Origin of the sequence: Rudanella lutea DSM 19387, assembly GCF_000383955.1 — a bacterium.
GTDB classification, from domain to species: domain Bacteria; phylum Bacteroidota; class Bacteroidia; order Cytophagales; family Spirosomataceae; genus Rudanella; species Rudanella lutea.
The window spans coordinates 2,338,694-2,454,036 of sequence record NZ_KB913013.1 but is presented as its reverse complement, the minus strand read 5'-3'; the positions used below and the strand labels follow the sequence as shown (position 1 = coordinate 2,454,036).

Annotated in this window: 91 protein-coding genes (2 of these 91 running past the window's edge); 44 read left to right on the top strand and 47 right to left on the bottom strand. The window is 54.5% G+C overall.

Translation table 11 applies throughout. The features are described 5' to 3' along the window. Positions 1 to 352, bottom strand: partial view of a carbohydrate binding family 9 domain-containing protein gene (locus RUDLU_RS0110180; RefSeq protein WP_019988272.1) — the 5' portion only. The gene continues 1,922 nt to the left of window position 1, outside the view; 352 of the gene's 2,274 nt are visible here — the first part of the coding sequence; its start codon is at positions 350 to 352; its stop codon lies beyond the left edge, outside the window. A gap of 109 nt (positions 353 to 461) precedes the next feature. Here RUDLU_RS0110180 and RUDLU_RS0110175 point away from each other — a divergent pair, with 109 nt between their 5' ends. The 3 genes from RUDLU_RS0110175 to rodA all read left to right on the top strand — a co-directional run bounded on the left by RUDLU_RS0110175 (position 462) and on the right by rodA (position 4,986). Then, complete coding sequence (locus tag RUDLU_RS0110175; RefSeq protein ID WP_027302934.1) at positions 462 to 1,478, top strand: SMP-30/gluconolactonase/LRE family protein; 1,017 nt, start codon at positions 462 to 464, stop codon at positions 1,476 to 1,478. A 133-nt stretch (positions 1,479 to 1,611) separates the two neighbouring features. Continuing rightward, entirely contained in the window at positions 1,612 to 3,561 is a 1,950-nt protein-coding gene (locus tag RUDLU_RS0110170; protein WP_019988270.1) for a penicillin-binding transpeptidase domain-containing protein, read from the top strand. A gap of 147 nt (positions 3,562 to 3,708) precedes the next feature. Beyond that, positions 3,709 to 4,986, top strand: coding sequence for a rod shape-determining protein RodA (rodA, locus tag RUDLU_RS0110165; protein ID WP_019988269.1), 1,278 nt, complete (start codon positions 3,709 to 3,711; stop codon positions 4,984 to 4,986). A gap of 125 nt (positions 4,987 to 5,111) precedes the next feature. Here rodA and RUDLU_RS0110160 read toward each other — a convergent pair whose 3' ends face one another. Both RUDLU_RS0110160 and RUDLU_RS0110155 read right to left on the bottom strand, forming a co-directional pair. Continuing rightward, on the bottom strand, positions 5,112 to 5,489 hold the full coding sequence (locus RUDLU_RS0110160) for a DUF423 domain-containing protein (protein ID WP_019988268.1): 378 nt from the start codon (positions 5,487 to 5,489) through the stop codon (positions 5,112 to 5,114). Further along, positions 5,486 to 6,148 carry a YggS family pyridoxal phosphate-dependent enzyme gene (locus RUDLU_RS0110155; protein WP_019988267.1) on the bottom strand — a complete coding sequence of 221 codons (663 nt, stop codon included), beginning with the start codon at positions 6,146 to 6,148 and terminating at the stop codon, positions 5,486 to 5,488. The genes RUDLU_RS0110160 and RUDLU_RS0110155 overlap by 4 nt, the downstream gene beginning before the upstream one ends. Positions 6,149 to 6,410: 262 nt before the next feature. Here RUDLU_RS0110155 and RUDLU_RS0110150 point away from each other — a divergent pair, with 262 nt between their 5' ends. The 14 genes from RUDLU_RS0110150 to RUDLU_RS0110085 all read left to right on the top strand — a co-directional run bounded on the left by RUDLU_RS0110150 (position 6,411) and on the right by RUDLU_RS0110085 (position 17,908). Further along, complete coding sequence (locus RUDLU_RS0110150; protein WP_019988266.1) at positions 6,411 to 7,352, top strand: TMF family protein; 942 nt, start codon at positions 6,411 to 6,413, stop codon at positions 7,350 to 7,352. Positions 7,353 to 7,479: 127 nt separating this feature from the next. After that, positions 7,480 to 7,851: a 30S ribosomal protein S6 gene (gene rpsF, locus RUDLU_RS0110145; RefSeq protein WP_019988265.1), complete on the top strand. Its 372-nt coding sequence runs from the start codon at positions 7,480 to 7,482 to the stop codon at positions 7,849 to 7,851. 2 nt (positions 7,852 to 7,853) lie between these two features. Further along, positions 7,854 to 8,105 (top strand): 30S ribosomal protein S18, encoded by a 252-nt coding sequence (gene rpsR, locus RUDLU_RS0110140; RefSeq protein WP_019988264.1) that lies wholly within the window; start codon positions 7,854 to 7,856, stop codon positions 8,103 to 8,105. Positions 8,106 to 8,215: 110 nt separating this feature from the next. Next, positions 8,216 to 8,659: a 50S ribosomal protein L9 gene (rplI, locus tag RUDLU_RS0110135; protein WP_019988263.1), complete on the top strand. Its 444-nt coding sequence runs from the start codon at positions 8,216 to 8,218 to the stop codon at positions 8,657 to 8,659. A 93-nt stretch (positions 8,660 to 8,752) separates the two neighbouring features. After that, the gene (locus tag RUDLU_RS0110130; RefSeq protein ID WP_027302933.1) at positions 8,753 to 9,412 is read left to right on the top strand and encodes a Uma2 family endonuclease; all 660 of its coding nucleotides are present in this window, start codon (positions 8,753 to 8,755) and stop codon (positions 9,410 to 9,412) included. A 79-nt stretch (positions 9,413 to 9,491) separates the two neighbouring features. Then, positions 9,492 to 10,493, top strand: coding sequence for a GSCFA domain-containing protein (locus tag RUDLU_RS0110125; protein ID WP_019988261.1), 1,002 nt, complete (start codon positions 9,492 to 9,494; stop codon positions 10,491 to 10,493). Between the two features lie 91 nt (positions 10,494 to 10,584). Continuing rightward, complete coding sequence (locus tag RUDLU_RS0110120) at positions 10,585 to 11,694, top strand: Mrp/NBP35 family ATP-binding protein (protein WP_027302932.1); 1,110 nt, start codon at positions 10,585 to 10,587, stop codon at positions 11,692 to 11,694. Positions 11,695 to 11,749: 55 nt separating this feature from the next. After that, positions 11,750 to 12,016 carry a NifU family protein gene (locus tag RUDLU_RS0110115; protein ID WP_019988259.1) on the top strand — a complete coding sequence of 89 codons (267 nt, stop codon included), beginning with the start codon at positions 11,750 to 11,752 and terminating at the stop codon, positions 12,014 to 12,016. Positions 12,017 to 12,167: 151 nt separating this feature from the next. Continuing rightward, the gene (locus RUDLU_RS0110110) at positions 12,168 to 13,811 is read left to right on the top strand and encodes a D-alanine--D-alanine ligase family protein (protein ID WP_019988258.1); all 1,644 of its coding nucleotides are present in this window, start codon (positions 12,168 to 12,170) and stop codon (positions 13,809 to 13,811) included. A gap of 142 nt (positions 13,812 to 13,953) precedes the next feature. Beyond that, entirely contained in the window at positions 13,954 to 14,415 is a 462-nt protein-coding gene (locus tag RUDLU_RS0110105) for a hypothetical protein (RefSeq protein ID WP_019988257.1), read from the top strand. A 58-nt stretch (positions 14,416 to 14,473) separates the two neighbouring features. Next, positions 14,474 to 15,475, top strand: coding sequence for a hypothetical protein (locus RUDLU_RS0110100; RefSeq protein WP_019988256.1), 1,002 nt, complete (start codon positions 14,474 to 14,476; stop codon positions 15,473 to 15,475). 173 nt (positions 15,476 to 15,648) lie between these two features. Then, positions 15,649 to 15,882 carry a DUF4160 domain-containing protein gene (locus RUDLU_RS0110095; protein ID WP_019988255.1) on the top strand — a complete coding sequence of 78 codons (234 nt, stop codon included), beginning with the start codon at positions 15,649 to 15,651 and terminating at the stop codon, positions 15,880 to 15,882. A 4-nt stretch (positions 15,883 to 15,886) separates the two neighbouring features. Continuing rightward, positions 15,887 to 16,126: a DUF2442 domain-containing protein gene (locus tag RUDLU_RS30605; protein WP_019988254.1), complete on the top strand. Its 240-nt coding sequence runs from the start codon at positions 15,887 to 15,889 to the stop codon at positions 16,124 to 16,126. Positions 16,127 to 16,153: 27 nt separating this feature from the next. Continuing rightward, the gene (locus tag RUDLU_RS0110085; protein ID WP_019988253.1) at positions 16,154 to 17,908 is read left to right on the top strand and encodes a phospho-sugar mutase; all 1,755 of its coding nucleotides are present in this window, start codon (positions 16,154 to 16,156) and stop codon (positions 17,906 to 17,908) included. A gap of 105 nt (positions 17,909 to 18,013) precedes the next feature. Here RUDLU_RS0110085 and RUDLU_RS30015 read toward each other — a convergent pair whose 3' ends face one another. Further along, complete coding sequence (locus tag RUDLU_RS30015; protein ID WP_019988252.1) at positions 18,014 to 18,160, bottom strand: hypothetical protein; 147 nt, start codon at positions 18,158 to 18,160, stop codon at positions 18,014 to 18,016. 44 nt (positions 18,161 to 18,204) lie between these two features. After that, positions 18,205 to 18,459, bottom strand: a complete 255-nt coding sequence (locus RUDLU_RS0110075; protein ID WP_019988251.1) for a hypothetical protein — start codon at positions 18,457 to 18,459, stop codon at positions 18,205 to 18,207. A gap of 105 nt (positions 18,460 to 18,564) precedes the next feature. On the opposite strand from RUDLU_RS0110075, the gene RUDLU_RS0110070 reads away from it, so the two are divergent. The 3 genes from RUDLU_RS0110070 to RUDLU_RS0110060 all read left to right on the top strand — a co-directional run bounded on the left by RUDLU_RS0110070 (position 18,565) and on the right by RUDLU_RS0110060 (position 21,090). Further along, on the top strand, positions 18,565 to 19,602 hold the full coding sequence (locus tag RUDLU_RS0110070) for a glycoside hydrolase family 130 protein (protein WP_044129406.1): 1,038 nt from the start codon (positions 18,565 to 18,567) through the stop codon (positions 19,600 to 19,602). 36 nt (positions 19,603 to 19,638) lie between these two features. After that, a complete protein-coding gene (bioB, locus tag RUDLU_RS0110065) occupies positions 19,639 to 20,676 on the top strand; it encodes a biotin synthase BioB (RefSeq protein WP_019988249.1) in 1,038 nt (345 codons plus the stop codon). A gap of 219 nt (positions 20,677 to 20,895) precedes the next feature. Further along, on the top strand, positions 20,896 to 21,090 hold the full coding sequence (locus tag RUDLU_RS0110060) for a cold-shock protein (protein ID WP_019988248.1): 195 nt from the start codon (positions 20,896 to 20,898) through the stop codon (positions 21,088 to 21,090). Between the two features lie 158 nt (positions 21,091 to 21,248). Here the strand turns inward: RUDLU_RS0110060 and RUDLU_RS0110055 are convergent, their stop codons facing one another. Together RUDLU_RS0110055 and RUDLU_RS0110050 are read right to left on the bottom strand one after the other, a co-directional pair. Further along, the gene (locus RUDLU_RS0110055) at positions 21,249 to 21,755 is read right to left on the bottom strand and encodes a metallophosphoesterase family protein (protein ID WP_019988247.1); all 507 of its coding nucleotides are present in this window, start codon (positions 21,753 to 21,755) and stop codon (positions 21,249 to 21,251) included. Between the two features lie 20 nt (positions 21,756 to 21,775). After that, the gene (locus RUDLU_RS0110050) at positions 21,776 to 23,455 is read right to left on the bottom strand and encodes a fatty acid--CoA ligase (RefSeq protein WP_027302929.1); all 1,680 of its coding nucleotides are present in this window, start codon (positions 23,453 to 23,455) and stop codon (positions 21,776 to 21,778) included. 596 nt (positions 23,456 to 24,051) lie between these two features. Between RUDLU_RS0110050 and RUDLU_RS0110045 the strand changes: the two genes are divergently transcribed. Next, complete coding sequence (locus RUDLU_RS0110045; protein ID WP_019988245.1) at positions 24,052 to 24,816, top strand: M12 family metallopeptidase; 765 nt, start codon at positions 24,052 to 24,054, stop codon at positions 24,814 to 24,816. 2 nt (positions 24,817 to 24,818) lie between these two features. On the opposite strand, the gene rhaT is transcribed toward RUDLU_RS0110045, so the two are convergent. From rhaT to RUDLU_RS0110000, 9 genes are all read right to left on the bottom strand, one after another. Beyond that, positions 24,819 to 25,853, bottom strand: coding sequence for an L-rhamnose/proton symporter RhaT (gene rhaT, locus RUDLU_RS0110040; RefSeq protein WP_019988244.1), 1,035 nt, complete (start codon positions 25,851 to 25,853; stop codon positions 24,819 to 24,821). A 48-nt stretch (positions 25,854 to 25,901) separates the two neighbouring features. Then, positions 25,902 to 26,918, bottom strand: coding sequence for a GntR family transcriptional regulator (locus tag RUDLU_RS0110035; RefSeq protein ID WP_019988243.1), 1,017 nt, complete (start codon positions 26,916 to 26,918; stop codon positions 25,902 to 25,904). A 70-nt stretch (positions 26,919 to 26,988) separates the two neighbouring features. Further along, complete coding sequence (locus tag RUDLU_RS0110030) at positions 26,989 to 28,425, bottom strand: FGGY-family carbohydrate kinase (RefSeq protein WP_019988242.1); 1,437 nt, start codon at positions 28,423 to 28,425, stop codon at positions 26,989 to 26,991. Positions 28,426 to 28,440: 15 nt separating this feature from the next. Beyond that, on the bottom strand, positions 28,441 to 29,730 hold the full coding sequence (locus tag RUDLU_RS0110025) for a sugar isomerase (protein ID WP_019988241.1): 1,290 nt from the start codon (positions 29,728 to 29,730) through the stop codon (positions 28,441 to 28,443). 108 nt (positions 29,731 to 29,838) lie between these two features. Then, on the bottom strand, positions 29,839 to 31,974 hold the full coding sequence (locus RUDLU_RS0110020) for a bifunctional rhamnulose-1-phosphate aldolase/short-chain dehydrogenase (RefSeq protein ID WP_019988240.1): 2,136 nt from the start codon (positions 31,972 to 31,974) through the stop codon (positions 29,839 to 29,841). 194 nt (positions 31,975 to 32,168) lie between these two features. Next, positions 32,169 to 33,410 (bottom strand): NupC/NupG family nucleoside CNT transporter, encoded by a 1,242-nt coding sequence (locus RUDLU_RS0110015; RefSeq protein WP_019988239.1) that lies wholly within the window; start codon positions 33,408 to 33,410, stop codon positions 32,169 to 32,171. Positions 33,411 to 33,501: 91 nt separating this feature from the next. Then, positions 33,502 to 34,200, bottom strand: a complete 699-nt coding sequence (locus RUDLU_RS0110010) for a LytR/AlgR family response regulator transcription factor (protein ID WP_027302927.1) — start codon at positions 34,198 to 34,200, stop codon at positions 33,502 to 33,504. Between the two features lie 82 nt (positions 34,201 to 34,282). After that, entirely contained in the window at positions 34,283 to 37,135 is a 2,853-nt protein-coding gene (locus tag RUDLU_RS0110005; RefSeq protein WP_019988237.1) for a PAS domain S-box protein, read from the bottom strand. A gap of 4 nt (positions 37,136 to 37,139) precedes the next feature. Next, the gene (locus RUDLU_RS0110000; RefSeq protein WP_019988236.1) at positions 37,140 to 37,679 is read right to left on the bottom strand and encodes a heme NO-binding domain-containing protein; all 540 of its coding nucleotides are present in this window, start codon (positions 37,677 to 37,679) and stop codon (positions 37,140 to 37,142) included. Between the two features lie 223 nt (positions 37,680 to 37,902). Here RUDLU_RS0110000 and RUDLU_RS0109990 point away from each other — a divergent pair, with 223 nt between their 5' ends. Further along, on the top strand, positions 37,903 to 38,451 hold the full coding sequence (locus RUDLU_RS0109990; protein WP_044129404.1) for an RNA polymerase sigma factor: 549 nt from the start codon (positions 37,903 to 37,905) through the stop codon (positions 38,449 to 38,451). A 162-nt stretch (positions 38,452 to 38,613) separates the two neighbouring features. Here the strand turns inward: RUDLU_RS0109990 and ppk1 are convergent, their stop codons facing one another. The 7 genes from ppk1 to RUDLU_RS0109950 form a co-directional block, all read right to left on the bottom strand. Further along, positions 38,614 to 40,845: a polyphosphate kinase 1 gene (ppk1, locus tag RUDLU_RS0109980; RefSeq protein WP_019988233.1), complete on the bottom strand. Its 2,232-nt coding sequence runs from the start codon at positions 40,843 to 40,845 to the stop codon at positions 38,614 to 38,616. 153 nt (positions 40,846 to 40,998) lie between these two features. Further along, positions 40,999 to 43,008 (bottom strand): DNA topoisomerase (ATP-hydrolyzing) subunit B, encoded by a 2,010-nt coding sequence (gene gyrB, locus RUDLU_RS0109975; RefSeq protein WP_019988232.1) that lies wholly within the window; start codon positions 43,006 to 43,008, stop codon positions 40,999 to 41,001. A 330-nt stretch (positions 43,009 to 43,338) separates the two neighbouring features. Then, complete coding sequence (locus tag RUDLU_RS0109970; protein WP_019988231.1) at positions 43,339 to 43,743, bottom strand: hypothetical protein; 405 nt, start codon at positions 43,741 to 43,743, stop codon at positions 43,339 to 43,341. 95 nt (positions 43,744 to 43,838) lie between these two features. Next, on the bottom strand, positions 43,839 to 45,047 hold the full coding sequence (locus RUDLU_RS0109965) for an alanine dehydrogenase (RefSeq protein ID WP_027302926.1): 1,209 nt from the start codon (positions 45,045 to 45,047) through the stop codon (positions 43,839 to 43,841). 81 nt (positions 45,048 to 45,128) lie between these two features. Continuing rightward, positions 45,129 to 45,542 (bottom strand): tRNA (adenosine(37)-N6)-threonylcarbamoyltransferase complex ATPase subunit type 1 TsaE, encoded by a 414-nt coding sequence (gene tsaE, locus RUDLU_RS0109960; protein ID WP_019988229.1) that lies wholly within the window; start codon positions 45,540 to 45,542, stop codon positions 45,129 to 45,131. Between the two features lie 220 nt (positions 45,543 to 45,762). Next, positions 45,763 to 47,490, bottom strand: coding sequence for a RagB/SusD family nutrient uptake outer membrane protein (locus RUDLU_RS0109955; protein WP_019988228.1), 1,728 nt, complete (start codon positions 47,488 to 47,490; stop codon positions 45,763 to 45,765). 1 nt (position 47,491) lies between these two features. After that, positions 47,492 to 50,764 carry a SusC/RagA family TonB-linked outer membrane protein gene (locus RUDLU_RS0109950; RefSeq protein ID WP_027302925.1) on the bottom strand — a complete coding sequence of 1,091 codons (3,273 nt, stop codon included), beginning with the start codon at positions 50,762 to 50,764 and terminating at the stop codon, positions 47,492 to 47,494. 918 nt (positions 50,765 to 51,682) lie between these two features. Between RUDLU_RS0109950 and RUDLU_RS0109945 the strand changes: the two genes are divergently transcribed. From RUDLU_RS0109945 to RUDLU_RS0109935, 3 genes are read left to right on the top strand one after another with little or no spacing between them, the layout of a single operon-like run. Beyond that, complete coding sequence (locus RUDLU_RS0109945) at positions 51,683 to 52,360, top strand: response regulator (protein WP_019988226.1); 678 nt, start codon at positions 51,683 to 51,685, stop codon at positions 52,358 to 52,360. Beyond that, a complete protein-coding gene (locus RUDLU_RS0109940) occupies positions 52,357 to 53,754 on the top strand; it encodes a HAMP domain-containing sensor histidine kinase (protein WP_019988225.1) in 1,398 nt (465 codons plus the stop codon). Before RUDLU_RS0109945 ends, RUDLU_RS0109940 begins: the two co-directional genes overlap by 4 nt. A gap of 43 nt (positions 53,755 to 53,797) precedes the next feature. Then, entirely contained in the window at positions 53,798 to 55,063 is a 1,266-nt protein-coding gene (locus RUDLU_RS0109935) for a glutamate-5-semialdehyde dehydrogenase (RefSeq protein WP_019988224.1), read from the top strand. Positions 55,064 to 55,079: 16 nt separating this feature from the next. On the opposite strand, the gene RUDLU_RS0109930 is transcribed toward RUDLU_RS0109935, so the two are convergent. From RUDLU_RS0109930 to RUDLU_RS0109900, 6 genes are all read right to left on the bottom strand, one after another. After that, a complete protein-coding gene (locus RUDLU_RS0109930) occupies positions 55,080 to 57,455 on the bottom strand; it encodes a T9SS type B sorting domain-containing protein (RefSeq protein ID WP_019988223.1) in 2,376 nt (791 codons plus the stop codon). An 80-nt stretch (positions 57,456 to 57,535) separates the two neighbouring features. Continuing rightward, the gene (locus RUDLU_RS27250; RefSeq protein ID WP_019988222.1) at positions 57,536 to 59,011 is read right to left on the bottom strand and encodes a gluconokinase; all 1,476 of its coding nucleotides are present in this window, start codon (positions 59,009 to 59,011) and stop codon (positions 57,536 to 57,538) included. Positions 59,012 to 59,183: 172 nt separating this feature from the next. Then, entirely contained in the window at positions 59,184 to 60,461 is a 1,278-nt protein-coding gene (locus RUDLU_RS0109920; protein WP_027302924.1) for a beta-propeller fold lactonase family protein, read from the bottom strand. A 182-nt stretch (positions 60,462 to 60,643) separates the two neighbouring features. After that, positions 60,644 to 61,624 (bottom strand): glycoside hydrolase family 43 protein, encoded by a 981-nt coding sequence (locus tag RUDLU_RS0109915; protein WP_019988220.1) that lies wholly within the window; start codon positions 61,622 to 61,624, stop codon positions 60,644 to 60,646. A 512-nt stretch (positions 61,625 to 62,136) separates the two neighbouring features. Further along, the gene (locus RUDLU_RS0109905) at positions 62,137 to 65,103 is read right to left on the bottom strand and encodes a S9 family peptidase (protein ID WP_044129399.1); all 2,967 of its coding nucleotides are present in this window, start codon (positions 65,101 to 65,103) and stop codon (positions 62,137 to 62,139) included. A gap of 92 nt (positions 65,104 to 65,195) precedes the next feature. Continuing rightward, complete coding sequence (locus tag RUDLU_RS0109900; protein WP_019988218.1) at positions 65,196 to 66,161, bottom strand: YheT family hydrolase; 966 nt, start codon at positions 66,159 to 66,161, stop codon at positions 65,196 to 65,198. A 154-nt stretch (positions 66,162 to 66,315) separates the two neighbouring features. Between RUDLU_RS0109900 and RUDLU_RS0109895 the strand changes: the two genes are divergently transcribed. After that, on the top strand, positions 66,316 to 66,753 hold the full coding sequence (locus RUDLU_RS0109895) for a hypothetical protein (RefSeq protein WP_019988217.1): 438 nt from the start codon (positions 66,316 to 66,318) through the stop codon (positions 66,751 to 66,753). Between the two features lie 61 nt (positions 66,754 to 66,814). Here RUDLU_RS0109895 and RUDLU_RS0109890 read toward each other — a convergent pair whose 3' ends face one another. The 7 genes from RUDLU_RS0109890 to RUDLU_RS0109860 form a co-directional block, all read right to left on the bottom strand. Continuing rightward, a complete protein-coding gene (locus tag RUDLU_RS0109890) occupies positions 66,815 to 67,582 on the bottom strand; it encodes a glycosyltransferase family 2 protein (protein ID WP_019988216.1) in 768 nt (255 codons plus the stop codon). Positions 67,583 to 67,663: 81 nt separating this feature from the next. Further along, positions 67,664 to 68,632: a glycosyltransferase family 2 protein gene (locus RUDLU_RS0109885; RefSeq protein ID WP_019988215.1), complete on the bottom strand. Its 969-nt coding sequence runs from the start codon at positions 68,630 to 68,632 to the stop codon at positions 67,664 to 67,666. Between the two features lie 437 nt (positions 68,633 to 69,069). Continuing rightward, positions 69,070 to 69,999: a glycoside hydrolase family protein gene (locus RUDLU_RS0109880; protein WP_027302922.1), complete on the bottom strand. Its 930-nt coding sequence runs from the start codon at positions 69,997 to 69,999 to the stop codon at positions 69,070 to 69,072. A 47-nt stretch (positions 70,000 to 70,046) separates the two neighbouring features. Next, on the bottom strand, positions 70,047 to 71,744 hold the full coding sequence (locus RUDLU_RS0109875) for a hypothetical protein (RefSeq protein ID WP_019988213.1): 1,698 nt from the start codon (positions 71,742 to 71,744) through the stop codon (positions 70,047 to 70,049). Between the two features lie 102 nt (positions 71,745 to 71,846). Next, positions 71,847 to 72,932, bottom strand: a complete 1,086-nt coding sequence (locus RUDLU_RS0109870) for an NAD-dependent epimerase/dehydratase family protein (protein WP_019988212.1) — start codon at positions 72,930 to 72,932, stop codon at positions 71,847 to 71,849. A gap of 232 nt (positions 72,933 to 73,164) precedes the next feature. Next, positions 73,165 to 73,419, bottom strand: a complete 255-nt coding sequence (locus tag RUDLU_RS0109865; RefSeq protein ID WP_019988211.1) for a hypothetical protein — start codon at positions 73,417 to 73,419, stop codon at positions 73,165 to 73,167. 104 nt (positions 73,420 to 73,523) lie between these two features. Beyond that, a complete protein-coding gene (locus RUDLU_RS0109860) occupies positions 73,524 to 75,296 on the bottom strand; it encodes a M3 family oligoendopeptidase (RefSeq protein WP_027302921.1) in 1,773 nt (590 codons plus the stop codon). A gap of 158 nt (positions 75,297 to 75,454) precedes the next feature. Here RUDLU_RS0109860 and RUDLU_RS0109855 point away from each other — a divergent pair, with 158 nt between their 5' ends. Together RUDLU_RS0109855 and RUDLU_RS28725 are read left to right on the top strand one after the other, a co-directional pair. Then, positions 75,455 to 75,841 (top strand): BlaI/MecI/CopY family transcriptional regulator, encoded by a 387-nt coding sequence (locus RUDLU_RS0109855; protein ID WP_019988209.1) that lies wholly within the window; start codon positions 75,455 to 75,457, stop codon positions 75,839 to 75,841. After that, positions 75,828 to 77,990, top strand: coding sequence for a M56 family metallopeptidase (locus RUDLU_RS28725; RefSeq protein WP_019988208.1), 2,163 nt, complete (start codon positions 75,828 to 75,830; stop codon positions 77,988 to 77,990). Before RUDLU_RS0109855 ends, RUDLU_RS28725 begins: the two co-directional genes overlap by 14 nt. 95 nt (positions 77,991 to 78,085) lie before the next feature. Here RUDLU_RS28725 and RUDLU_RS0109845 read toward each other — a convergent pair whose 3' ends face one another. The 3 genes from RUDLU_RS0109845 to RUDLU_RS0109835 form a co-directional block, all read right to left on the bottom strand. Next, positions 78,086 to 79,159: a ferredoxin--NADP reductase gene (locus RUDLU_RS0109845; protein ID WP_019988207.1), complete on the bottom strand. Its 1,074-nt coding sequence runs from the start codon at positions 79,157 to 79,159 to the stop codon at positions 78,086 to 78,088. A gap of 200 nt (positions 79,160 to 79,359) precedes the next feature. Then, a complete protein-coding gene (locus RUDLU_RS0109840) occupies positions 79,360 to 80,208 on the bottom strand; it encodes a hypothetical protein (protein WP_019988206.1) in 849 nt (282 codons plus the stop codon). 22 nt (positions 80,209 to 80,230) lie between these two features. Then, positions 80,231 to 80,491, bottom strand: a complete 261-nt coding sequence (locus RUDLU_RS0109835; RefSeq protein WP_019988205.1) for a cytochrome b5 domain-containing protein — start codon at positions 80,489 to 80,491, stop codon at positions 80,231 to 80,233. Positions 80,492 to 80,560: 69 nt separating this feature from the next. Between RUDLU_RS0109835 and RUDLU_RS0109830 the strand changes: the two genes are divergently transcribed. Together RUDLU_RS0109830 and thiL are read left to right on the top strand one after the other, a co-directional pair. Further along, positions 80,561 to 81,010 (top strand): hypothetical protein, encoded by a 450-nt coding sequence (locus RUDLU_RS0109830; RefSeq protein ID WP_019988204.1) that lies wholly within the window; start codon positions 80,561 to 80,563, stop codon positions 81,008 to 81,010. A 68-nt stretch (positions 81,011 to 81,078) separates the two neighbouring features. Beyond that, positions 81,079 to 82,110 (top strand): thiamine-phosphate kinase, encoded by a 1,032-nt coding sequence (gene thiL, locus RUDLU_RS0109825; RefSeq protein ID WP_019988203.1) that lies wholly within the window; start codon positions 81,079 to 81,081, stop codon positions 82,108 to 82,110. 114 nt (positions 82,111 to 82,224) lie between these two features. Here the strand turns inward: thiL and RUDLU_RS0109820 are convergent, their stop codons facing one another. After that, the gene (locus RUDLU_RS0109820; protein WP_019988202.1) at positions 82,225 to 83,310 is read right to left on the bottom strand and encodes a mannose-1-phosphate guanylyltransferase; all 1,086 of its coding nucleotides are present in this window, start codon (positions 83,308 to 83,310) and stop codon (positions 82,225 to 82,227) included. A 277-nt stretch (positions 83,311 to 83,587) separates the two neighbouring features. Between RUDLU_RS0109820 and RUDLU_RS0109815 the strand changes: the two genes are divergently transcribed. Beyond that, positions 83,588 to 86,722 (top strand): carboxypeptidase-like regulatory domain-containing protein, encoded by a 3,135-nt coding sequence (locus RUDLU_RS0109815; protein WP_019988201.1) that lies wholly within the window; start codon positions 83,588 to 83,590, stop codon positions 86,720 to 86,722. Between the two features lie 222 nt (positions 86,723 to 86,944). Then, positions 86,945 to 88,609, top strand: a complete 1,665-nt coding sequence (locus RUDLU_RS0109810) for a T9SS type B sorting domain-containing protein (RefSeq protein ID WP_019988200.1) — start codon at positions 86,945 to 86,947, stop codon at positions 88,607 to 88,609. 14 nt (positions 88,610 to 88,623) lie between these two features. Here the strand turns inward: RUDLU_RS0109810 and upp are convergent, their stop codons facing one another. After that, positions 88,624 to 89,274, bottom strand: coding sequence for a uracil phosphoribosyltransferase (gene upp, locus RUDLU_RS0109805; protein ID WP_019988199.1), 651 nt, complete (start codon positions 89,272 to 89,274; stop codon positions 88,624 to 88,626). Between the two features lie 131 nt (positions 89,275 to 89,405). On the opposite strand from upp, the gene RUDLU_RS0109800 reads away from it, so the two are divergent. The 5 genes from RUDLU_RS0109800 to RUDLU_RS0109780 all read left to right on the top strand — a co-directional run bounded on the left by RUDLU_RS0109800 (position 89,406) and on the right by RUDLU_RS0109780 (position 96,985). Further along, positions 89,406 to 91,169 (top strand): hypothetical protein, encoded by a 1,764-nt coding sequence (locus RUDLU_RS0109800; protein WP_044130194.1) that lies wholly within the window; start codon positions 89,406 to 89,408, stop codon positions 91,167 to 91,169. A gap of 36 nt (positions 91,170 to 91,205) precedes the next feature. Beyond that, positions 91,206 to 91,823, top strand: a complete 618-nt coding sequence (gene lpcA, locus RUDLU_RS0109795; RefSeq protein ID WP_019988197.1) for a D-sedoheptulose 7-phosphate isomerase — start codon at positions 91,206 to 91,208, stop codon at positions 91,821 to 91,823. Between the two features lie 169 nt (positions 91,824 to 91,992). Continuing rightward, positions 91,993 to 92,652 (top strand): 3-keto-disaccharide hydrolase, encoded by a 660-nt coding sequence (locus tag RUDLU_RS0109790; RefSeq protein WP_019988196.1) that lies wholly within the window; start codon positions 91,993 to 91,995, stop codon positions 92,650 to 92,652. 127 nt (positions 92,653 to 92,779) lie between these two features. After that, positions 92,780 to 95,665: a PVC-type heme-binding CxxCH protein gene (locus RUDLU_RS0109785; protein ID WP_019988195.1), complete on the top strand. Its 2,886-nt coding sequence runs from the start codon at positions 92,780 to 92,782 to the stop codon at positions 95,663 to 95,665. Positions 95,666 to 95,704: 39 nt separating this feature from the next. After that, positions 95,705 to 96,985, top strand: coding sequence for an FG-GAP repeat domain-containing protein (locus tag RUDLU_RS0109780; protein WP_019988194.1), 1,281 nt, complete (start codon positions 95,705 to 95,707; stop codon positions 96,983 to 96,985). A gap of 28 nt (positions 96,986 to 97,013) precedes the next feature. Here RUDLU_RS0109780 and RUDLU_RS0109775 read toward each other — a convergent pair whose 3' ends face one another. Then, positions 97,014 to 97,775 (bottom strand): HpcH/HpaI aldolase family protein, encoded by a 762-nt coding sequence (locus tag RUDLU_RS0109775; protein ID WP_019988193.1) that lies wholly within the window; start codon positions 97,773 to 97,775, stop codon positions 97,014 to 97,016. A 165-nt stretch (positions 97,776 to 97,940) separates the two neighbouring features. Between RUDLU_RS0109775 and RUDLU_RS0109770 the strand changes: the two genes are divergently transcribed. After that, the gene (locus RUDLU_RS0109770; RefSeq protein WP_019988192.1) at positions 97,941 to 98,693 is read left to right on the top strand and encodes a dioxygenase family protein; all 753 of its coding nucleotides are present in this window, start codon (positions 97,941 to 97,943) and stop codon (positions 98,691 to 98,693) included. Between the two features lie 31 nt (positions 98,694 to 98,724). Continuing rightward, positions 98,725 to 99,411, top strand: coding sequence for a pirin family protein (locus tag RUDLU_RS0109765; protein WP_019988191.1), 687 nt, complete (start codon positions 98,725 to 98,727; stop codon positions 99,409 to 99,411). A gap of 71 nt (positions 99,412 to 99,482) precedes the next feature. On the opposite strand, the gene htpG is transcribed toward RUDLU_RS0109765, so the two are convergent. The 3 genes from htpG to RUDLU_RS0109750 form a co-directional block, all read right to left on the bottom strand. Next, positions 99,483 to 101,366, bottom strand: a complete 1,884-nt coding sequence (gene htpG, locus RUDLU_RS0109760; protein WP_019988190.1) for a molecular chaperone HtpG — start codon at positions 101,364 to 101,366, stop codon at positions 99,483 to 99,485. A gap of 308 nt (positions 101,367 to 101,674) precedes the next feature. Further along, positions 101,675 to 103,000: a protoporphyrinogen oxidase gene (hemG, locus tag RUDLU_RS0109755; RefSeq protein WP_019988189.1), complete on the bottom strand. Its 1,326-nt coding sequence runs from the start codon at positions 102,998 to 103,000 to the stop codon at positions 101,675 to 101,677. A 12-nt stretch (positions 103,001 to 103,012) separates the two neighbouring features. Further along, positions 103,013 to 103,414: a DUF4296 domain-containing protein gene (locus tag RUDLU_RS0109750; protein ID WP_245581651.1), complete on the bottom strand. Its 402-nt coding sequence runs from the start codon at positions 103,412 to 103,414 to the stop codon at positions 103,013 to 103,015. A gap of 167 nt (positions 103,415 to 103,581) precedes the next feature. Between RUDLU_RS0109750 and RUDLU_RS0109745 the strand changes: the two genes are divergently transcribed. Both RUDLU_RS0109745 and RUDLU_RS0109740 read left to right on the top strand, forming a co-directional pair. Further along, positions 103,582 to 104,439 (top strand): DUF58 domain-containing protein, encoded by an 858-nt coding sequence (locus tag RUDLU_RS0109745; RefSeq protein WP_019988187.1) that lies wholly within the window; start codon positions 103,582 to 103,584, stop codon positions 104,437 to 104,439. Between the two features lie 91 nt (positions 104,440 to 104,530). Then, positions 104,531 to 110,131, top strand: coding sequence for an alpha-2-macroglobulin family protein (locus RUDLU_RS0109740; protein ID WP_019988186.1), 5,601 nt, complete (start codon positions 104,531 to 104,533; stop codon positions 110,129 to 110,131). A 174-nt stretch (positions 110,132 to 110,305) separates the two neighbouring features. Here RUDLU_RS0109740 and RUDLU_RS0109735 read toward each other — a convergent pair whose 3' ends face one another. Continuing rightward, entirely contained in the window at positions 110,306 to 112,402 is a 2,097-nt protein-coding gene (locus RUDLU_RS0109735) for a BatA domain-containing protein (RefSeq protein WP_019988185.1), read from the bottom strand. Positions 112,403 to 112,575: 173 nt separating this feature from the next. Beyond that, positions 112,576 to 113,127, bottom strand: coding sequence for a cob(I)yrinic acid a,c-diamide adenosyltransferase (locus RUDLU_RS0109730; protein ID WP_019988184.1), 552 nt, complete (start codon positions 113,125 to 113,127; stop codon positions 112,576 to 112,578). A 183-nt stretch (positions 113,128 to 113,310) separates the two neighbouring features. Between RUDLU_RS0109730 and RUDLU_RS0109725 the strand changes: the two genes are divergently transcribed. From RUDLU_RS0109725 to tyrS, 3 genes are all read left to right on the top strand, one after another. Then, entirely contained in the window at positions 113,311 to 113,826 is a 516-nt protein-coding gene (locus RUDLU_RS0109725; RefSeq protein ID WP_027302919.1) for a hypothetical protein, read from the top strand. Then, a complete protein-coding gene (locus tag RUDLU_RS0109720; RefSeq protein WP_019988182.1) occupies positions 113,813 to 115,057 on the top strand; it encodes an S-adenosylmethionine:tRNA ribosyltransferase-isomerase in 1,245 nt (414 codons plus the stop codon). The genes RUDLU_RS0109725 and RUDLU_RS0109720 overlap by 14 nt, the downstream gene beginning before the upstream one ends. 115 nt (positions 115,058 to 115,172) lie before the next feature. After that, a protein-coding gene (gene tyrS, locus RUDLU_RS0109715) for a tyrosine--tRNA ligase (protein ID WP_019988181.1) crosses the window boundary here: on the top strand, positions 115,173 to 115,343 show its beginning. Its footprint extends 1,131 nt past the window's final position; 171 of the gene's 1,302 nt are visible here — the first part of the coding sequence; the start codon lies at positions 115,173 to 115,175; its stop codon lies off the right edge, out of view.

Sequence of the window (115,343 nt, the reverse complement as noted above, 5' to 3'; positions counted from 1 at the left end):
GCTGACTGAAGTCGCGCCGAAAATCGGTAGCCCGGATGCTCCGGCGGCCGGCCGAATCGCGGCAAAAAGCCCCTACGTACAGGTATTGGGCGTTGAACAGCACCCGAACCTCGGTATCGTGGGTAGCCCGGTTGCCCTGTACCGGCTCCACCATCACAAAGTTGTTGGCGCGGGTGGCCCGTTGCCAGGCGGCATCGTCGAGCCGCCCGTCTACCCGGATCGGTACAGGTGTTGGCGTGGCTTTCAGGAGTCGCCGAACCGAGTCGGGCGCGAAGATCTGGGCGTCGGTTTGGGCCAGAATCGGGGTTGTAACAAACAGAGTAAGAAGTAAGTAGAGGTAGCGGTAAGCCATACGGTTTGCAAAGCGAGCCGCAAAAGTAAATAACGGAAAACTCACGTTTATACCGTCTTGTCGCTTTCCTGCATGAATTGTGTAAACTTGTACATGAAATGTCACTACCATGAAAACATCGCTTAGCATAGCCCTATTGTTGGGCGCTCTGACTACGGCGCAGGCTCAGCCGTTGCCAACCCTCGGTAAGGTGGTTCGGTTAGACCCCCGGCTGGATAAACTCGTTCCCAAAGACGCGCAGATCGACGTACTCGCGAGTGGATTTACCTGGGCCGAAGGGCCGATTTGGGTGAAGCAGGGCAATTATTTGCTGTTTTCTGATGTGCCCCAGAATACTGTGTTTAAGTGGTCGGAGAAAGAGGGGCTGTCGACGTTCCTCAAACCGTCGGGCTACACCGGCACCGGCGTGTACAGCGACGAACCGGGCTCCAACGGGCTGACCCTCGACGCGCAGGGGCGGCTCGTGCTCTGCGAACATGGCGACCGGCGGGTGTCGGTGATGCCGCTGAGTGGGGGCGGCAAACGCACCGTGGCCGACCACTACGAGGGCAAGCGGTTCAATGCGCCCAACGATGTGGTCGTGCACAGCAATGGGAGCTATTACTTTACCGATCCGCCCTACGGATTGGCTGGCAAAGAAAATGACCCCACCCGCGAAACGCCCCTGTTTGGCGTGTACCGGGCTACCCTGGCCGAAGCCGGTAAACCCGGCCGGGTGTCGTTACTGATCGACGACCTGACCCGCCCCAACGGGATCACGTTCTCGCCCGACGAGAAAACCCTGTACATCGCCCAGTCGGACCCGAACCGGCCCGTTATTATGGCGTACCCCATGCAACCCGATGGCTCGGTCGGGAAAGGGCGGGTGTTTTTCGATGCTTCGGCGTTGCTGAAACAAAACCTGCCCGGCCTGCCCGACGGCCTCAAAACCGACCGCGACGGCAACGTGTGGAGTACAGGCCCCGGTGGGGTGCTCGTGATTGCCCCCGACGGTACGTTGCTGGGTCGAATTGATACCGGGCAGGCTACGGCCAACTGCGGCTGGGGCGACGCCGACGGCCGTACGCTCTACATCACCGCCGACGGGTATCTGTGCCGGATCAGAACGACGGCGCGGGGGTGGTAAGAAGGAGAAGGGAGGAAAGGACAAGGGAGGGAAACGGCGTATTATTATTACGTACTCTTCCTTATCCATTTCTTATGCTCTAACTTTGTAGTGGGTTTGAATCGCGTAGCTCGGATTTCCGGAATTTTGTCTCATGTTAGAGAATCGTAAGTATATCATCATCGGCGCTTTCTGCCTCGTCGGGCTGATATATCTGTCCCGCTTGTTTTATCTCCAGATTTTAGACGACAGTTACTCGCTCGAATCGTCGAACAACTCCATCAAACGGGTCATTGAAATTCCGTACCGGGGACAGGTTTACGATCGAAATGGGAAACTCATTGTGTACAACACGCCCGTGTACGACCTGTACGTGACGCCGAAGCAGGTACGCATTCCGGACACGACGGCCTTTTGCCGGATGATGGAAATGACTCGTGCTGAGTTCGATAGCATCATGAACCTGGCCAAGGAGTACTCGCCCGTGAAGCCGTCGCTGTTTGTTCGTCAGCTTTCCAAAGAAGATTTTGCCCGTATTCAGGATGCCCTCGTCGATTACCGGGGTTTCGAGCCGCGTATGAGCTCCATGCGGACATACCCGGCCCGTACCCTGTCGAATGCGCTCGGGTATGTGTCGGAAATAAGCAAAAAGCAGCTCGAAAATCAGGAGATTCCCTACTACCGGCAGGGCGATTACATTGGCCACAACGGGCTTGAAGAGCAGTACGAAGAGGTGCTGCGCGGAAAGCGGGGGGTCAAGTTTGTGATGCAAAACGTGCGGGGGGTAGCCAAAGGGTCGTTTAAGAATGGCCTGTACGATACGGCCGCCGTTGCCGGTAAAAACCTCTATACCGGCATTGATGTGGAAGTGCAGAAATACGCCGACAGCCTTATGCAGAATCGGATTGGTAGTGTGATTGCGGTGGAACCCTCGACCGGCGAAATTCTGGTGTCAGTATCCGCCCCGACCTACGACCCCAACCTGCTGTCGAGCCGACACTTCTCCAAAAATTACGTCAAGCTGCTGCGTGACCCGTACAAGCCGCTCATCAACCGCCCGATTATGGCGAGTTACCGGCCGGGCTCTACGTTTAAGCTGATTCAGGCCCTGATTGCGCAACAGCAGGGCACGCTCACACCCAATATGGTGTATGGGCATGGTGGGTCGCCGATGCGCTGCCACTGTCATGGTGGTAACAACCTGCGTGGGGCTGTGCGGTTTTCGTGCAACCCGTACTTCTACAACGTGTTCCGCAAGATGATCTACCACAACGGTGAGTCGAATACGTTTAAAGCGTCGGCGATTGGCTTGCGGCAGTGGCACGATGCGGTAGAGAAGTTCGGAATCGGTCAGAAACTGGGTGTCGATTTGCCTACAGAGTTGAAAGGTAGCCTGCCCGATGTTGAAACCTACGACAAGCTGTACCGGGGCAAAAACACCTGGAAGTTTTCGAATATTTACTCGCTCAGTATCGGTGAAGGCGAGTTGCTGGTGAACCCCCTCAAGCTGGTGAATCTGGCGGCTACGATTGCCAACCGAGGCTGGTACATTACGCCACACTACGTAAAAGGCGTTGGCCGGGTGGGTGAGGGCGTGCCGCAGGAGTACCTCAAACGGCACGAAACCGATATTGCGTATCAGCATTACCTGCCCGTGATCGAGGGTATGCGGATGGCCGTTGCGGCTGGTACCGTAAACAAGATGGCCGATATTCCGGGCATTGACCTGTGCGGCAAAACCGGTACGGCCCAGAACAACAAGTTTGGTCACAAGTACGACCACTCTATTTTTATCGGGTTTGCGCCCATGAACAACCCCAAAATTGCCATTGCCGTGTTTGTGGAATACGGCGGCTGGGGTGGGTCAGCGGCTGCTCCGGTGGCGGCTCTCATTGCTGAGCGGTATCTGAAACGTAAAACCGAAGCCACCAAGCTCGACGAGCACGTGAAAAAGCAGTATCTGCTGCCCCCGGTGTCGATGCTGCCGGGCTACAAAGGCCCCAAACAGGCCCCGCAGATCCGTAAGCCCGATTCGATGCGCAAGGATACCGGCCGCAAGGTAGAAAAACTCAAGCCCATGATGGCCAGTAATAGTGGCGAGTAGCAGTGAACAATTAACAACGAACAACCAACAGTGAACAACGTGCAACTAACAGTAAACAGTGAGCAGTTGCAAAACCTGACAGCCAAAACTTGCCGGGCCCATTCTCACAGATCGTTGTTAGTTGCTCGTTGTTCACTGTAAAAAATCATGTCCCGTAACGATCCGTTTTCCCAAAATATAGACCTGCTCACCGTTGCACTGTACATAGGCTGTGTAATGATGGGTTGGTTCAATGTGTACGCTGCGGTGTACAGCCCCGAAGATCAGACGAGCCTGTTCGACTTGTCGACCAATGCCGGTAAACAACTCATGTGGATTGGTACCACCGTGATTCTGGTGATCTGTGTACTGGCCATTCACCACAAGTTTTACGACTCGTTTGCCTATATTTTTTACGGCTTCATGATTCTGATGTTGCTGCTGGTACTCGTTGCTGGTTCCAACATCAACGGGTCGAGGTCGTGGTTTAAATTTGGCGCGTTCTCCATTCAGCCGGCCGAATTTACCAAAGTGGCCACGAGCCTGGCCCTGGCCAAGTACCTCGATGTGCCGGGTATCAACCTGAGTCGCTACAAAGATTTGCTGCCTATTGCGGGAATTATTGGCTTGCCAGCCCTGCTCATTATTGCCTCCAACGAAACGGGGTCTACCCTGGTATTTGCGGCCTTTGTGATTATGCTCTATCGCGAGGGATTGCCGGGCTGGATTCCGGCAGCTGGCATTGCTCTGGCGGCCCTGTTTGTTCTGGCCCTCGTTTTTCCAAAGCTGTATATATTCTTCGGGCTGGTGGCGGTGGCGGTGGCGTTTGCGTTTCTGATGCCCCGTTACAACCGTACAACGCGCAACTTTATCAGCATGGGCGTTGTGATTGCCGGGATGATGGTCTTCGTGACGGGCGTCGACTTCTTCGTGAACAATGTGTTGCAGAAACACCAGCGCAACCGCATCAAGGTGCTCGTAAATCCCAACATCGACCCGTTGGGGGTAGGCTGGAACGTGACACAGGCCAAAATTGCTATTGGGTCAGGACGTTTGCAGGGTAAGGGATTTCTGGAAGGCACCCAGACCAAATTTGACTTTGTACCCGAACAGAGCACCGATTTTATTTTCTGCACGATCGGCGAAGAACACGGCTTTATTGGCAGTGCCGTCGTGATTGCCCTGTTTTTGGGGCTGTTGTCTCGGATTGTGATTTTGGCGGAAAAACAGCGGAGTAAGTTCAACCGGGTGTATGGCTACTGCGTGGCTGGTATTTTCTTTTTCCACTTTATGGTCAATATCGGTATGACCATCGGCCTGATGCCCGTAATTGGTATTCCATTGCCGTTTTTCAGCTACGGCGGATCGTCGTTGTGGTCGTTCTCTATTCTGCTCTTTATTTTCCTCAAGCTCGACTCGCGCCGGGCCGGGATGTTTACACGATGAGTGAAAGAGCGAAAGAGTGAAAGAGTGAAAGAGTGAAAGAGTGAAAGAGTGAAAGAGTGAAAGAGCGAAAGAGTAACGGACGCACGAGTAATACGCGTCAGCCACTCTTTCGCTCTTTCACTCATTTATTTCACGGCCCAGAACAGCAGCGCCCACCCCAGAATCATGAGCACTCCGCCGATAGGCGTGATGGCCCCCAGCCAGGTGATTCCGGAGAAACACAGGATATACAGCGAGCCTGAGAAAATAAGCACTCCACCCAGAAACGACAACCCAGCGTAGTTGAGCCACTTCAGGGCCATTGGATTTTGGCTCATGAGCTGCATCAGTACACCGACCAGCACTAACGCCAACGCATGGTAAAACTGGTATTTAACGGCCGTTTCGAACGTAGCCGCCCGGCCCGTTTCGTCGAGCATTTTGCGTAACGCATGAGCGCCAAAGGCTCCCAGCCCTACGCCCAGCAGGCCCAGCAGAGCCCCGGTTTGAATAAAGAATTTCATCGTGATCCAAAAATAGCACTCCCCACCCGAACCATTGTGCTGCCTTCGGCAATCGCCAGCTCGTAATCACCACTCATTCCCATCGACAGCTCCGAGAAGGCCACGTTGGGCCGTTGAATCGAGGCCAGTTCGTCGTACAGTTTTTTCAGGCTTCTGAACTCCTGTCGTACCTGTTCTTCGTCGTCAGTGTTGGTCGCCAGGCCCATGAGGCCCACCAGCCGCACGTGCGTGAGGGCGTCAAGGTCAGGGCTTTGCAGCAGCGCGCGGGCTTCGGCGGGGTCGAGGCCGAACTTGGTGTCTTCCTGCGCAATAAAAATCTGGAGCAGACAGTCGATCACCCGGTTGTTTTTAGCGGCCTGTTTGTTAATCTCTTTCAGCAACGCCGGGCTATCTACCGAGTGAATCAGGGCTACAAAGGGCGCAATGTATTTCACCTTGTTGCTCTGAAGGTGGCCGATCTGATGCCACCGAATATCGGCCGGGAGCTGCGGGTACTTCTCGACCATCTCCTGTACCCGGTTTTCGCCAAAGTCGCGGCAGCCCGCGTCGTAGGCTTCCTGGAGCATCGGAACGGGTTTGGTTTTCGTTACGGCGATCAGCCGGGCGCGCCCCCGGATCGTTTGTTCGAGCCGGGCGATATTATCCTGAATAGTTGTCATGCGTGAAGTAGCGGAACAAGGCAAAATCCATCGGACAGGGGCTGTACGTACATACGGCAGCCTACTCCTACAAAGAAGAATTAGCAAAGATAGGTTTGAGTTGTGTAGCGAATCGAGTAGTTTTTCGCCAAAATGAGCGTTGGAGAGGGTAAACATCCAGCGTCAAACGTTTGTATTGAATAGGGGAGAGGTCGGTGGTCAGGTCAGGGGTTGTACCTTTGCGCCGGGCCCGATAGTCGCCCTGTTGCTATTTTTAACGCCTATGGAAGCTCGCTCCGAAAAACGAAACAACGGTCGGAATTATCTTATTGCTGCTTTACTGGTACTGGTGGCCCTCAACGTACTCCAGCTCTATTTCTGGTATCAGGAACGGGAGATGGGAAAAACAAAAGATGTTACCATTGCGGCCAAAACCGAGGAGGTATTGGCAACGAAAACCAAGCTGGATTCCATTTCGGCCCAGCTTGATCTGAAAATTACGGAAATTCAGCGGCTGGGCGGCAACGTCGATTCGCTCCTGCGGGTGAAAGATCAACTGGAGGCCGACAAGCGTAACCTCCGCAACGTCAACAACTTCGACAACAAAAAGTATGCACAGCGCGTCAGTCAGTACGAATCACTGCTGGCCCAGAAAGATCAGGAGATTGCCCGGCTTCGGGAGGAGAACGGGGTTTTGGCGGCTCAAAACCGAACCTTGTCGGAAGAGAACGCGGGCCTGCGTGGAGAGCGAGCCGCTCTGTCGGATTCGGTATCGACGTACTCGGTTCGTAACCGCGAGCTGGAGCAAAAAGTCACCATTGCATCGGCCCTCAGGGCGGAGAATATCATGGTCAATTCGCTCAATACGCGGGGCAAGGAGCGTGACGGCGGCAGTTACCGCGCCCGGCAGCTCGATAAAATCAAGGTATCGTTCCGGTTAGCCGAAAACAGCCTGGCGCAGCAAAACGAAAAAACCATTTACATCCGGGTACTCGACCCCAGCGGGGCTATTCTGTCGGATATGGCAACGGGTTCGGGCGAATTTACCTACAACGGTAAGGGTATGATTTATACCGCTGCGCAATCGATCCAGTTCACCAATAGCCGTCAGCAGGTCGATTTTGTGTATGGCCGGGGCAACGGACGCTTCAACGAAGGCCGACACGTGGTGGAGGTGTACGCCGAGGGCTTCAAAATCGGAGAAGGCGAGTTTACGGTGAAATAGTATAAAAGGAGGAAAGCAGGAGAGGGGGAAAGGAGGAAAGGGGACGCAGAATTTTTCTGCCTTCTCCCTTCCTCCTTTCTCCTTTTATTCTTACCTTTGCACCCTCATTTTAAACTGTTTACCAATAATGTTCCCAAAGAACTACGAAACGGTGTTCATTTTAACTCCCGTTTTATCTGAAGCTCAGATGAAGGACGCCGTTGATAAGTTCCGCAAAGTGCTGACCGACAACGGGGCGGAACTTGTTCATGAAGACAACATGGGCCTGCGTAAGCTGGCTTACCCGATCCAGCACAAGAACACGGGTTACTATTATCTGTTTGAGTTCAAGGCTCCCGGTACGATTGTAGCTGCTCTGAACACCGAGTATCTGCGTGATGAGCGCGTACTGCGTCACTTAGTAATTGCGCTCGACAAGCACGCCGTTGACTACAACGAGCGGAAGCGCAAAGGTTTAGTAGGTAAGAAAAAACAAGCTGAAACCGAGGAGGCCAAATAATCATGAGCTTACAGAACGAATCCGTCTCGAAAACCGAGAACCGCAAAAAATACTGCCGCTTCAAGAAGTCAGGCATCAAGTACATCGACTACAAAGACGCAAACTTTTTGCTGAAGCTGCTCAACGAGCAAGGCAAGATTCTGCCCCGGCGTCTGACAGGCACCAGCCTGAAGTACCAGCGCAAAGTGGGTCAGGCCGTAAAGCGGGCCCGCCATATCGCCATCTTACCGTACGTAGCTGATTCACTCAAATAAAAAGTTTGCAGTTTACAGTTTGCAGTTTGCAGTTTTTGGTCGATGCAGATTGGCAAAGCCGCCTTGCACAACTGAAAACTGAAAACTGAAGACTGAAAACTTTCAGAAAAATGGACATCATTCTCAAAACCGATATTGCCGGCCTGGGCTACAAGAACGACATCGTGACGGTGAAGCCGGGCTACGGCCGCAACTACCTGATTCCTCAGGGATATGCGATGATGGCGAGTGAATCAAACAAGAAGATGATCGCCGAAAACATTCGTCAGGCTGCTCACAAAGCTGAAAAGATCAAGAACGACGCACAGGCGTTGGCTGATCAGATCGGCGAGACCGTACTGACGATTCCTGCCAAAGCGGGTGAAAGCGGTAAAATCTTTGGTCGCGTTACAAGCATTCAGATTGCTGATGCCCTGCGCGAAAAAGGATTCGACATCGACCGGAAGAAAATCACCATCGACGATGTGAAGACGCTCGGTACGTATCAGGCGTCGCTTGACCTGCACAAAGAGGTGAAGCACAAAGTAAACGTTGAGGTTGTAGCCGCTGAGTAAGCGACACGCCCACGCGACACCAATAGATACGAGCCCGGCTGCCCTCAGGTAGCCGGGCTTTTTGTGTATATTTGTTTAAATACATCTGCCGATATGGCCTCTCTTCAGTTAGACCAACTTATGGAAGCGCCCAACCTGCCTATTCTGATTGAAGAGGCACAGGCTGCCTTGCGGGCCGAGGCACAGAAACGGCAGATTTTTTACAATACCATTACTGAAGATCAGAAAGCAGAGTTTATCAACGGTGAAGTGATTATGCACTCGCCGGTGAAAGAACGGCACTGGACAGCCGTCGGTAATCTGTACAGGCTTCTGAGTGCGTACGCCATCAAGCATAAACTGGGAAGGGTAGCGTCAGAAAAAGCCATGATTACCTTGACCCGTAACGATTACGAACCTGACATCTGTTTCTGGAAAGCCGAAAAAGCCGACACCTTTACGAGCGAACAGATGCAGTACCCGGCTCCCGACTTTATTGTTGAGGTATTGTCGAAAGGAACCGCCAAGCGCGACCGGGGCGTAAAATTCACGGATTATGCCGCGCATGGTGTAGGCGAATATTGGCTGGTAAACCCCGGTAAACAAACTGTAGAACAATATACGCTCGACCCCGAGATGGAAGAGTATGAGCTGGCTGGTACGTTTGCGGGTGCAGATTTTATAGTGAGTAGACAAATTAGAGACTTCCGCATTCCGGTACAGGCTATGTTCGATGAACGGATTAGTCTAGAGACTCTTATTTCGTTGTTATAAGTCTATAAATCAGAGGTTTGGTTAAGTGAAATAATTGACAAAAACGGACTTTTAGAGACCGTTTTTTTGTTTAAAAAGTATGCACTTTCACACAGAACTTACCCCCGATAAACTGCCCGTTTCGATTGGTCTTCACGACCGGATCGTGACTGTTGGTTCCTGTTTTGCGCAGGTAATGGGCGGGCAATTGACTGACCATAAAATGACCGTGACCAACAACCCGTTTGGTACGGTTTTCAACCCTATTTCCATCAGCAAGCTCCTGACCATGGCCCTGCGGGATCAGATGCCCGACGAGGCCTTGTACGTGCAGCGCGATGGTATCTGGTTTCACCACGATTTTCACTCAAGCCACTGGGCCACTACCCGCGAGGGCCTCAAAAACCGCCTGATGGTGGTACTTGCTGAAACCGCCGACGCCCTCCGGCAGGCCGATTGGCTGTTTCTGACGTTCGGCTCGGCTTTGGTGTACCGGCACCGCGCTACCGATCAGGTAGTGGCCAATTGCCATAAGGTGCCCGGTACGCAATTCGACAAGTATTTGTACCAGCTCGATCATCTGCGGGCCGAATACAACCGGCTGCTGAAAACCCTTCGGAAGCATAATCCCCAGCTGAACGTGCTGCTCACGGTAAGCCCGGTGCGGCACACCCGTGATACCCTGCCGCTCAATTCGGCGAGTAAGGCTACCTTGCGGCTGTTGGCCCACGAGCTGACGGTTTGGCACGAAAGCGTGTATTATTTTCCGAGCTATGAAATCATGCAGGACGACCTCCGCGATTACCGCTTTTACGAGGCCGACCTGATTCATCCCAATGCGCAGGCGCAGGCATACATTTATGAAAAGTTTGCCCAAAGCGCATTTGATGAGGAACTTTGCCGCTTTATCGGGGAGTGGTCGGGGATTCAGAAAGCATTGGCACACCGACCGTTGCAGGGCTATACCGACGCTCACCGGCATTTTCTGGTGCAAACCCTTGCCCGGTTGCAGGCGCTCCCCGCAGGAATTGACGTCTCGGCGGAACTTGCAGACGTGCGCGAGCGGTTGACAAAACACATAATGATGAGTGATGAACGATGAGTAATGCGTGTTGAGCGTGTAGGGCCATTTGTCGGTAAATGGCAAAACAGCCTTGTTCGTCGCTCATCACCTACCATTCATCTCGCCTAACATGTCTGACTACAAGCTATCTAAAGAATCCGTGTTGGAGGCTCTCGGCCACGTCGAAGAGCCGGACCTGAAGCGCGACATTGTGTCGCTGAACATGGTTAAAGATATTGAACTGGGCATTGACCAGGTCATGTTTACGGTCGTACTGACCACCCCCGCCTGCCCGCTGAAAGAAGTGATTCGGAAGCGGTGCGAAGATGCCATTCATACCCACATTGGCCCCACCATCGAGGTGAAAGTCAATATGACCGCCGATGTGACCTCGACCCGGATGGCCGCTCCCGTGTTGCCGGGTGTGAAGAATATCATCGCTGTGGCTTCGGGCAAAGGGGGCGTGGGTAAGTCAACGGTAACGGCCAACCTCGCCGTAGCTCTACACCGCTCGGGCGCTAAAGTCGGTATTATCGATGCCGACATCTACGGCCCGTCGGTGCCGGTGATGTTTGGAGCCGAAGATTTGCAGCCCGGTGTTTCGCAGATCGACGGGAAAAATATGCTTCAACCCATCCAGCAGTATGGTGTGAAGCTCATGTCAATTGGTTTCCTGACCCCACCCGATAGCGCCGTGGTATGGCGTGGGCCGATGGCAAGTCAGGCGTTGCGTCAGTTTTTTGCCGATACCAACTGGGGTGAACTCGATTACCTGCTTATCGACCTGCCGCCCGGCACGAGCGATATTCACCTGACACTGGTGCAAACCGTGCCCGTAACCGGGGCCGTGATTGTAACAACCCCGCAGAAGGTAGCTCTGGCCGACGCCATCAAGGGCTTGGCTATGTTCCGGCAGCCGCAAATCAATGTACCCGTACTGGGTGTTGTCGAAAACATGGCCTGGTTTACCCCGGCCGAATTGCCCACCCATCGGTACCCGATTTTCGGGCAGGGGGGCGGGCAGCAACTGGCCGACAAATTCAGCGTACCCATGCTGGGGCAGATCCCGCTCGTGCAGGGTATCCGCGAAGCCGGCGACGAAGGCCAGCCCGTTGTGATTAGCGGGGAGCCCATTGCAGCTGAGGCTTTCCGGTCGGCGGCCGAGGCCCTGGCGCAACAGGTGGCTATTCGGAACGCCAGCCTCGACCAAACGCAGCGGGTTGAGATTCAGCGGGCGTAATTTTGGCTTTTTCTTCGATGTCCCGTAATTTTACCTATCAACGAGAACCAAACGAATGACGGCGACAAACACCAATGATGAACTGAAGGAACGCGTTGAGCGGGCACTGGACGCTATGCGGCCCTATCTGGAAGCCGATGGCGGAAACGTGAAAGTGCTGGAAGTGACCGACGAGGGCCTGGCCCGGCTCGAATTGCTGGGCTCGTGCGGCTCGTGCCCCATGTCGGCCATGACGTTTAAAGGAGGCCTCGAAGATGCCATTCTGCGGGCTGTTCCCGAAGTAAAGAAAGTAGAAGCTGTAAACATCACAGCGTTTGCATAACGGTTGCGGGTTAGCCCCTTAGCAACCATCCTGACAAAGCCGCTTGTTCGCAACAGGCGGCTTTTTTGTTTCTTTGCGTCAGTTTAGGCGGGCCCCGTTCGGTGGCCCATCAACCGATACCCCATTTTCCCGTTACAACCAGAGCCATACAGTGAGAATCGGAATATTTTTCGGTGGCCCCTCGCGCGAGCGTGAGGTGTCATTTATGGGAGGCCGCACAGCCTACGAAAGCATTGACAAGTCGTTGTTCGAACCCGTGCTGGTGTTTGTCAGCGGCTGGGGGCGGTTTTACAAAGTAGAGCCCGACTTTTTGCAGCAGGAGTCGATCCGCAGTAGCTTGCCTACCCTCGACGGGTTTGCGGTGTATGACGAATCGTTTGAAGACGATATCTTCACCGAAGTCGGTATGGAGGCTATCGAGCCCGATTGGTTCGAAGAGCATTTCGACATGGCGTTTCTGGCCATGCACGGCCCCGACTGCGAAGACGGTGCCATTCAGGGCTTGCTTGAGTGGCACAAAATTCCGTACACCGGGCCGGGGCTGGTTGGCTCGGCTATCGGGATCAACAAGATTTTGCAGAACGAGCTGATTGCCCTCGTGACGGGGCAACAGAAAAAAACGGCGACCATCAGCCGCGACGACTGGGAGCAGACCGATAAAGCCGCCTTTTTTGCTTCACTGGTGGAGCATCTGGGCTTGCCTGTGGTGGTCAAAGCCCCGCATCAGGGCTCGTCGATCGGCGTGTCGATTATCCGGACGTATGATCTGGATGCGTTCTGTGAGGCCGTTGATAAATGCTTCTTTACGGTGAGCATGCCCGCGGGTGTGTGGCTCGATATGAGCGATAAAGACAAGGACAAATACGCGCAGGATATTGCCAATCTGGATTCGGGGATTGGTTACCCGCTGGTGCTAGAAGATACCGGTGATTATATTCTGAGCCCCGTGGAACTTGTGGGTATGCTCGACTCGCTGGCCGAAGAGGCCCCCGACTCAACCATGGTGTTTGCGTCGGTCAATGCCGAAGACGACCTCCTGTTTGAAGAGTTTATTGCCGGGCAGGAGTTTTCGTGCGGGGTCATTCAGGACGACGATGGCACGGCCATTGCGCTCCCGCCCACCGAAATTTATAATGCCGAGGCTTTCGATTTCCAGACCAAGTACAAAACCAACGTAGCCCGGAAGCGGATTCCGGTGGGTACCTCGCTCGAAAACAACCGGCTTATTCAGGAGTCGGTAGCGGCTGTGTTTAAGCGGTTGGGGATTAACGTGTATTCACGGATCGACGGATTCCTGACCCCAGACGACCGGGTGTTGCTGCACGATCCGAATACCATTCCGGGCATGTCGCCGGCCTCGCTTATTTTTAAGCAGATGGCCGAAATCGGGATGAACTTCACCGACTCGCTTACGTACCTGATTCGGCAGTCGTTGCGGGAGCGTATCCGTACGGGCAAAGACACGTTCCGGCTCAAGCAACTCCTGCTCGACCTCGACGACCGGCTCGCCGAGCGGAAAGCCAACCCGGCTCCCGAAAAAACCATTTTGTTTGGCCCGTCGGATGATGCCTGGACCAAAGCCCGCGCCGAATACCACCGTACGGCTGCCTTTGGTGCCGAACGACCCGTACTCGTGTACCAGAAGAGTGCTACCGAAACGCACGAGATTCCGGTGAATCTGCTTTTCAAAGATACCATTGCCGATCTCGATATGGCGTTGACTACGCCCCGGCACCCCCTGCTGGTTGAAACGGCCGAGCGGGCCCGCAGCGTTACAGAACGGTATTTAATGTAGTTGATGGGAACACGGGTTGAACGGATTTGACAGAGGTAAACCGGTTTTTGGACTATTGGAATGAGTCGGGAAATTCGTGTAAATCCGCCAAATCTGTTCAATCCGCGTTCCCATTCCCAGTCGTGTCAGCGGCCTCAAATGTATGGAAGCCCTCATCAAAAAGCTGAACTTCACCAATCAGGCAACGGCCCTGTTGCTCAATGTGCCAACCGAACTCGCCGACTTGACGGCCGCTTTGGGTGCTCGTACGTCGGTTGCGCAACAGCTCGAATCCACCGAAAATGCGCAGTTTGTGATGGCGTTTGTACAACAACTGAATCAGGTTGAGCAGATGGCCAACTGGGTAGCCTTGCATACCGAGGGCGATGCGGTTGTGTGGCTCGTGTATCCGAAGCAATCATCCAAAAACTACACTTGTGCCTTTAACCGAGATACTGGCTGGGCCTCGATGGGGGCGGCTGGCTTTGAGCCGGTTCGGATGGTGGCGGTCAACGACGACTGGTCGGCCTTGCGGTTCCGGCGGGTTGGGTTCGTGAAAAAAATGACGCGTGACCCCAAAGGTGCCCTGACTGCCGAAGGCCGGAGCCGGGTTGGACTTGGATAAGTAAATAAAACAATTCGCAAAAAGAATAGATAAGTGATAGGACTAGACCCCTATCAAAATGAATGCATTCGTTTGCCGACTCGGGCGGGTTTCGGCCCTGCTATTGAGTGCATGGTTCGGATTAACGGCCTGCAACAACCCCGACCCCAACTTACTGGCCCCCGATTTCGGCGACCGGATCACGTTTATGAGTGCCCGCCAGTACCCCGAGGGCATTACCTTTTCGCCGGTACTCAACCGATTTCTGGTCACGTCGATCACGCAGGGGAAAGTGGGTACTGTCGACGATGACGGCGAGTACATGGACCTGTTCTCTGACGTGCAACTGATCAGCGCCATTGGCATCAAAGAGTTTGGCGGTAAAATTTATGTTTGCAACGGCGACCAGGGCGTGTCGAGCAAGAGTACAGCTCAAAGTCGGCTCCGAACAGCCGGTTTGTTTGTGTACAACCTGGCCACCAATCAGGTTGAACGCCGAGTCGACCTCGCGGCTTTGCTTCCCAACAGTCAACACTTTGCCAACGATGTAGCCCTCGACCCGCAGGGTGTAGCGTACGTGACCGACTCGTTTGTACCGGTGGTGTATCGGGTTGGGGCCGACGGGCAGGCAAGTGTGCTGGTCAACGACCCGGTGTTGGCTCCGCCCACGGGGCAGTTTGGGCTCAACGGCATTGTATACCACCCCGGTAATTTCCTGATTGTGGCCAAAGCAGCTACCGGGCAGTTGTACAAGATTAACCTGGCCAGCAACAACGCCATCACCGAGATCACCGGCTTGCCCACCCTGACCGGGGCTGATGGCATGACTCTGGTTGGTACCGACCTGTACGTGGTGAACAATCGAAATCGGGTCACCCAGCTCCGTAGCAGCGACAATTGGGCTACGGCCAGCACCGTGAAGGTGGATGAGGCCGGGTACGAGGGGGCTACCACCAATGCCGCCTACAATGGGCAGATTTACACGCTTAACGGCCGAATTGGCGAAGTAGGCGCTGCTGCCATGGCGGGTAATCCGGCCAGCCTGACAGCCTCAAGCTATACCATTCAGCGGTTCCGGTAAGCGTAACCCGGCTAACTTATGGGTTGGCATGTGTCATCGTTAGCAGTCTCTATAGCCTTGGTTTTTGATTCATTCGGGTCAGAGACCGGGGCTCTTTTTTGGGGCATTTACCGAAGGCATTGCACTACATACCCCAACACCGTATCTTGCCGGGCCAAAAAGTTCCACTTTCTATGCCTGAAATCTTTCGCGTGTTTGGTTTTCGCTTCCTTTTTTACAGCAACGACCATTTACCTGTTCACATTCATGTTCGGAATGGCGACGGAGAAGCCAGATTTGCTATTAAACCTGTACGTTTGCTAGAGAGCAAAGGAATGAAGTCAAAAGATTTGAAAGTTGCAGAAGGGTTAGTGGAGGAAAACGAGGATATAATTGAGCAACGTTGGAAAGAATTTTTCAATCAGTAATGTAATGAATAACCAACCGCATTTTACCGCCAGGCGAGTCTGGTTTGACGAGGAACGTATTTTTGTTGAACTGAACGATGGACGAATCGTGGGAAGTCCTCTACACTGGTTCCCGTTGCTGGATAAAGCTACGCCCCAACAGCGGAATCATTATGAATTGGTGGGAGACGGTTACGCTATCCGTTGGGACGAACTAAACGAAGACTTGTCGGCCAATGGTTTTTTAACGTACTCCCGACCATAAACCTGTTTTTCAAGATAAATCAAAAGTATGACCACTGCAACCATTGACCCAGCCGCACAAATCGAGATTGACCGCTGGCTCACCGGCCCCTACGACGACGACACCAAAGCCGCTATCCGCCAGCTTCAGGCTGAGGGAAACACGACAGAACTGACCGACTCATTTTACCGCTCGCTGGAGTTTGGTACCGGTGGGTTGCGGGGCGTGATTGGGGTAGGCTCTAACCGCATGAACCGTTACACCGTTGGGGCCGCTACGCAGGGGCTGGCCAACTATATCAATACCGCTTTCCCTGGACAGGACGTCAGTGTAGCCATTGCCCATGATAGCCGCCGGATGAGCCCCGAATTTGCCCGGCTCGCGGCCGATGTGTTTGCCGCCAATGGCATTACGGTCTATTTGTTCAGTAGTCTGCGCCCCACGCCCGAACTCTCCTTCGCTATTCGGCAGCTGGGTTGCCAGAGTGGGATTGTGGTGACGGCCTCGCACAACCCGCCCGAGTACAACGGCTACAAAGTGTACTGGAACGACGGTGCGCAGGTAGTAGCCCCACACGACAAGAATATTATTGCTGAGGTCGAAAAAGTACAGTCGGTAGAAGATATCAAGTTTGGTGGAGACCCGGCAAAAATTAAGCTGATCGACGAAGAGGTGGATGCGCCCTACGTGGAGCGTATCAAGACCAACGCCGTTAACCCCGATGTGATTGCCCGGCAGTCGGACCTGAACATTGTGTTTACGCCGATTCACGGTACTGGTATTACGCTTGTGCCCCGCGTGCTCGATGCTCTCGGCTTCAAGAATGTAAGCGTCGTAGAGGCCCAGGCAACCCCCGATGGGAACTTCCCGACCGTAAAATCGCCCAACCCCGAAGAGCGGGCAGCCATGCAACTCGCGCTCGATCAGGCGCTGTCGCAAAACGCGGATCTGGTGATGGCTACCGACCCCGATGCCGACCGAGTGGGGGCAGGTGCCCGGAATCACCATGGTGAGTTTGAGTTGCTTAATGGCAACCAGATGGCCAGCCTTATTATTTTCTACCTGCTGCGGGCCTGGCGCGATGCCGGTAAACTGACCGGTAACGAATTTGTGGCCAAAACCATCGTGACCACCGACCTCATCGACCGCATGTGCGAGCGGGCCGGGGTGCCTTGTTACAATACACTGACGGGCTTCAAATACATTGCTCAGGTGATTCGGGAGCTGGAAGGGCAGCAGCAGTTTATTGGTGGGGGCGAAGAAAGTTACGGCTACCTTATCGGTGACTTTGTGCGCGATAAAGATGCCATTGCTTCCTGCGCGATCATTGCCGAGCTGACTGCCTACGCCAAAGATCAGGGCCTTAGCCTGTTTGATCTGCTGATGGAAATGTATCAGGAAAACGGCTTCTACTACGAAGGTCTCGTGTCGCTGACCAAGAAAGGGAAGTCGGGTTCCGAAGAAATTCAGCAGATGATGGCCGATTTTCGCGCTAATCCGCCGAAGCAGATCGCCGGTTCGGAAGTCGTGCGGATTGATGATTATAAAGCCCTCACCCGAACCGAAAACGGCCAAACCAGCCCGATTGAAGCCGGTAAAATGGGCATCGAATCATCGAACGTATTACAGTTCTTCACCGCCGACGGTACCAAAATATCGGCTCGGCCCTCGGGAACGGAGCCTAAAATTAAGTTCTACGTATCGGTCAATGAGCCGCTCAACAGCAAAGAAGAGTTCGATACGGTGTACGCGTCGCTCAAAGCTAAAGTGCAGCGCGTAATCGAGGATATGAACTTGAAATAAGTACGCAATGCATAATAATGTATAATGAAGAATGCGTAATGAATAATGGTAGGATAGACTCCTGTTTACCCCATTATTCATTACGCATTCTTCATTATACATTTATCACTCCCCCTCTGCGGGCATATCCGGCGCCTTAGAGCCCTCTTCGGTGGTCCGGTCGCCGTATGAGCTGGCTGCCGACGACTGCGTTTCGCTGTCGGGTGCCGTGCTGTTATTGTTATCCTGCTGATTTTGTTCGTTCGGTTGCATATCGGTTGTTTGGTGTTGGATAGCGTCTTGAGTACCTATCCGGTTTAGAAATCTGACCGACCGGTCGAAGTCGTATCATTGTCGAAATCTTCCTCCAGCTCGTCGCCCAGCGGGTCGGTATTGTCATCATCTTCTTCATCCAGAAGCTCGTCGTCGTCCATATCGTCGCCCCGACCTACGGCATCGGCATCGGTAGCGCCATAGCCGGCCGTCGACCCTGAACCCAGATCGTCGTATTCCGCTCCGCCCCCCTGGGATGTTATGGCCAGCACCTCGTCGGTATTTGGTTGGTAGTTCATACTGCGTTGTTAGTTTTTGTTGAACAAAACGGGTAAGTGTGTGCTTGTAGCCAAATAACCCCGCTGATCGAGCCCCGTTGCAAGAACTGAGGGAATGGCCCAACGATGAAAAACTACACCTTACGACGACTTTCTGACCAGCCTATTATCCGTACGGCTGATGTTCGGCCTTCTATGCCGGGCTTTCAGGTGCTGGGTGCTTTCAACCCGGCAGCCTGCCGTTTCAACGACGAAATCATTTTGCTACTGCGGGTAGCCGAAGGCCCCGTAGCCGAGCAGATTGAGCCGGGCTGGCTGCATATTCCGGTTCTCGAAGATGCGGACGGATTCCCGCAATTGGTGGTCAAACGGTTCCATGAGCCCTCCACTCCGTACGATCCGCGTGTGGTAACGCTCGAAGGAACCGTGTACCTTACCTCGATAAGTCACCTGCGCGTAGCCCGCAGCCGCGATGGAATTCATTTTCAGATTGACCCGAAGCCGTTTCTGTTCCCGGCCCGTGCCGATGAGGCATTCGGTATCGAAGATGCCCGCATTACGTTTCTGGAAGGTACTTACTGGATTACCTACACGGCCGTGTCGGCGCATGGACCCGCGGTGGGCCTCGCCAAAACCACCGATTTTGTCCATGTCGAACGGGTTGGGCTGGTATTACCACCGCCCAACAAAGATGTGGTCCTTTTTCCCGAACGCATCAACGGCAAGTACCAGATGCTGCACCGACCGATGGTGTCTGAAATTGGTAAACCTTCGGTATGGCTGGCCGAGTCGCTCGATGGCGTACACTGGGGAGGCCACCAGTTTGTGTTTGGCCCCACTACACACAGTTGGGAATCAATGAAGATTGGTGCCGGGCCTGAGCCCCTGCGAACACCTGAGGGCTGGCTGGTGTGTTATCACGGCTCTGACCCAACGCACCGCTATGGGCTGGGGCTGGCCTTGCTCGACCTCGATACCCCCTCGCGGGTACTCTACCGAACCGATGCTCCGTTGCTTACGCCCGAGCTTGATTGGGAGCAGAACGGGTTTTTCCCGAATGTAGTATTCACCAACGGCTGGGTACCGCAACCCGATGGCTCGGTGTTGGTTTATTACGGCGCGGCCGATTCGGGCGTGGGTGTTTGTGCATTGGAATGGCGCTAAACTCCATATCTTTGGGTATTCATTCGCTTATTCATTATGACCTCAAACCTGCCGACTCTTGACGTTGCTCAGGAACTCCGCAATGACTGGACCCGCGACGAGATTGGTGCGATCTACAACTCCCCTGTTCTGGACCTGATTTACCGGGCCGCTACCGTACATCGGCAACACCATGACCCGCAGGAGGTACAAGTCTGTACGTTGTTGTCGGTCAAAACGGGCGGATGCCCCGAAGACTGCGCGTATTGCCCGCAGGCAGCCCGGTACCACACCAACGTGAAGGTACACAAGCTCCTCGAAGTAGGCGAGGTGCTCGAAGCCGCCAGCCGGGCCAAAGCCTCGGGTAGTTCGCGTTTTTGTATGGGGGCTGCCTGGCGCGAGGTGCGCGACAATAAAGACTTCGACAAAGTGCTCGATATGGTGCGGGGCGTTAATGCCATGGGTATGGAAGTATGCTGTACCCTCGGCATGCTGACCGATAGCCAGGCGCAGAAGCTGAAAGATGCGGGTCTGTATGCCTACAATCATAACCTCGATACGAGCGAAGAATACTACGGGGACATTATTTCGACCCGTACGTACGATGACCGGCTCGAAACGCTGGGTCACGTTCGTCAGGCGGGTATTTCGGTTTGTTCGGGTGGTATCATCGGCATGGGCGAATCGCACAATGACCGGATCGGAATGCTGCACACCCTGTCTACCCTGCCCGAGCATCCGGAGTCGGTGCCGGTTAATGCGCTGGTGCCGGTAGAAGGTACCCCGCTCGAAGATCAGGAGCGGGTATCGGTTTGGGAAATGGTTCGGATGATTGCCACCGCTCGTATCATCATGCCCAAAGCGATGGTCCGGCTCTCGGCGGGGCGCGTGCGCATGAGCACCGAAGAGCAGGCTCTGTGTTTTCTGGCCGGGGCCAACTCTATTTTTGCCGGCGATAAACTGTTGACTACACCAAACCCCGGCGATGATGCCGATGGGCAGTTGTTCCAGACGCTTAATATTCGGCCGCGGGAAGCCTTCAAAAACGAATCGACGGGGCAGGCCGCGGTAAAATTTGAGCAGATTCCGCTCTAATCCAGCATAGTTGCCAACTTTTTTGCCCAAAACTGAAATTTTTTCATTTAAAAATCAGTACTTTACCAAAAAAACAGGCAGAGTAGCTTATTTCAGCGTCTTTGACAACCGACTAATAAGGGAATTCTCGTCGCATAGGTTCAGTAGTGAACGGCAATGGCGTTAGGTCTGTTACAGAATGAAGCGTACAAGTTTTTTTAATTAACAAGTTAATTTCTAATGGCACAGACCGGCAAAGTTAAGTTTTACAATGAGTCAAAAGGGTTTGGTTTTATCAAGCCTGATGCGGGTGGTCCCGACGTGTTCGTTCACGCTACGGGTCTGATTGACCAGATCAATGAGAATGACGTCGTAACGTTCGACGTAGTAGAAGGTCGCAAAGGATTGAGCGCAGAAAACGTAAAGAAAGCATAAGTCTGCTCTGAAGACATAACAAAAAAGCCCGCAACCGCGGGCTTTTTTGTTTTATGTAGGGTTTTGCTCAGGGTATGCTCTGTTCCGGTGCTGATAACTTGGCTTGAACATGAACAAGATTGAACCAGAAACGATAAACTAAAAACCACAACTGTACATCAGCGCTTACCCAGTTCAATAACCTGCATATCGCGAATATGGCCACTGTCGAGCGTGAAACGCAGGCAAGTGCGTATCTGATGAAAGCCCGTTCGGCCACAAGCCCCCGGGTTCATATACAGCAGCCGCTCGGTGTAGTGCCCGCGCAGGACTGGGTCGCGCATGACACTCAGAATGTGCGAATGCCCACAGATAAAGACATCGGGTGGGTTGCGCTGTAAAATTGGCCGCACCACCGGATTATACCGCGGAGGCTTGCCGCCAATATGCGTCATCCAGATCGTGAGCCCTTCCAGTTCAAACCGCTGATTGGCAGGCCACTCTACCGATTCGTTGTCGATGTTACCGCACACAACCCGCACCGGCCAACGCGCCCGCAGTCGGTCGATGACATCGGGCGAGCCAATGTCGCCCGCGTGCCACAGCTCGTCGCAGGAATCAAAGTGGGTGAACACCTGCTCATCGAGGTAGCTGTGGGTGTCGGAGAGTAAGCCAATACGGGTCATAAAGCGCACGTTGGGTTGGTTCAGCCGCCCATGAGCAGGTCTTTCATCTCAGAGCGAATCCGTTTCTTGTCAATTTTACCGACGCTTGTTTTCGGAATTTCGGGTACGATTACAATGCGGTCGGGAACATACCATTTGTTTAACTCACCCCGCTCGGCTTTGGCTTGCAGCGCTTCCCGAATGGCATCGGTTGAGGGGCTCATACCCGCTTTAGGCACAACCAGTGCGTACGGGCGTTCGCCCCACTTCTCGTCGGGTAAGCCCACAACGGCGGCCTCGCCTACGCCCTCCTGTTGAGAGAGCAGGTCTTCAATTTCAAGCGACGAAATCCATTCGCCCCCGGTTTTAATAACATCTTTGGTGCGGTCGGCAATCATCAGCCAGTGGTCGGGTGTGATGCTGGCAACATCGCCGGTATGCAACCAGCCCCCGCGCCACAGTTCTTCACTCCGCTCAGGCTCTTTGTAGTAACCCTGGGTCATCCACGGCCCCCGCGCCACTACCTCGCCCAGCGACTGCCCATCGTGCGGGACAAAGTTACCTTCGTCGTCCATCAGCCGAATCTCGACGAAGGGAGCAATGCGGCCCGCCCGGGTCCGAAACTCTACCTGTTCATCGGGTAGTAACTGCCGTTCCTTTTCGTTGAGGTAAGTCAGGCTCATAATGGGTGCCGTCTCCGACATACCATATCCCTGATACAGCTCAATGCCGAGATCGGCTGCTGCTTTGGCCAAGCCTTTGGTCAGAGCCGACCCGCCGATAATAACCCGCCATCGACTCAGCTGCGCCTGAAACTGCCGGGCGGCCGGGCTGTTTACAAGCATGGTCATGATGGTTGGTACGCAGTGGGAGAACGTGACGCCTTCTTTGAGTAATAGCTTCAGCAGCATTTCGGGTTCGTACCGGCCGGGGTACACCTGCTTGGCCGAAAACATCGTTGCCAGAAACGGGAACCCCCACGCGTGTACGTGAAACATCGGCGTGATAGGCATGTATACATCCTTTGCCGACTTGAAAGACACGAATTCATACGCCGATACACAAGCCATGAGACCCATGGTGTGCATGAATAGCTGGCGTTGCGAGAAATAAACGCCCTTTGGGTTGCCCGTAGTACCTGTGGTGTAGAACGTGGTGGCCCAACTGTTTTCGTCGAGGTCTGGAAACTCGTACGTATCTGATTCCTGCGCCAGCAACGATTCGTACTCGCCCGCAAAACCGTTGGGCACCGTAACGGCCGATGGGTCGGTATAGGCTTTGTCGGAAATAACGACGTAGGTCTCAACGGTACTCAACTGCCCTTTGAGAGCTTCAATAATGGGTAAGAAGTCTTCGTGTACGAGGACAATTTTATCCTCCGCGTGATTCATGGTGTAAAGAATCTGAGCGGGCGACAATCGGATGTTGATTGTGTGCAGAATGGCCCCGATACCCGGTACTGCAAAAAAACACTCCAGATAACGGTGGCTGTCCCAGTCCAACACGGCTACGGTATCGCCTGCACCAACCCCCAGTTTACCCAGCAGGTTGGCCAGCTGCCGTACCCGGCTGTTGAAGGTGTGGTAATTCATACGGAACAGATCGCGATACACGATTTCACGGCCGGGTTCGTACTTAAGCGACTGCGCCAACAGAGTTTTTATCAGTAAGGGTGGCTCCTGAGCTGAGGACGTACGGGGAATTAGTTTCGTTGTTGACATGATGAATTCGTATTGCCTTTTGCGAAGATATAATTGTCTCGTTCCTCGACACGATTTTGGGGCAATAACTTTTATTTGGCCCTGTGTTTGCTATGAACCTACTTAAGTACGTTTCCAGCCATGTTTTTGTGGGGTTCACTTCTCTGGTGGCTATTATTTAATAAGTAGTTTACTTATTAATTTACAGAAGAAGGGAAAGTTGCATAAAAAATAAGATTACTCTAAAAATGTACGTATGAGGAATCCACCTTAAGCACAAATCCGTAAAATACCCCAAGGCAGTTAATCACTGTGTAAATAAAGATTATCCGTCGCACGGCAGGTCTTACTTGCAGATTATAACCCTGTTACCTATATCGATTTAGGGCGTCTTAAGTCGGCTATTTTGTGGGTATATACCTGTTTTTATTTACATAAATCAATTTAATAACTGCTGATACACAAAATGGAGAAGAGCCTGTTTTAAAAGAGAAAATTATTGATTAAATATGGCTCATAATTAATTTGTTAATATGAGAAAGACGTTTTCTACTTCAACTGCACTTTTTTCACTCTGTTTCCTGGCAAGCTGTACGCTGCAGGATGACTCAACCTCCATGTTTCTGACCCCCAAAGAAACGGTCACGATTGAACAGGCTTACCCTGGTCAGATTGGGGTTGCCCAAAAAGGCTTTTGGCATGAGCAGGAGGTTGGGTACCGATCGGTAAATGGCGAGGCTATCGTAGACGGTGATATTGTTATCCATCCGGATGAGTTATCGGAGCATAGACTACCCCAAACCGAATCGACCGGGCGGACCCGGTCGACGGCCAAGTGGCCTAACAATACAATCGTGTATCAGGTAGATCCTTCGGTACCGAATCCGCAGTGGGTCGATCAGGCCATTGCGCATTGGCAGGCTGTTACCCCCATCCGGTTCGTTCGGCGGACTACCGAACGCGCCTATGTGCTGTTTCGGGGAGGGAGTGGCTGTTCATCCAATGTTGGGCGCATCGGTTCGCTTCAGTACATCACGTTATCCTCAGCTTGCTCGGTTGGAAACATCATTCACGAAATTGGGCATACCGTGGGGTTGTGGCATGAGCAAAGCCGCGCCGACCGCGACGCGCACATTACAATCAACACCCAAAATATTCAGACGGGCTACGAGAACGACTTTAAAACCTACATTCAGACCAATTACGATGGCTTTGACTTTGGGTCGACCCTCGATTTTGGCTCAATCATGATGTATGGGCCTTACACATTCTCGAAGAACGGGCAGCCGACCATCACCCGGAAAGATGGTTCGTTGTTTTCTATTCAGCGCGACGGCCTCTCGCCAACCGACATTGCTACGGTTCGGCAAATGTACCCCTAGTATCAGAGCTGACTGCCCATTCCGATCAGAATCGTAGACAGCACAATGAGGGCCAGTCCGGTGTACACGACTCGATACGTGGCCGGGCTGGCCCCTTTCCATTCTTTGAGGTACAAACCCCACAAGGTGCTGAACGTGATGATGAAGGCCATGTGCATGGTCCAGCCGGCATACCGGAACTCGGCGGGTAGATACGCATCGCCCATACCGTAGAAAAAGAACTGAAAGTACCAGGTGGTGCCTGCCAGAATAGCCCAGAGGTAATTGTTGGCCAGGGGTTTGTCTTTGGCCAGATAGTCGCCGAAACTCTTGTTGCGCCGGTTCAGGGCCATGCACCAGATAAAATTGGTGGTAAAGCCACCCAGAAGCAGTACGGGGTACACGGCGTTGTTCTGAAAAAGTGGGTTGGTACCACCTTGCAGGGCGAGTTCGGCAATGGGTTTACCGGCGGTGAGGCCAAAGTTGAAACAGGCACTCAGAATCCCTGACACGGTAGCTACCACGATTCCCTTCCGCAGGTTAAACTCGGCTACCGTGGCTTTCTGCTCCTCGGGGTTTAGCTCTTTTTCTTTACGAACCCCCGCAATGCCACAGATTCCAATGCCAATAAGGCATACCAGCACCCCGGCAAGCGTAAACTGGCCCGTACGGGTGGTGATAAGGTCGTTGAATTTGCCGTCCCATATTGGGGGAACAAGCGTTCCGAAGGCCGAGCAGTACCCGAGGGCTACGGCCATCCCGAGCGAAATGCCCAGATACCGCATACTGAGGCCGAAGGTGAGGCCACCAATGCCCCAAAGAACCCCGAAAAAGTACGTCCACCACAGGGTCGATTGGTCGGCATTGGTAATGGATTCAAGCGGATTGCTGACAGTGAGCCAGCTCATGAGCCAGGGGACCAGAATCCAGGAAGCCACTCCCCCTACGATCCAGGCACTTTCCCAGGCCCACTCGCGTACCCGACGGAACGGAATATAAAAACTGCCGGACGCGTACCCGCCCAGTGCGTGAAAAAAGACACCTAAAATGGAAGACATACAGGGTATTGGGGCTTAGTTAAGTACAGAATAATCGTCAAAGGTTGGTTACAGTGATCGGCGTACAATAAGCCGAAATGGGTTTTCGATGTGTTCGTGCCGGTCGCTCAGGATGAGGTCGGCGGCTGTACGGCCCATGTGAGCATGATCGGTCGAGATTACGGTGATTCCGTCGAGCAGGACTTCTTTGAGAGGACTCTCATTGTATGACAGGATTCCGACTTCTTTGCCTACCTCATAGGCGGTATCCTTGGTCTTTTTGATGAGCGTAACCAGATCCTCTTCCATCAGGTTGATATACGCACAGTCAGGTTGTACCACCAGCTCGTTTACTTCGTGTACCACCCGCGCATTGAACCCGTAGGCGTGGCAAAACGCGTAAAATCCGTTCAAAATCCCTTTGTCGTAATAGCTATAGGCCGGAAACAGAATGTTGAGCGTGGAGTACTTACGGAGCAGGGGTAGGGCGTCGGTGAGGGCTTGTGTCAAGTCTTTCTCGAAATTCTGCACCACCGACCCGTACTGACCCGTAAGACCATCAATAGCTTTATCGAGAACAATCAGCTTATGCTTGGGCAACTGATTGATCAGGTCGACAGCCCGCTCGCTTTGGTCCAGAAAATGCGGGATAATCACGTAATGCGTATAGCCATGTGCGTGGCCGAGCAACAGGTTCTTGAACAGCCGGAAGTCGTTGTTGTAAATAAAAAAATCAATGGCCACGTCGGAGCCTAAACGCTCCACAAAGGCGTCGTAAATGATTTTTTTATGCGGGCTGAGCTTGTTGAACAGAAGGAAGATCTTCTGGGTGCGGCCAAACTTGGTGTGCTGAATGTAAAACCCCTTACCCTGTACCCCACCAATCAGCTCCTTTTCTTTCAGAACCTCGTAGGCCCGTTCTACAGTGCGCTTGCTAATTTCAAAATGCGCGCACATTTCGTAAATCGATGGCAGTTTGTCGCCGGGGAGTATGTCGTTTTGCTCAATGCCCTCGATAATCGAATTAACAATCTGCAGGTATTTGGGCGTGCTCGAAAAATCGTTGATTGCAATCTGGTTCAGCATACAAAAAGTGGTCCGGCCCTCATGGCTAAATGGTCAGGAGCCGGGTAAACTACTGACATCCGATAACGCTTTATTTGGATTCGTAGCGCCGTAGTGATACCAGCCCTGCCCGAACGGGCTGCGAATTCCAGTACGGGTGAATAGCCAACGCAGCTCCCAGCGAACTTGCCTGCGGTACCGATGCGGCATAAACCGCTACATCGGGGAAGGCGGCAGCCAGCAGGTGCATGTAAATGGGGTTCTTGCCAAAGCCGCCATCGACATACAGATTTTTGAGCGGATACTCACCCGCCGTTTGGCCGGTAGGCAGCACCAGGGCCGTTGATACGAGTTGCTGTGCCACCAGATCGAGCATTAGTTGGTGGTACGCTTCGTCGTACGTGGCAAACGAGGTCAGGTCGCGTTGCCGGAACCGGGTTTCGGCCAGCGAGGGGAGTAGTTTAGGCGCAACCATGCCGCCTTCGTGCTCAGGCGCGGGGTCGATACCCGTATCGGCTTCCTGCAATTGCCGGATAAGGTCGGCCTGGTATGTTACCTGCTTGTAGTGGTCAACAGGAACGTTGAAGTGGGTGGCCAGCCGTTTCACCTGCGACTCGTGCTCGTAGCCCGCAAAGAGCCGGCTCGCTTTCACGGGCTGTCCTTTGTAGTGCATATAACACAGGCAATCGTACTGCAACTCTTCGGCGGTGAGGGGTTGGTGGTTAAACGGATTCATGCTCACGCACCAGGTGCCCGTCGAGATGAGCACAAACGGCCGGTAGTCGCTGCCCTCCTCAAAACTGGCGAGGTAGGGAATCAGAGCGGCCGAACTGTCGTGCAGGCCCACGCCCACCGGTACCGACCGTTGGCCGATCTGTACCGGCTGGGCCGAGTCGGAAGGGACAAGCGGAGCCTGATACCGGTCGAGTTGCTCCGCAATCACCCAATGGTGATACTGCTGTTGGGTAAAATCCCAGAGCAGTGTGTGGCAACCTACGCTGGTGAGGTCGGCTACGGCCCGCCGACTAATCAGAAAGCTCAGAAACTGCGGCAGGTGCAGGGCGTATTTGAGCTGAGCAAACCGCTCTGGGTACTCGTGTTTGAGCCGGTACAGTTGCAGGCCGGAGTTGAGGCTGTCGAGCGCGGGCGAGGCCGTCTGGACCGAAATAGATCCCTCAGGACCGTAATCGGTGTAAAACTGTTGGCGCAGGTTGGCCGGGTAAGGTTTCAGGTAATTGGAAAGCGGCCCGATGGGATTCCCCTGTTCGTCGATGTAAACCAGACTGGCACCGTACCCCGAAAAATTGATCGCCTTAATATCAAACTGGGGTAGGGCCATGATTTCCCCTAAAGCCTGGTTTAGCCAGGCCATCAGAGCGTGGAGGTCCTCGCAGGGGTCGCCATCTTCGTCGGTAATTTCGTCCATTGAAGTCGACGTTTCCCAGACGATCTGGTATTGTTCATCAAACAGAAAGACCTTTTTGTTCGTCTTGCCGACGTCGAAAATGGCGATAACAGGAGTAGGCATCGGAATAAAGAAGGGTTAGAGACCAGTGGCAACCGTTTTGGCGCCACGCTCCCGAATCAGGCTGTCGCGCACGTTGAGTTGCCGGAACAAGGCGAGCGGGTCGAGGGCGCCCCCAGCCCGCCGACGGGCTTCGGCTACGAGCGGGCGTACATCGGACCGGAACACATCCTGCAATAACTCCTGGGCCTGTACCACATCGTTGGCTTCGCGGGCTTCTTCGAGGGCCACCCGGTCGACGAGCAGAGCCTGTGCGTAGGCAATCTGAATGGCTTCGACGCTCTGAAGCAGGTCTTCGAGAGGGTCTTTTACGTTGTGGCTGGCATCGATCATCCAGCCCAGATCGGTGGCGTGGTTCATGCCGTGGGCATCCATCCCGTCGACCAGCTCGTTGAAAATCAGGAAGAGCTGGTAGGGTTTGATGCTACCGGCGGTCAGGTCATCGTCGCCGTATTTGGAGTCGTTGAAATGGAAGCCTCCGAGTTTGCCTTCCTGCAACAGAATAGCCACAATCTGCTCAATATTGGCATTGGGCAGGTGGTGCCCCAGGTCGACAAGGGTGTAGGCCTTCGGGCCGAGTTTGCTGGCGTACAGGAAACTGCTGCCCCAGTCGCCTACGGTCATCGAATAAAAGTTGGGTTCAAAGGCTTTGTATTCGACAAACATCTTCCAGCGGGCCGTATCGCTGTCGGGTGGGAGGGCGGCATAAATTTCGTGCAGGCTCTCAAGCGTGCGCTCAAAGGCTTTGCGGAAGTTAAGCTGCCCCGGAAAGCAGGAACCGTCGGAAAGCCAAACGGTAAGGGCCTGGGAGCCGAGGGCTTCGCCGTGCCGGATTACCTCAATGTTGTGGTCGATGGCTTGTTGCCGCACGGCTTTGTCAACGTGTTGCAGCGACCCAAACTTGTAACTCAGCCGCTGATCGGGCTGATCCTGAAACGTATTCGAGTTAACCGCGTCGAAAGCTAGGCCGTGACTACCGGCCTGTTGCCGAATAGCGGCTACATCCCTGGGGATATCCCACGGAATATGTAACGAAATGGCCCCGCTGCTGCGGTTGAGCGCGTGCAGCAGGCCTACATCATCAATTTTTTCTTCCAGACTGCGGGGCTCTCCACCTCCCGAAAACCGCCCGAACCGGGTGCCGCCCGTACCGAGTGCCCAACTGGGAATGGCAATCTGAAAATCAATTAGTTTCTGAATGACAAACTCTGCTTTCTCGACCTCGTTGGCCCAGTAAGAGAGCTTGCTCCGGTGCAAATCGGACCGGAGCTGATTATGGTCGGCAATGTATTGAGGGTTCAGGAGCATACAGGTAATACGATTGGAACACGAAGTAAACAAAAAAGGAACAAGGGACTGATGGGGCAGCTTTCCTTGTTCCTTTTCAACGGGTTACGATACGTCTGATTAAATAATTTACCGAACAAAAGCCATGGCCACCCCGCCGTCGACGTTCAGCACGTTGCCGGTCGATTTGTCGAGTAGCCCCCCCACGTAGGCGAAGCAGGCATTGGCAATATCATCGGGCAGAATGACTTCATTGAGCAGGGTGCGCTTGGCGTAGTAAGCGGGTAGCTCTTCCACACTCACCCCGTAGGCTTTGGCGCGGCCCTCGGCCCACTCGCCCGCCCAGATTTTGGAGTCGGCAATCACGGCATCGGGGTTCACTACGTTGACCCGAATCCGGTCTTTGCCGAGTTCGGCGGCATTCAGGCGGCTCAGGTGCATTTGTGCGGCTTTGGCCGATCCGTAGCCGGCATTGTTTGGCCCCGATACGAGGGCGTTTTTGCTCACAATGTTCAGCACATCGCCCCCGAGGTTCTGCTTGCGCATAATAGCTACGCCGTGCTGCGTGACCAGAAACTGACCTTTTACCAGTACGTCGTACAGCAGGTCCCAGTCTTTCTCGGTATGTTCTTCAATGGGCTTCGAAATAGACAGACCCGCGCAGTTGACCACAATGTCGACTCCGCCAAACGCCAGGGCTGCTTTCTCGAATGCTTTCTGAATAGCCTCGGCGCTGGTTACGTCGAGGAGGGCCGTTGTGTGGGTATCGCGACCGTACTGCGCTTTAAACTCCGCATCGGCGCTGCTCAGCCGGTCGGCGTCCATATCGTTGATAATCACACAGGCTCCCTCGTTGGCAAACTTACGGGCAATGGCCTTGCCAATGCCTCCGGCGCTGCCGGTTACGAGCGCAATTTTGCCCGACAGGGGTTTGGGCTTCGGCATCCGCTGAAGCTTGGCTTCTTCGAGGAGCCAGTATTCAATATCAAATGCTTCCTGACGGGGCAGCGAGGTGTATTCCGACACGGCCTCGGCGCCCTTCATCACGTTGATGGCGTTGATGTAAAACTCAGCCGCTACCCGGGCCGTTTGCTTGTCTTTGGCAAACGTAAACATACCCACACCCGGCCACAGAATGACCACCGGGTTGGGGTCGCGCATGGCGGGGCTATTAGGGTGCTTGCAGCTTTCGTAGTACTCGGCATACATAGCCCGGTAGGCCGCAAAGGCAGGTTCGAGGCCGGCCTTGATTGCCCCGCTATCGCTCACATCGGCGTCGGCGGGCAGGTCGAGTACGAGCGGGCTGATTTTGGTGCGCAGGAAGTGGTCGGGGCAGGAGGTGCCCAGCGGAGCCAGTCGGCTCAGATCGGCGGAGTTGGTGAACTCCAGCACGCGCTCATCATCGGTAAAATGGCCGATCATGCGGGTGTGGCCTGAGCAGAGGCCGCGCAGAACAGGCGCTAATGCGGCTGCCTGGGCGGTTCGGTTCTCGGCGGGTAAGCTCTGCCGGATGGCTCCACCAAATACAGACCGGTTTTTGCCGAAATTGTCTTCCAGATATTCGGCGCAGCGCTCAATCACTTCGAGCGTATTTACGTAGCTTTCGTAGGCGGTGTCGCCCCAGGTAAACAACCCGTGCGAGCCGAGCATGATGCCCCGGATGCCCGGATTGTCGGCAAGGCACTGCTCCAGTTGCAGACCCAGGTCGAAGCCCGGCCGTTGCCAGTCGACCCAGCCAATTTGCCCGTTGAAGAGCTCCTGCGTGATGCGCTTGCCGTCTTTGGCCGCAGCAATGGCGATGGCCGCATCGGGGTGCAGGTGATCGACGTGTTTGAAGGGCAGAAACGCGTGCAGGGGCGTATCAATCGACGGCGCTTTGGAGTTGAGGTCGTAGATGCAGTAGTTGAACAGTTCAACCATTTCATCTTCAAACGCCAGCCCGCGGTACCGCTTTTTGAGGGCATGGAGCCGGTTGAGGTACAGAGCCGCCAGGCCGCTTTTCTTGAGCGTACCAATATCGCCCCCGGAGCCTTTTACCCACATGACTTCGGTTGGATCGCCGGTGAGTGGGTCAGGCGACGTCACTTTGCACGACGTATTGCCCCCGCCGTAGTTGGTCAGCCGGAGGTCGGCCCCGAGCAGGTTGGATCGGTAAATAAGAAGCCCTACTTCATCGCCTTCCAGCGCGGCAGCTTTGGCATCGTCCCAAAGGTAGCTCACGTGTTTGAACGATGAGGGTTGATAGGTGTTGGCTTGGGTAAGCATACTGGTACGAGTCGAGTCAGAGACGGATTAGAAGGACGTATAACGGTCCGGTATATCAAAAGTATGTCGACAGTAAAGCAAAACTTTCACCTACTTTCCTCGGTATTGCCGAAAGAAAAATGACAAAAAAGAGGGGAGAAGGTCTGGTTTATCCGCCCTTCTCCCCTGAATGTCTGATGGTAACGTTGGGTTACTTATAGCAAAAGTCCGGCCAAAGTAGCCGACATATAACTCGCCAACGTGCCGCAAATCAAGGCTTTAAAGCCCAACCGGGCCAGGTCGCTCCGGCGGTTGGGGGCCAGCTCGCTGATACCTCCCACCTGAATGGCAATCGATGAAAAATTGGCAAATCCGCACAGGGCGAAACTCACGATAGCCACCGTTTTGGGGTCGAGGGTGCCCTTTACCTTCACCAGATCGAGGTAGGCTACAAACTCATTGACCACCATCTTGGTACCCATCAGGGCCCCGGCTGCCTGCACATCTTTGGTCGGAACACCCATGGCCCAGGCAAACACGGAGAACAGACCACCCAACAGGTAGTTGAGACTCAGCTCTGACGTACCGAAGATGTAAAACCCAATACGGAACAGGATGCTGTCGAGCAGGGCAATGAGCGCAATGAAGCCAATGAGCATGGCTACTACGTTAAAACCAACTTTGAGGCCCTCGCTGGCCCCGGCGGCAATGGCGTCGAGCAGGTTAGCGTGGCTTTTCTTGATGTCCAGCTTTACGACGCCCTGTGTTTCCGATACTTCGGTCTCAGGAAAGACGATTTTGCTGATGACCAGCGCGCCCGGAGCCGCCATAATACTGGCAGCCAGCAGATACGGAGCCGGTACCCCCAGCGATACGTACACGGCCAACACCCCGCCCGCAATACAGGCAAAACTGCCCGACATAGAGGCCAGCAACTCGGAGTTGGTCATATTTTTGAGGTAGGGCTTCACCATGATCTGTGCTTCTACCTGACCCACAAACGTACTGGCAACGTTGGAGAGGGCCTCGGCTCCGCTCACACCCATCAGCCATTTCATACCGCGGGCCATCACGGCCACTACGCGCTGCATGATTCCCAAATGGTAGAGAATGTTGACAAGCACCGCCACAAAAATGATGGTAGGAATGATCGAGAAAAAGAAGATAAAGTTGTTGCCCGGCCCGAACGCCTTACTCAGTACGTCGGGCTTAACGAGGGGCGAAAACACAAATTCGGCCCCTTTGCCTGCCTTGCCCAGCAGCCGCTCAACGTAGTACCCGATGGTCTGGAAAATTTGCTGCCCAAGCTCGGTTTTAAGGACAAACACAGCCAGCCCAAACTGAAGGGCCAGCCCAACGCCAACGGTTCGGTAATTAATGGCTTTACGATTGTTCGACATTGCGTAGGCAATGCCCAAAATGAGGACTATCCCGATTAGCCCGGTAAAACGCTCCATGCGGTGAATCTCTGATTACGGTTTGGCTCGAAAGCCCGCGAAGATACAGCTTGAACCCGACTAATACACTACCTGCGCCGGGCAACCTGACTCACAGCAGATTTAGCCGGTTCATCAACTCGGCTTTGTTGGCCCGGCTGATCGGAATCACCTTGTTCGCTACTACCAGCGTATTTTCTTCTATATCGACAATTTTGTCCAGATGAACGATATACGACCGGTGTACCCGCATAAACTGAGAGCCCAGTTTTTCTTCCAGGTACTTCATGGTCGCGTAGATAATGTGGGTCTGGGTAGCCGTAAAAATTTTTACATAGTCGCCGGTATTTTCAATGTACGAGATTACCTCGAAGGGTAGCCGGATGTAGCGCCCGTCGGTTTTGATGTAAATTTCCTGCCGTTCGGGCCCTGTTGATGCAGTAGCTTTGGCCCGCGCGGCCAGGTCGATTACCTTCTCAACTGCCAGATTGAAGCGCGGCAGTGTGACCGGCTTCTTCACGTAATCGGTCACCTGATACTGAAAGGCATCGTAGGCATACTCGGTCTTGCTCGTTGTCAGGATGACGTACGGGGTCGATGAGAGCTTCTCCAGCAGATCAAAACCCGTGAGGTCGGGCATTTCAACATCAAGCCAGATTAAGTCGACGGATTGCTCAGACAGAAAATCCAGCGCCTTTTGGGCGTTGTCGAATGTGGCCAGTAATTCCATGGACTGATGTTGTTCGCAAAATCGTTGCAACGATTTGCGGGACATCAGCTCGTCTTCAACAATAATACAAGTAAGAGACATACGTACTCAGATCGGATTAAATGGAGGATATGTAGATGTCGTGTGATGCGCGATAAATGCCTCTCGCTCCTCTCTCAATTATTCACGGCTGAGCTAGCTTTTGTAGCTCGTTTTTTAGCAATGGAATGGCCTCATTTGTATGCTTGATAATATCGTTGCAGTAAACGGCCACCAGCTCGTTGTTGCTATTCTGACTGGCGCTACGCTCAATCTGAGCCATTTTGGTCTCCAGTTCTGTCAGCCCGACCATGCTAAAGGTGGGTTTCAGTTTGTGGGCCAGCCGGGCTACCTCTGCCCAGTTACGCTCGGTGCAGAGGTCGTTGAGCCGGTTGATTTCCGGGACAATCTCGTTCAGGAACAATTCGAACATTTCGGAAGCGGTACTCAGGTCGGGGCCGTACATATCGTGCAGATGCCGCCAATCAAGTCCTGAGTCGATTGGGACAGACGGATTCGCATCGGGCAACTCGGCGGGGGTATATTGCCGAAGCAGAGCCAGCAACTTGGGTGGGTCGAAGGGCTTGGTTAGAAAATCGTCCATGCCGGCGGCCAGAGCAATATTCTTATGGTCGAGCATGGCCGACGCTGTCAGCGCAATAATAGGTACGTGCTGATTGGGGTTGCGCGTGCTCCGAATGGCCACCGTAGCCTCGTAGCCGTCGAGTACGGGCATCTGAATATCCATCAGAATCAGGTCGAACTTATGTTGCCGGCATACCTCAATGGCCTGCATACCATCGGGGGCGAGTGTGTACGAGATCCCCCATTTGTTGAGCAGACTGCCGATGTACTTCTGATTCATGGTGTTGTCTTCCACAACCAGCACATGGCCCAGCCGCCACTCCATCATCGGCACCGGGCTAAGCACCGGCACCGGTGCCGGTGCCGACTGCGTAGCCGAACGGGTAAATGGTAGAATAAATGTAAACACGCTCCCCTCACCAACCCGGCTTTTGACCTGAATTGTACCGCCTTGAATTTCAACGAGTTCTTTGGTGATGGCCAGGCCCAGGCCCGTACCCTTGTGTTTGTGCCCCTGCGGATTTACCTGTTTGAACTTCTGAAACACCAGTCCAAGTTTTTCGGTCGGAATGCCCACCCCCGTGTCGGCCACCGAAAACTCAATCCAGCACTGGTTCTGTTCCTCTTTCCGAATCCGGGCCGAAATCTGGATGCTGCCTTCTTCGGTAAACTTATCGGCATTGCCCACCAGGTTGGTCAGAATCTGGTTGAGCATCACATCGTCGCCGATGAAATCACCGTTGATCCGGGCGTCGAGCATCACGTCGATGTTGATGGGTCGCCCTTGCAGTTTCATCTCGAATACTTTCTGCGTGCCGCGCATCAGGCCTGCCAGATCAAACGGGCGCGACTGAACCTCAATGCGGCCGGCCTCAATTTTGGTCATATCGAGCAGGTCAGAAATCAGACTGTGCAAAAAGTCGGCTGAGGTCTGCAAAATCTCGATGTACTCCTGTTGCTGGGCCGTCGGGCGGGTATCAAACAGCAGGTGCGACATGCCGATGATGGCATTCAGCGGGGTTCGGATTTCGTGGCTCATATTGGCCAGAAACTGCTTCTCTGCCTGCCGGGCCTCGTCGGCCAGGTGCTTGGCCGTTGCCAGTTCCTGTTCCAGTTGTTTGCGGGCGGTAAGGTCGTAGTGAATACCCATAGAGCCTACCTGTGCGCCATGTTCGTCCTGAATGGGTACCCCGCTGACCAGTACCCAGATTCGGGACCCATCTTTTCGCATCAGCTGCAACTCGTACGAACCGGCCGTGCCGAGTCGGCGTTGCTGTTGTTGCTCACTCAGCACGGGAATAAACTCGGGTGGTACCAGCATGTTGGCTGCATTCTGACCAACCAGCTCGTCTTCGCGGTAACCAATCATTTTGCAGAACCGGTCGTAGGCCCGCAAAATCGTCTGGTCATTGTCTACTTCGAGTAATCCGAGTTCCATGTTGTTCATGATACCCCGGTATTTTTCCTCGCTCCGGCGGATGCGTTCGCGCGTGGTATTTTTCTTCGTAACGTCGGTGTATTGCCATAGGTGACCCAGGCACATGCCATCCATCAGAATCGGGATGTAATCCTGTTCCAGGATACGTCCGTTGTTTAGCCGGATTTCGGTGCCGACTGATGCCTGCCTACAGGCGAGCAAAGCGTCGGTTCGGGCTTTGAAGCCTTGTGGGTCATCCACAGGGTTACCCGTCAGTGCGTCGAGCTCCGTATGACAGAGGCCTGTTAACTGTTGGGCGCTGACGGATATACCAAACAGGTCGCAGAATAGTCCGTTGGCCAAAATGATCCGGCGGTCCTGCGTTTCGAGCAGCACACCCGACTGCAAACTGGAGATGAGGGCCGTTAGCTGAATCTGAGTGGTTTGTAGGGCTAGCTCGGCGGTTTTCCGGGCAGTCACGTCCCGGGCTACAGCCACCATTTCAACGACTTCATTGTTCTGCTCAATAATCCGAACGGTTTGCCCAATCCAGACCGTCCGGCCATCTTTGGTAAGAATAGGTAGTTCGTAGTAAGTGCTGCTTTTACGTTCTTCCAGCACGCGCTGGTAGTAGGTAATGAGTGCGCCCTTGTAGCCCTGCTCAACAAAGTAACTCGCGTGTTTGCCAACAAACTCGTGCTCTTTGTAGCCCAGCAACTTTTCGGCTACCGGGCTGATATAGGTGAAATAGCCATCGGGCGAAATTTTATAGATAATATCTTCAATCGACTCGATGAGTTGGCGATGCCGTTGCTCACTTTCCTGGAGTTCGGTTAGTTTATTCTGGATTTCAAGCTCCAGATTTTCATTCAGGTGCTGGAGTCGGGTGTTGACGTCGTACAGTTCAAGCGCCTTCTGCTCCAGAATAGCCTCAGCCTGCCGACGGGCGGCCTGTTCGCGGGCCAGCCGCCGTTTTAGTAATTCGATGTCGTCCATATGGTTAGCGCTTTACGATATCGAATAAGACCTGACTTCCATCGTCGGTAAGGTCTGTTTTGGTCACTGTTGCCTGCTCGCCAAAATGCTCCAGACACCCCTCAATTAGACCGTGGGCAAAATCGGAAAGTTTACGCTCCGACGTGTAGTGCATGGTCAGGTGATCGGGGGCGGGCTGCTCAACGGAAAAATGGGGCAGCTCGGCATCAGGATAAAGTTTACGCACTTCTACAGAATGGTATTCCTGGATAAAATGGAAAAGGCTAAACGCTGAATCACTACGGTCTAACAGCTGGCGGTAGCTCCGGGTAAATATGTTGAACATGTATTGCCCGTACGACCGTAGCAGTTCAGGTACTGATTGGTTAGTACGCTGGCTTACCTGTTCAACGAGCGTAATCATTTCGCTGTGGTTATAGGTGCCTACAGCCGCATAAATTCCACCCGAAGGCAGGTCTGATGTCGTAAGGATTTGGTCGACAATGTCGTATCCAAACCGCTCTTCGACCATCTCCAGAAACTCTGTGAATACAAGTCCTTTCATCGTACTTAGCTAACCGGTAGGTTAAGTACGTAAAGTTATACATATAGAAAATAAAACATATAAATGGGGTATGTTAAAAAGTGGTTATTACCGAAAAAGGGGTAAAAAATGCAGTTCATCGAAATCCAAAGACCCATGAATTATAGTATATACATTTTTGCAAGCCAGAGAGGGGAGAGGGATCTTTTCATTCTGACAAAACCCATGTGATAAAACAAACTGTATGAGAACCCTCATGACCGATGAAGAGCTGATTCGGCAGTATTTGCATTCCGGAACGAATACCTGTCTGGAGGCTTTGTACAATCGCTATTCGACTAAGGTGTACCAGCGCTGTATGGCGGTGATACGAGACACAAACAAAGCCCAGGACTACACGCACGACATTTTTATCCGCATCTTCGCCCGGCTCGATCGGTTTCAGGAGCGGTCGAGCTTTGCAACCTGGCTTTATTCTATTTCGTACAACTACTGCATTGATCAGCTTCGGGCCGATAAGCGCTTGATGATGACGGCTCTGGATACCCAAACGGATTACCACTCGTACACGACCGAGGAGGCCGACGGGTACGAATACAATCTGCAACTGCTCTCGAAGGTGATGAAAACCATGCCTGACAACGAGGCCCGACTGTTACGGTTGAAATACCAGGAAGGGTTAGATATTCGGCAGATTGCGAGTCAGCTAAATATTAATGATAGTGCCGTGAAGATGCGGCTGAAACGTTCGCGCGAGCGGGCCAAACGATTGTATCAGGTGGCAGTATGTTAAAAAGGAAGGCGCATTTAGGCAAACGGCCGGATCAATCGTTTTGATCCGGCCGTTTGCTTTTGTCTTTGTACGTGAATGAACAATGCACAATGGAGAATGACTCATCCTGCTGTTTATGAGCTTGCTCGTTATTCATTCTACACTGTCCATTCTACGTTTAATTTACAGGTTAGCGATGGCGTGTTCCTCGCTTTCGTCGAGATGAATTTCAGGCGCCGGTTTGTCCATATGCTCACCCTCGAAGAGCCGGGCCTGCATCACATCCGACCAGTTGACGTCGAAAAAGCGCTGGTGAATATTAAACGGCTCTTCGCCTTCGGCAACCTGGCATTTCTGGTACGTACCGTCTTCGGCCAGTTCGTAGGCGTTCACGTTGTCGCGCAGGTTGTAGCTCAGAATATGGATGGCCTGCTGTTTTACCCGGTCGTCGGCCAGCAGAAACAGCGATTCGATCCGCCGGTCGAGGCTCCGCACCATGATGTCGGCACTACCGCCGTAAACCTTGGGTTTGCCATTGTTGTGAAAATAGAATATCCGGGTGTGTTCCAGGTAGTCGCCTACAACCGAGCGAACGGTAATATTCCCACTTAAGCCCTCGCGTTTTGGCCGCAGACAGCAAATACCCCTGACAATGAGCCGGATCGGCACACCCGCTTGTGAAGCCTGATACAGCTCATCGATCACGGCTTTGTCTTCGAGCGAATTGATTTTGATGCAGATACCGCTCGGAACCCCCTGCCGGGCGTTTTCGGCTTCGGCCTGAATTAACTCGATTAGCTGGTTGCGCATGTTGCGCGGGGCCGTAATCAGGTACTGGTACCGGTTGGGCAGCGAGTGCCCCGTGATAACGTTGAAAAACTCGGCAATGTCGCGCGTGATAATTTCATTGGCCGTGAGCAGGCCAATGTCGGTGTACATTTTCGAGGTTTCTTCGTTGTAGTTACCGCTCGACAGGTGCGCGTATTGCACTACGCGGTCGCCTTCGTTACGCACTACCAGCAGCAGCTTGGTATGGGTTTTAAACTTGCTGATGCCGTAAATCACGAAGCAACCCGCTTTTTGCAGGCGCTGAGCTTCCCGAATGTTGTTTTCTTCGTCGAAACGCGCTTTTACCTCAAACAGTACCGATACGTGTTTACCGTTTTCGGCGGCTTTGAGCAGGGCTTCGGTCACGCGCGAATGCTTAGCCAACCGGTAAATAGTCAGCTTGATGGCCAGCACCGTAGGGTCCTCGGCAGCCTGTTCGAGCAGCTGAAGTACCGGTTCAAAATTATTGAACGGATGATGCAGAAACAGGTCGCGCTCCCGGATGGTCTCGAAAATGTCGGCTACCTTCTCGCGGTTCAGGCCCAGTGGGGGGACCGGCGGATGTGGCACGGGCATATCATCCTTAAAATCAGGGTATTTGATGATCTGCCACAGGCTGGTGAAGTCGATAAGTGAGGCTGCTTCAAAGAGGTTATAATCGTCGATTTCCCACCGTTTTTTCACCAGCTTGATCATCCACTCAACACTGGGCTCGCCGTAGTCAACCGTTTGGGTTTCAACACGCACCACCCGCCCGAGTCGTCGGTTCTTGATTTTCTGCTTTACCTCGTCGATGAAATCCACCTCGGCATCGTCGCTTTCTTCGAGCGTGAAATCGCCGTTGCGCGTAATCCGAAACAGGTTTACGGCCAGGATCTCGACGTTGCGGTACAACTTTTTGATGTTGTGCCGCACAATTTCCTCAATGGGTAGAAACAGGGTCTCGCTTTGCCGCTCAAATGTCATGAAGCGGGGCAGGTTGGCCGGAATCTGCACAAACGACAGCCGCTGCCGGTCGTCTTCATCGCCCGACAGAATCTTGCGGCCGTCGGCCACGTCGGTGTTTTGGGTCACGACCCCGAAGATCAGGACTTTAGCCAGCAATACCGGGAAGGTATGCGTGTAGTCGTAGATCATGGGGGTGAGCGTCGGGTAGATCGTCCGGTCGAAATAATCGTTGGCCTGACTTTGTTCGTGCCGGGTAAGGTCGGCTATCTGAACAATACGCAGCTCGTTTTTCTGAAATAGGGGCAGGAGTTCGTTCTGGTACACGGCCTGTTGCTCCTGACTGAACTGCTGCGCGGCCGTGAACAGGGCTTTGCGAAACGGAATTTCGCGCAGACCCGAATAGTCGACCCGCTGTTTGTGGTAATCAAGATAATTGTACAGACTACCCACCCGAATGGTAAAGAACTCATCCAGATTCGATGCCGTAATGGCCAGAAACTTAAGCCGTTCCATCAGGGTTCGTTCGGGGCTACGCGCCTGATCGAGTACCCGTTCGTTAAATTTCAACCAACTCAGATCACGACTGAGGTAGTCGCTCTGATCAATAACACTGCTTACTTTTTCGCTGACTTTAGCCATATGACCAGGTTCCCCCGCTGAGGAATGCTTAGGGTTCGTCAGTTTATTGATGAATTGTTTCAACATGGGTTCAGATCGTTCTTGTGTGGGCTGTCTGTCAAAGTAAAACAAAAAAGCGGGCTGTTCTGCCCGCTTTCGCAACTGTTTTTATACTTAAACGTCCACTCGGGCGTATTTAGCGTTCCGTTCGATAAACTCTCGGCGGGGCGCCACCTCGTCGCCCATGAGCGTTGAAAAGACGTGATCAGCGTCGGCGGCCGACTCAATCGTTACTTTCTTGAGGCTCCGGCGCTCGGGGTCCATCGTGGTGCTCCAGAGCTGTTCGGCGTTCATCTCACCCAGACCCTTGTAACGCTGCACGTTTACGTTCTCTTCCCGGCCCGAACCGGCCAGCTCACGCACGGCCTGTTCGCGCTGTTGCTCGGTCCAGCAGTAACGCTCTTCCTTCCCCTTTTTCACGAGGTACAGGGGAGGCTGCGCAATGTACACGTAACCGTTGTCGATAAGCGCCTTCATGTTGCGGTAGAACAACGTCAGAATGAGCGTCCGGATGTGCGACCCGTCGACGTCGGCATCGGTCATAATGATGACCTTGTGATACCGAAGTTTTTCGAGGTTCATGACCGTCTCGTCGTCTTTCTTTTCGAGTCGAACGCCGAGGGCCGTCCAGATATTCTTGATTTCTTCGTTTTCGTAGATTTTATGCTCAAGGGCCTTCTCTACGTTCAGAATCTTACCACGGAGGGGTAAAATGGCCTGAAACGCCCGGTTACGGCCTTGTTTGGCCGTTCCACCGGCCGAGTCCCCTTCCACGAGGTAAAGCTCGCAGCGTTCGGGGTCGGTATCTGAGCAGTCGGCGAGTTTACCCGGCAGGCCGGCTCCCCCCATAAAGTCTTTACGGTCGGCCATGATCCGCTTGTACGCCTGTTCGGCAGCAATGCGGGCCTGAGCCGACACGAGCACTTTTTTCACGATGCCCTGCGCCGTTTTGGGGTTTTCTTCCAGCCAGGTTTCGAGCAGTTCGTCCATTGCCTGACTCACGGCCTTCACCACCTCCTGATTGCCCAGTTTGGTTTTGGTTTGCCCTTCAAACTGAGGCTCCTGCACCTTCACCGAAATAACGGCCGTAAGCCCCTTGCGGAAATCTTCGCCCGTAAAGGTGAGCTTCCCCAGATTCTTGAACTTATCGGCGTTCTTGTCGGCGTATTGCTTCAGTACCCGCGTGAGGGCCGAGCGGAAGCCCTGCACGTGCGTGCCGCCCTCGTGGGTGTTGATGTTGTTTACGTACGACAAGACGTTTTCCGAGGCCTCGTAGTTGTACACCAGGGCCACCTGCACGGGCGTAGAGCCTTTGGTGCTCTCCATGTACACGGGGGCCATGCCGTCCAGCGAAGGCCGGGTTTCGTCGAGGTATTTTACAAACTCAACCAGGCCACCTTCTGAGAAAAACTCGGTCTGATTGATAGGCTCGCCGGTTTCGTCGAGCTCCCGCATGTCCTTCAGGAAAATCCGGATGCCTTTGTTGAGGTAAGCCAACTCGCGCAGACGGCCCGCTACGGTGTCGTACCGATACACGGTTTCGGTGAAAATGCTGCCGTCGGGTTTGAAGTGGGTAATGGTCCCGGTATCGTCAGCTTCGCCAATCACGCGAACGTCGTACTGCGGGATCCCGATTTTGTATTCCTGCTCAAAGATTTTGCCTTCGCGGTGAACCTCCACGCGGACATCGGTCGAGAGGGCGTTCACGCAGGATACCCCCACGCCGTGCAAACCACCCGACACTTTGTAGGTGTCTTTGTCGAACTTACCACCGGCATGAAGCACGGTCATGGCAATTTCGAGGGCCGACTTGCCCATTTTGGTATTGATACCCGTTGGGATACCCCGGCCGTTGTCGCGCACGGTGATGGAGTTGTCGGCATTAATAGTGACGTGTATGGTGTCGCAGTAACCGGCCAGTGCTTCGTCGATAGAGTTATCGACCACCTCCCAAATCAGGTGGTGTAATCCTTTGATCCCAACGTCGCCAATATACATGGCCGGGCGCTTGCGCACAGCCTCCAATCCTTCAAGAACCTGGATGTTGTCGGCTCCGTACTCCCCCAGGGGGGCCGAGTCGGCGGTATTGGTCAGAACGTCGGTTTCGATCAATTCGTTTGTCATAGTATGCTCGTAGAATATCAGCGAATCGGTTTTGTCAGGGGTCTGGAAAAACGCTATAAATAGGCGTTATCAGATGGTAAAAATACAAAAAACATTCGTCATTTCCTACGATCTGCTCCAAGATTGACTGAATGCATAAAAAAACGTGGTCCTTGCAGAGAACCACGCCCAAAAACGTGTTTTTGCCCTTAAAACGTGGTCTTTAGTGTCATTTCGACCGCCCCTGACCGGGTGGCCAACATTCGGGTAAGCCGATGGTCGGATTTGCGCCAACGTTCTGGGAAAAATCTTATTAATTTACTGCAACCGATTGTATGAGCACAGAGGGGGTCAGTCTTCTGGAAACGGGATGTACACAAACCCCGCAAACTCGTTGTGCACTACAAACAAGCAGCAGTATTCATCGGGGTTTTTGTAATGCTCCTTGAACAGCTCGACCGACTCCGGCCCGATGAGCTGCCGTTGCACAAACTCGTCCACAAACGTGGCTTTGTAGTCCCACGTATTAGCCAGCTCTTTGGCCCCAATCAGCAACTGACCCAGTTCCAGGGGACGTTGAGAGGCCACAAAAATGGGATAATCCGAAAAGCCACGCTTCCGGATTTGGTACGAAGCCTCTTTGAGCTGATCGGCCACCAGCACAAAATCGGCTGAAATCAACCCCATCAATCGTTTGTTGATGTCGGGTGAGTTCGCGTCGTCCAGCAGGACGTTTTCGTTACTATGGTGTATCATGTCAGTGAACAGTTAACAACGAGCAACCAACAGTGAACCACGAAAGGTACTATCAGACTATTGGTTGTTCACTGTTGGTTGTTCGTTGTTCGTTGTTAAAACCGTGCGGCCAGCAAGAGCTGCAAATCCTTAAATCGCATACTGAACTTGCGGGCAATGTAGGCATTGGTCAATGTGCCTTTGTGGGAGTAAACACCTTTCATGAACCAGCGGTTCTTGTACATCATTTCTTCGATGCCGCCAATGGTGCCGGTTTCGAGCAAAAACGGCAAAAAGATGTTGCTCAAAGCCATGCTCGCCGTGTGGGCTACGCGCGATGCAATGTTGGGCACGCAGTAGTGAATGATGCCGTGGTGCTGAAACGTGGGGTTTTTGTGCGAGGTCATGCGCGACGACTCAAAGTTGCCGCCCTGATCAATGGCTACGTCGACAATGACGGCTTCGGGCCGCATTCGTGACACCATCTCGTCGGTTACAACCACGGGGCTGTGCCCATCGTCGCCCCGGATGGCTCCAATCACCACATCGGCCCGTTCGATGGCCTCAGCCAGGGTGTCGGAGTCGATAATGGCGGTGTAAATAGGTTGCCCAACGGCGTATTTCAGGCGTTGCAGTTTGTAGAGGTGCCGGTCGAATACTTTAATGTCAACGCCCATACCGTGGGCCGCCCGGATCGCGTATTCGGCCACGGTGCCCGCGCCCAGAATCACCACTTTGGTGGGAGGTACGCCCGTGATGCCGCCCAGAATGACGCCCCGCCCGTTGACACTGCTGAGGTACTCGCCCGCAATAAGCATGACGGTACTGCCCGCAATTTCGCTCATGGTTCGGATCACGGGGAGCCCTCCGCCGGGATCTTCGATGTACTCGTACCCGATACCGGTAATCTGTTTTTCGTTGAGCCGCTCGAAGTACCGACGCTCGTGCGAGGGCAGGTTGAGCGCCGAAATCAGGGTACTGCCCGACTTCAGGTAGGCAAACTCATGATCGACCAGCGGCTCTACTTTCAGAATCACGTTCGAGTCGAACACTTCTTCGGGTGAATACACAATCTGAGCCCCGGCTTCGCTGTAGTCGTTGTCGCTGAACTTGGCCCCGGTGCCGGCCGCCGTTTCGACCACCACCCGGTGACCATGGCGTACCAGAATCGCGACGGCCTCGGGTGTGAGGGCGATGCGGTTTTCCTGAAACGAAACCTCTTTGGGCAGGCCAATCTGAAGGCTGTGCTTATCCGTTCTGACGGCCGCCGGGGCTTCTTTAGGGTACAAAGCCGTTTGCTTGGCTAATTCCTCGAATCCAGTCACTTCTTTAAGTGATGAGTTATAAGTGATGAGTGATGAACGAGAAGCTTTAAGGGCTCATCGTTTATCGCTCATCACTCATCGTTAACTTATATTTACAGTGCGCTTACCGGTGGGATCGGCCGTAAGCTGTACCCGAAAATGCGGGGTTGGCCAGAGGGCTTCAATGCGTTCGGGCCATTCGACAAAGCAGTAGTTGCCCGAGTCAAAATACTCTTCCAGACCAATATCGAGTGCTTCGGCTTCGTTACGGAGCCGGTAACAATCGAAATGATAAATCGGGTCTCCGCTCTGGGTGGTGTATTCATTGACGATCCCGAACGTGGGGCTCTGTACCACGCTGACCACGTTTAGGGCCCGGCACAGGGCTTTAATGAGCGTGGTTTTCCCGGCACCCATATCGCCCTCGAATAGCCAGACCCGATGCGGCCCGGCCTCGCTGAGCAACCGGTTGGCAACCTCATCTAATTCGTCCAGCGATTTGAAGTGAAGTGTCATAGCGTCCCTAATAACGTCACGAAGATACGATTTTTCAAGCTGCTACCCGACCGGTCGGTTACTTTCCGGGCTGTAGGCAGCTGGCCCGATTATACCCGCTGCCCGATGAGCTGCGGGCTCAATGCAGACAAAGGGAGAGTGGGTAAAATGCCGAAAGTCGGCCTGTACACACGCAGACGTATGCACAGGCCGACTTTCTGGCGTTTGTAACAGGAGCGGTTTAGTAACCCGGATTTTGCTCTAGCGTGGGTTTTCCGTCTTTCTGGCTGTTCAGAATTTCCTGCAACGGAATCGGGAAGTACTCGTGCTTACCTTTCACAAACTGTACCCCTCTGAGGTAGCTGCGCTTGGCGCTCTCGGCCGCGTAGTATTTGTTCAGCACCTCGTCGGCAATGCCCCAGCGTACCAGATCAAACCGGCGGTGGCCTTCCATCGCAAACTCCAGACGCTGCTCAAACTGCACCGCTTTGCGGGCCACGGCGCGGTCGGTCCAGGCGGTTGCGTACTCCTTAATGAGATAGTTGGCGGCTGGCGTTCCGTCGGCGTTTTTCACAAAACCATCGGGGTTGGCGGCCCGCTTCCGAATCCGGTTGACGTAATCGCGCGCTTTTTCGAGATCGCCGATTTCGGCTTCGATTTCGGCCAGCCACAGCAGTACGTGGCTATACCGGATCATGCGGTAGTTGTTGGCGTTCAGACGGGGGTTGCCTGCAAAGGTGTTGGTACCCACATCCGAACGATACATGACGTGCTTCTTGGGCGAGTAGGGGCCACCGTAGGCCTGATCGCGCACGTAGGCTTTACCGGGGTGAACGCCCCAGTCGAGGTACGGAACGCCCCGGCGGCCCACCGTCCAGTCGAGACGAGGGTCGAGCGTGCGGGTTTCGGGCGTAAATGGAGCTGTCGACTCAATGCCCTGGTCGCTTTTTACGTCGTTGTCGTTAAATGTATCGATCAGAGGCAGGCCACTGGCGTCGGTCTTGAACGCGTTAACGAGGTTTTGCGAAGGCTGGAAGAACCCACAGCAGGTTGTGACGCCCCCACCCCCGTACGGATAGTTCAGGGTTGAGCCGGCATTGCCGTTTTCACCGCCCGACGCGCCGTCGTTGACCGAGTACTGCACCTCAAAAATCGACTCCGCGTTGTTGTTGGTTACAGCCCGGAAGTTATCGTGGTACCGATCCATCAGCCGATATTGGTTGCTGGCAACAATACCCTCTAGCAGGGTTTTGGCTTCGGCGTATTTTTTCTGGAACAGATACGCTTTGGCCAACGTAGCCGCAGCCGCCCACTTGGTAGGCCGCCCAGCCTGGGTTTGTTTGGCAGGCAGAGCCGTGTAAGCCGCATTGAGGTCTTCTACAATTTTGGGCCAGATGTCGGCCGTATTGGTCAGCTTGGCACTTTCGAGGTTGTTGGGGTCGTACATCTTCTCGTCGATGTACACCACCTTGTTATACATTTTTTTCAACTCGAAGTGAAAGTGGCCGCGCAAAAACCGGGCCTCCGCCGTTACAAGAGCTTTTTCGGCATCGGTCATGTCTTTGGCACCGGTCAATGCCTGCAGGGCATCGTTTACCCGCGCAATACCATCGTACATACCCCGCCATTTGCCCCGGAAATAGATATTGTCCGACTGGATGTTGGCCTGCTCGATGAGCGAAATAGGCGGCTGGTCACCGGCAATTGTTCCTTTGTAGGCATCGTCGGAGGCTACACTGCCGTACACCCAGTTGTCGGCGCCAACCTGATACGAGCGGTAGGCTCCTTCGGGCGTGGCCCAGCCGTCGAGCAGGGCGTAGGCACCCGTCAGCAGGGCGTTGACACCCGCTTTGTTTTGCAACGCCGTGGCCGACAGGGCGGCTTTGGGCTGCACATCTAAAAATTTATCGGAGCAGGACGAAGCCGCTACCAGACAGAATATGAATAGGATGGAGGTAATGCGTTTCATCTTAGAAAGAAAGGTTAAGGCCGAGTAATACAGTTTTAGCAACCGGGTACGCACCACCGTCGACACCGATCTGGCGGTCGTTGCCGGCTGAGTAGTTCCGCAGGTTGATTTCTGGGTCCATACCTGAGTACTTGGTAAACGTCAGCATGTTCTGGCCCTGGATATATACCGACAGACCACCCACCTGAAGCTTGTTGAGCAGGGCCTGGGGTAGCCGGTACGTAAGCTGAATGTTTTTCAGCCGGAAGTACGAACCCGATTCGAGGTAGTACGTCGAGGGCTGAATACTCACCTGATCGCTTGAGGTCAGGCGGGGCAGAATGGCATCGGTCGCACCGGGCCGCCACGACTGGTAGAGCATCCGGGTAGAGCGGTTACCGCCAAACGTCGGGAAGTCGGTCCAGTATTTTGTGTAGTTGAAAATCTGGTTGCCCTGAACGCCCTGACCAAACAGGGTAAGCGAGAATGTACGGTAGTTTACGCCCAGGTTCAAGCCATACGTGAAGCCGGGGTGCGGGTTACCAATGATAGTCTGATCTTTGGTGTTGATTACCCCGTCGTTGTTCACATCGCGGAACTTGAACCGGCCGGCTACGTTTTCTGTGGTGGCATTGCCAAACTGCACCGGGTGCGCCTTGGCTTCTTCGTTGGTTTGGAAAATACCATCAACAATATACCCGAAGAACGACGAAATAGGGTGGCCCTGCTGGGTTACCACGAAGTTCTGAATCCGCTCATCGTTGATACCGAAGTACTGCGTATTAGGGTCGCCATTCGTTTTGGTTACCTCGTTGCGATACGTGCTGAAGTTGGCCGAGATGTCGTAGGTTAGGTCGCGGAGGGCAGTACGGCCATTGTACGTAATGGCGAGGTCGATACCCTTGTTGCTCATCTTACCGATGTTCTGGAATGGCACTGAGGCTACGCCCTGCGTGAGCGGAGCCGCCACTGGGAACAGCATATCGCTCGTTTGGCGGGTGTACCAGTCGAGGGCCACCGTCAGGCGGTTTTTAAACATCGAAGCATCGATACCGATGTTGGTGCTGGTTGTGGTTTCCCATTTGGCCTTTGCGTTACCGAACTGGGTAAGTTCGTAGCCCGGCACGGCGTTAGTGCGCGAGCCGTTGAGGTCATAAAACGACGTGATTGGGTTGGTACCAAACTGGGTAAACGAGTTGTAGTTACCAATTTCCTGGTTACCCGTTTGGCCGTAGCCAACGCGCAGCTTGGCATCGTCGAGCCACGATACATCTTTCAGGAAGCCCTCCTGCGAGAAGCGCCAGCCCGCACTGACAGCCGGGAAATAAGCCGTTCGGAAGTCGCGGGCAAAGCGTGACGAGCGGTCACGGCGCAGAGTTAAGTCGAGCAGGTAGCGGTCGTTAAAGGCGTAGTTGACTTTAGCGAACTCCGACGCGAGGCTCCAGTTTGAGGCTGTTCCGTTGTTGGTTTGAACCCCCGTACCGGCGCTCAGGTAGCGGTTGTCCAGATCGTCGACGGCGAAGTTAGTCCGGCTGGCGTCGAAGGTCTCGAAGTAGCTCTTGATGGCCTCTGTACCAGCAATAATGTTGAGCCGGTGCAGGCTCCCCAGGTCTACGTTGTACGTCAGGGTGTTGTACCAGGTCCAGGTCCAGTCGTAGTTGTTGCTCGTCTGAAGCAGGTTTGACCCCCGGGCTTCGGCCGATTCGATATCCCGAATCGTGTAGTTGCGCAGGTTGAAGATGTTGTAATCAATACCGAAGCTGGTACGGGCGGTCAGGTTCTTGGCCACATCAACTTCGGCAAAGGCATTCCCGAAAAGCCGGATTTCCTTCTGCACGTTGTTGCGGTTCCGATACAGCAGCGCTACCGGGTTGTTGGCATTGTCGAGGTCGCCCCCGCGTGTACCGGCAAAGGCCCCGGTTACGTCGTACACCGGAATAATGGGCTGAATCCGGTAGGCAAATGAAATCGGGTTACTTTCGGCGTTGTTGCCGTTGGGCTGCCCGATACGCTCGCCATAGGCTACCTGGAAGTTTTCGCCCACGCGCACCCGCTTGGTCACGTTAAACTCGGTATTGGCCCGCAGGGAGTACCGCTTGTAGCCGGTGTACTGCATAATTCCCTGCTGGTTGAAGTAGTTCAGGCCCATTGCGTACCGGCCCGATTCGTTACCGCCCGATACCCCCAGCTGATGGTTCTGAATCGGGGCTACCCGGCCGAATACTTCTTCGAGCCAGTTGGTACCTTCTTTATTCGCCTTGGTAATGAGCCATTTGGTCTTGTTGAAATCGGCCCCGTCAATGTTGTTTCCGTAGTTGATGTAATTGCCGCTGGCATCGCGGGCTACGCGTGGATCGCCTTCAAACGCACCGCTCGGAAATACATAATCAGGAATAACGGGTGTGGCCCCATTGCCAAACTGCGAGTGAACGGGGTTGCCGTTGGCCGCTACAGCCCCGGCGTTTTTCCGCGATTCCCAAACCAGGTCGGCGTACTCTTTGGTGTTGAGCATGTCGAGCAGTTTGCCGTGCCGCTGCGAGCCGTAGTAGGTGTCGTAGGTAAACTTGGGCTTACCGGCTTTGCCTTTCTTGGTTGTGATGATCACCACCCCGTTGCCGGCCCGCGATCCGTAGATAGATGAGGCTGATGCATCTTTCAGAATCTGCATCGACTCGATATCGTTTAGGTTGAGGGTGTTCAGATTCCCTTTGGTCGGTACGCCGTCGATTACGTACAGGGGCGAGTTATCATTGATGGTACCGAACCCGCGTATACGTACCATCACACCACCACCCGGCGAGTTGTCGTTACCGACCTGCACCCCCGATACCCGACCCTGTAGAGCCTGCCCGAGGTTAGTAGCGGGTACCGACAGAAGCTGCTTCGTATCAACGGTGGCAACGGCCCCGGTAATGTCGCGCTTCGATTGGGCACCGTACCCAGTTACAACTACCTCGCTTAAGGTCTTAATATCGGGCCGAAGCTGAATATTAATCTGGGTTTTGTTGCCAATAGTTACCTCCTGGGATTCAAAACCGATAGCAGATACCGTCAGACGATCCCGGTTGACGGGTACGTTGAGGGTATAATCGCCATTAGCGTCTGTTACTACTCCCGTTTGCGTGCCTGTAACAACAATGTTCACACCGGGCAGCCCTGCATTTTCGCTCGCGTCTGTAACTCGACCGGTAATTTTACGGTCCTGAGCTATCGCTGAGACAGCCATAAAACAGCAGAAAACGCAAAGCGTAAGCATAGATAGCCAACGCCCTGCGTTCGGGTAATTTTGTTTCATGATTAATTTAATTGGTTAAAGATTAAGTTGGACAACTCAGGGGCCAAAAGTCGGGCATTGGCTTACCTAAATCAACGATTTAGCATGAATTTAATAATTTTATAAATGCAAATAAGTATTTATCCCTCTTTGGTATATATAAATGAACAAAAGGCTGACGTTTAATAATTATAGCCTGCCATTTAGCGTTAGTTTGTCTAACTAACACAAAAAATACGCGGTCTTGATGTACTTAAAATAGACTAGTGCTTGCAAGTACTGGCGTGTAAGTGTTTTTGCTTAGTTAGGTACAAGCCCTATACGTTGTGTAAGAAAACCACTGGGTTTCGGTTAATTTGAGATTATCGCCAGGGGCCGTACGGAAATGAAATAATTTTTACTAAGTCTGATTTATTATATTTGCGGACAGAAAGAGAATATAGGTCAGCAACGCGCTGTACGTTACATAGATATTAGTACTAGGAAACTGGTGCGAAGGCAAACAGTCAATTATTTGGCTGTTTTTAAATGGTGTGGATATAGTCGGAAAGCTATTTGGGAGATCCTGAATAGCTTTTTTTTGCCTTTACTTAAGTATTAAATGAATTTTAACGCCTGCTTAACACCTGTTTAATCCGGCTCTGTCATCTTTGTATCACCAAACCAGACAGAACAACGAAGTCGGTTTCGAACATAAGTATTTGCTGTAAGCATAAAGATCCTTTACAAAGGGAAGGTTGAACATCAAGGTTTACTCGCGTTAGCGCGATAGCCTTGAAATGGTGTGGATAGAAGCGGAAAACCGTTGGAGACTCTTCAACGGTTTTTTTGTTGCCTGTTGCGGAAATATGGCGAATAATTCGTATCTCGAAACGAAGCGGTAAATAAGTAGTTAGGACGTTTCTTGTAAAAAGCCCAATTGACCCGTAAGTTTCGTTTATGAAGGTACTTGTAGTAGAAGACGAGCCAAAATTGGCCTCATTCGTCAAGAAAGGATTAGAAGAGCAGCAGTGTGAAGTCGAAATGGCATACGACGGTCAAATCGGTCGGACGATGGCGCTGAGTAATGCGTACGACGTGATCATTATGGATGTGAACCTGCCTAAAATGAATGGGTTTGATGTGGTACAGTCCATTCGGCAGGAAGACATCAAAACGCCCGTACTCATGCTGACAGCCATGGGGTCGGTCGATGATAAGCTCACGGGCTTTGAATCGGGGGCCGACGATTACCTGGTGAAGCCGTTTGAGTTTCGGGAGCTGATGGCGCGGTTGAAAGCCTTGTACAAACGAGGCCACGATACCGGCCCGCAGCCCAACGTACTGAAGGTGGCCGATCTGGAACTCGATCTGAACGAGAAGGTGGCTCGCCGGCAGGGAAAGCGCATTGAGCTGACCGCCAAGGAGTTTGGCTTGCTGGAATACCTGATGCGCAACCGGGGACGGGTGGTGTCAAGGGTCGACATTGCCGAAAAAGTGTGGGATATTCATTTCGATACCGGCACCAATGTGATTGATGTGTATGTCAATTTCCTTCGTAAAAAAGTAGATAAAGAGTTCGCGCCCAAACTGATCCATACGGTGATCGGGATGGGCTACATGCTGAAAGAGGAATGAACATCCGCACCCGTCTGACGCTGTTGTTTACGTTGCTGGTGGCTTCCATCATGCTGCTGTTTTCGCTGTCGATTTACTATTTGTACAATCAATTTCGCGAAAACGAGTTTCAACAACGTCTGGAGGATAAAGCCATGACGGCCGCCCGGCTGCTGGACGACGTGGGGCAGACCTCTAAAGATGACCTGACTACCATGGTCGCAGAGCAGGTGTCTGTGTACAATAATCAGGATAAGGAAGTTTACCGGAGTAACCAGACAAACCCCGTGTTTGAGATTACGCCGGAGGTGCGTCGGCAGGCTCGTAAAGGAGGCTCAATTCGGATTCGGGTTGATACCCTGGAAGCCGTAGTGATGCATTACTACTCGCCGACGCACAAGCAGGATTACGTCATGGTAGCCTCAGGGTACGACCGGTTTGGCTTCAGCAAGCTTGACCGGCTCCGCGAAATTCTGTTTTTCGGCTGGCTGTTTAGTTTGATGGTTGTTGCCGTTGCGGGCTGGCTTTTTTCCAGCGATGCCCTCCGGCCTGTATCCGAACTGATTGAGCAGGCCAAGGCTATTTCGGGAACGAATATTCACCGGCGGCTGCGGGTAGGCCGCCAACGCGATGAGCTGGCGCAGCTGGCACTCACGTTTAATGAGATGCTACAACGGCTCGAAGAGGCCTTTGTGACCCAGAAAAGTTTTGTGTCGCATGCCTCGCACGAGCTACGTACCCCCCTGGCGGTTATGATGAGTCAGATCGACGTGGCGCTTATGCAACAGCGGTCAACGGTTGAATACGAAGCCTCATTAAGCGAATTGCTCGACTCGGTTAAAAACATGATGGGGCTGGTAAACGGCCTGCTCGAACTGGTGCGTGCCAACTCCGACTCGGTCACGCTGAACTATCAGCCCGTGCGGGTCGATGAGTTGCTGTGGCAGGCTCGTAGCGCCCTGTTGCTGAAACAGCCCGATTATCTGATCGAGATTGATTTTGAGAATATGCCCGAGCAGGAAGAAGACCTGATTCTGCTCGGTGAGAGCCATTTGCTCACCACGGCCTTCCAGAACCTGATGGAGAACGGCTGCAAGTATTCGTCTGACCATGCCGTAACGGTAAGCCTGCTCTTTACGCCCGATCAGGTGCAGGTTAGCTTTGTAGATGAAGGATTGGGGATTCCGGCCGCTGATTTGCCCCATATTTTCGAGCCCTTTTACCGCGCCGACAACATTATGACCGTAAAAGGACATGGTATTGGCCTGGCCCTGACCCGGCGCATCATTAATCTGCACAAAGGAAATATACAGGTTGCTTCGGTCGAATCGGTAGGAACGACCATCACGGTAACTTTTCCATTGCGGGAACCAACTCCGGCTATTCAGCCTCTTTTAGAAGAAACCGCCGAATAACACGCGCGCAGTTTCATAGGCGACGGCTTTTTCGAGCTCACCGATGACCAACACAATTACGCCCCTTTTGCAGCAGGCAAAGCAAGCTGCTTCGGCCGTTCGTCAGTTGTCCGACGAACAGAAATCGGCTTTGTTGTCGTATCTGGCCGATTTACTACTGGCAAATACCGACTCTATTCTGGCTCAGAATGCGCTCGATCTGGCTCGTATTCCGGACGATGACCCTAAAAAAGACCGGCTTAAACTGACCGAAGCCCGCGTAGCCGATTTGGCCCGGAGCCTCAATGAAGTGGCCAACTTGCCCGATCCATCGGGGCAGGTGTTGCTCGACCGAACCATCGAGAAGGGCTTGCAACTGCGTAAGCTGGCGGTGCCGCTGGGCGTAGTGGGTGCTATTTATGAGTCGCGGCCCAACGTAACGGTCGATGTGGCGGCCCTGTGCCTGCGCTCAGGAAATGCCTGTGTATTGAAAGGGGGTAAAGAGGCTGATTTCTCAAACCGGGTGCTTGTTGGCCTGATTGAACAGGCATTGGAAGCATTTGACATTCCCAGGGCGGCTGTGACTTTGTTGCCGCTCGATGGCGAAGGGCAACGTGGGGCGGTGGTGAATGAGTTGCTGACGGCCACCCGATACGTCGATATTATTATTCCCCGTGGTTCGGAGTCGCTTATTCAGTTTGTGCGCAAGCACTCGCTGGTGCCCACTATCGAAACCGGGGCGGGGGTGTGCCATACGTACGTGCACAAAACAGCCGATCTGGCCAAGGCCACGGCTATTGTGGTCAATGCCAAAGTAACGCGGCCGTCGGTGTGTAACTCGCTCGATTGTATTGTGGTCGATGCCGCCGTAGCGGAGGCCTTTTTGCCCATGCTCAAACCGGGTTTTACCGAATACAACGTCGAAGTTTTTGCCGACGAAACGGCCTATGGTATTCTGGAACGAGCCGGTTACCCGTATTTGCAACGGGCACAGCCGGCCGACTTTGGCCGGGAGTTTCTGGATTACAAATGCGCGGTGCGGGTAGTGGCCGACGAGGATGAGGCCCTGGCCCATATTCAGCTGTACTCGTCGCGCCATTCTGAGGCTATTGTTGCCACCGATCAGATGGCCATCAATCGGTTTCTGAATGAGGTGGATGCCGCGGCTGTTTACGCCAACGCATCGACCCGGTTTACCGATGGGGGCGTGTTTGGGCTCGGGGCCGAAATCGGTATTTCAACCCAGAAATTACACGCGAGGGGCCCCTTTGCCCTCGAAAAATTAGTCACCGAAAAATGGGTAGTGGTAGGCGACGGGCAGGTACGATAAAAAACCGCCTGCCACGTCAGCGTAGCACAATCACTTTGCCGCGAATGGTTTCGTAGCCGGGGGCCGGTTTCAGCACAAATACGTATGGTCCCTCGGGTAGAGCTTGCCCTTGGAATGTACCATCAAATGGTGACTGGTATCCATTGTTCGACCAGTACACCACCTCGCCCCATCGGTTGAAAATCGTTAGTTCGGCTTTGGTAAATCCTTCTACGCCTTTTAATTCCCAAACGTCGTTTTGTCCGTCGCGATTGGGCGAGAATGCATCGGGGATCCAGATTCGTGAAAACACGCGTACCCGAACCGTGTCGCGCGCTTCGCACAACCCCTCATTGCGAACTCTGAAATAGTACGTCGTATCGTGCTGAATATCTACAATATCGAGTTGAGCTGAGCGCGAATTGCCCAGAAAGGCGGTGGGTTCCCACCAAAACTGGTTGGGCGCGCCGGTAAGCTGGGGTTCTACGGTAAAGGTGTTGCCCCGCCAGGTTTTGATGGTGTCGGGCAGGTTGATGGTCGGGATGGGCGCTACGAGGGCATTCTGCCGGGCCACTACGCCCTCACACCAGGGCGCAGGCCGTACCGTGTAGGTTAGCGCATGAAGACCAACCCCGGCCATAGCCGGGCTAAACTGCCCTGTTGCGGGGTCGGTTGGGGCAATACCTGTACCTGCAAATACACCCCCGTCGGGTTTGCCTGTTAAGGTTAGGGCCGGGGCTACGGTTCCGCAACTGGGTGGAACAGGCTCCAGGCTGACGCTAATAGGGGGCACCTGCCCAATGACCAACGGGGCTGAGGTACCTTCGCAACCATACTGGTCAATGGCGGTCAGGCTGTACGTGCCCGCCGTTTGCGCGTCGAAAGTGGCCGCCGAATGGGGCAGCGACTGCCCGTTATACTGCCACCGATAGCTGACTCCGCCCCCGGCAATGAGTGCTAGCGAAGCACTGGGGCAAATGGCCGAGGCCGAACTGCTAAGGGTAGCCAGCACCGGGGCCGACCGGGCAACGGTACGCTCCTCTGACCGGACCCGGCAACCATAAACTGTATTGGTCACCTCGACCTGAAACCGGCCGGGCTGTTCGGTTGTGAAGGTAGGCTGTACGGCCCCCGCCCGAATTTGCCCATCAACCAACCATCGGTAGGTCTGGTTGTCGTTGGCTGGAACGCTGAAACTCATGGTACCCGTAGTGGGACACAGGTGGCCGCTGCTGCTCAGTTGGGTACTCACATCAACTACTGTGATGGTCAGCGCCTGCGATTTGCTCGACTGCACACAGCTCGTTTTCGACGATACCACAACCATGTAATTGCCCGGCATCCGTGCTTCCAGCGTGGGGAGGGTATCACCGGGCAGGTTCAGACCGTCGCGTTGCCATTGGTAAAACCAGGTAGGGTCGGTATTGGCCAGCAGGGTTAGCCCGGTATTGGGGCATATGGTAAATGAGGTAGCCGTGGCAGGTTTATTTTGCGCACGCACCTGTGCTTTGGGCAGACTCACGGGTGGGCAATCGACAACCAGAAACTGAAAGTCGCGCCGAACTTCTCCAATCAGTTGCCCATTTCGGTATTCTTCCACCTTCACCGCAAATACAAACAGACCCTGCGCGGTGGCCGTTACGGTCAGTTCGCCCGTAGTTGGGTTGACTTGTAAGGCGGGCTTGCCTGGAATGGCGTTGTCGGATCCGTATCCCGGTGCCCATACGACATCGGGGTAGGGCCCCGCCGATACGTTGTTGGTATTGTTGTTGCCCGACCCCAGCTGGTTCAGGGGCGATACGAGCGAGTAGCGTAGTTGGTCGCCGTCGGGGTCGGTGCCGCCAAAAGCAAACGTAAACGGGTCATTGAGGCAGATGTATTCGCCATTGATATTGGGAAACCGGGGTGAACTGTTCAAAAAAGGGCTTCCGTTGCGAAGTAGGGGTGGAAATTCCAGATAAAACGTGTAGCCCGTGTTCACCGGGTTCATGATGTTATCAATACCATCATTGCGGTTGCGGGTCTGGTACGAAATATAGTAGCCCAGAGGGTCGCTGTAAGTAAGTGGGTCAAGGTTAATTTCGGCACTAAACGTAGCAACGATAAAATTGAGGTTTCGCTGCTCGGCGCACCGCTCGTTGGCAAACACCAGCGGTTGCCGGGGCCCGCTCTGGCTGGTGGTGAAAATGAGCATCAGGAAATTGTCGCGCTTCCGGTAAATGCCCAATCGCCCACCGCCCTGCTGGTTGCCACGCGCATTGTTCTCCAGGTAATTGGTCACTGTAATCAGATAGCGGCCGGGCGAAGTATCCAACGCACGCATTTCCAGGTGCCCCCCTACCTGATGCGTAGCAAAGCTGCTGCCAGACAAACCCAGAGTGCACCACAAAAGAAAGTAAATTTTCAGACGCATAGGCTTAGCGGGAGAAAGGGGATGTGCTAAGCTAATTTACGTGAAAATCAGTGGGTTCGTTGCGCCTGTTTCGTTTTTAATTAGTTATTGGCCAGGTCTGCCTGAAGCGCTCTGAAACGCTCGAACGTTTCCCGGTAAACCCGGTGGTGCTCAGGGTTGGGTTCGTACGTTTTGCCGAAGCTCACACTACCTGAGGCTACATCGAGTGTGGGGTAATGCCCGGTAGCAGTCAGCGCGAGTAAAATGGCCCCGACGGCTCCGCTTTCGTTGCTGGCGTTGAGCCGTACGGGCACCCCGGCAATGTCGGCCAGCATCTGCACCCAAAACGCCGACTGAGCAAATCCGCCGTTGGCATGAATGACGTGGGTAGGGTCAGTATGGTCGCCCAGGAGCTGGTTGATGCTCCAGAGATTGAATAAGACCCCCTCAAGAGTGGCCCGCACAAAATGAGCCTGCGTATGTAGCCAGTCGACGTGGTGAAATGCGCCCCGTACGGCCGCATCCCAGAGCGGAGCCCGCTCCCCTTGCAGATAGGGTAAAAACAGAAGCCCGTCGGCACCGGCATTGATTTGGGCTGCCTGCGCCAGTACAGCCTCGGGCGTTTGGCGGGTAAACTGTTCGGCCAGCCATTGCAGTACGTTGGCCCCATTGTTGGTGGGGCCACCCACCACATAGTAGCCTTCGGTCAGGTGGTAACAGAACAACCGGCCTTGTGGGTCGCGTAGGGGTTGCCGAACGGTTTGGCGAATGGCCCCGCTTGTGCCGATGGTGAGCGTTGTCATACCCGGCGCTACAGCCCCGGCTCCCAGGTTGGCCAGGCAGCCGTCGGAGGCACCAATGAGCAGGGGGGTACCGGGTTCCAGCCCGGTATGGGTTGCCGCCGAACCGAGCAGGGGCCGAATGTGCATCGTGGGTACAGGCACCGATAGTTGCGTATCGGCGATGCCCGCCACCGAGAGGGCCAATGGACTCCATTGCCGGTGTTCCTGATCGAACAGGCCGGTAGCGGTAGCCATCGAAAAGTCAATGTCGTATTCGCCCGTTAGCCGAACCCATAAAAACTCCTTGATGCTGATAAAGCGGGCCGCATCTCGGATGAGGTCGGGCTGATGGTGCCGCCAGTAAGCGAGTTTACACAGCGGAATCATCGGGTGAATGGGCGTACCGGTTTGCTCGTAAATGGCCTGCCCCAATGCGGCCTGATGCGTACGCAGGGTGCGCGCTTCGGCCTCGGCCCGGTTGTCGGACCAAAGCAGGGCGTTGGTGATTGGGTTACCTTGGGCGTCGATGGCTATCAGGCTGTGCATGGCGGCACTAAACGCCACTACGCCAACCGTTGCCCCGGCCTGCTGCACGGCTTGCATCAGCTCGCGCATCACGTCGCCAAATGCCTGCCAAATGGCCTCCGGGTCTTGCTCCGAATAGCCTGGCTGGGGTTGCAACGTGTGCAACGGCCGCGACGCATGGGCTATAATCTGGTCGGAGTGGGGTTCGTAGGCAATAGCTTTGACGTTGGTGGTGCCAATGTCGGCGCCAATGGTTAGGGTTGCAGGCATGAACGAAAGGGTTGGTACGCACCCGGTATATAGTATATTCCGGATGGTCAAAAATAAGCAATGTAGCGCGGGAAATGCGAAGCCTGACTCCGTATAAAAAAGCCGCACCCGGCTCCTGAGATGGAGCCGGGTGCGACACGGGGCAGAACCCCGATTTGTAGGGCGTTGATGCTTACGGAATTACCTTGATGGCGTGGCAGCCGCGCGTCAGGCTGATCCGGCCGGCCTGCTTGGTGAGCGTCGGCTTGTCGCCCTTGGTAACTTTCCAGAATTCAATACCGCCATTCCGCATTCCGTAGTCGAGGTATTCGGGTACGGCTACGGCAATAGCATCGCCCGAGCGGTCGAAGTCAACGCTCTGGGGAGCAATGCCTTCAAACGGATAATCGGCCGACTGGGTCAGCTTGCCGTCTTTGCCGAGTGCGTACACTGTCAGGGAGCTTTTAGCTACGGCTGCGTTGCCAAACGGCTGGTACGACTGACCAGCGTTGACCACAACTACTACCGAACCGTCGGGGCTAATGGCTACGCTCTCGGGGCCTTCACCCGTAGCGGCCTGCGACAGGATTTTGTGTTCGCCCGGCGTATCGTCGGTGCTGAACTGAACGGCGAACACCTCGCCCGCCCCCGTGCCCGAAGCATTGGCGGCTTTCTTAGCGTCGACGAGCACAAACACGCTGCCGTCGGCGTTGAATTTACCCGTGCCGGGCATAGCACCTACCTTAATGGTTTTGCCGTGCGGAACCAGGTTTGGCTTTTTGGTAGCATCAAGGGCGTATTTCATCAGACCCACTTCCTGCGAGCCGGCAATGGTGTAGGCCACAAACTGCCCACCCGGATGCCAGGCCAGATCGGTAATGACCGCGTTGGGCACCGGCGATGCTGCCGTCAGGATCCGTGTTGGCTTGCCGGTACCGTCTACTTCTACAATCCGCAGCTCTTTACCAGGATCAGCCGAGGCTACGATCAGGGCGTTGCCGGTTGGGTTGATGGTAACGGCCGTTGGGTTTTGGCCCACAGCAAAACCGTATTTCAGGGCGGGCTTGCCCGCGCTCAGGTCAACGGTAAACATTTTGGTACTGGCAGGCAGGCCGCTCAATCCACCTTTAAGCGAGGTAAGGCTGTCGCCGGTTTGGCCACGGCCTTCGACCACAAATGCCAGGCGGCCGTTGTTCGATACAGCGAGTACTTTATCGAACAGGGCCATGCTGTTCGAAATGACTGAGGTGTTGATGTTGCTGCCACTCCGGTCGAGGGGAAAACCAATGGTGGTTAGGGCATCTTTGGTGAACTTGTCTTTGAGCAGGTTCCCGTCAACCATGGCCGACGCGGCCATATCGGCATCTGAGAGGGCTACAATACTTTTGGCCGTGAACTGAATCGGACCTTGCTGGGCCATCACGCCAGTGGCCAGTAAGGACAGAGCAAGCGAAATACCTTGTTTTTTCATGCTGAATTTGGTCAGTTTACTAATTGGGGTTTCCTGCAAAAATAACCGAAATGGGCAGAGTTAAAACGACGGCGGGTGTCCAAATCCGTTTTTCTCAACACGATTTTTGGGCTTTGGGCTGATTCACCAAATTTTATTAAGAGAATAAACCTGAATCCGGGTCGGATGGCCCCCCGGATGCCCTACCGCAGCGGACGTGCTTTTACGCCTTCTACCGTAATCTGTACCGGTTTAATGGCACCGTTGGCATCAAATTCGAGCCGGTCGATGCAGGTTTCGCGGTGATTGCCGTCTGTTTCGGTGAGCGGGCGCCGGTGGTAAACAATGTACCACTCGTCGGTGCCGGGTATGTTCAACATAGAGTGATGCCCCGCCCCCGTGGCTACTTTGGGGTCTTGTTGCAGAATTTTACCGACCCGTTCAAACGGACCAAACGGCGAATCGGCAATGGCGTAGGCAACCGAATAGTCAGGGCCTGTCCAGCCTCCTTCCGACCACATGAAGTAGTATTTGCCATTGCGCATAAACATGAGAGGCCCTTCTACGTACCCTTTGGGTGTGATTTCGCGGAAGGTTTTACCATCGGGGAAGGGCGAGAACCCTTTGAAATCGGCGTTGAGCCGGGCAATGTTGCAGTGCCGCCAACCGCCGTAAATCATGTAGTACTGCCCGTCTTTATCTTTAAACACAAATTGATCGATGGGTTGGGCACCGTTGTGGATTTGCCCGATGAGCGGTTTGCCCAGATAATCGCGGAAAGGGCCTTCGGGCTTATCGGCTACGGCTACCCCGATACCACCCACTTCCCCTTCGTGCACATCGTTGGCCCCGAAGAAAAGAAAGTATTTCCCGTCTTTCTGAATGGTCGAAGGGGCCCACATAGCCCGGCGAGCCCATTTTACGGCGGTTGTGTCGATAATCCGTGGGTGCTTGGTCCACTTGACCAAATCGGGCGATGAGAAAGCGTCCATGAACACCTGCTTTTCGTACGGCGCTGAGTAGGTAGGATATATCCAGTATTTGTTGCCAAAAACGGCTACTTCAGGGTCGGCGTACCAGCCCGGAAATACCGGGTTACCTGAGGTTGCCGGCTTGGTTGTCTGGGCGCAGACCGGAGAAAGTAATAAGCTAAAAAGGCTTGCCGCCAAAAAGCGATGAAGCATGATGTAAGCGTTTGGTTGTGTCGTGAGATAAAGCGGAAACAGGACGCTACATACCATTCAGGCGGGAAGGGTTTTATGTTTTTCGTTGCACTGGCCGGGGTCTAAAACAACGGCAGGCCCCCAAAAAGGGACCCGCCGTGCACTCGCTTCATCACAACTTATGGATTAGGTTGTATCGGGACGCAAGTACGTACATGGATGTAAGGGTAGTACCTGTCGTAAATTAAATGTCAATTAACGTTACTTTTAAATGCAAAAATAGCCGGCCTGTATATGCTTAACAGGCTCGGCTATTTGAGGAATATGACCGGCTGAGTGGCCGGTGAAAGAAGTATGATCGCGGTAGATAGTGCAAGGGCGTACGTGCGGGTACCCGGTCAGGTACCTGCACGCGCTTGTACAGACTGGCGGCATGAAGTTTGGTTAAGAATACAATGCGGCCAAAGCTAATCATTCATCTGAATCAAACTAACTCATAACCAATTCTTTGAGGCAATGGCCCTGGTTGGTTATCAGTATTTCATTTCGCCCCGGTCTTTTTCCACGGCGCTGCGCCCTTCTTTCATCCAGATCGGCATGGGCGCATCTTTCAGGTAATGATCAAAGAACTGGTACATCCGAATGCTCAGGTCTTTGGCATTATGGCGTTGTACCAGATTGTGGTCTTCGCCATTGTACACCACCATCCAGACTGGCTTTTGCAACCGGCGCAGGGCCGTAAACATCTCAATTCCCTGATACCAGGGCACAGAACCGTCGGCGTCGTTGTGCATCAGCATGAGGGGCGTCTGAACACGGTCGGCGTAAAACAGCGGAGAGTTTTCGATGTAATGCATCGGTTTTTCCCATAACGTGCCCCCAATTCGGCTCTGGGTTTTCTCGTACTGAAACTGGCGTACAAGGCCCGTACCCCAGCGAATACCGCCGTAGGCCGAGGTCATGTTGGCCACAATGGCCCCCGCCATGGCGGCTTTGAACAGGTTCGTTTGGGTAATGATATAGGCTGTTTGATACCCGCCCCAGCTTTGACCCTGAATGCCTAACCGGTCGCGATCAACAAAGCCCCGGTTGATCAGGCTCAGCACACCCGGTACAATACAGTCGTAGGCATTCTGGCCGGGGTTACCCGTGGTGTACACAATGTCGGGCACAAAGACCAGGTAGCCATTCGAGACGCAGTACGGAATATTGATGGTAGAGCGGCTGGGGGCCGGAAACTTGTAATCGGGCAGGGTTTCGGCGCTACGCTCATAGAAGTACGTCAGCATGGGGTACTTCTTGTTCGGGTCGAAATCTTCGGGTTTGTAGAGGAGTCCTTCGAGGGCTGTACCGTTGGTACCCGTCCATTTTACCAGCTCGACCGAGCCCCAGCGGATGCTGTCCTGCTGTGCATTGACCCGGCTCAGCTGTTGTTGGTTGGCAAACGTAGTGTCGGTAACAAACAGGTTGATCGGCTCCTGGAAGTTACCCCGGTAGAAGGTCATGGTCGGGGCATTTTTGGCCTTATTGATACCGAAATACCGGTGCGGGCTACTCAGTAAAATCTCAGGAGCCCCGGTTGATGTTGCTCCGGGAGAAGCCGGCTGCTTTGAGGGCCGAATCCGAAGGATGCCCGTATGTTTGTCGCTTTCCCAGAAGCCCGTCAGGTACAGGTCAGCTGCGGGTTGAATACCCGGTCGTTCGGCGGGGCGGTCGTCGTTGTCGAGTTCTATCCGGCGTAGCCGCACCTTGTTGGCCCGGCCCCAGCCGTTGGTCAGGTTGCGGGGTTTTTCGCGACCGGTGGGGTCAATCTGCCAGATGTCGTAGCGGTCGTACACCCAGAAATAGGCGTCGTTGGTGGTCCAGCCCGCAGCTCCGTAGCTGCCTGGCAGGTTGGGCGTATCGTGCTCCTCGTCGAAAAGTTTGGCCGGGAGGCCACGCGTCAGATCAATGCGTTTGCCTTCCGTAATGGACCAGGCCCGCCAGAGGGTGTCGCGCTCATCGAACCAGTAGGCGTACTTGCCCTCTGGCGAAATGCGCATATCCGACGCCATAATGTCGTTGGCGATTTTCGTTTTCTGGCCCGATTGGCTGTCGATCAGGTAGAGGTCGGTATGGCCGGGATCCCACGAGCTGATTACCTGATACGGCATATCGCTCATGCCCAGCAGGTACCGGTTATCTTTTTTATAGTTGACGGATACCGTAGGTACTTCGCGGCTGGCGAGCAAAACCACTTTGCCGGTAGCCGGATTGTACACCGTGGTGTAGCCTCGCTCTTTTTCTTCCTTGAGCCGCTTTTGCTGCATGGGCTGCAGGCGTGCGTCGGTCCAGGTCCAGACATCCATCTTCACCTTCTCGTCGTCGGGTGTGAGGGTATCTTTCCGAATCAGAGGAGGCACGGGTGAGGTGGCAAAGTACAGCCGTTGGCCATCTTCCGAAAACCGAACCGGTGCAAACTCATTTACCGACCAGCCTTTGGGGAGGGCACCCGTGGTGGTGTCGGCAATAAGTACCCGGCCGGTACTGGCGGTTGCGGCTGTTTTAGGACGGCCTTTTTTGCTCGCCGGGGTGTTGGCTACCGCGCCAACGAGGTTCTGGTAATAAAGCCGAAACGACTTCTGGTCGGCACCGGCTGAGTCGGCTGAGGCCATCCAGGCTACCTGCCCGCCTGTTTTGTCGACGGAGAGCCCTTTGTACACTTTATGCAGCCGGGTGGTGTCGATCACGCGGATTTGTTTGGTGTCGGTTCGGAAGGCAAACACGCCCGGCACAAGGGCGTCGCCCGATTGAAGACTGTCGATGATAGACTCGCGCGTGTACACAACCGCCTGCCCATTTTCCGACATCGTCATGTTCGACACGTACCGGGTTGTTTGGCGCGCGCCATCGGCCATATTCAGCAGGACCAGGTCGTCACCTTTGGGCTTTTTGGGGGCAGGCTTACGGCTGGCTGTTGCATTGGCCGGGGCTTTGGCCGTGGTGTCGCGGCTGGCTGCGGGGCGGGCCGGGGCTTTGTCGTCTTTGCGTTCCTGCAAAAAAGCTACCCATGAGCCGCCATCTTTACCGAGCGCAAACGATTTGACGTTTGGAAACTTCTGTGTAGCGCCCGTTCCCAGATTCAGCACTACGAGGCTGTCTTTGGGCATCTCGTCGGCTTTTTTCTTTTTCAGCTTGGCCTTGCGCGTGTCGGCTATTGGGGCTTTGATGCGGGCGACCAGAAACCGACTATCGGCCGAAAAGCGGGCTGCGTACCCGCGCGGAACGCTGTACTTGGTTGAGGGTGAGCCGACGCCTGTGACCATTAACAGACCGTCGCCTTCCTGCGGGTCAATCTGGTACGAAATCCAGCGACCGTTGTCGGAGAGTTGCTCCAGCCGAACGCTCTGCCACCGGTCGTAGTCGGTATGGTTGAGCGGTCGTTTGGCCAATTTGGGCGCCTGAGCGAGCGCCAAACCGGAAAATAGGGTGATGAAGCCTACGAATAGAGGACGTAACATAGAGGGTGTGCCGGATGATAAACGGCCGACAACGAAAATAGCAAAAACACCCCAGTTGGGCCGTTTTTCGGCCTAAAATACCCGTTGATACCCTATAATTTTTCGGTAGCGAAGGCAAGCGACCGGCGTTCGGCGTAGGTAAATGGGTCGCGTGGTTGCAGAAACCCGACGTGCCCGCCCGAAGCCGATACTTCGAGGTAGATTGTCGACCGTTTCTGAGCGAGCCAGACAGGGCTACACTCCGGCGACAGGATGGGGTCATTTTGGGCGTTGAGGAGCAATACAGGAATCTGAATGCCGGGCATGTAATGAACGGCCGAGGCTTGCTGGTAAAAGTCCTGCGCGTCGCGGTAGCCATTGACCGGGGCCGAGAAAAAGTTATCGAAGTCTTCCCAGACCTTTACGTCTTTCAGGCGGCTCATGTCTAACCGACCGGGGTACAGGGCGGCTTTCTGGCTAATCTTAGCCGTTAGTTTTCGCATGAACCGGTTGCGGTAAAACCGGTTGGATGGTAGGTCGAGGAGGTTGGCTGAAGCCAGTAGGTCGGTAGGGGCGGAGACGGCCACTGCCCGCCGGATTACGTCGGGGGCTTCATGGCCGTGCACGCCCAGATACTTAAACGTGATGTTGCCGCCCATGCTGTAGCCAATGAGCACTACCTCCTCGTAGGGTTTGGTGCGGAGAGCGTGGGTAATTACCTCGCCAAAGTCGCCAATTTCGCCGTGGTTGTACAGCCGGAAGGCCCGGTTCATTTCGCCACTGCATGAGCGGCAGTTCCAGGCCAGTACATCGTATTCCGCCTGCGCAAACAAGCGGGCCGTGCCCCGGATATAGTGCCGTTGGCTATCGCCTTCCAGGCCGTGGGTCAGCACCACGAGCCGCCGGTTACCGCCATCAACCCAGTCGAGGTCTACAAAATCGCCATCGGAGAGAGTGAGCCGCTCGCGTTCGTACACAACGCCCGGAACCTTGCGCGTCAGGCTCGGGATGATGGTTTGTAAGTGGGCATTGTACAGGTAGCGTGGAGGTCCTGAGTAAGCCGACTGGACAACAGGCATTTGGGGGCGGTTTATAGTTTACGGTTTATAGTTTTGGGTTTGGCGTTCAGTGTTTTAGGGTCGCTCCTTCTGAGTTCGCTCTATCTATCGCTAAAAACGGTAAACCAAAAACGATACGCTACGTGTTGTTTTGTCACCATCATTCGCTTCAACCATGCAGTTTGCCAAATATGTTTCCGTCATCTTAGCCAGCACCCTCAAATTTTTTGCGGGGCCATTGGCGGGCCTTGCTTTTGAGTTGAGCTGGGTCGAAACAGCCGTTTGTACCGTGCTGGGAATGATGCTGAGTGTGCTTGTCGTGTCGTTTGCGGGCGAATTGTTGTTCCGCCTGAGTCAACGCTTTCGCCGGACTCCACCCCGCCGGTTTACTCGCCGAACCCGGTTGGCCGTAAAAATCTGGAAGAGAGCCGGGGTGCTGGGCATCGCTTTCCTGACTCCTCTGCTGCTAACCCCGATTGGCGGCACGGCTTTGGCTGTTTCGTTTCGGGTTGAGCGCCCCCGGTTGTTTGCGGCTATGCTGGCGAGCGCCGTATTCTGGGCCGTGATTCAGACCTTACTGGTGTATCAGATGCCGGGCGTTTTTACAAAGTAGAACCGGCCCGCCCCTCTTAGAAAAAAAACGGGCAAGCGTTGAGGCTTGCCCGGTCTGCTAACTACCGGCTAACCGCTTTGGCAGGTTTAGCTGTCGATTTCTTGTTGAAGTCGCCCCGCGCGAAAAACTTCTCGATCAGGCAGTACATCAGGATAAAGAAATACCGGCTGCCCATTTCTTTAATCTTCAGTTTCGACTCGCCATACTTCCGGTTTGTCCAGCTATTAGGTACTACCTCGTACGTATAGCCCCGCACCATCGCTTTGAGGGGCAACTCAATGGTGAGGTTGAAGTGTGGCGACAAAAACGGCTTTACGCCCTCGATGGTTTCGCGCTTGTACAGCTTGAAGGCGTTGGTTGTGTCGTTGTATTTGATACCCATCAGAACCCGCACAATCAGGTTGGCTACGCGGTTGATGTATTTCTTCACCTCAGGGTAGTCGATTACCTTACCACCTTTGATCCAGCGCGAACCAAATACCGCGTCGGTATCGGTTTCGAGCATCTTGTTGTAGTACTTTACCAGATCCTCCGGGTCGTCGGACATATCGGCCATAAACACCGCCACACAGTCGCCGGAGAAGCGTTCGAGGCCGTACCGTACCGCGTACCCAAAGCCATTGGGGCCGGGGTTGGTATAGTACACCAGCGTTGGGATCTCGGCCTTCAGGGCTTCGAGCACCCCGGCCGTGTTGTCTTTCGAGTTATCGTTGGTCACGCAGATCTCGTGCGGGATACCGTGTTTGGCCAGAGTCTGGTACAGGGTCCGGAGGGTGTGCGGAATAGACTCTTCCTCGTTGTAGGCCGGAATAACGACGCTTAGTTTCATAATGTGTGCCGTGGCTTTGCTCCGCCACGAGTCGAGTTCATGTTTATTGCGGCTTCCCGATTCGCCGAAGTTGATTCACGTTTACAATCGATAAGGCAACAGACGAATGGCGCTGTACACCTTCCGCAAGGGCGTTGGTACTACATAATCTCGTACCACCTCTTTCACAATCTGCTTTTTGGGGTGTGCCATATGCAGGTATTTGAGCGCGTAAAAGGCCCGCCAAAAATAGCGGTCTTTGTACTGTTTGGAATCGAGCATCATGCGGTAATACCGGGCAATATTTTTGCGCAGCACCCGGTCGTATTTGTAGTCAAGTTCCTTATTGATGTTGCTGTACATCTGAATCCGGTTGCGGAGAAACTTTTCGTCCCACACATAGTCGTGGAAACTGGCCCCCGCCCGGTTTTTCCGGTACACCGACATTACATCGGGAATGTAGCCAATCGGCCCCATTTTGGCTTTCAGCACCAGCCGGGGTATATCACCACTGGTCGACAGTTTGAACCACTCCGGGTATTCGGGAATACTGTTGCGAAACAGAATACTCGACGTGGCCATGAACCAGATTTCGTCTTCCCCGATGAGATCGTCGAGGGTGTAAAACGGCTTCATATCGGGGCCGTTGAGCAGATACGACGTGCCTTCTTCCTCAAACGTCACCAGTGCATTATGAAATACGGCGGAGTAGTCGGGGTGCGTATCCAGGTAATCGGCCTGTTTCTGAAGCTTGTGCGGGTCGGTCCAGTAGTCGTCGCCATCCATGATGGCATAATACTCACCCTGCGCCAGTTTAAGCGTTTCGAGACAGTTGAGACCACCGTTCATGCCTAAGTTGCGGGGTTGCAACACCGCTTTTACGCGGCCGGGGTACGCTTGTTCGTAGCTCTGCACAATGTCGCGGGTGCCGTCCGTCGAAAAATCATCACCCACCAGAATTTCGACCGGAAATGACGTTTCCTGCGCGAGGGCGCTGTCGATGGCCTTGCGGATGAAGTTCTTGTGGTTATACGTAATTACTAAAACGCTGACTTTGGGCTTATTCTGCATAGATACGCAACACCGCAAACGGGAGTAAATTTATACAAAGGTCCGGCTACGAGCCCGGAAATGCAAGGTGTATTCGTGTGTGGTTTTTACCACCCCCCAGCCCCCTCCTGAAAAACAGGAGGGGGAGCCGTAAGGCCACTTGACTTTGTCTAGTTGACCCTCGCCTAACTCGGTTTTGGCCTAACCTCTGCTGAAAAACAGGAGGGGGAGCCGTAGGTCAACTTGACTTTGTCTAGTTGACCCTCGCCTAACTCGGTTTTGGCCTGACCTCTGCTAAAAACAAGAGGGGGGAGCCATAAAGCAACTTGACTTCACAAGTTGTACGCTTTCTATTCAGATTTCCCTCTCGCATCTCCCCCTCCTGTTTTTCAGGAGGGGGCTGGGGGGTGGTAAACTTTTCAGTCCGGCGTTCCGGGGCTGGGGGGTGGTAAACCTGCCTACATGTCCGCTGTTGCCCAGCCGAAGCCCGAAGCACCAAACCCGTTGCCATTGTAAAACATCACCCATTGGTTCTGATGCTGCACAATGTGGCAGTAATCCATCATGAGTGAGTCCCAGCCGTCGGCTGACCGCTCAATACCTGCCTTCTCATCTTTACGCTCCCAGTTGATACCATCCGCCGACTCGGCATACCCGATTCGGTAGCTACGCTGTACGTCTGTACGGTAATTGGTGGCGTTGCGGTACGAAAAGTACATTTTGTACAGGTCGCCGTCTTTGTACACCGTTGGCCGACCGATAGCATCTGTAAACTCGTCATAGCCAACACAAACGTGCCCTGTACGCTCCCAGTGAATCCCGTCTTTCGATTCGGCGTACTTCACATCGTAGAAAGGCTCCGGCTGCCCGTTGATTACCTCAATTTTGGTGCATGACAGGTACCACATACGCCAGTAGTCGTCGCGTTCGCGAATCACACAGGGCTGTGCTACCCACACCTGATCAAATATGTACCGGTCGAGCAGTGGGCCCGTAAATTTGCGCTCGAAGGTGAGGCCCCCGTCGCGGCTGATAGCCAGGCCAATGCCGAGCCGGTAGGCCGCCGTTTCGCTGCGGTTCCAGCCGGTGTAGTACAACCAGATTTCGTCGCCTACGGGCAGAAACCACGAGGGCATGGCCCCCGTTTCGTCGAACATACCCACCGCGCCTTTGGTAAGGCAGGGTTTATCGTGCACATACACTACTTTCGACAGGTCGTTTGGGTCGAGTTCCACAAATGACGTAGCTGATTGTACGTCTTTGTCGCGGGTCGAAAAATACACCCGGAAGCGGTCGTTCATCGGGAAGCCGAACGGAACCTGCGCGTGTGTCTGACTGAACGGCATTGAGCCGTCGGGTTTATAGATGAGTCCTTGTTTGGTCCACATAATGCTGTAAAAACTGGCTTGTATCGGGCAGACTATTGCTACCCATTTTATCTATTTGCGTTGAATCGGTCGTTGCGCACGTAAAGCCGGGCGTCGTTGAATAAACCCACGTAGCGATAATTGGCCGTAACAAATTGGGCCAATGGGCGAATAATTTCGAAGCCCTGTGTTTTACGATCGTTCATCCAGAGGTTTTGGCTACCCACCGCATCGACAAACACAGGCGGAAACGACCGTTTGAAATCGGCCACGTACCGGCGCTGATAAATGTCGAGCATAGGATGAGCGAATGTGCTGCGGATCGTGTGGTTTTCGGCCACCCCTTGCTGCATTTGAGCCTGTACGTAGTAATCGCACCGCCAGCCCCACACCACCAGCTTCTCGCCGGGTTGCGCGTATTTCACAATTTCCTTCACTATATCTGCTTTAGGTAACTGCCAGCCGCCCTGATTATCAGACGGGTACGGGTTCATAGGGGCACCCTGCTGGTATCGGTTCAGTGCCTGAACACCAAAACCCAGCAGGTAAACGGCCAGTATGCCAATACCCACCCATTGCACCGGTTGGTTATACGCCAGCAGCCCCGACCAGGCGTAGGCAAGCCAAAGCATGAACGGCCCCATCAGAAAAAACAGATAGTGTACGTACTCAGAGCCCGTACGGGTAATGGCGTAAAACGTAATGAGTGTGAGCAGGCTCAGAAAGCCCACATAAAAGAGAGGATCGGTTTGGCTTGCCCGGTCGGCGGACAGTGCCGAAACGCCCAGCCCGTTGTGCGTGGGGCGTGTAAGCCGACTGGCAATGAGCCAGATAATTGGTAGGGCGATAGTCAGGCTGACGAGCCACGCAAACTCGGAGCCTTTTCCGAAAAAGCGGGGTAGATGCAACAGATTGTCGAGCTGATTCCCGCCGGTAGCATAATTGAAGTTCCCCTCAATGTAAAACGTAACAAAGCTATCGAGTTGGCCACCTACGGCCATAAACAAGACAAACAGTGCTGGGAAAAGAAGACCACCCAGCGTCAGTATAGCCAGTTGTCCAGCTTTTTGCGGCATCGGGGTAGTGGTGCGTCTCAAAATATCAAAGCCCGTAAACAGCCCCACCACCGCGGCCAGCGGCACACCCTGAAGCTTTCCGAAGGGAACCATCCCGAGTAAAAAACCAATCAGAAAAAGCTGCGGGCGGACAGGCTCTGATTGTTGCTGCCGGGCCAGCAGGTAGGTAGCCCCTGCGAGTAGGACAATAGCAACCAGTTCGCTGTTGTAATGCAGAAAATCACCGTTTTGGGTCAGGCCCAGCAACACAACAAGTGGGAAGAGGGCCAATTGTGCCGAACGAATACCAAACCAGAGCTGAGCGGCTCGGAAGGTAAAAACGAGAAAGAGGGCGATCAGCCCGAAGGCCAGTAGGTGAGCCGAGATATAGTCGAAGGGCAGCCCCAACCAACTCGGAACAACAAGTGCATAACTATCCAGCGGCCCTCCCGTCGTTCCATCGACCGACCGAAAATAAATCGGGTCTTGCGCCAGGGTCATCGCCTGCGTAATCATCTGACTTTCGTCCGGGTTAATTTCGTTATTAAACCAGATGCTGGGTAGTCGGAGTAGAAAAAGCAGAATAAGCGACAACGGTAGAAAAAGCCGTTTACCCCATTTCGGTCGAAGCACCAAACCCGCCAGTAAAAGCCAGCAGATCAGGTAGGTAGGTACGAAATAGAACGTCGGAAACAAATCAAAGCCGGGCATAGTGTAGCAAGATAAACAAGATGCTATTCCGGAAGCGGTTGGTGAGTAAACATAAAAAACGGAGCCAGAAACCTGGCTCCGTTGGCGAATTTCAAAGGTTACTTACTTCGCAACGGCTCCGGTCGACTGAAGCCGGGCCACCATGCTGTCGTGAATCTGAGACATAGTCTCTTTCAGATCGTACGTCCAGTTCCAGCCGGGGTAGTGCTCCTTAAATTTGTTCAGGTTCGATACGTACCAGATGTGGTCACCGATGCGGTTGGTTTCTGAGTACGTGTAGTTCATCTTGTTGCCCGAAATTTCTTCGCACAGCGCAATGGCTTCGAGCATCGAGCAGTTGGCGTACCGGCCACCGCCAGCGTTGTACACCTCACCGGCGCGGGGAGCCTGGTAGAAATGCCAGAACATGTTCACCAAATCCCACGAGTGAATGTTGTCGCGTACCTGCTTGCCTTTGTAGCCAAAAATAGTGTATTGATTGCCCGTGATGGCACACTTCATGAGGTACGACAGGAAGCCGTGCAGCTGCGCGCCAGAGTGGTTGGGACCCGTCAGGCAGCCACCGCGGAACACGCCCGTTTTCATGCCGAAATACCGGCCGTACTCCTGCACCAGAATATCAGCGGCCACTTTTGAGGCACCAAACAACGAGTGCTTGGTGTGGTCGAGGCTCATGTACTCGTCGATACCGTCCTTGAAATAGGGGTGATTCTCGTCGATTTCCCAGCGGGTTTCGGTCTCTACCAGCGGCAGGTAGTTCGGGTTATCGCCGTACACCTTATTGGTCGAGGTAAAGATAAACACAGCCTCGGGGCAGTGCTGCCGCGTCATTTCGAGCAGGTTCAGCGTACCGTTGGCGTTCACGCTGAAATCGGTAAATGGCTCGCGGGCGGCCCAATCGTGCGAGGGCTGTGCAGCCGTGTGCACAATCAGTTTAATATCGGTGCCAAACTCGCGGAAAATAGGATCCAGTTCAGAAACCTCCCGGATATCGGCAGAGCGGTGCGTATAGTTCGAGTACGAATCTTCGAGCCGGTTACGGTTCCACTCGGTAGAGCCGTCGGTGCCGAAGAAATACTGCCGCATGTTGTTGTCGATACCAACAACCAGATCAAATTTATCTGAGAAAAAGGCAACTGACTCGCTACCGATCAAACCCGCTGAACCTGTAACTAATGCAATATTCATAGCAAATAGCAGCTATATAGAGTTGTTGAATGGCGAAAAAATCCAATTGTTGAATTCTTTCTGTGCCTCAAAGTAACGAAGAAAAGTTATATCCCCCTATGCCGTTGAGTAAAAACTGATTAAGAGGTTGAATACGCAACGGAGCGATGCCCTGTTGGGCCGGTTGGGCTGTTGGTACAGGCCGGGGGCTCAACAGGGCATCGCTCCGTTGTAAAAGGGGGCATCAGGTCGGTTACGCACCTTCGCCAATCGTGCCGGCACCAAAGAGTTTCTCGCGGATTTTCTGCGTGCGCTCTTCCAGTTCGGGGCGGGGCGTGTATTTATTTTTTGACTGAACAGCCGCTGAATCCTTGTGTACGCCATACACATACTCATCGTTCTCGCGGACGTCTTTCTGACGAATCGAATTGTATTTCTGGTAATCACAGGCGGTTGCCACAAAACCAAGGGCGATCACCAGCGAAAGTTTAGTCAATGTGCTTTTCATTTGCTTGGTTGCGAATTCGTTGGCGCAAAGTTATAAAAGAGTAGCCAGTCGTCAGTCGTCGGCCGGGAGTTTTTTGCACAGCCCGGCCGATGTCCCGCTCCGAATCAGGCTGCCGGGGCCGAAAGCCGGGCCATTTCTTCCCAAACAAAACCCATCAGCTCACTAATGTGCTCTTTCGAAAAGTCGAAAGGGACGTTGGCGGCTGCGTAAATGTTCGGAATCGTGTCTTTGTATCCCAGGCTGAGCGCATTCAGGTATCCCTGCAGCCCGGCTTCGGGATTGCGTCGGTAGTTACGCCAGACACCAATGGCCCCCAGCTGTGCAATGCCATACTCAATGTAATAGAAAGGCACCTCAAACAAATGCAGTTGCCGCTGCCAGATAATGCCTTTGTACCGCTCCAGCCCCGACCAGTCGGTAACCGAATCGGCAAACTGATTGTATATACGCAGCCAGTTGGCCTCTCGTTCAGCTACGTACTCTGCCGACTGTTCGGCGGGTGGGTTTTCGTATAGCCAGTGCTGAAACTTGTCGATGGTGGCAATCCAGGGCAGGGTTTCTATAATTGATTCGAGGTGTTGCAGCTTGGCCCGGCGGAGTTCTTCGGGGTTGTCAAAAAACACATCCCAGTGATCCATCGACAGCAGCTCCATCGCCATAGATGCCAGCTCGGCTACCTCCATCGGCGGGTTTCGGAAGGATTTCAGGGATAAGTCGCGTGTCAGAAACGAATGTACGGCGTGGCCGCCTTCGTGCACCATCGTGACCAGGTCGCGCAGGCTTGAGGTTGCGTTCATAAAAATAAACGGCACCCCAATTTCTTCGAGCGGATAATTGTAGCCGCCCGGCGCTTTGCCCTTCCGCGATTCGAGGTCGAGGTGGTGCATGGCGCGCATGGTGCGTAGAAAATTGGCCAATCGCCCGGCTCCGTCGAGTTTATCGAAGCACTGAATGGTTTTGTCGATCAGCTCCTCACCACTCCGAAACGGTTCCAGCGCGGGCCTGCCCTCAATATCGACTTTCGTGTCCCAGGGGCGTAGCTCGTCTAAAGACATAGCGGCCCGTCGTTCCTGCGCCAGTTTATCAAGTAAAGGCACCACGGTTTCGGCTACCGACTCGTGGAAGTTGAAACAATCGGCAGGGGTGTAGTCGAACCGGCCGAGGGCGGCAAACGCGTAGTCGCGGAAGTTGGCAAACCCGGCATTCTGCGCCACCTCGTGCCGTAGTTTGATCAGATCGGTCATGAGGGCGTCGAGTGGCTCGTGGCTGTCGTACCGGCGTTGCCAGATGGCCCGCCAGGCTTCTTCGCGCACGGCCCGGTCGGCGTGGTAGAGCCGATCCGATGCTTTCGGTAAGGTCATTTCTTCGGGCTCACCGGCCTCGTTGAGTAGCGTTACGGTCATGGCCCCAACGGTGGCTCCGTATTCGCGTTCGCGGGTTTGCAACTCGGTTTGCAGCGGCACGTTTTCGTCGCGGAAAATCTCGATTGCTTTTTGCATGCCCCGGATCATCACGGCGTACTGGGGTTCGGTAATCAGCTGATCAACAAACGGGCTCTCAACGGTGCGTTTGTCGAGTTCGTTGCCGTAGGTCGACAGGTGCGGCTGAATCTCTTCAACGAAATAATTGAAGCGTTCTACCAACCCCGTGTCGGCGGTGTCGCAGGTCATGCGGATGTAGCGCCAGGCAAAATTTTCGGAGAGGTACGACTCCAGCTCGCTACGGTCGCGGAGCCACTGCCGCAGGGCGTCGGCATCGGGTAGGGGGCGGTTCAGCAGGTCGTCGAAAAGGGGTTTAACGTCTTCCCAGCTTTTGAGGTCCATGTCCTCACCCATGAAAGGTCGTGCCGGACGGGTTATGGTTAGTTCTGTGGTCATATTCTTTCGGATGCGAACGCGGTTCAATCCGTGTTCCTCTCCATATTTCGCGTTCCTTTTCAAAACGATTTACCGTTTAAAAAAGATTTCTTTCCTAAAAATTTGACATTACGAAATCTTTCGTACATGTTTGCTACGAAATCATTCGTAGATAAGTTATGCGCCCAACGGATTCTGAACTGGAGATTTTGCACGTGCTGTGGCAACACGGTCCTCGCACGGTGCGGCAAGTAAACGACCAACTGAGTCAGCAACGCGAAATTGGGTACACCACAACCCTGAAGCTGATGCAGATTATGTACGAAAAAGGGCTACTGACGCGTTCGGAAGAGGCCAAGTCGCACGTGTACACAGCGGCTTTGAGCGAGCAGGAGGCCCAGCAGAGCCTGCTCGACCGGTTTCTGGAAACGGCCTTCAAAGGGTCAGCTTCGCAATTGGTGATGCAGGTATTGGGGCGGCACAAGACCAGTGCCGATGAGTTGGACGAGATCAAACGATTATTAAACAGCCGCGCCGACGGTTCACAAGATCATGAATCAAAGTAATTGGCTCACTAGTCCGGTTGCCGAAGCGGTAGGCTGGACCCTCCTGCATGCCCTCTGGCAGGGTTTTGCCCTTGTATTGCCCGTAGCGGTCTGTTTTTACCTGATGCGCCGGAGTCGGGCTGTGGTACGCTACCGGTTGGGCATGGCGGCATTACTCGCCCAGTTGATGGCGTCGGCGGTAACGTTTGGGTTTTATTACGATCCTACCCCGGCCCCCAGTATTCACTTGAGCAGTATGGCTGCGGCCTGGTGGGTGCAGTCGGCTGCATTGTCCCGGCCGTCGGGGCTCGCGGCCCTACAATTGTTTCTGTCGGCGCATCTTTCTCAGATTGTGGGGCTGTGGCTGGTGGGTGTGGGTGTATTTGGTCTTCGGTTAGTTGGGGGCTGGGTGTACGTACAACGGCTACGGAAGGCGGCCACCTTGCCCGTACCAGCTTTGTTAAGTCAAACCATGGATCGGCTCACGCAACGGCTGGCCATACGGGCCCGGTTGCAGGTATCGGCACAGGTGTCGAGCCCGGTTGTGGTGGGGTTGCTCAAGCCGGTGGTGCTGTGGCCCGTGGGGTTGCTGTCGGGCCTGAGTGCTGCTGATGTAGAGGCTATTCTGGCGCATGAGCTGGCACACATCCGGCGGTACGATTACGGGCTCAACATGCTACAGTCAGTGGTAGAAGTTTTTTACTTTTTTCACCCGGCCCTATGGTGGCTTTCGGCACGGGTACGTGAAGAGCGCGAACATTGCTGCGACGATGTGGCCGTAGCTGTTGTGGGCGACGCCCGGATTCTGGCCCGCGCGTTGGCCCGGGTAGAGGAGTGGCAGCGGGCTGGTGCCGAGACCCCCCACCTCGTAATGGCATTTGCCGGCCAACGCCAACAGCTATTGCAGCGGGTTCGGCGGATGCTGGGCGTACCCACTCAGCCGCTCGTTTCAAATAGTCAACTGGCGGTGCTTACGCTGATTACCCTACTGGGCGTGAGCGTGTCGGTATATGCCGTGCAACGTAAAGAAACCGTCTCTTCGGTGGCGCGTACCCAAAAGCGGCAGGCGGCTATGGCCAATGCGCTAACTGCCAGTAGGTTGAGGTCCGTTGAGGCAGCATCTGCTTCGATTTCGGTACCGATGGGTAGTGCTCCTGCCTTGCAGATACTGAGCCGCCCGGAAGCATCCGACGTCGACTCGGTGCGTAAAGGGGTGGTCGAAACAGACAGAACTGAGACGGAACTCGTTAACCAAATTGCGCCTATCGCGGCTCAGGATACGGCCCGGATGCGGGCGGCTCAGAAAGAGCTTGAGCAACTCACCAAGCAGATGAACGAGGTGATGAGCGGGCGTCAGGCAACCATCGAGCGGCTCTCGAACGAAATGGCCGAGCTGACCCGCAAAAATAGCCAGTCGCAGAAGCAGCTCGAACCCCTTACCCGGCAATTGGGTCAACTGGCCCGTCAGCATAGTGCGCTGACGCAGAAACTTGGGCCGTTGGAGCGTGAACTCAATCGGCTGAGTAGCCAGAACGACGCCAAGACTCGCGCGTTGATCCGGCAGAAAGAAGCGCAAAGCCGACAGGTACAAGAACAGATGGAACGGCTCGAAAAGCAAATGGAGAAGCTGAGCGAACAAGTGGAGCCCGCGCATGCGCGTATGGAGCCATTTTATAACCGTCTGGCCACCATCGGCGATTCGATCAACACGTTGTACGAGCCAACGTTTGCCCTGACGGAGAAAATTGCCCAACTGAGCGAACAAATTGCGGAAGATGCACATCGGCAGGCTGAGGTAGCGTACCGGCGGGCCGAAGAGGCTTACCGACGGGTTGAAGGCGAAATGCGGGCCATGAGCCCAGCCGGAGCACCTGAACCCCCGGCCGTTCGGGAACCTCGTGCGCCCAGAGAGCCCCGCGCTCCTCGAATGCCGCGTACGCCACGAGTACCCCGTGCGGCTGTATCCCCCGTGCCGCCCCCACCCGGCGTACCGGCTCCAGCAGCCTTAGCTCCTGTGCCAGCGGCTCCCGGTGTACCCGCTCATGGGGCTCACCCGCCCCGGCCGCCACGGGCTATCCGGGGGCGGGCGGCTTTGCAACCCGCCCCGGCAGCTGCCCCGGCCGAGGCTCCGCGCCCCGCGCCAAAGCCCCCACGGGCCCCTGAGGAGTAGATAACAAAAAACGGGTAAAGCTTTCAAAAAGCTTTACCCGTTTTTTGTTACGGCTGACTCACCAAATTAGTAAGCCAACAACCCGGTCTGCTGGTTTAATCAATTTCAATGACCACGTCTTTGCCCACTGGGTGCGCCACGCAGGTGAGTATGTAGCCGGCTTTCAGTTCGGAGTCGGAGAGGGCGTCTTCTTCATCAAGTTTTACCTGTCCCGACACGCACTTGCCCAGGCAGGCGGTGCACATGCCGGCCTGACACGAGTAGGGGAGGTCAATGTCTTGCTCCAGAGCGGCTTCCAGAATAGTCTGATGAGGAGCTACGGCAAATTTGTATTCTGATCCTTCGTATAGAATAGTCACTTCGCCTTCGGCCGATTCGGCCGCTGCGGGGTCTTCTTCTACGTCTCCCACAGCCGATTCGGTCGTGGCCGTGGCGTAACTTTCCTTGTGTACGCGGTCGGTTGGGATACCGGCGAGCGACAGCGCCTTGCGGGCTTCGTCCATCATACCATCGGGGCCACAGAGGTAAACATGGGCATTGTCGCGCTCAGACTGCGGCAACTCTTCCAGCAGTTTGATGATCATGTGGCTGTTCAAACGCCCTTCCGTACCGGTGTAGCCATACGTGGGCTGACTCAGTACGTGGGTGGTGTGGAACCGCGCACTGCCATAGGCCTGCTCCATGGCGTCGAGGTGAGCCTTGAAAATAATCGACTCCTGATTGCGGTTGCCGTAAATAAGCCAAACCCGGCTGTGGGGTTCGCTGTGCAAAACCGACTTGGCCATCGAAAACAGGGGCGTGATGCCGCTACCCGCGCCAATCAGCACAACCGTTCGGCGGTTGGTGGGGTCGAGTTTGGGCACAAACGTACCCATGGGCTCAAGGGTTTCCAGCACATCGTCTTTCCGAATGCGGTCGCAGAGGTAATTGGAAACCAGCCCGCCCGGCAACCGTTTGACCGTTACCGCCAGCGACACGTCGACGTGTGGAGAACTCGACATTGAGTACGACCGGCGTACTTTCTGGTTGTTGATATTGAGGAGAAACGTCAGAAACTGACCGGGTTGGTAGCGTACTTCCTGACTGATGGGGTGCCAGAACTGGATCGTTACCGCATCGGGGGTTTCGCGGATGACGTCCTTTACTTTCAAGAAAAATCGATTAGCCATTATGGTTGATCCTGTGCGTTGTATTCGGGTACAAAGGTACGGGGTTGGAAGGTAAACTACCGGGAGGGGGCAACGGTTTGTAATTTGTATAGTATTGTGGAATTGGTACGCGGATGACATGGATGGAGCCAATTTTCGCGGATTAATAAAGCAAATGGGCGTACATCTGCCTTCGCGTTCAATTGGCATTGAGTGGCTGATTAAATCCCTTGATGGTACTGCACCAGGCCATCGCCGGGGCTTTTGAGGATCTGACCCATTTGCCCACCCACGGCTTGCACCGCCTGCCGAAGCTGTTCGGCGAAATAATAACCCACCGACCCCACCACGTGTATCGGCCAGGCCTCATGCTCTGGAAAAGGGCGCACGTACGTTTCTAAAAACAGCACAAATGCATCGGTCACGAGCCTGTTTGCGTATGGATGGTTGATGTACTCCGATAAAAACGGAGTGAAACTGGCGAAATAGCGGTTTGGAAACGGCTTTTTGTACGCATTGTCGAGCAGGGTGGCCCGGTCGAGGGCATACCGGTCGGTAAAGGCCTGCCGGAGCGGTTCGGGTAGCCGTTGCTGGAAGTAGTCGCGGACGAGGGTTTTGCCCAGATAGCCGCCACTGCCCTCATCGCCGAGCCAGAATCCAAGCGACTGAATGGTGCGGGTGATGGTTTGGCCGTTGTAACAACAGGCGTTGGCCCCCGTGCCCAGAATACACACAATACCGGGCTCATGTCCGGCGGCCCCGCGCGCGGCCCCAAGCATGTCTGATGCAACCGAAACCGTTTGGCTGTTGGGGAAAGCCCGCCGAATGGCCCTCTCAACAACGGCGTTAGATTCGGCGTTGGCGCAACCGGCCCCGTAGAAATACACGGCCTGCACCTCCTGCGGCAACAGGTGAGGGGCCAGCTGGTCGGTGAGGGTCTGGTAAATGGCGTCGGTATCCTGATAATATGGATTCAGACCGTTCGTTGTAAGCTGGTACGTCTTTTGCCCGGAACTGAGCACGCGCCAGTCGGTCTTGGTAGAGCCGCTATCGGCAAGGAGGGTGATCATAGTGAATGAATAGAAGTGCAACCTATGCCAACCGCCCGACGGCCGGGAATTTCTGAAAAACCCAGTCGCCGTGAGGGGCATCGGGGAGTTCGTCGGTCAGATCCTGACCCGCCCAGTGCTCGTAATGTTTACCGTTGCGCCACAGCCGCGAGGCCGAAACGTCGTAGATCAACCCGCGAAAGGCGCACCAGATTTCGTCGCGGTCCGAACCGTTCCGAAGGGCCAGCTGGGCGCGGGTGTAGGTAGGCAAACGGTCGGTTGAGTCGCCGGGCGTCACGTTCAATAGGTTGGGTTTTGTATGGAATCACAAAATTACTGTATCTTTAACCACTTAGTTTACGCATATCCGAATATGAAGAAGACTTCTCTATCAGCTCTTTTTTGCCTGCTGGCTTTTGTGACCCTTCTGACGGGCTGTGGCAAACCCAAAACTGCCCCCGTATCGGAGCGGATTGCCAAAGCCTGGACAGCCCGTAAGGTCGACGAAAACAGCACAACCGTGTTTACAGCAGGTGGTGCCAACAATGTGCGGCCTGGTTATACTAACTTCCGGCTCGACCTGAGCCAGTCGCCCAATGTGACGCTGGTAGAGTTTGACGGCAACCGGTTTTCCGGTCAGTGGGAAGTACAGGGCGATAACCGGTTGATCTTGAAAAACCTGACTCCCCAACCTACCGGAACCAACGGAACCATTGAGTTTACCATTACAAACTTAGGCGATACAGAGGTGGTGTTGACGCGTACCACGGCCAGCCAGAAAACAGGCGGCACCGTGAATGTGTACACGCTGAAGAACCCGTAGCCAAAAAACTTAGTTGATTTGTAAGCCGTTCTGCTGACGAAAGCCGGGCGGCTTTTTTGCATTCATCCATGACGACAATCGATTCTATCGGCGAGTTTGGCCTCATCGACCGTATCCGTACGGCTACTGAGACACCTCAGCAACCGGGCACCATTCGGGGTATCGGCGACGATGCCGCCGTTTTTGCACTGAACGATACGGAGTACGGCCTGATCTCGACAGATATGCTGCTCGAAGGTATTCACTTCGACCTGACGTACACTCCTCTTAAACACCTGGGCTACAAAGCTGTAGCGGTTAATGTGTCGGATATTGCGGCCATGAACGGCCTGCCTACGCAGATTACCGTGAGCCTTGGGCTCAGCAGCCGGTTTACGGTCGAAGCCGTCGACGAACTCTACGCGGGTATTCGGGCGGCTTGTGCGGCCTATAAAGTGGATCTGGTGGGGGGCGATACCACGGCCTCGCGCTCGGGGCTGGTCATTTCGGTTTCGGTATTGGGTACGGTGCCCAAAGACCGAATCACGTACCGTAACACCGCCCAACCCAATGATGTGGTGTGCGTAACCGGCGACCTCGGGGCGGCTTACCTGGGTCTGCAACTGCTCGAACGCGAAAAACAGGAGTATCTGGCCAATCCCGATATGCAGCCGTCGCTTTCGGAAGAAAGAGCCTATCTGATGCAGCGGCAACTTCGGCCCGACGCCCGCACCGATATTGTGCACGAGCTCCGCGACCTCGATATTACACCGACGGCAATGATTGATATTTCGGACGGATTATCGTCGGAGATACTACACCTCTGTCGGCAGTCGGGTACGGGTGTCGTACTGTTCGACGAAAACATCCCGATCGACGATCAGGCTCATCTGGCAGCTACCGAATTTGGCATCAGTGCGCTCACGGCAGCCCTTAACGGGGGCGAAGACTACGAGCTGTTGTTTACTGTTCGGCCGCAAGCGTTCGAATCCCTTAAAAACCACGCCCGTATCACGGCGATCGGTTACCTCACCGCCGACCCTGCCCAGACTATTCTGGCCACCAAGGCCGGGCAGCAAACCCGCCTGCGCGCTCAGGGTTGGGGAGGCACCGGGGCATAGCCTTGGGTCTTTAAACCAGAAAGACAGCAGAGGTCAGACTTAAAGCTACGGTAGCGAAGTCTAACCTCTGCTGTCTTTTTTCATTTACAGGTGACGAACTCCAGCGTCACCTGTCTATACAAACGTTGCGCCTTGCTCTTTGGCTTCGGCCACAAACTGTTTTACCTTCTGCTCGTCGTCTTTGCGGCAAATCATGAGCACATTATCGTACTCAGCCACAATGTAGCCGTCGAGCCCGTTAACAACGACCAAGCGGTCTTTCGGAGCTTTGATGATGCAGTTTTGAGTATCGTAAAGCATCGTATGGGCGTCAACGGCATTCTGATGCTCGTCTTTATCTGACACCTCGTACAACGATTTCCAGGTGCCCAGGTCCGACCAGCCGAAGTCGCTCAAAACCACGTACACATTGTCGGCTTTCTCCATAATCCCGTTGTCGATGGAGATGCTCTTGCAGAGCGAGTAGGCCTTGTCGATAAACGAGGTTTCCTTGTCGGTGGCGTAGTGGGGCGTCCCCTCTTCAAATACTTCGGCAGTTTCGGGTAAATACTTTCGGAAGGCCGACATGATAGCCTGCACGTTCCAGACGAAGATGCCCGCGTTCCAGACAAACTCACCACTATCAACAAATTGCTTAGCCAGTTCGAGGTGCGGCTTCTCGGTGAACGTTTTTACCCGCAGTGGACGCCCATTTTTGCTGTCCGACTCGCCATCTGGAATATACTGAATGTACCCGTAGCCGGTATCGGGGCGGCTTGGCCGAATGCCCAGCGTCACCAGAATATCCTGTGCGGCTGTAGCCTCCAAAGCCGTGCGAATCGTACGCCGGAATTCCTCTTCTTTCAGAATAACGTGATCGGCGGGCGAAACTACAATGTTGGCCTGTGGGTCGCGTTGGGCAATTTTATAACATGCGTAGGCAATGCAGGGAGCGGTGTTGCGCGCAATAGGCTCACACAAAATCTGCTCGTCGGTGAGGCTCGGAATCTGCTGCTGACAAAGTTCCTTGTACTTATCGCTCGTTACGATGTAGATATTTTCGGGGGGGCAAACACCGTCGAAGCGGTCAACCGTTTGCTGAAGCATGGTTCGGCCCGTGCCGAGTACATCGTGAAATTGCTTGGGATTGTTGGTACGGCTGAACGGCCAGAAACGCGTTCCGACCCCACCCGCCATGATAATGACGTATGTATGGTTCATGATAAAAAGTCGTCAGTCATTGGTTGCCGGTTGCTTACTGAGGCCGGTAACATATCGACAAAGTAACAGCAAAAAGACGTCAACCGGTTTATTTTCTTATGGAGTAGTTTGCTTTTCCCGGAACACACCCATTTTAACATGTATAGGGGCTGGCGTGAGTTGGTTAAATGGTCGTTTAATTTCAATCAAACAAGATTTTTTAGAACAAAATGGATGATTTAATTAGCTTTGCTTGTAGTTGACAACAAACAATAGACCCATCAAACTGCATTCGATTATGCTAAAAACGCTTACCAATTCATTACGTGTTTTACCCTTACTGCTTTTGCTTCTGAGTATCAGTGCATTTGCTCAAGTAAATGTGAGTGGTAAAGTAACGGACGCCAGCACCACCGAACCCCTTGCCGGGGTGAGCATTGCCGTTAAGGGCAAGGTAGTTGGCACAATTACCGACACAAAAGGTAACTTTTCGTTCAGTACGAACACCCCGCCCCCGTTTCAGATTGTGATCTCGTCGGTTGGTTTTCAGACCCAGGAAAAAACCGTAACCGGTAACGTTTCTGACCTGAATATCGTCCTGTCGGAGCAGGTAACGGTGGGCGAAGAGGTGGTTGTATCAGCGAGCCGCGTAGAAGAAAGTGTGTTGAAATCGCCCGTTTCTGTCGAGAAAATGGACATTCGCGCCATTCAGCAAACGCCCGCTTCTAACTTCTACGAGGGTTTGGCCAACTTCAAAGGGATCGACGTGGCTACGCAGGGCCTGCTGTTCAAATCGATCAACATGCGCGGATTTGGCGCTACCGGTAACCCCCGTACGGTGCAGATGATCGACGGGATGGACAACTCGGCCCCCGGTCTGAACTTCCCGATTGACAACATTGTGGGTATTCCCGAACTCGACGTGGAGAGCGTTGAGATCCTGCCCGGTGCAGCCTCGGCCCTGTACGGCCCCAATGCCATTCAGGGTCTGATTCTGATGAACTCGAAGAGCCCATTCCTGTATCAGGGGCTGAGCGCCAACGTGAAAACCGGCATTATGTCGGCCAGCAACCGCGACGTGGTCAATACGCCGTTCTACGACGCTTCTATCCGGTACGCCAAGGCCTTCAACAACAAGTTGGCGTTTAAGGTCAATGCCTCGTATCTGCAGGCAAAAGACTGGCAGGCTACCAACTATACCAACCTCAACGCAGCTGGTACAACTACGGGCGCACTCGATCCCGACCGGGGCGCGGGCACCCTGCCGAACTACGATGGTATGAACGTGTATGGCGACGAAAACCAGCAGGGTATGCAGGCCGTAGCTAACAGCATTATTGCGAACCCAAACACCCCTGCAGCGCTGCGCACGCAGTTGCAGACGGCCCTGAGCAATGGCTTGATTCCGAACGTGAACGTGAGCCGGACCGGCTGGCGCGAGCGCGACCTGGTCGATTACAACACCAAGAGCCTCAAGCTGAACGCGGCTATGCACTACCGGCTTACCGAAAAAATCGAAGCCGTTGGTCAGATCAACTATGGTTTCGGTACTACGGTGTACACGGCACAGGGCCGTTACTCGCTGCGTAACTTTGCACTGACGCAGGCTAAACTCGAACTCCGGGGCGACAACTTTACCCTGCGAGCCTATACCACGCAGGAGCGCTCAGGCGACTCGTATGCGTCGAGCTTAGCGGCTGTGTTTATGAACGAGGGCTGGAAACCCAGCACCACCTGGTTCCCTCAGTACATTGGTGCGTACGTAGGCGCTCGGGCGGCTGGTCAGGCTGATGCCGCGGCCCACTTAGCGGCCCGTGCGGCTGCCGATCAGGGTCGGCCATTGCCGGGAACGGCGGCCTTCGAGCAACTGCGTGACCGCGTACGCGATACGCCGATTGTACAGGGTGGCGGTGCGTTTACCGACAAAACCAACCTCTACCATGCCGAAGGGGTGTACAACTTCAAAAACCAGATCAAATTTGCTGATGTTCTCGTAGGGGCCAACTTCCGTCAGTATCAACTACGGTCGGCAGGTACACTCTTCGCCGATCTGGCCGAAGGCCGCACTGGTACCATCCCCATTAATGAGTACGGCGCGTTCCTACAGGTGAAAAAGAGCCTGTTCAACGAGCATCTGGCCATCACGGCTTCGACCCGTTACGACAAGAACGAAAACTTCAAAGGGCAGTTTACGCCCCGTGTATCGGCTGTAGCGACGTTTGGAGATCATAACTTCCGGGTGTCGTACCAGACGGGTTTCCGGATTCCGACCACGCAAAACCAGTACATTGACCTGCTGACCCCCCAGGCTCGCCTGATTGGTGGTTTGCCCGAATTTTACACCCGCTACAATCTGGCAAACTCGTTCTCACGGACCAACGTAACTCAGGTTGGTGCCGCCATCCAGACTACGGCTGCCAGCCAGGATTTCCGTACCCGGCAGATTCAGGCCCTCACGGCTATTGTACAGCCACAAGTGATCGCAGAAGTTACGCGGCAGGTAACTGCCGGCGTGACAGCACAGGTCAACGCGGCCGTAGCGGCTGGTCAGATTCCGGCAGCGGCAGCGGCAGCAGCTATCCAGCAGGGCGTAACGGCTCAATTGGCTACGCCACAGGTACAGGGTCTGATTGCCCAGAACGTAACCGCTCAGGTAACGGCCAACGCGCCTAACTTCATTCAGGCGCAGGCAGTAGCTGCTAACTTAGCCGGGCTGAAACCCTACCAGCGTCGGGAGTTCAAGCCCGAGCGCGTAGCTAACTACGAGATCGGCTACCGGGGTGTGTTCAACAAGCGTCTGTTTGTTGATGCCTATTACTACTACAGTGTGTACCGTGACTTCCTCGGTAGCGTAGTGCTGATTCAGCCAACGGCTACCATTGCACCGGGTATCCTGCCCGAAGCTTCTGGTGTATTCAGCGGCAGCACACGCCGGGCTTTCTCAATGCCGGTTAACAGCTCAGAGCGGATCACGGCGTCGGGTTGGGCTATCGGCCTGAACTATGCTTTGCCGAAGGGTTACGTCATTTCGGGTAACATTGCCAACAACCAGCTGAACAACTTTACGCCATCAGAAGAGCTGCAAACGGCTGGCTTCAACACGCCCAAAAACCGGTATAACCTCGGTTTCTCGAAGCGCCCAACGGGCAACTCGAAATTTGGGTTTGGCGTAACGTTCCGGGCGCAGGATGAGTTTGTGTGGGAAGGTTTCGGTCAGCCTACTGAAGTAGGTGTACCGCTCTACGCCAACACGATTGTACCGGCTATTCGTAACCTCGATGCGATGGTGAACTACAAACTGACCGGCCTCAAGTCGATCATCAAAGTAGGAGCTACCAACCTCGGTGGTAAGCCGTACCTGCAAGCGTTTGGCAGCCCGTACATCGGCTCTACGTACTACGTAAGTCTGACGTTCGACGAACTGCTGAACTAAGCGCCGGGCCGCGCTCGGTCGGGCCGCGCAGGCCGTCATCAGACGAATTATTTTCAAGTCGCCAGTAGAAGGCAGGCTCATAACCGGCAAGGTTTGAAAGCCGCCTACTACTGGCGATTTTCTTGTTTTGGGAGAAAACTACCGGATGCTAAACGCTCGTATACATTAGGCAAGTTTTTGTAATTTTGAGATCGATCCGCCCACAAAAAACGAGGAGAGCGCATGAAACACGGATTACGAACTATCTGCTTTTTGGTGTTTGCCTTATGCCTGAGCGTGTCTGCCCGGGCCTTTGAATTGATCGGGGTGATCGGGGGCGATATGTCTCTGCGGGCAACGGGTACGCCCGATGCGTACATCCTGACGGTGAACCTCTACGTAGACCGAAGTAAACCGAATGCCGCCAAAGTGGATGGCTTGTTTGCCTGCCATATTTACCGACGGAGCGATGGTAAACAGATTGAGTCCCGGAACATCTTCGACACTGGAAAGTACGGAAACCTGTTTGAAGCCAATAATCCCTGTGCCAAGCAGGTTTCGTTGCTGATTACGAAGTGGACGTTCGAGCGGGACATTACCCTGTCGAAGGCTACCTACAACGACCCCGGCGGGTATTTCATCTATTTCGAACGGTGCTGCCGTGAGACGAATCCCGTCAATATTCTGAACCCCAGCCAAACGGGTATGGCCCTCCGGCTCGACTTTTTCCCGACGGCTGCTCCCAACAGTACGCCCGAGTTTACGGTACCTGAAGCCAAGTACGCTTGTAAGGAAAAAGCATTCACGCTCAGCTTTGCGGCCAAAGATGCCGACGGCGATCAACTTGAGTACGCACTCGTGGATCCGTTGGCGGGTTTTCTCAAGCCCTCGCAGGTTGTCAATATTGCTGGCGACCTGACCGTCGGCAATGTGCCTGCGGTACAGTGGGCACCGGGATCAGGTACAAAAAATCCAATTCCGGGTGTGTTTCCGCTTCAGATCAGTGGCAACGGGTTGCTCACGCTCACGCCCTCGCGGGTGGGGTTGTACCTGTTTGCCGTCATGGTGACCGAAAAACGCAACGGAGCCATTATCAGCCAAACCCGGCGCGAGTACCAGATTCCGGTAGTCGACTGTGAGCTGAACAAGTCGGACAAACCGCTAATCACCACCAACGGTAGTAGTACGACCGCCCTCGAACGCTGCGATGCCTCGCCGGTGACCCTCGCAACATCGGCAACGGCAACGGGCTTCAACTACCAGTGGCAGCTGAACGGAAAAGATATTGCCGGGGCAACCAGCTCAACCCTGTCGGTGACCGACGAGGGGACGTACACTGTGAAAAAGCAGTTTCCGTACGGCTGTGGCGATGAGTCAAGCTCTGACCCGCTGAAGGTGCTGCCTCCGGTGCCACCCTCTGCCAAAATCCTGACCGAGCGCACCCAACTGTTGTTTGACGGGGATCAGATTATTCTGCGGTCGGCACCTCAACCAGCTACCTATCGCTTTGCGTGGACGTTCGGGGGAGCTACCTCGCCTGGCAGCGGTAGCCTGATTGCCGCGCGGGAGGGCACCTATAAGTTACGCGTTACTACGTCCGACGGTCGTTGCCCGGCTGAGGACGAGATCGACATTGTCCGCGATATTAAACTCTTTATGCCCTCGGCCTTTACGCCCAACGGCGACGGTACGAACGACACCTGGCAGGTGGTGAATCTGACGAGCCTCGACGGGGCTGAGGTGTTTGTTTTCAACCGCAACGGGGGCGTGGTGTACTATGCCGACAAAGACGGGCGTCCGTGGGATGGCACCTACGAAAACCAGAAAGTACCCGCCGGTGTGTACCGTTATTTAGTCAGGGCGCCGGGCCGCCGACCACAGGAAGGCGCCCTGCACGTGATTTACTAACGACTAATTACCGCCTACACTTTCTCGCCAAAGGCCAGGTCGCCCGCGTCGCCGAGGCCGGGTACAATGTAGTAATGGTCGTTGAGGTAAGAGTCTATGGCACCCAGCCACAAATGGCATTGCGGGAGCCGGTCCTGCATGTAAGCAACGCCCTCGGGGCTGGCAATGACGGCTGCAATATGCGTTTGGGCCGGAATCCCGTACCGAAGCAGCGAATGATATACTTTTTCGAGAGAGCGGCCGGTAGCCAGCATCGGATCGGCAATGATGAGCGTACGACCCGCCAAATCGGGCGACGAAATGTAGTCGAGAGCCACTTCAAACTCATTGACATCGGTGCCCAGTACATGACCCCGGTACGCACCCGCAAACGCGTTGTCGGCCTGATCGAAGTAGTTCATAAACCCCTGATGGAACGGTAGCCCGGCCCGCATAATGGTCGCAATCACGGGCTGACGCAGCAGCAAAGGGGCATTGGCCGTGCCGAGGGGCGTCTGTACGTTCGTATTCTGATAAGCCAGCGTTTTGGAAATTTCGTAAGCCATCAATTCGCCGATCCGTTCGAGGTTGCGTCGGAACCGCATCCGATCCTTCTGAATAGTCACGTCGCGCAGTTCGGCGATGTATTGATTGGCTATGGAGTTGAAATCGGCGAAAACAAACATAAGAGGGCTTCCGTTTGGGTTTGCAAGTTTACGCTAAAAACAGGTACGTATTCCGCCCGGATTGACTTACTTTGCCCACAAAATGAACAGGAATGAGGGGTTGGCCCAGCATTTGTTGTACGATGCTTTTTATGAAACACGTTCTTTACGGATTACTGCTGGCTTTTTTATCAACGTTATTAGCGAAAGCGCAAAGTCCACATCTACCGTATAATGCCGATTATCACCACCTGATCGACCGGATGGAAATCCGGCAGGGCCGTTGGGCCGAGGGGTTTCACAGCTTTACCAAGCCGTACACCCGACAGGCCGTTGTGCAACTCACCGACAGCGTACTGGCCAATCTGGATTATCGGCTCTCCAGCGCCGATCGCTTCAATCTGGCCTATCTGCGCAACGATAGCTGGGAGTGGGTTATGCCCCGGACAGACACGATACCGTCGGACAATGGCATCATTCGCAACATGCAGTACGGCGTTGGTTCGTCGCCCGGCGACAGCCGCCGACCCTTTCTGAAGGTCTTTTACAAGAAAAAAGCCGACTTCTACAGCGTACAAACGCCCGAGTTCGACCTGCACGTTAATCCGGTTATCAACCTGAGCTTTGATCTGGACAGCAGCGACCCCGAGCGTACCAGTACGTATGCCAATACGCGTGGGGTTGAGGTGCGCGGGACCATCGGTAAAAAGCTGGGATTCTATTCCTATTTTGCCGATAATCAGGTTTTTTACCCGAAGTATGTACGCGAATACGCTCAGCTGTACGGCAAGCCCGACCTTTCGGATGCCAATGGGTTTGCCCCCGGCGAAGGGTTTACCAAGCGGTTTCCGGCCGGTGGTGGGCTCGGGGCCGACTTTATATCGGCACGGGGCAGCTTCAATTTCAATCTGCTCAAGATCATTAACGTACAGTTTGGGCACGACCGCAATTTCTTCGGCAACGGATTCCGGTCCATGTTCCTGTCCGACAATGCCTCGCCCTACCTGTTCCTGAAACTGACCACCCGCTTCGGCAAGCATATTCAGTACACCAACCTGTTTACGGAGTTGCAGAATGTGGAGCTGACAAGCAATGAGCAGCTGATTCCGAATAAGTACTCGACCATGCACCACCTGAGTGTGAATATCGGGAAGCACGTCAACGTCGGTATTTTTGAGTCCATCGTTTACAGCCGCGACCGGCTCGAAATTGGCTACATGAACCCGCTGATTCTGTACCGATTTGTAGAGTCGTATCGGGGTAGTGCCGACAATAGCTTTGCCGGAATCGATGCGAAAGCTAATTTCCTGAAGCATTTCATGGCATACGGGCAGATCATGTTCGATGAATTTCGGATCAATGACCTGATCAACAACGGAGGCTCCTGGACAAACAAGTATGCCGTGCAGCTGGGCCTCAAATACATCGACGCGTTTGGGGTGCCGAATCTGGATTTGCAGGGTGAGTACAACCTGGCTCGCCCGTATATGTACGCGCACCTGGGTGGCCAAACCAATTACACGCATTACAATCAACCGTTGGCGCATCCGCTGGGAGGCAACTTTAAGGAGGCAATCGGCATTGCTCGTTATCAGTATAACAAGCTGTTTCTGACGGGTATTTTCCGGGTAGCTGAGTACGGTGCCGACCCGCCGGGACGTAACTACGGCAGCAACATCACCAAAAACTACGAGACGCGTTTCCGCACAGACGGTAACTTTATCGGGCAGGGCCGCACCACTATCACAACCTTCGTGGATGCGCGGGCGTCGTACATGCTGCGGCACAATTTCTTTGTTGAAGGGCGCTATGCGTACCGGCTTCAGTCGAGTCAATTCCGGCCGCTGGAGTACACCAATCAGTTTGCGTCGATTGGTATCCGCTGGAATTACGCATACCGGAATCTATTGTTTTAAAACGCGCCGGGCCAATCACCCGATGCCTACCATACTATGCTTGATTTAATCAAACAAGAACTGGCCGAAGCACAGGCGGTGCTGGAGTCGTTTATGAATAACCCGCTGCATTTGCAGCAGATTGAACAGGCGGCCCGGCTCATGGCCGACGCGCTGACCGATGGCCGGAAAATCATCTCGTGCGGCAACGGCGGCTCCCACTGCGATGCCATGCACTTTGCCGAAGAGCTGTCGGGTCGCTACCGCGAAAATCGCCCCTCAATGGCTGCCATTGCTATTTCAGATTCAAGCCACATCACCTGCGTAGGCAATGACTACGGCTACGATTTCGTGTTTTCGCGCTTTATCGAGGGTCTCGGTCAGGCGGGCGATGTGCTGATGGGTATCAGTACGAGCGGTAATTCGGGCAACGTGATTCGGGCTGTCGAAGCGGCCCGCGCCAAAGGCATGCGGGTGGTGCTGCTCACGGGAAAAGACGGGGGTAAACTGGCCGGACAGGCCGACGTTGAAATCCGGGTGCCACACTTCGGCTATGCCGACCGGATTCAGGAAATCCACATCAAGGTGATCCACCTGTTTATTCTGCTCATCGAAAAGATGGTGGCCAGCAACCCGGTGGCCGGCAGTCCGGTGGCCGACAGTTCGGTGGCCTAAGCTAAATTCTCTGGCTGCCCATGCCCAACACATTGCCGTTCCGCAACCGGGGCGGCAATGCTTGTTTTTAGAGAGAACCCCGTTGGGATTGAGGTGAGTAACCGGAGTAGGTAGGGGCTCTTTACTCACTACCTAATCACCTTTACCGGGCCGACTGTGCCTCCCTTTTATGAACTGGAACCTACCCCGCTCGTTGTCGGGGCAACTTGTGTTGTTGGGACTCTTGCTCAGTCCATCGGTCTTGTGCGCCCAATCGACCGAAAAAACGGTGTCGCTCTTCGATGGGAAAACCCTGAAAGGTTGGCAGCCGGTCAACCCGGCCCACGCGACGCTCTGGTTTGTGGCCGATAGCACCATTCGGAGTGGCGACGGGCTGAAGAAGATTCCCGAAAATACCTACCTGCGCACCGAGAAGGAATACGGCGATTTTGAGTTTCGCTGCCTGTTTCGGCTCACCGGCGACCCGGCCACGGGTATGATTAACAGTGGCATCCAATACCGGTCGGTGCTTAAAGACGGACAGATTGTGGGGTATCAGGCCGATATTGGCGATGGCTATTGGGGTGATATTTACGATGAACACCGGCGGGGTAAGCTGGCCGGGGGCGATTGGCGCACGCTCCGGCATGTGCTGAACAAGCAGGGTTGGAATAGCTACATCGTCCGCTGTCGGGGCAACCGGCATGAACTTTACATCAACGGTGTGAAAACCTGCGACTACACCGAAACCGACCCGACCATACCGGCTCGGGGTGTTATTGCGGTGCAGATTCATAGCGGGGGAGTGGCTCAGGTTGAGTTTCGCGATCTGACCATTACCGTGCTGTAAAAGCCCGGATGGCCCAATCCGTAATTTTAGCGTATAGGTATCACCGGATCCCGTATATTCTGGCAACGGTCCCCTTTTACGTTTAGCCCCTACATCACTTTGTTTCTGAACGATTGCCCCCTTAACCATGAACCGTTTTTGTGTACGCATCTCTCTGCTCTGGACGGGGTTGCTGCTGGTATCGCCCGATGGAATACTGGCGCAGACTGCCAAAGCCCGACCTGCCGACCGGTCGAACCCCGCCGACACCGCCAAAATTGACCGCGACTACGCCCTCGAAGCGACCATGCTCGGCTATTTTGCCAAAGATGGCTCGCGCAATCCGACCCTGAAGGCCAACAAAGGCGACCGGGTTCGCATCACGATCACCAACGGGGAGTTGATGACGCACGACATTGCCCTCGAAAAGCTTGGTCTCAAGAGCAAAACCTTGCAGGAGAAAGGCAGCCAAACGAGCATCACGTTCCGGGCCGACCAAAGTGATACCTATTATTGCACCGTGCCGGGGCACCGCACGGCCGGCATGGTGGGTATAGTTGAAGTCGTTGAAGGAGCCATCAGCACGGCCACCGTTGCTGGGCAGGTGCCCACTCGAAACGGCCAACCGCTCAACCTTGGTTTTGAGTCGGGCTCGCTTAGTGACTGGACCGCTACCGGCGATGCCTTCGCTAACCCGCTCGTCGATGCCGACCCCTCGCCCGTGCACGAGAAAGACATGACCATCAATTTTGCTGGGAAGTACTTTCTGAGCAGTGGGGGCACGGCCAACTACAAACGTACCGGTACCCTCACATCGGCACCCTTCACCGTTACGCAGCCGTTTGCCGCGTTTCGGGTATCGGGCGGAGCCTTGCAGGATACCCGCGTTGAGCTGGTAGAGGCCGCTACCAACCAGGTTATTTTTCACAGCACCGGGCAGGGGCGGGCCACCTTGCAGCCGGTTGTGGTGGCATTGCAGCCCTATCTGAACAAGGAAATTTTTATCCGAATCATCGACAACGAGACGGGCATTTCGCAAATTCCCTACATTCCGAACGACAAGTGGGCGCATATCAACTTCGATGAGTTTCTGTTTTACCCAACCCGCCCTTCATTCCCGAATGAGTTGAAGCCGCAGGATATCATTATTCTGCCCCCGCTTGACCCCGTTCTGAACGCCGGCCTGTCGGGCCCGGAAGCAGCCAAAGCCATGACCCCGCCCAAAGGATTCAAGGTGACGCTGGCGGCTGCCGAGCCCGATGTGGTGCGGCCCATTTGTTTCACGGTCGACTGGCGGGGTCGTTTGTGGGTGGTAGAGGGGCACACCTACCCCGTACCCGCCCCCGAAGGGCAAGGCCGCGACCGCATCCTGATTTTTGAAGATACCAATGGCGACGGCACCCTCGACAGCCGTAAGGTATTTATGGATGGCCTCAACCTCGTGAGTGGAATTGAGGTAGGCATGGGGGGCGTGTGGCTGGGGGCAGCCCCGTACCTTCTGTTCATTCCGGCCGATTTTAAAACGGATAAACCGGCTGGCCCTCCGCAGAAACTCCTCGACGGCTGGGGCACGCAGGATACCCACGAAACGCTCAACAGTCTGCGCTGGGGCCCCGATGGCTGGCTCTATGGCAATCATGGGGTATTTACCCACTCCAAGGTGGGTAAACCCGGTGCACCCGATTCGGAGCGAACAAAGCTCAATGCGGGCGTTTGGCGGTTCCACCCAAAAACAGGGCAGTTTGAGGTCTTTGCCGAGGGAACGAGCAACCCCTGGGGCATTGATTTCAACGATTACGGCCACGCTTTTATCACGGCCTGCGTGATTCCGCACATGTACCACATGATTCAGGGCGGGCGGTATGTGCGGCAGGCGGGGAAGCATTTCAATCCCTACACCTACGACGATATCAAGACCCATGCCGACCATGTGCACTGGGTAGGGGAGCGCGGGCCGCACGCGGGCAATTTCCGTTCGGCATCGGCCGGGGGCGGTCATGCCCACGCGGGGGCTATGATTTACCTCGGTGGCAGCTGGCCGCAGGAGTACCGCAACGATGTGTTCATGAACAATATCAACGGAGCCCGACTCAACCGCGACCATCCGGCCCGCGCGGGGTCGGGTTATACGGTAAATCACCGCCCCGATTTTCTGGCCATGAACGACTCCTGGTCGCAGTGGCTCAATATGAAATACGACGCGAGCGGGGCGGTTTGGGCGATTGACTGGTACGACAAAAATCAGTGCCACAGCTCAAACCCTGATGTGCACGACAAAACGATGGGACGGATTTTTAAAATCACCCACGAAAACGACAAGTGGGTGCAGGTTGACCTGTCGAAAGCCTCCGATACCGAGCTGGTGCGGTATCAGCTGCACGCCAACGAGTGGTACGTGCGGCAGGCCCGCACGCTGTTGCAGGAGCGCGGTCCCAACAAGAAAGTACACAAGGCGCTCAAAGAAATTCTGAAAACCAACCCCGACCCAACGCGCAAGCTGCGGGCGCTGTGGGCGTTGCACGTAACCGGTGGCCTGACCGAAGCCGAACTGACTCAGTTGCTCGACCACGAGAACGAATACGTCCGCAGCTGGGCGATTCAGTTGTTGGCCGAAGACAAGGCGGTATCGCCCGAAACCCTCAAACGAATGGGGCAGCTGGCGCAGCAGGATAACTCATCACTGGTGCGGCTCTACCTTACGTCGGCCATGCTCCGGCTCGACCCGGCGCAGCGTTGGGAGGTGCTTGAAGCCCTCGTTCAGAAAGAAGCCGACAAAGACGATCATAACCTGCCGCTGATGCTCTGGTATGCGTCGGAACCGCTCGCGGAGGTAGATATGAAGCGGGCGCTGGCGTTGGCGCAGAAGTCGAAAATGCCGAAGCATTTGCCCTATACCGTGCAACGAATTGCGGCTATCGGCACCGACGATGCCAAAAAACTCCTTAAAGAACTAAACGACCGGGTGGGCCAAATGGGGCATTCGCACGAAGCCCATGAGTTGCAGACCCTGATTGCCAAAGTGCTCAATGAGTAGCCGGTAAGCAAAGTCCAACCCTTTTTCAGTCAAATACCCATGAACCGAAACTATATAAGCTACTGGGTGCCCGCGCTGTTGTTGCTGACCGGCCCGCTAACTCACGCGCAGGAGCCATCCAAAACGCTGTTTGACGTTCGGAAACAGCAGTCGGCCAACACCCCCGACCGCGCACCGGCCAGGGCGGTGGTACCCGCCGGAAACTTTAAAAAAACCAAGTTGACCGGCGATTTTCTGTCGGAAGGGGTAGCCGTGGCCGACCTGAACAAAGACGGCAAGCTCGACATTGTGGCTGGCTATTACTGGTTCGAAGCCCCCAACTGGACCCGCCACGAAATGGCCCCTTCGCGCACCTTCGACCCGCGCAAGGAGTACAGCAATTCGTTTCTGAATCTGGGCATGGATGTGAATCAGGACGGTTGGGACGATGTGGTGATTGTTGATTTTCCGGGCAAACCGGGCTTCTGGTTCGAAAATCCCAAACAGAAGTCGACCAATTCGCCCGTTGCCTGGACAAAGCACATTCTGGCCGATTCGGTTGGGATAGCTAATGAGTCGCCCAATTTTGTGGATATCGACGGCGACGGGCGGCTCGATATTTTGTGCGGAGACCGGGCCAAAAAGCAGATTGTCTGGCTTAAATCGCCCTCGAAACCGGGTGAGACTACCTGGAAACGGTTTGCCCTGACCGCTGAAAATGTACCCGGTACCGAGCCGTTTTCGCACGGGATCGGCTACGGCGACATCGACAACGACGGGTTGAACGACGTGGTGGTGCGTGAGGGCTGGTTCAAAGGCACGGCCGACAAACAGGCGGGCAATTGGGTGTTTCGGCCCGCCAACCTCGGTGAACCCTGCTCGCACATGCAGGTGCTCGACGTGAACGGCGACGGACGCAACGACGTGGTGAGCGCATCGGCCCATGCATTGGGGGTTTGGTGGCACGAGCAGGTAGTGGATGAAGCGGGCAAAATCAATTTCCGGACGCACCTCATGAGTAACACGACTGCCCAAACCCACTCGTCGATTATGGCCGACCTGAACGGCGATGGCCGGGCCGATTATATCACGGGGAAGCGGTTTCTGGCCCACCACGGCCGCGATCCCGGCGATAGCGACGCGGCTATTCTGATGTGGTTTGAGTTTACCCCTGGCAAAGCTCCTTACTTCAAAGAGCACATTATTGACAATGATTCGGGCTCGGGCCTGAATGTGGTGGCGCAGGACATCAACGGCGACGGGAAGCCTGATATCGTGGTTGCCAATAAAAACGGGGTGTATCTCTTTGAAAATGGAATAAAAAGCAAGGGCAAACGATAAGCCCCAAACCCAAAACGGTAAACACACCTCACCCGTGGTTGGCCCGAAAGGAATCCACAATGGCCTGTCCGGTTTTCCACAGAAACGAGGCATCTGTACCAACCGCTATGAACTGCGTACCACTTTCCAGCTCGGCCGGTACCGATTCGGGCTGTAGCGTAAAGATTCCCACCGGGATGCTGCGTTGTCGGCATCCTTTTTTTATGGTCTGAATGGCAGTCTGAACGTCCGGATGCCCCACTTCGCCCAGACGATTGAGGCTGCCCGATAAGTCGTAGGGGCCGATGAAAACGCCATCAATCCCCTCGACCGCCAAAATAGCGTCGAGGTTTTCGACGGCCCGGATATGCTCAATCTGAATAATGACCGCCGTACGGGCATTGGCCTCGCGTACGTACTCCGCAAATCGGCTTCCGTAGCCGTGCGCCCGCCCTATACCCACACTACGGGTGCCCACGGGTGGGTATTTTGCCCCGGCAACGGCCTGCCGGGCCTCGTCGGCGGTGTTGACTGATGGAATAATCAGACCGTCGGCACCGGTATCGAGAGCTTGTTTCAGGCAGACCGGGTTGTTTTCGGCAACACGCACCAGACCGTGGCAATCGCCCCGGATAGCCTGGAGCTGACGCTGTACGTCGAGTGGGCTCAGGGTGCTGTGTTCCATGTCGATAAACAGCCAGTCGAACCCGACCGACGACAGAATTTCGGCAATTTCGGGGGTTGGTAGCGAAACGAGCGTACCAAGCAGGGGCTTGCCGTTCTGAAGCTTTTGGACAAACGATGGTTTCATGAAACCGAAAGTAGTCAGGATTTGCGGGTTCGTCGGCACATTTGGCTTCTTTACCGATAGGGAGGGCTGTTTATGCAACGAAAAGGTCCATTTGCGCCGTAACGTGATATAAAGCGTTGTGGTTAATCCTGACCAAGGCGTCTAACCACTTAAATCCCTGTTAGCATGGAACGAAACGAGTTTTTGAAGCGCGGCTTCGGCAGTTTACTGAGCCTGACCGCCATTATGCCCCTGATGGCGGCTTGTAGCGGCACCGAGGTCGACCCGGCGGCTACGTCAACATCGGGCAGTAGCACGTCAACGGGTTCAACAAACGGCAGTTCTTCATCCGACTGTACCGTGACTCCCACCGAAACAGAAGGCCCGTTTCCGACAAAAGTACCCGCCAATTTTGTGCGGAAAGACATTCGGGACGGCCGTACGGGTATCCCGATGACCATGAACATCACCATCAAAAATGCTAATGCGAGCTGTGCGGCCCTCGCCGGTGCGTTGGTCGATGTATGGCATTGTGATAAAGATGGCTATTACTCAGAATACGGCGGAACGGGGATGCAGAGTGCGAACTTCACCGCCGTTAGTTTTCTGCGGGGGCGGCAGGTGACCGACGCCAACGGGGCCGTAGGTTTCACCACTATTTTTCCGGGTTGGTATTCGGGTCGGGCTCCGCACATTCATGTACACATTTACAACTCGGCGGGGAAATCGCTATTGGTGACGCAAATCGCGTTTCCGTATGCTACTACCAACACGGTGTACACAACGGGGCAGTCGTATGGCTATACCAAAGGTGCGCAGGACACCCTCAACGAGCGCGACAATGTGTTCAGCGACGGGTTTACCACCGAACTGGCTACCGTGTCGGGGAGTGTATCGGGTGGCTATGCCCTGACGCACACGATTGTGGTGAAAGCCTGACAGAAAAATCCGCCCAGTGGGGTGGTTATGCATGGATACCCAAACCGACGTACAGATTTTTCTGGCCACCGAACGGGGCTGTTCCGAATCCGAAGGGCTTCGGAGTTATCATACCTTCAACTTCGGGGCTTACCGGCAGGAGGGTCGTCGGCCATTCGGAGCGTTGCAACTGCTCAACGACGATGTGTTGCGGCCGGGGGCGAGTCTTTCGCTCCGGGTTGAGCAGCCAACCGAGGTATTGCTGCTGCCGCTTGTGGGTGGGCTTGGGTATGGTTGTGGGGGTGTATCTGACTTCCTGGAGCCGGGGCAGGCCGGGTGGTTCTCGTTGGCGGCCAACGAATCGTACACCGTCACGAACCCCTACGAAACGGAGTACATTAACGTACTGCACATCTGGCTCACGGTTGATACGGCCGAGAGAGGCTCTAAAATCCAGACTGTTTCGATTGATTTCGGCCACCGGAACGCATTGGTGGCATTGGGTAGCCCAGTGCCCCATGCCTGTTGTATCGGGCTGTTCGATGGGCGAGCTGAGGGTGTTTACTCCTTGACCGATGCGCAGGCCAATGTATTTGTTCTGGTGTTGCAGGGCGCTTTTGAAGTAGCGAACCGCCTACTCGAAGCCAAAGACGGTCTGGCCCTCCGAAGTGTTCAAGATGCCCAAATCGAGTTCGAAGCGCTTTCGGAGAATGCCATTTTGCTGCTCATTGAATGTTAAGCTTGTAAGGTGCACACAAGAAAGGGGCTGACTTTCCAAACCAGCCCCTTTTTTGTGTGCATACGTTCTGTTTACAACTGCTCTACCGACCGGCGCACAAACGCGGTTAGGTCGGCACCGGTGAGCATATTTTGCGACAACAGCGCCAGATCGTACACCTGTTTTACCAGAGTTTTCTGGGCCTCGGCGTCGGTTGTGCTCAGAATTTTGCTCGTGAGCGGGTGGTTGGCATTCACGGCCACGTTGTAGGATACGGGCAGTGAGCCGTAGAACGACTGCTCACCCGACAGAGCCGACATGTCTTTCATCCGGCGGATAAACTCAGGCATCGTAATCGTTACCGGTAGCTCATCGGCGGGCATCGACTCTACATTAATGGCCAGAGACTTATTGTCGAGGGTCTGCTCAAACAGCTCTTTCAGCTTCGTCCGGTCTTCTTCCGAGAGTACACTTTCGGTATTGAGGCCCTTGTCGATCAGCTTGTCGAGCGTATCAGCATCTACGCGCTTAAACGACGTTTTTTCCAGCTTGTATTCAAGGGCGTTGATAAAGTGGGCGTCAATCTGCGTATCCATCAGCAGCACATCGTACCCGCGCCGGTGTGCCGACTCAATATATCCGTGTTGTTGCTGCGCGTTGGTCGCGTACAGCATCACGACCGTCTCGCTCTTGTCGGTTTGGTTGGCCTGTACATGCTCGCGGTATTCGTTGAGCGTAAAGTAGCGCGAGGGCGCACCCGACACTTCGGTATTTTTGAGTAGGACAAAGTCCTTGGCTTTCTCGTAGAACTTGTCGTCGCTCAGGATACCGTACTTCACAAACAGACCAATGTCGTCGAATTTGGCTTCGTAAGCGGCCCGGTCGGCTTTGAAAAGGTCGTTCAGCTTATCGGCTACCTTGCGGGTGATATAGCTGTTGATCTTCTTCACGTTCGAGTCGGCTTGCAGAAACGAGCGCGACACGTTGAGCGGAATGTCGGGTGAGTCGATAACCCCATGCAGCAGCATCAGGAAGTCGGGCACCACGTCTTTTACCTCGTCGGTGATAAATACCTGACGGCTGTAAAGCTGAATTTTTTCGCGCTTGAACTGAAAACCGTCTTTCAGTTTCGGGAAATACAAAACCCCCGTCAGGTTGAACGGATAGTCAACGTTGAGGTGAATCCAGAACAGGGGCTCCTCCGACATGGGGTACAGCTCCCGGTAGAAATTCTTGTAATCGTCGTCGGTGAGGTCCGAGGGCGTTTTAGTCCAGATCGGTGTGGTGTTGTTAATCACCTTACCGTTAAACTCAATCGGGATGGGCAGGAATTTGCCGTACTTTTCCAGAATACCCTGCAAGCGGTATTCATCCAGAAACTCTTCCGAATCTTCGGCAATGTGCAGAACCACGTCGGTACCGCGTTCGGTGCCGCCCGACACCCGGCTTTCGGCGGGGCCAATCTCAAACTCGGTCGAACCGTCGCACACCCAGCGGCTGATAGGCTCCTCATCGCGGTACGATTTCGAAATAATTTCAACCTCTTTGGCCACCATAAAGGCCGAGTAAAACCCTAAGCCGAAATGACCGATAATGGCTTTCTCATCGACCTGCCCGCTTTTATCCTTGTATTTTTCGATAAACTCGGTAGCCCCCGAAAACGCAATCTGATTGATGTATTTCTGGATCTCGTCGGCGCTCATCCCGATACCCCGGTCGCTGATCGTGATCGTTTTGGCTTCTTTATCGAACGCCACGGTCACCTTCAGGTCGTCGCCCAGTTCGCCATTGTATTCGCCGTACGAAGCCAGTTTTTTGAGTTTCTGCGTCGCGTCGACTGCGTTGGAAACCAGTTCGCGCAGGAAGATTTCGTGGTCTGAGTAAAGAAACTTCTTGATAATCGGGAAGATGTTCTCGGTATGAATCGAGATCTGCCCGCGTTTAGTCCCTTCTTTTTCGTTCTGTACCGCTTCCATAAAGGATGAGTATTTAGGTAACTGTTTGAAGAATACGTGTGATGTCGGTTTATCTCCAAAAGTTGTTCCAGAGCGGGTCAGTCTGACAGATTGTCACGATAGCACTTCAGCTAACCAAAACGATAAACTAACGTGAATTATAAAAAAATGCTGGCGTACAGGGCCGCTTCGGTGTTCCGATTCGACAGGCTCAGTCTGACATTTGGTTTGAGCGCTGCTCGTCAGCCTGAGCCTGTCGAATCGGAACGCCGAAGCGGCCCTAAGCGTCAGCCATTTTCAATAACTCACGATACACTAAAAACGGAACATCAGTCGCCCGAAACCGGCACGCCAAACTGCTGGGCCAGCGTCTGGCTCTTCCGAATACAGTCGGGCAACGAGATGCCGCCGTACCAGTTAGCACTCACGTACAGGTTGTCTGTTTCGAGGGTGGCAATGAGGGGCTTGGTAGCCGCCAGGTTGGCGTCGTACTGCGGAATGGCGTGTTCCCAGCGCACGAGCCTGCGCCATACCGGTGCCTGTGCCCGGATGTTCAGGCTTTCGGACAGTTCGCGGTGCACCTGCTCGAAAATCTCAGACTCAGGCTTACGGGCGTTGTCGGGGGCTTGCTTGCCGCCCACAAACGTAGTTAGCAACACCTCGTCGTCGGGGCAGCGGTACCCAAAAATGGAGCTACTCCAGATATGCCCCGCGCAGAACCGGTTTTCTTTGGCGGGGTTGAGCCCCCCGAAGCCATCGAGCGGGTAACCCACATCGGCGCGTTTGTAGGCTGAGTGGACGGCCGTCATGGGCGGGTATTCAATTTGGCGCAGAGCCGCCGAAAGAGCGGGTTGAATGGTCTCCAGCAGGTGTGCCGCCGGGCCAGTAGGTGTCGACAGTACCAGCTTATCGAATGAGTACGTGCCCGAAGCCGCCGTTACCTGCCAGCGCCCCTCAGGGAGTGGCTGCAAGTGGCTCACGGCATCGTTGAGCGATAACCCGTTCAGGTTGGCTGCCAGGGTGAGCGGGAGGGTTTGCATCCCATCACGAAAACTGAACGACTGCCGCCGTTCGCCCGAGCGGTTTTTAATAAATCCCCGAAGCACCGAGCCGTACTCACGTTCGTACTGAAGCAGTACCGGAAACGTTTCGGACACGAGGAGCCGCTCCGGGTCTCCGGCGTAGATGCCCGCTACAAACGGCGCCAGCGCATAATCGACAATTTCGCCTGAAAACCGACGGCGGAAAAACTGCCCCAGCGTTTCGCCCGGCGGGGAGGTTGTTTTGTTGTTCCGCTCGTTGAAAATGGCCCATTTCGTTTTCCAGCTGAAATACGAACCCAGCAGAAGCGCGGGCGGACCCGAGGGTAGTTCGCGGTACTGGCCGTTGCGGAAAATAAACCGGGCTTTGCTCACGGGTTTGGCCATCTCGATCTGCCCGGTCAGGCCCAGCTCGTCGAGCCAGTTGAGTAGTTCGGTACCGCCCAGCAGCGAGTTGGGGCCAATTTCGCGCAGGTAGGCACCCTCGCGCTCCGATTGGATATACCCGCCAACACGGTCTGAAGCTTCGAAAAGCCGATACGGAATACCGCGTTTTTGGAGTTCGTATGCTAACGTCAGGCCCGAAATGCCCGCTCCGATAATGCCTACATGCATGGCTTGGTGGTTTTACTGGGGTCGCTGAAGAGTACCCGAACCTACAGTGGCGCGGGTGGCTGTAGCGGTGCTGGGCGCGGTAGTCGATGTGGAAGAGACATTGCTCATTTTTTGCAGTTCCTTCGTGACATTGGCGTAGATAGCCTCCAGCTTGTCGGGGTGCGCTGAGTAATAGATATAACTCTTGCGGTACGCCGACGTATCGACCCCATATTTCTTCAAGATACCCGTTTGAAGTCGCTTGAAAATAAGGGTCGACGAATCGGTCGACCGGAGGGCGTACCGACCCACCTGGGCTTCGGCCAGATGAACCTGCGTCAGAATCCGGGCCATTTTGTCGGCTTCGACTAAGTTGTCGGGTTTCTCAACGCCGTCGTTGTCCGAACAGCCACTGACCAACAGCAAAAGGGCCATAAAAACCCCGGGGATACGGTGCGTACTCATTTTCGATTAACTTTCGGGTGCGAAACTACAATTCGGATGCGTACCAAATACTGAGTATTATCAGTTACTAACATACATTAACATCAATAGGTGCGGTTTGGGATGTCCATAAACCACCCATTGTCTGCAACGAACGCATGGATGAATTTCTTACCCGGCTCCGACACATCGAAATCCGTATTCGTAAGGCGGTGAACAGCCAGATGCGGGGTAGCTTTCGGTCGGTATTCAAAGGGTCGGGGCTTGAGTTTGCCGATCTGCGAACCTACCAGTACGGCGACGATGTGCGGGCTATCGACTGGAACGTGTCGTCGAAAGGGCATGGTACGTTTGTAAAGGTCTTCCGGGAAGAGAAAGATCAGACGGTTTTCTTCGTGGTCGATGTGAGTGCCTCGCAACGGGTAGGCTCGCAGGAGCGCACCAAACTCGACGTGACCAAAGAGGTATGTGGCGTGTTGGCGATGTCGGCTATTCGGGAAGCCAGCCACGTGGGCTTGTACTGTTTTTCGGACCAGAAAGAGCTATATATCAAGCCCGCCAACAGCATGAAAAGCGGTTATCAGCTCATTATGAGTCTGTTTAAACTCCAGCCGCAGTCGATCCGAACGCGCCTGTCCGACGCCCTGCTGTTTACGCTCAATGTGCTCAAACGGCGGAGTGTGGTAATTCTGCTGTCCGACTTTATCGATACCCAGTACGAGCAGAGCCTTAAAGCCCTCGCCCGTAAGCACGATTTGGTCGTGATTCATTTTTACGATCAACGCGAAGTCAACTTGCCGCCTTTGGGCATTATTCCGGTGTACGATGCCGAAACGGGCCGTACCAATTGGGTCAACACCTCGTCGCGGGCGTTTCGGGCGGGGCTTCAGAATACCTTCAACGACAACCGCGCCCGGCTCGAGCGTCTGTGCAAGCAATACAAAGCAAATTACCTCGCCCTCGACACCCACGACGATTACGTACCCAAACTGGTCGATTTATTCAGGGTACGCTGAGCACAGCTGTTACCTTTCACTCATCGGGTCTTGCAAGGAGGCTGTCAATTCGGCATATTTCCGCGTTAATCGTCACGATTTCATATCAGCTATGCTAACCCCCCAGCGTACACGTCACTACATTGCCTATTTCGTTTTCTTTATCCCGCTTTTGCTTATCAATTGCTCTCGGCTATCGTTCAACGAGGTGTCGGTGGTGGGGCGTAACTTTGAGGACGAAGTGGAGCAAACCCAAAATCTGAGTTTTGCTTTCAATAAAAATGTGGCTCCTGCCGGTCGGCTTCAGGAGTGGGACTCTACCGAGTATGTACGGTTTAAGCCGGCCGTGCGGGGTAAGTTTAAATGGGTATCAGAAAACGAGCTGATTTTCTCGCCTGCCGTGGCTTTCGACCCCGCCACCGATTACCGTGCCGAACTAACCGATAAGCTGCTGACCCACGTCACCGACAAAGACCTGACGCTTTCGGGTGAGGAGATTGCGTTCCATACGCCCTACCTTCAGCTTACCGGTACTGAAAGCTGGTGGACTCGTTCGCGTGAGACGGGGCAGCCCGTGGCTAAGCTTCGGCTCAATTTTAATTATCCCGTGTCGGCGGGTGAGGTGGCCGGTAAAGTGAACATCACCGCCGAAACCGACAAAGCCCTCACCACCCAGGCTCCGACGGCCGTGGAAGGGCAAGCCGCCGTAGCCCTCACTCTGCCCGATGCCCCCGCTTCGAACAACGAGCAACCTCTGAAACTCAAAATCGATAAAGGCATTAAAGTGCCCAATACCGGTTACACCAGCCAGGAGGTGATCGAGCAGGGAGCATCGTTGCCCAACCGCCAGGCCGTAGACGTGGTAGATGTGCAAACGGGTTTCGACAAGAAGGGAGCCGCGGGGGTACAGGGGTTTGCCCGTGTTATAACAACCCAGGAGTTGCAGCCGGGTCGTTTGTCGGAATACTACACGATTCAGCCCGCCGTGGAAACAACGGCCGAACTGACCGAAAATGGTTTCATTATCCGGGGCGATTTCAACGAAACCGACACCTATGTGCTGACCCTCACTGACCAGATTCGGGGGGTACTCAATACCCAGTTGGCCGAGCCGGTAAGCCGCGATCTGTTTTTCGGAAAAATGCCCGCCAGCATTCAGTTTGCCAATAAAAAAGCCATGTACCTCTCGTCGAAGGGTGCGCGCAACGTGGGCTTGTCGATTGTCAACGTACCCAAGGTGCAGGTCAAAATTGCCAAACTGTACGAAAACAACATTCTGCATTACCTCAAAGGCGGGCGTTACGAGGAGTACGGCGAAACGGCCGACGGAAATTGGTCGCCCACGGGGGCCTATACGTACGTCAACGACGAGGAGGGACAGTATAGCAGTGTGCTCGTCAACAAGACAGTCGAAACCACCGACCTGCCTAAGGTCCGGGGTGTTTCGGCCCTCAACATCGCCGTGCCCGACGGCCCCGGCAGTACCCGCGAGCGGCCCATGCGGGGCGTGTACCTGATTTCGGTGGGGTCGGCCGATGAAGCGTATCTGAGCGCGAGCCAGCTGGTTTCGGTGTCGGATATTGGCCTGATTGCCCGGCGTACTAAAACCGACGTACTGGTGTGGGCCAAGTCGATCCGAACGGCCGAAAACCTACAGGGTGTGTCGGTGTCGCTCATCAGCAGCAACAACCAGTCGGTGATGACCATCAAGACCGATGGCGATGGCCTGGCCCGGTTCGAAAAAGTAGACGAGCGAGCCCCCGGTTTCACCATGGCAATGGTGACTGCCTCCCTTGAAGCAACTAACGGCGAGAGCGATTTCAACTTCCTATCATTGGCCGATACCGAGGTCGAAACATCGCGGTTTGAGGTGGAGGGCAAGCGCGACAACACCTCCGGTTTCGAAGCCTTCGTGTACGGCGACCGCAACATTTATCGGCCCGGCGAAACCATCCACCTCAACACCGTGGTGCGCAATGCCCGTTGGGAGAGCGTGGGGGCTATCCCGCTCACCTTGCGGGTTTTGTTGCCCAACGGGCGCGAGTTCCGCAGCCTACGCAAGCAAACCAACAGCGAGGGGGCCGTAGCTACCGATATTCCGCTCGACCCGGCGGCTGTTACGGGCACGTATACCGTGGAGGTGCTCAACGCCAACAACGTGTTGCTCACCTCCGAGTCGATCAGCGTGGAGGAGTTTATTCCTGATCGCATTAAAGTGGATGTACTCACCGACCGCACTGTGTACCGAAGCGGTCAAACCATCACGGTTTCGGCTACGGCAACCAATCTGTTTGGGCCGCCCGCTGCCGACCGGGCTTATGAGCTCGAACTCCAACTCAAGCGAAAGGCATTTGTGGCCAAAGGGTTCGAGGATTTTGGCTTCACGATCGGCGGTATGGATGCCCTCGAAAAACCTGAGGGAGCCTCGGCCGGTACGATCGTGAAAGATCTTCGGCAGGGCCGTACCAACGCCAATGGGCAGGCTACCGAGCGGTTTCCGGTGGCGGCTACGTTTGCCGATATGGGCGTGCTCGAAGGCAAACTATTCTCCACGGTATTTGACGAAAACGGTCGGCCAGTCAATCGGCTTCGGCGGTTTGATGTGTTTACGCAGGACGTCTTCTTCGGTGTTCGTGCGGCCGATACCTACGTGACTACCAACGCCCCGCTAGCGTTTGAGTCGGTGGCCCTCGACCGCGAAGGGCGGTTGCGGCCGGGCGCTCAGTCGACGGTGCAGATTGTCCGGTATGATTATCAGACGGTGGTCGAAAAAAACAGCAACGGAGTGCTCCAGTACCGTACCAGCCGTCGCGAAAAACCGGTGTACACCAACGCCCTGACGTACAACGGGGGGCGGGCATCGTTCCGGTACGTACCTACCGTGTCGGGGGAATATGAGGTGCGCATCCGCCGGGCTGGGGCTACGACTACGGGCTACACCTTATCTAAATTCTACGCGTATGGCTTCAACAGTACCACGGCTTCGTCGTTTGAAGTGAGTCAGGAAGGGCAGGTGCTGATGACGTTCGACAAGGCTACCTACGAAACCGGCGACCGGGCCAAAGTGCTGTTTAAATGCCCGTTCAACGGGAAGTTGCTCGTGACCATTGAGCGCAATCGGGTGCTCGAACACCGCTGGCTCGACATCACCGACAAATCGGCCGAATGGAGTTTCCCATTGGGTAACGACCACCTGCCCAACGTGTACGTGACGGCTACACTGATCCGGGCCATGGAGTCGCCGGATGGGGTAGAGGCCAACCTTCCGCTGACCGTCGCGCATGGCTTCGCGCCCGTGACGGTGTCGGACAAAAGCACGCAGTTGCCCGTCGAGATAGCGGCTGTTAGTGGGTCGCGGTCTAAAACCAAACAAATCATTCGGGTCAAGACGAAGGCTAATGCTCAGGTGACTATTGCCGTGGTGGATGAGGGAATTTTGCAGCTGAAAAATTTTCAGACGCCCAACCCACATGGCTTTTTCTACCAAAAGCGGGCTCTGGAGGTTAGCAGCCACGATTTGTACGCGCAGCTTTTCCCTGAATTGTCTCTCAAAAGCAACCGGTCGAGCTTCGGGGGGGATGGCTACAACCTCGAAAAACGGGTGAATCCGCTCGCCAACAGTCGGGCCAAACTCGTGGCGCAGTGGAGCGGTATTCTGGAGACCGGCTTCGATGGCGAGGCCCAGTTTACGGTCGATATTCCGCAGTTCTCCGGCGATTTACGGGTGATGGCGGTGGCCTACAAAGGCGAGGCTTTCGGGTCGGCCAGTCATAATCTGAAGGTGGCCGACCCGGTTGTGATTAGTGCCGGGGTGCCCCGGTTCCTTTCGCCCGGCGATGAGTTGAACCTACCCGTAACCCTCAGCAACACCACGGGTAAAGCCATGCCGGTATCGGTTCGGCTGGCGGTCAACGGGCCGCTCGATATTGTGCAGGACAGCGCATCGGCGTCGGCAAGCCGGCTTACCCTGCAACCGGGCCGTGAGGGGCGGGTCATGTTTCGGGTACGGGCCAGGCAAGCTACCGGTGCGGGAGCTATCCGGGTGGCGGTGCAGAACCTGACCGACGGTCGTTCGGGCGAGACCTTCACCGATCAAACCGACATTACTATTCGTCCGGCGGCTTCGCTGGTCAAGCGGTCGCAGTCGGGAGTAGTGGCAGGTGGGAGTGCCCAAACGATTGGGGGCGCGGCAACCGCTTACCTCCCCGGTACGGCCCGCACCAGTCTGGTCTTGAGCCGTTCGCCCGTCCTGCAATACGGTCGTGAGCTGTCGTATTTGCTGGGCTACCCGCACGGCTGCCTCGAACAAACCATCTCGAAAGCGTTCCCACAGCTTTACTTTGCCGACCTGACCCGCACCATCGGCCAAACAGCCAATGTATATTTTGTACGAAACGGCGATTCTGACCTCAATCCGGCTTTCAACGTTCGGGCGGCTGTGGAGCGAATCGAAGGAAGTCAACTGTTCAACGGCGGGTTTGGCATGTGGCCCGGAGGTACCGAAGCTGCCAAACCCGACGATTGGGTGACGGCCTACGCGGTACATTTCCTGACCGAAGCCGACCGGGCCGGTTATGAGGTTCGCGGGGCTACACTGAGCAAAGCCCTCGATTACCTGACGGCCCTCACCAGCACGCCCGCCACCGAAGACGAGGCCGTGTACGACGAAACAGGCTCGTACTCGGTGCGCAAAGTAGCCAGCCGAACGCACATGTATGCCCTCTACGCGCTGGCTTTGGCGGGTAAGCCCAACCGCCCGAGCATGAACTACTACAAAAATTCGGCGGTGCTCACCACCGACGCCCGCTACCTGTTGGCGGCTGCGTTTTTCCGGTTGGGCGACACGCGCAGTTACGGCGCTCTGCTACCCAAGCGGTTTACCGACACCTCACGGGGCCGTTTGTCGGGAGGTAGTTATGCGTCGCCCATTCGGAATCTGGCGTTGGTTCTCGAAGCCCTCATGGCTACTGACCGCGACAATCTTCAGATTCCGACGCTGGCCCGCCAACTGTCGGGTGCGGTACGGCAGGCTTCGTATCTGAACACGCAGGAGTCGGCCTTTGCGTTTCTGGCTTTGGGTAAATTGGCCCGTCAAAACGCCGGGGCTACTGTAACGGCCACAGTTTCGGCAGGTGGGAGGGCGCTGGGCAATTTTACCGGTGCTGATTTGTTGCTGAAACGAGTGCCCCAAAGTGCGGTCAGTATTCGTACGGGCGGAACCGGGAGTTTGTACTACCTGCTGCAGTCGGAAGGGATTCCGGCCGATGGCCCTACCCCCGACGAAGATAATGGCCTGACCGTACGCCGGGAGTATCGCGACCGAAACGGTAACCCGGTGGGTAGTATCCGGCAAAACGACCTGATTGTGGTGAAACTGACCCTTGCCAGCACCAACGGTCTGGAGGTTCCCAACGTGGTTCTGACCGACTTGCTGCCCGCTGGCTTCGAGATCGAAAACCCCCGGTTGGTGGGTGAGCAACGTGACATGAAGTGGATGGAGGGGGCTGCCAAACCCGATATGCCTGATCATTTCGACGTGCGCGACGACCGGATTAACTTCTACGTAACGGCTTCCGGCGAAACCAAAACGTATTACTATCTCGTGCGGGCCGTTACCCGTGGTACGTTTACGGTGGGAGCCGCTTCGGCCGATGCCATGTACAATGCCGAGTTGCGTAGCTATTCGGGAGCCGGAAAAGTCCGGATTGAGTAGTGATTGAGCTAAAAGACAAAGGGCTGACATCTTCGTTTGATGTCAGCCCTTTGTCTTTGTTATCATGCCCCATCGGGGCTGCCTGTTCATAGCTCAGGAAATGCATCAGGCCGGTTTACCCCGTTAGGGGTTCTCCGATACACGCCCACAGCATTTTTAAGAATTACAATGTGCTTAAACTCCTTTCATAAACCGCACCAGACCAATTTCGAGCAGCAGAAAGCCGAGGGCCGCCAGCAGAAAATACTTCCAGAGACTCTTGCCTAAGTTTTGCTGTTCGAGCACCTGCACAAAATCACCGTCCTGAATACTGTCGAAAACCTCTACATTAGGCTGGTTCGCAAATGCCCGGCGCAACTCAGTAGCCGAGTAAAAGTCCATGGCCGATTCACGGTTGCCGTGATTGAAAGCCAATAACCGCTCCGTTTTGCCCGCTCCGTCGCCGTTTGAGAGCTGTAACTCGTAATAGCCCGCTTCTACGTTCTGCCCGTTGGCCAATTCATTGCTCTTGGGCATTTCGAGCAGCAACTGATTCCCTACCACACGCTGTACCGGAATAATATCGAGTTTGTCGCGCTTCAGTTTATACACCGTTTTCTCCGACGGATTAGTGACCGGAACCGTAATGAGGTTATCGTCGAACGAATACGCTGTGCGTTGGGCGCGCACGCTCAGAGCGGCCATCTTGTACATAACCGGCACAAACAGGGCGTGCTCAGCCAGGTTGCCGTAGCTAGGCGTGAGTGGGTTCGCCAGTACGTACACATACCCACTGCCAACCCGGTTCTGGCTCAACAACGTTTGCCCATCGCGAAGGGCCAGTAAACGGTTGCCACCGCTCCACCGCCAAACGGGCACAGCCCCCGGCAGGTTGAGCGGCTCCGACTGGAAACTGCGCTGGAACACATCGCTAAAGAACGGACTGTTGCGGTCGGGGTCGGCCAACGAGATAGGCGTGTTGCCGGGTGCGGGCGGAGTCGCCTGTAGGCCGTTGACGCCCAAACCGCCCAAAAACGAAGCATACGACGTGGCATCCGGGTTGGCGTCGGGAATAACCGTGATGCTGCCCCCCTGCCGCACAAACCGGTCCAGCTCGTTGCGGAGGGTACCGCTCACGGCCGGAACCCCCTCCAGCACCACGAGGTCGGTTTCTTTCAGCAACCCAACATCAAAGTTCTGGGCACTGAAACTCCGAAACTGAAACAGACTATCGTTTGAATACACCGTACGAATATAATCGACCGGCCGGGCACCGGTTAGGCTGGGGCCGGTCAGGTGCATCACCCGAATTGAGGGCGAGGCTTCGATCACAAAGAAATATTCGTTGTCGAACGTGATTGGGTAATCCTCAAACACAATCCGGCCCCGGTGAAACCCCTTCGATGTCACGTTGAAGTTGAGCGATACCGTAGCAGCCCCGCCGGGCTCCACATTGGCTGAGGCCGTTGAGGTTTGGGTATCGTCGAGGTACAACCGCACCGGTAGGTTGCGCACCGTTTCGCGGCCACCGTTGCGCAGGGTTACGTTTACGCTGTTATTCTGCATCTCGCGGATAAAGGGCGTACTGAGCCACACCGAGTCCACGTAGATATTTTTGGTTGGCTGGGCGTCGAGCGGCACAATGAAAACCCGGTCGGTTGTGTCAACCTGTAACCGGTTGAGGTCGCCCACGGTGCTTTTCTGGAAATCTGAAAACCAGAAAAGCTGGTTGCGTCCGCCCGGATTCAGCGACGACAACAGGTTGCGTTGCCGCCGGTACACGGCTTCGAGTGTGCGGGGCGTATGCGCAAAGCGGACACTCGTCACGCGGTCACGCACGGCCTCGGCCGTACCAGCCCGTTGCTCTTCGGCCGAAAAGTCGTTGGTGAGCAACTGGAGCGATGTAGCGTTGCGAAACAGTGTCAGCAACTCGTCAAGTTTGCCCGTAGCAATGTCCAGATACCGCTTTTCGTTCAGCTCGTTCTGCATACTATACGAGTTGTCGAGGTAGAGGCTGGTCACCCCTTGCCGCGACAGCCCGAGCTTGTTTTGACTGGGGATGAACGGCTGGGCAAACGCCAGTACCAGACAAGCCAGAAACAGACACCGGGCCAGCAAAATAAGCCAGTGTTTAAGCCGCCGAAACGATTTGGTTTCGGTCTGCACTGTCTTCAGGAGCGCTACATTGGTGAAATACACCCGGCGCGTCCGCCGAAAGTTGAACAGGTGAATGGCAATAGGTACCGCGAGGGCCAGTAAGCCAAACAGAAACGAAGGATTGACGAAGCTCAATGTCTGAACTGTGATTAGGGAGAGTTTATGGTTTTTGGTTTATCATTTTGGTCTGACCTGGCGTGCTATAACTATCCGGTAGTAAGTAGCACGCCCATAAACCCAAAACTATAAACCCAAAACCAACAACTATGAACTAAAAAAGATAAACCCAAAACCTGCCTGAGCGCGGTTCAGACCCTCGGTTTCCAGGCGACCTCTTCGGCCTGGAGTTCATGGGCCATTTTCCGGCTCAGAACAAACAGGTAGTCCGACAACCGGTTCAGGTATTGGATCACCAGCGGGTCTACCGGGCCTTCATCGTTGAGGGCAATGACCAGGCGCTCTGCCCGGCGGCATACCGTGCGGGCGAGGTGTGCATACGATACCGACTCGTGGCCGCCCGGCAACACAAAAGCGCGTAACTCGGGCAGCTCGGCGTCCATATTGTCCATCGCCTGCTCTAATAACGTTATGTCGGCCTCGTCAATATCAGGTATTGGCTTCCGCACCGTTTTTTCTGGGTCGCTGGCCAGTGTGGCACCTACCGTAAACAGGCGGTCCTGTATCTCCTTGAGTAAATCGCGCCGACCCGCATTAATTGCCTGATCCCGCACCAGCCCAATCCAGGCATTCAGTTCGTCGACGGTTCCGTAGGCATCAATTCGTATATCGGCCTTGCTGACCCGGCGACCGCTAATGAGCGACGTTTGGCCGGTATCGCCGGTCTTGGTATAAATCTTCATAACGAGGGTTGTTTCTGTCCCATTTTATTCGTGTTCCCAAAAATGGGCAATAAAGCCCACGCGAACGCCATTTCTCTCGGAAAAAAACGAAACGACCGCTCCGAAATTGGAGTTAATAAAGCAGACACTGTCTAAACACGCGCCACCGGCCGTAACTTTGCACCCCAATTGACTAATGTAACCATGCGAACTGGCACTTTTTTCGTCCGGGCGTGGCGGATCATCTCCGTCCTCGGATTAGTTTTTATTCTGATCAACAGCTATATATCATATCCATCGCAGGTAGCCGTTATGTTCAACTCCGCCGGGTTGGCAACGCAGTACCTCGACCGTGAAACCCTGTTCTATGCAGCGGTGGCTATTTTCCTGATCAACAACGTCCTGATCAACTCAATAGCGCGTCTTATCCCTAAACTGCCTACCGAAAAAATTCCGGTGGCTGCGGCCTGGGCCAGCCACCGCGATAGCCTCAACGAGGTGCTGGTCAACTGGTTTTACGCGCTCATGGCGGCTGTCAATACCATTCTGGCGTTGTCGCTGTTTGTTTTGTCGATGCTTAACCGCTCCGATTTTCAGGTCGATGGCTACACCTACGGCTGGCTCTTGCCCCTGAGTGTGTTTATTCTGGCGAGCGTGATTATCGCGCTGCCAATCCGACTCATTCTCATGAAACCCTCCAGCAACAATGAGTTTGCCTGATTTGGCTTCGAACCTCCCATTATCTTTACAGGAATTCCAGTACGATCTGCCCGACGATCGGATTGCCCGCTTCCCGCTGGCACAGCGCGATGCGTCCCGGTTGTTGGTCTATCAGCAGGGCCAGATTCGGCACGCGGGCTTTCGCGAATTGGCTCAGTTTGTACCCGCCGACAGCTTCCTGATTTTCAATAATACGAAGGTTATACCGGCCCGGCTGCTGTTTCACAAACCGACGGGTGCCCTGATCGAACTGTTTCTGTTGAGTCCCGTAGCTGCTGACGGGCGCGACACGCCCCCGCCCATGCTCGAAGCCATGGAGCAAACCGGCTCGTCGGTATGGCAGTGCATGATCGGCAACCGGAAACGCTGGAAGCCCGACGAAACGCTGCAAACCACGCTTCAAGCGCCCGATGGACCCGTGAAGCTCACGGTTGGCTATGTCGATTATGAGCGCTCAGTGGTAGAGTTTAGCTGGCAACCCGCCACCGAACCATTTGCCCACATTATTCATCTGGCTGGGCAGATTCCGTTGCCGCCTTATCTCAAACGTGACGTTACCGACGCCGACCGCGACACGTATCAGACCATCTATAGCCGCAATGAAGGGGCTGTAGCAGCCCCGACCGCGGGCTTACACTTTACCGATGCGGTGTTTGCGTCCCTCACCGAACGCGGCATTGGTCATGATTACCTGACTCTGCATGTAGGGGCCGGTACGTTTCAGCCGATCAAAACCGATGACCCCCGGCAGCACACTATGCACGCCGAGCAGGTGGTGTACACCCGCCAGAATCTGGAAAATATCCGTCAGCATCTGGACCGGCTGTTACCAGTGGGAACTACGTCTATGCGGAGTCTGGAAAGTTTGTACTGGTTTGGGGTGAAATTGCTTCGGCAGGAGCCTAACCCGTTTCAGCTCGATCAGCACATGGCCTATGCTATTCCGCCCAACGAGCAACCAACAGCGGCAGAGTCCGTAGAGGCCATGCTTCGGTATATGGATACCCACCATACCGATACGGTTGTGGCACACACGTCTATTTATATTACGCCGGGCTACCAGATGAAGATGTGCCGCGGCATCATCACCAATTTTCACCAACCGGGCTCTACGCTTATCCTGCTCATTGCTGCTTTAGTGGGCAACAACTGGCGTACTATATATAAGGAAGCACTCGACAACGAGTATCGCTTTTTGAGCTACGGTGATTCGTCGCTGTTGTTGCCATAAATTCTAATTTTGCAAACTAAGGAGGAGAGGAACGAAAGGGAGGATAGAGACAAAAGGGATAAAAAGCCTGCGTCCTTCTTCCTTTTCTTCCCCTTACTCCCTTCTCCTTTCACGTATGAATTTCATTGAAGAACTCCGTTGGCGGGGCATGCTGCACGACATGACTCCCGGAACCGAAGAGCAGCTGACCAAAGAAATGACGGCTGGGTATATCGGCTTCGACCCTACGGCATCGTCGTTGCATATTGGCAATTTAGCCACCATCATGCTGCTGGTTCATTTTCAA

Excerpts from the sequence above, each read along its gene's own strand:
- RUDLU_RS0109945 (WP_019988226.1), top strand. The coding sequence starts at position 51,683 with ATGAAGGTACTTGTAGTAGAAGACGAGCCAAAATTGGCCTCATTCGTC.
- RUDLU_RS0110115 (WP_019988259.1), top strand. The coding sequence starts at position 11,750 with ATGACGGCGACAAACACCAATGATGAACTGAAGGAACGCGTTGAGCGG.
- RUDLU_RS0109845 (WP_019988207.1), bottom strand. The coding sequence starts at position 79,159 with ATGGCTAATCGATTTTTCTTGAAAGTAAAGGACGTCATCCGCGAAACC.
- RUDLU_RS0109840 (WP_019988206.1), bottom strand. The coding sequence starts at position 80,208 with ATGATCACCCTCCTTGCCGATAGCGGCTCTACCAAGACCGACTGGCGC.
- RUDLU_RS0109775 (WP_019988193.1), bottom strand. The coding sequence starts at position 97,775 with ATGAAACCATCGTTTGTCCAAAAGCTTCAGAACGGCAAGCCCCTGCTT.
- RUDLU_RS0109930 (WP_019988223.1), bottom strand. The coding sequence starts at position 57,455 with ATGCGTCTGAAAATTTACTTTCTTTTGTGGTGCACTCTGGGTTTGTCT.
- RUDLU_RS0109885 (WP_019988215.1), bottom strand. The coding sequence starts at position 68,632 with ATGCAGAATAAGCCCAAAGTCAGCGTTTTAGTAATTACGTATAACCAC.
- RUDLU_RS0110095 (WP_019988255.1), top strand. The coding sequence starts at position 15,649 with ATGCCTGAAATCTTTCGCGTGTTTGGTTTTCGCTTCCTTTTTTACAGC.
- RUDLU_RS0109745 (WP_019988187.1), top strand. The coding sequence starts at position 103,582 with ATGGATGAATTTCTTACCCGGCTCCGACACATCGAAATCCGTATTCGT.
- RUDLU_RS0109785 (WP_019988195.1), top strand. The coding sequence starts at position 92,780 with ATGAACCGTTTTTGTGTACGCATCTCTCTGCTCTGGACGGGGTTGCTG.
- RUDLU_RS0109970 (WP_019988231.1), bottom strand. The coding sequence starts at position 43,743 with ATGATACACCATAGTAACGAAAACGTCCTGCTGGACGACGCGAACTCA.
- rpsR (WP_019988264.1), top strand. The coding sequence starts at position 7,854 with ATGAGCTTACAGAACGAATCCGTCTCGAAAACCGAGAACCGCAAAAAA.
- RUDLU_RS0109990 (WP_044129404.1), top strand. The coding sequence starts at position 37,903 with ATGAGAACCCTCATGACCGATGAAGAGCTGATTCGGCAGTATTTGCAT.
- RUDLU_RS0110160 (WP_019988268.1), bottom strand. The coding sequence starts at position 5,489 with ATGAAATTCTTTATTCAAACCGGGGCTCTGCTGGGCCTGCTGGGCGTA.
- hemG (WP_019988189.1), bottom strand. The coding sequence starts at position 103,000 with ATGCATGTAGGCATTATCGGAGCGGGCATTTCGGGCCTGACGTTAGCA.
- RUDLU_RS0109920 (WP_027302924.1), bottom strand. The coding sequence starts at position 60,461 with ATGAAAAAACAAGGTATTTCGCTTGCTCTGTCCTTACTGGCCACTGGC.
- RUDLU_RS0110020 (WP_019988240.1), bottom strand. The coding sequence starts at position 31,974 with ATGCTTACCCAAGCCAACACCTATCAACCCTCATCGTTCAAACACGTG.
- RUDLU_RS0109765 (WP_019988191.1), top strand. The coding sequence starts at position 98,725 with ATGGATACCCAAACCGACGTACAGATTTTTCTGGCCACCGAACGGGGC.
- RUDLU_RS0109770 (WP_019988192.1), top strand. The coding sequence starts at position 97,941 with ATGGAACGAAACGAGTTTTTGAAGCGCGGCTTCGGCAGTTTACTGAGC.
- RUDLU_RS0110100 (WP_019988256.1), top strand. The coding sequence starts at position 14,474 with ATGAATGCATTCGTTTGCCGACTCGGGCGGGTTTCGGCCCTGCTATTG.
- rpsF (WP_019988265.1), top strand. The coding sequence starts at position 7,480 with ATGTTCCCAAAGAACTACGAAACGGTGTTCATTTTAACTCCCGTTTTA.
- RUDLU_RS27250 (WP_019988222.1), bottom strand. The coding sequence starts at position 59,011 with ATGCCTGCAACCCTAACCATTGGCGCCGACATTGGCACCACCAACGTC.
- RUDLU_RS0110120 (WP_027302932.1), top strand. The coding sequence starts at position 10,585 with ATGTCTGACTACAAGCTATCTAAAGAATCCGTGTTGGAGGCTCTCGGC.
- RUDLU_RS0109895 (WP_019988217.1), top strand. The coding sequence starts at position 66,316 with ATGCAGTTTGCCAAATATGTTTCCGTCATCTTAGCCAGCACCCTCAAA.
- RUDLU_RS0109955 (WP_019988228.1), bottom strand. The coding sequence starts at position 47,490 with ATGAAACGCATTACCTCCATCCTATTCATATTCTGTCTGGTAGCGGCT.
- thiL (WP_019988203.1), top strand. The coding sequence starts at position 81,079 with ATGACGACAATCGATTCTATCGGCGAGTTTGGCCTCATCGACCGTATC.
- RUDLU_RS0110030 (WP_019988242.1), bottom strand. The coding sequence starts at position 28,425 with ATGCCTACTCCTGTTATCGCCATTTTCGACGTCGGCAAGACGAACAAA.
- RUDLU_RS0110125 (WP_019988261.1), top strand. The coding sequence starts at position 9,492 with ATGCACTTTCACACAGAACTTACCCCCGATAAACTGCCCGTTTCGATT.
- RUDLU_RS0110060 (WP_019988248.1), top strand. The coding sequence starts at position 20,896 with ATGGCACAGACCGGCAAAGTTAAGTTTTACAATGAGTCAAAAGGGTTT.
- RUDLU_RS0110035 (WP_019988243.1), bottom strand. The coding sequence starts at position 26,918 with ATGCTGAACCAGATTGCAATCAACGATTTTTCGAGCACGCCCAAATAC.
- RUDLU_RS30605 (WP_019988254.1), top strand. The coding sequence starts at position 15,887 with ATGAATAACCAACCGCATTTTACCGCCAGGCGAGTCTGGTTTGACGAG.
- RUDLU_RS0110175 (WP_027302934.1), top strand. The coding sequence starts at position 462 with ATGAAAACATCGCTTAGCATAGCCCTATTGTTGGGCGCTCTGACTACG.
- RUDLU_RS0109790 (WP_019988196.1), top strand. The coding sequence starts at position 91,993 with ATGAACTGGAACCTACCCCGCTCGTTGTCGGGGCAACTTGTGTTGTTG.
- RUDLU_RS0110170 (WP_019988270.1), top strand. The coding sequence starts at position 1,612 with ATGTTAGAGAATCGTAAGTATATCATCATCGGCGCTTTCTGCCTCGTC.
- RUDLU_RS0110055 (WP_019988247.1), bottom strand. The coding sequence starts at position 21,755 with ATGACCCGTATTGGCTTACTCTCCGACACCCACAGCTACCTCGATGAG.
- RUDLU_RS0109905 (WP_044129399.1), bottom strand. The coding sequence starts at position 65,103 with ATGTTACGTCCTCTATTCGTAGGCTTCATCACCCTATTTTCCGGTTTG.
- RUDLU_RS0109915 (WP_019988220.1), bottom strand. The coding sequence starts at position 61,624 with ATGCTTCATCGCTTTTTGGCGGCAAGCCTTTTTAGCTTATTACTTTCT.
- RUDLU_RS0109815 (WP_019988201.1), top strand. The coding sequence starts at position 83,588 with ATGCTAAAAACGCTTACCAATTCATTACGTGTTTTACCCTTACTGCTT.
- RUDLU_RS0110015 (WP_019988239.1), bottom strand. The coding sequence starts at position 33,410 with ATGGAGCGTTTTACCGGGCTAATCGGGATAGTCCTCATTTTGGGCATT.
- RUDLU_RS0110155 (WP_019988267.1), bottom strand. The coding sequence starts at position 6,148 with ATGACAACTATTCAGGATAATATCGCCCGGCTCGAACAAACGATCCGG.
- RUDLU_RS0109810 (WP_019988200.1), top strand. The coding sequence starts at position 86,945 with ATGAAACACGGATTACGAACTATCTGCTTTTTGGTGTTTGCCTTATGC.
- RUDLU_RS0110025 (WP_019988241.1), bottom strand. The coding sequence starts at position 29,730 with ATGCTCCTGAACCCTCAATACATTGCCGACCATAATCAGCTCCGGTCC.
- lpcA (WP_019988197.1), top strand. The coding sequence starts at position 91,206 with ATGCTTGATTTAATCAAACAAGAACTGGCCGAAGCACAGGCGGTGCTG.
- RUDLU_RS0110005 (WP_019988237.1), bottom strand. The coding sequence starts at position 37,135 with ATGGACGACATCGAATTACTAAAACGGCGGCTGGCCCGCGAACAGGCC.
- RUDLU_RS0109890 (WP_019988216.1), bottom strand. The coding sequence starts at position 67,582 with ATGAAACTAAGCGTCGTTATTCCGGCCTACAACGAGGAAGAGTCTATT.
- RUDLU_RS0109900 (WP_019988218.1), bottom strand. The coding sequence starts at position 66,161 with ATGCCTGTTGTCCAGTCGGCTTACTCAGGACCTCCACGCTACCTGTAC.
- RUDLU_RS0109800 (WP_044130194.1), top strand. The coding sequence starts at position 89,406 with ATGAAACACGTTCTTTACGGATTACTGCTGGCTTTTTTATCAACGTTA.
- bioB (WP_019988249.1), top strand. The coding sequence starts at position 19,639 with ATGACCTCAAACCTGCCGACTCTTGACGTTGCTCAGGAACTCCGCAAT.
- RUDLU_RS0110050 (WP_027302929.1), bottom strand. The coding sequence starts at position 23,455 with ATGTCAACAACGAAACTAATTCCCCGTACGTCCTCAGCTCAGGAGCCA.
- RUDLU_RS0109855 (WP_019988209.1), top strand. The coding sequence starts at position 75,455 with ATGCGCCCAACGGATTCTGAACTGGAGATTTTGCACGTGCTGTGGCAA.
- RUDLU_RS0110010 (WP_027302927.1), bottom strand. The coding sequence starts at position 34,200 with ATGTCTCTTACTTGTATTATTGTTGAAGACGAGCTGATGTCCCGCAAA.
- RUDLU_RS0109940 (WP_019988225.1), top strand. The coding sequence starts at position 52,357 with ATGAACATCCGCACCCGTCTGACGCTGTTGTTTACGTTGCTGGTGGCT.
- RUDLU_RS0109860 (WP_027302921.1), bottom strand. The coding sequence starts at position 75,296 with ATGACCACAGAACTAACCATAACCCGTCCGGCACGACCTTTCATGGGT.
- RUDLU_RS0109880 (WP_027302922.1), bottom strand. The coding sequence starts at position 69,999 with ATGTGGACCAAACAAGGACTCATCTATAAACCCGACGGCTCAATGCCG.
- RUDLU_RS0110150 (WP_019988266.1), top strand. The coding sequence starts at position 6,411 with ATGGAAGCTCGCTCCGAAAAACGAAACAACGGTCGGAATTATCTTATT.
- RUDLU_RS0110000 (WP_019988236.1), bottom strand. The coding sequence starts at position 37,679 with ATGAAAGGACTTGTATTCACAGAGTTTCTGGAGATGGTCGAAGAGCGG.
- rodA (WP_019988269.1), top strand. The coding sequence starts at position 3,709 with ATGTCCCGTAACGATCCGTTTTCCCAAAATATAGACCTGCTCACCGTT.
- upp (WP_019988199.1), bottom strand. The coding sequence starts at position 89,274 with ATGTTTGTTTTCGCCGATTTCAACTCCATAGCCAATCAATACATCGCC.
- RUDLU_RS0109720 (WP_019988182.1), top strand. The coding sequence starts at position 113,813 with ATGAGTTTGCCTGATTTGGCTTCGAACCTCCCATTATCTTTACAGGAA.
- rplI (WP_019988263.1), top strand. The coding sequence starts at position 8,216 with ATGGACATCATTCTCAAAACCGATATTGCCGGCCTGGGCTACAAGAAC.
- rhaT (WP_019988244.1), bottom strand. The coding sequence starts at position 25,853 with ATGTCTTCCATTTTAGGTGTCTTTTTTCACGCACTGGGCGGGTACGCG.
- tsaE (WP_019988229.1), bottom strand. The coding sequence starts at position 45,542 with ATGACACTTCACTTCAAATCGCTGGACGAATTAGATGAGGTTGCCAAC.
- RUDLU_RS0109950 (WP_027302925.1), bottom strand. The coding sequence starts at position 50,764 with ATGAAACAAAATTACCCGAACGCAGGGCGTTGGCTATCTATGCTTACG.
- RUDLU_RS0110045 (WP_019988245.1), top strand. The coding sequence starts at position 24,052 with ATGTTTCTGACCCCCAAAGAAACGGTCACGATTGAACAGGCTTACCCT.
- RUDLU_RS0109875 (WP_019988213.1), bottom strand. The coding sequence starts at position 71,744 with ATGCCCGGCTTTGATTTGTTTCCGACGTTCTATTTCGTACCTACCTAC.
- RUDLU_RS0109750 (WP_245581651.1), bottom strand. The coding sequence starts at position 103,414 with ATGGCCCTTTTGCTGTTGGTCAGTGGCTGTTCGGACAACGACGGCGTT.
- gyrB (WP_019988232.1), bottom strand. The coding sequence starts at position 43,008 with ATGACAAACGAATTGATCGAAACCGACGTTCTGACCAATACCGCCGAC.
- RUDLU_RS28725 (WP_019988208.1), top strand. The coding sequence starts at position 75,828 with ATGAATCAAAGTAATTGGCTCACTAGTCCGGTTGCCGAAGCGGTAGGC.
- RUDLU_RS0109730 (WP_019988184.1), bottom strand. The coding sequence starts at position 113,127 with ATGAAGATTTATACCAAGACCGGCGATACCGGCCAAACGTCGCTCATT.
- RUDLU_RS0110075 (WP_019988251.1), bottom strand. The coding sequence starts at position 18,459 with ATGAACTACCAACCAAATACCGACGAGGTGCTGGCCATAACATCCCAG.
- RUDLU_RS0109740 (WP_019988186.1), top strand. The coding sequence starts at position 104,531 with ATGCTAACCCCCCAGCGTACACGTCACTACATTGCCTATTTCGTTTTC.
- RUDLU_RS0109935 (WP_019988224.1), top strand. The coding sequence starts at position 53,798 with ATGACCAACACAATTACGCCCCTTTTGCAGCAGGCAAAGCAAGCTGCT.
- RUDLU_RS30015 (WP_019988252.1), bottom strand. The coding sequence starts at position 18,160 with ATGCAACCGAACGAACAAAATCAGCAGGATAACAATAACAGCACGGCA.
- RUDLU_RS0109865 (WP_019988211.1), bottom strand. The coding sequence starts at position 73,419 with ATGAAAAGCACATTGACTAAACTTTCGCTGGTGATCGCCCTTGGTTTT.
- RUDLU_RS0110130 (WP_027302933.1), top strand. The coding sequence starts at position 8,753 with ATGGCCTCTCTTCAGTTAGACCAACTTATGGAAGCGCCCAACCTGCCT.
- RUDLU_RS0110070 (WP_044129406.1), top strand. The coding sequence starts at position 18,565 with ATGAAAAACTACACCTTACGACGACTTTCTGACCAGCCTATTATCCGT.
- ppk1 (WP_019988233.1), bottom strand. The coding sequence starts at position 40,845 with ATGGCTAAAGTCAGCGAAAAAGTAAGCAGTGTTATTGATCAGAGCGAC.
- RUDLU_RS0109870 (WP_019988212.1), bottom strand. The coding sequence starts at position 72,932 with ATGAATATTGCATTAGTTACAGGTTCAGCGGGTTTGATCGGTAGCGAG.
- RUDLU_RS0110105 (WP_019988257.1), top strand. The coding sequence starts at position 13,954 with ATGGAAGCCCTCATCAAAAAGCTGAACTTCACCAATCAGGCAACGGCC.
- RUDLU_RS0109725 (WP_027302919.1), top strand. The coding sequence starts at position 113,311 with ATGCGAACTGGCACTTTTTTCGTCCGGGCGTGGCGGATCATCTCCGTC.
- RUDLU_RS0109820 (WP_019988202.1), bottom strand. The coding sequence starts at position 83,310 with ATGAACCATACATACGTCATTATCATGGCGGGTGGGGTCGGAACGCGT.
- RUDLU_RS0109780 (WP_019988194.1), top strand. The coding sequence starts at position 95,705 with ATGAACCGAAACTATATAAGCTACTGGGTGCCCGCGCTGTTGTTGCTG.
- RUDLU_RS0110085 (WP_019988253.1), top strand. The coding sequence starts at position 16,154 with ATGACCACTGCAACCATTGACCCAGCCGCACAAATCGAGATTGACCGC.
- htpG (WP_019988190.1), bottom strand. The coding sequence starts at position 101,366 with ATGGAAGCGGTACAGAACGAAAAAGAAGGGACTAAACGCGGGCAGATC.
- RUDLU_RS0109830 (WP_019988204.1), top strand. The coding sequence starts at position 80,561 with ATGAAGAAGACTTCTCTATCAGCTCTTTTTTGCCTGCTGGCTTTTGTG.